Consider the following 111,105-nt stretch of genomic DNA (forward strand, 5'->3'; position numbering starts at 1 on the left):
ACTCACCAGCATAAAGTGGGTATTGACCCAGGTGCAGCCGTACTGCAGCCTGGCGCTGAGCCGGTGGGCGCGGCCAACATCTTTCGTCCACACCGAAGAGGCCAGACCATACTGGGAGTCATTTGCCCAGCTCAGGGCCTGCGCTTCATCGCTGAAAGGCGTCACGCTGACCACCGGGCCAAACACTTCGCGCTGCACGATGGCGTCTTCCTGCCGGGCGCCGGCGAGCAGCGTCGGCTGGAAATAATAGCCCGCGCCGTCCGCCCGATTGCCGCCGGTCACCACTTTAATATGCTGTAGCGCCTTGGCGGCTTCCACCGCGGCGCTAACGCGCTCAAGATGGGCCAGCGAGCTCAGCGGTCCCAGCTCGGTGGCGGCATCCTCCGGCGCCCCCATTTTCAGGCTGGCCACCGCCGCCCCGAGCTTCTCCACCAGCTGCTCATAAATACCCTGTTGGGCGTAGATCCGGCAAGCGGCCGTACAGTCCTGGCCGGCGTTATAAAACCCGAAGGTCCGAACGCCATCCACCACCGCATCGATATCCGCGTCGTCAAAGACGATGACCGGCGCCTTACCGCCCAGCTCCATATGGGTACGTTTAATCGACGAGGCGGTATGGCCGATGATATGCGCGCCGGTGGCAATCGACCCGGTCAGGGAAACCATTCGCACCTTCGCGTGGGCGGTCAGCGGATCGCCCACCGTTTTGCCACGGCCGAACAGTACGTTGACCACCCCTTCCGGGAAAATATCTTTTGCCAGCTCAGCCAGCTTCAGCGCCGTCAGCGGGGTGATCTCGGAGGGTTTTAGCACCACGCAGTTGCCTGCCGCCAGCGCCGGGCCCAGCTTCCAGGCCGCCATCATCAGGGGATAGTTCCACGGCGCGATGGAGGCCACCACGCCCACCGGGTCGCGACGGATCATCGAGGTATGCCCTTCCAGATACTCTCCGGCCGCCATTCCCGGCAGGCAGCGGGCGGCGCCGGCGAAGAAGCGGAAAACGTCCGCAATGGCCGGCATCTCATCGTTAAGCACGCAGTGCAGCGGCTTGCCGCAGTTCAGCGACTCCAGCTGCGCCAGGGTCTCCGCCTGCGCCGCGATGGCATCCGCCAGCTTCAGCATACATTCCGCGCGCGTTTTCGGCGTCGTCTGGCTCCAGGCGTCGAACGCCCGATCCGCCGCGTCAACGGCGGCATCCACCTGGGCCGCTGTCGCTTCGGCAATCTCCAGGATCACATCGCCGGTCGCAGGGTTGTATACCGGCACCTTCTCGCCTTCACCTGCCACTAACTTACCGTTTATCAAGAGGTTGTGTTGCATAGCATTATCCTGTTTCATGGTTTTATTTCCCGTTTCCGGCGACGTTATCGCCGTCGCGGGTGAGCCACCAGGCCCCTAAGATTGGTATCGTTGTTACCAGCATCACCAACAGCGCGACAACGTTGGTGACGGGCACATCTCGCGGCCGCCCCAGCTGATTCAGTAACCACAGCGGCAAAGTTCGCTCATGCCCCGCGGTAAAAGTCGTGACGATGATTTCATCAAATGACAGGGCGAATGCCAGCATCCCGCCCGCCAGCAGCGCCGATCCCAGATTGGGCAGCACAACGTAGCGAAAGGTCTGCCAGCCGGTCGCCCCCAAATCCATCGAGGCCTCCACCAGGCTCCAGGAGGTCCGGCGGAAGCGGGCGATGACGTTGTTAAACACCACCACCACGCAGAAGGTCGCGTGCCCCACCACGATGGTCAGCAGCCCAGGCTCAAGGCCGACAGCTTTAAAGGCGGTCAGGAGCGCCAGGCCGGTAATAATCCCCGGCAAGGCGATGGGCAGCAGCAGCAGTAGCGACACCGCGTTCTTACCAAAAAAGGTGCTCCGCCACAGGGCTCCTGCAGCAAGCGTGCCAAGCACTAAGGCAATGGCCGTCGACAGGGCGGCAATTTTAAGTGACAACGTCACTGCCTCCAGAATATCGCTGCGCCCTGCCGCCTCGCTGAACCAGCGCAGCGTCAGCCCCTGCGGCGGAAAACTGAAGGCGGCATCTTCCGTATTAAAAGCATAGATGGCGATGATCAGCAGCGGAAAGTGGAGAAAGACCACCCCGCCCCATGTCGCCAGTTTCAGATACCAGGGTGCGCGTTCAGAGTGCATCGAAGGCTCCCAGACGTTTCACGAACGCCAGATAAAGGGCAATCAGCACGATCGGCACGAGGGTAAACGCCGCCGCCATCGGCATATTGCCGATCGCCCCCTGCTGCGAGTAAACCATATTGCCGATAAAGTACCCCGGCGGGCCGACCAGCTGCGGCACGATAAAATCGCCCAGCGTGAGCGAAAAGGTGAAGATCGACCCGGCGGCAATCCCGGGAATAGCCAGCGGCAGGACCACGTAGCGGAAGGTCTGCCGCGGGGCGGCGCCAAGATCGGCCGAGGCCTGCAGCAAAGAGCCAGGGATACGCTCCAGCGCCGCCTGCACCGGCAGGATCATAAAAGGCAGCCAGATGTAGACGAAGACCAGGAAGCGTCCGAGTCCGGAGGTGGATAAGGTGTTGCCGCCCACCGCCGGGACGGTCAGCAGAGCGTTCAGCGCCCCTTCCAGCCCGAGATGGCCGAGAAACCACTGCGCCACGCCATCTTTGGCCAACAGCAGCACCCACGCGTAGGCTTTGACGATATAGCTGGCCCACATCGGCAGCATGACCGCGATATAAAAGAAGGCCTTCATTTTGCCGCTGGTGTAGCGCGCCATATACCAGGCCATCGGCAGCGCCAGCAGGGCACTGGCCAGCGTCACGCACAGCGCCATGACCAGGGTGCGAACGATAATGTCGTAGTTGGCAGGGTTGAACAGCGCCTGCAGATTGGCCAGCGTGAAGTCGCTGGTCACCGACATGGTGAAGTCGTCAAAAGTGTAGATACTCTGCCACAGCAGGGTCAGCAGCGAGCCCAGATAGACGATGCCAAACCACATCAACGGCCCAAGCAGCAGCAAAAACAGGCCCAGCGCCGGCCGGCGCCAGAAGATCCCCGATACGCGTCCGGCCTGCGCAGGAACAATCGCCATGGTCATCTCAGCCTCCGCTTTCCAGCGGGGTCATCGCCGCCCGCGACCATGACGCCTGCACCGTTTGCCCGGTTCGAGGAACGCTCGCCGCCGCCGCGCCGTCGATATTGGCCTGGCTGACCAGCAGCTTGTCGCCATCCGCCAGCCGGAGCTCGATCCGCGTTGCCGCCCCCTGATACTGTACCGCCTGCACCACGCCCTGCACCTGCACTTCGCCGCCGCCCTGCAGGCGAACATGTTCCGGGCGCAGCGACCAGCAGCCCGCCAGGCCGCATAGCCGCCGGGCCGCCTCGGCCTCAAAGACGTTGGCGGTGCCGACAAAACCGGCGACAAAGGCAGTCTTCGGATGCAGATAAAGATCCTGCGGGGCATCCACCTGCTCAATGCGCCCGTTGTTAAACACCGCCACGCGATCGGACATCGACAGCGCTTCGCTCTGGTCGTGGGTGACGAAGATGAAGGTGATCCCCAGCGACTGCTGCAGCTTTTTCAGCTCCACCTGCATCTGCTCGCGCAGCTTTAAATCCAGGGCGCCCAGCGGCTCGTCGAGCAGCAGCACCCGCGGCTGGTTCACCAGCGCCCGGGCGATGGCGACCCGCTGCCGCTGACCGCCAGAGAGCTGGGAGGGCTTGCGATGGTGCGCAAAACCGAGGGCCACCTTCTCCAGCGCCTCCTGGGCGCGGGCATGGCGCGCTTTCTTCGCCACGCCTTTGACCATCAGGCCGTAAGCGACATTGTCGAGGATCGACATATGGGGAAACAGCGCATAGTCCTGGAACACGGTATTGACGTCCCGCTGCCAGGGCGGCAGCTCGCTGGCCGGCTGACCGAAGATCCGGATGGTGCCGCCGGAGAGCTGCTCAAAACCGGCAATCAGCCGCAGGCAGGTGGTTTTCCCCGAGCCCGAAGGTCCCAGCATGGAGAAAAACTCGCCGTCGCGGATACCAATGCTGACCCCGTCCACCGCCCGCACATCGCCATACAGGCGCGATACATTCTGAAACTCGACCGCGTACGTCATTGTTTGCCTCCGATCCTTAGCGGCCGCCCATTATCGCAATGTAGTCCTGCGTCCAGCGGCTGTAGGGAACGTATTTCCCCCCCTCGGCAACCGGCGTTTTCCAGAAGTGGATGCGGGCAAACTGGTCATAGCCGTTGGTCTCACAGCCCTTCTCTCCGAGCAGCGCGCTGGCTTTACAGCCCTCAGGCACCACCGGCAGCGAGCCGAACCAGGCCGCTACATCGCCCTGCACCTTCGGCGTGAGCGACCAGTTCATCCATTTATAAGCGCAGACCGGGTGCTTCGCCTCGCTGTGCAGCATGGTGGTATCCGCCCAGCCGGTCACCCCCTCCTTCGGAAATACGGTAGCGACAGGCTGGCCTTCCGCCTTCAGGCCGTTGGCCTGATAGGGCCACGAGCTGGAGGCGGCCACCCCTTCGTTTTTGAAGTCGTTCATCTGCACGGTGGCGTCATGCCAGTAACGGTGGATCAGTGGTTGCTGGTCACGCAGCACCTTCAGCACCGCGTTGTACTGGGTTTCGGTCAGTTGATAGGGATCTTCGATCCCCAGCTGCGGTTGGGTGGCTTTGACAAACAGCGCAGCGTCGGCGATATAGATCGGGCCATCATAGGCCTGCACCCGCCCCTGATTGGTTTTGCCATCCGGAAGATCCTGCTTCACGAAGACCACGCTCCAGCTGTCCGGCGGCGTCGGGAATACGCGGGTGTTGTACATCAGCAGATTCGGTCCCCACTGATACGGCGTGCCGTAAACTTTGCCCCCGACGTTAAACCATGCCCCTTGCGCAATGCGCGGGTCGAGAGTGTGCCACCCGGCAATTAGCGCTGTGTTAATCGGTTGAACGCGTTTGCCCATGATCAGACGCAGCGAAGCATCGCCCGAGGCAGTCACCAGATCGTAGCCGCCCTTGGCCATCAGGCTAACCATTTCGTCAGAGGTGGCGGCAGTTTTCACATTAACCTGACAGCCGGTCTCCTTTTCAAACTGGCTGACCCAGTCGTACTGCTTGTCGGTCTGACCGCGTTCGATATACCCCGGCCAGGCAATAATATCCAGCCGCCCTTCCGGTTTATCCAGCGAGGTGAGTGGCTCAGCCGCCTGGACGGTCAGGCAGGCCATCCCCAGCACATAAAGGCTGCAACGGGCCAATTTTTTGCTCATCAGGTGTTACTCCTGTCACAAGGGAATTAGCGGCAGCCGTGCCGTAAAAATATCTCCTGAAATAAGGGTAGTCAGCGGATTAACGCCCTCGGGGGAATTTATTCAGGTTGTGACCCGGGACGCATTACGCAAAAATCGCCAACACAAGACTGACTTTATGGATTATAGACAACGAGTTAGAGAAAAAGGAGGGGTATGCGTATTTCCTATGGTGAGCGCCGGTAAAATAATGACCGGCCTCGATAAAAATCCATCTTCGTTTATTTTTAGCGATTGTTTATCGCGGCGAAAAATAGCCAAAGCGATCAGGAAAGCTGCTCACGAATTAGCTCGCCCAGGCGCTTCACCCCCTGCTCTTCGCGTTCTCCCCAGCCCCAGGCGGTATTAAAGCGGAAAAACGAGGTCCAGCTGGCGGAGGTGGAGAACATTTTTCCCGGGGCGATGCTGATGTGCGACGCCAGCGCCCTGGCGCTCAGCACGCTGGCGTCGGCCCCTTCCGGTAGTTCGATCCACAGAAAATAGCCGCTGTCGCTGTGATGGATAGTGACCTCCGGCGGCAGATGGCGCAGCAGCGCCTGCCAGGCCTGCTGTTTACGTTCCGCCAGCTGGCGACGGAGACGGCGCAGATGGGCGTCATAGCGTTTGGTCGACAGGTAATCCACCAGGGCTAACTGCATCGGCGAGCTGGTGGAGAGCGTACTCATCAGCTGCAGCTGCTGGATCCGCCGCGCCTGTTTCCCGGCCGCCACCCAGCCGATGCGAAAGCCGGGCACCAGACATTTTGAAAACGAACTGCAGTGCAGCGTCATATCCTGTTGATCCCAGAACTTCGCCGGCAACGGCTTCTCGCGGCCAAAGTAGAGCTCGCTGTAAACATCATCTTCAATCAGCATCACGTCATAGCGCGCCAGCAGCGCCACCAGCGCTGCTTTTTTTTCGGCGCTGAGGGTGAAGCCGAGCGGGTTCTGGCCGTTGGTCATCAGCCAGCAGGCCTTGACCGGATAGTTTTGCAGGGCCGCCTCCAGCGCCGTCAGGTCAATGCCCTCTTTGACGTCGGTGGCCACCGACAGCGCCTTCAGACGCAGCCTCTCCAGCGCCTGCAGGGCTCCGTAGAAACAGGGATTTTCCACCACCACCCAGTCGCCGGGCTCGGTCACCGCCTGCAGGCTGAGGTTTAGCGCCTCCAGCGCTCCGGCGGTAATGACGATCTCGTCGGGCGAGACATTCATCCCCTGCAGGGCATAGCGCCGGGCAATGGCGTGCCGTAGCTCCGCGTTGCCCGGCGGCAGGTTCTCAATCACGCTCATGGCGGTGGCGGTTTTACTCACCTGCGCCAGCGAACGGTTAAGCTGCTGGAGTGGGAAGAGACGCGGGTCCGGGAAGGCCGAGGCAAAGGGCAGCATTGACGCCTGGCGGCTAGCCTGGAGCACCTCAAAGATGTAAGTATTGATATCGACCGCTTCATCGCGGGTCACCTGAGCAGGCGGCGCCGGCTGACGAAGCTTCACCGGCTGGGGGGCGACGTAATATCCCGACTGCGGTCGGGCGACGATGCGCCCCTGGCTTTCCAGTAGCTGATAGGCATGGCTGACGGTCATAAAGCTCATGCCGCTGCTGACCACCTGCTCGCGCAGCGAGGGGAGCCGATCGCCCGGCAACCAGACGCCAAGCGCGATCTGGTCGGTCAGCTGCTGCGCCAGCTGTTGATACTTTTTCATTGTCACCCTTTCCTTGCTGCAACCTCCCTTTATCATATATCAGTTGTTATAAATTAACACTTTTAAGTAACTGTTATGTAAAACAGCGCAACCCGGTCACACAGAACGCCCGCAGGAAAGGTTCACGAGAAAATTGTCCAAAAAAACGATATGATGCATAACCAAAAAATGAACATGATACCGATGGTAATACATAAGCTATGTAATCCTTTTTCTGACATGACCATTCCCTTTTATTGATATCCTGAGAATAAAATACAAAGCACGGCTAAACACGACAATTTAAAATTATTTAATTCATAATTAACTGCCTCATCCTTTTTACTGATTCTCATACTAACAAACGTGTGCAGACGTTAAATTCATTAATAAAGAACAGATAATAAAATGCTATATCTGTCGTAATCAGAGGATATTGCTCACAAAAATTCAACGACCGCGCTTTCCCGGGCAGCTACAGGTCTAAGCTGATCCGTAAGACTACGAAAATACAGTGAAATAGATTATTAATATTTTCCTGGCCAACAATCTGGCTTTGCTTTCAGCGTTAAAAATGACGCTTTTCACCCGGGGATTTCCATGTTGGCGGTCCCCGGAGACAGGCAAAAAGATCATAACAGCCGCCAACTGTTATGATAAAAAATGAACCGACTGCCTCTGCCCCCTTGCCGCTACCCTGCCTAAAATTGCGCTGAATCAATTTTGTTGTGGAGTCCTGCATGTTCGGTCTTGATGCATTCCATCTGGCGCGAATTCAATTCGCCTTTACGGTCTCGTTTCATATTATCTTTCCCGCCATCACCATTGGCCTGGCAAGCTACCTGGCGGTTCTCGAAGGCCTGTGGCTGAAAAGCAAAAATCCCACCTGGCGCTCGCTGTACCATTTCTGGTCGAAGATCTTCGCCGTCAACTTCGGTATGGGAGTGGTGTCCGGGCTGGTGATGGCCTATCAGTTCGGCACTAACTGGAGCGGTTTTTCGCAGTTCGCGGGTAGCATCACCGGCCCCCTGCTGACCTATGAAGTCCTGACGGCGTTCTTTCTGGAAGCCGGTTTTCTCGGGGTCATGCTCTTCGGCTGGAACCGCGTGGGGCCAGGGCTGCACTTTTTCGCCACCTGCATGGTGGCGCTGGGGACTATCATCTCGACCTTCTGGATCCTCGCTTCCAACAGCTGGATGCAGACCCCGCAGGGGTTTGAGATCGTCGATGGCCAGGTGGTGCCCGTCGACTGGCTGGCGGTGATCTTTAACCCGTCTTTCCCCTACCGCTTGCTGCACATGACGGTGGCGGCATTTCTCAGCAGCGCGCTGTTTGTCGGCGCCTCGGCGGCCTGGCATCTGCTGCGCGGCAATCAGTCGCCAGCGATCCGCAAGATGTTCTCCATGGCGCTATGGATGACGCTGCTGGTCGCGCCGGTCCAGGCGCTGATCGGCGATATGCATGGCCTGAACACCCTGAAACACCAGCCGGCAAAAATCGCCGCCATTGAGGGCCACTGGGAAAACCCGCCCGGCGAGCCGACGCCGTTATTATTGTTTGGCTGGCCAGATATGGAGCAGGAGCGCACCCGCTACGGGCTTGAGATCCCGGCGCTGGGCAGTCTGATCCTCACCCACAGTCTGGATAAACAGGTGCCGGCGCTGAAGGAGTTCGCCCCTGAGGATCGGCCAAACTCCACCGTGGTGTTCTGGTCATTTCGCCTGATGGCTGGTCTCGGCATGCTGATGTTGCTGCTCGGGGCGCTTGCCCTGTGGCTGCGCCGCGGCGACCGGCTGTACCACTCGCGGCCGTTTCTGCGCTTTGCCCTGTGGATGGGCCCCTCAGGACTGATTGCCATTCTCGCCGGCTGGGTGACTACCGAAGTGGGCCGCCAGCCATGGGTGGTGTATGGCGTTCAGCGCACCGCCGAGGCGGTTTCCGCCCACGGCGATCTGCATATGTCGGTCAGTTTGTTGACCTTTATTGTGGTTTACAGCGCCGTCTTCGGGGTCGGCTACAGCTACATGCTGCGCCTGATCCGCAAGGGGCCGCAGGAGGTGCAACCCGCGACAACCGGTACGCCAGCCCGCCCGCTGTCCGCCGCTACTGAAGGTTATCTGCAGAAGGAGTCCCGCTAATGGGTATCGAATTATCGGTGATCTGGTTCGTGATTATCGTCTTTGCCACGCTGATGTACATCGTCATGGACGGCTTTGATCTGGGCATTGGCATGCTGTTCGGCACGGTCCGGGGCAGCACAGAGCGCGACGTGATGGTGAACAGCGTCGCCCCGGTATGGGATGGCAATGAGACCTGGCTGGTGCTGGGCGGCGCCGGTCTGTTTGGCGCCTTTCCCCTCGCCTACGCGGTGATAATCGACGCCCTGTCGATCCCCCTGACCCTGATGCTGATCGGCCTGATCTTTCGCGGCGTGGCCTTTGAATTTCGTTTCCAGGCCACGCCGTCGCACCGGCCATTCTGGGACCGCGCCTTCTTTGGCGGTTCCCTGCTGGCGACCTTCAGCCAGGGCGTGGTGGTCGGAGCGGTGATCGACGGATTTACCGTCAGCGGTCGCGCCTTCAGCGGCGGCATGTTTGACTGGCTGACCCCGTTCAGCCTGTTTTGCGGACTCGGGCTGTGCGTGGCCTATGCGCTGCTCGGCGCTACCTGGCTGGTGATGAAGAGCGAAGGCGCGCTGCAGCAGCGGATGCGCAGCGCGTCGCGACAGTTGCTGGTTGCCCTGCTGGCGGTGTTTGCCGTCATCAGCCTGTGGACGCCGCTGGCGCACCCGGCGATCGCCGCACGCTGGTTCAGCCTGCCGAATCTCTATTTCCTGCTGCCGGTGCCGCTGCTGGTGCTCCTGATTAGCGCCTGGCTGTGGCACACACTGCCTCTGCACGACCGCCATGTCTCGCCTTTCACCCTAACGCTGGGCCTGGTGTTTCTCGGCTTTAGCGGCCTGGGGATCAGCATCTGGCCGCATATTATTCCGCCATCGATTACCTTGTGGCAGGCCGCCGCCCCGCCGCAAAGCCAGGGCTTTATGCTGGTGGGCGCGCTGCTGATTATTCCGGTTATTCTTGGCTATACCTGCTGGAGCTATTACGTGTTCCGCGGCAAAGTCCAGCCAGGGGAGGGTTATCATTGATGAAAACCGTCTGGTCCAAACGTCTGCTGTGGCTGATCGCGCTGTGGGGAGGCAGCGTGCTGACGCTGGCCGCCATCAGCCTGCTGTTTCGCCTGCTGATGACCGCCGCAGGTCTTAAAGTTTGAGCCAGGATGCAGAGTCATCCGGATCCGGAGCTCTCCATCTTGTCTTCACTTTTACCTGCTGAAATACGCGGACACATCAGAAGAAAGGATATTGCTATGAAGAAGTTAGCTTTACTGTCTGCCGCGATGACCCTGGGAATATCGTCATGGGCTTTCGCTGCCGACAACCCGCCGCCGCCGCCAGAAAAAAGCGCGCAGCATCAGGGTAAATCGGCGGCGAAAAACGGCCAGCACGACGGTAAGCAAGCGCAACACAACGGCAAGCAGCCGCGGCATGATGGCAAGCAGCCGCAACGAGACGGCAAACAACCGCAGCCTGATGGTAAGCAGCCGCCAAAAGGCGGTGAGCACAGCGGGAAACCACGGCCGCCAAAAGCGTAATCCGTCACGCCTGGCCTTCTGCGCCAGGCTTTTTTCACCCTCTTTCAGCAGACATTGACAAACCCTTGCCCTTCTTTGATAAACCGGGAAAAAAACCTGCACAGCGCCTGGCATAGTAAGCCCACGCCATTGATTCACAGAGAAAAGGTATGTTGAGGAAAAGCATGAGCGCCCTGCTGTTGCTGTGCGCGCTTTTTTCCGGGCATCTGCTGGCCCACCGTCAGGGGCACGATTACTTTCCGGTACAGAGCCTCGAGCAGCAGCTGCTGCACGAGGCGGATAGCGATGAGCTTCGCAGCCGGTGCGAAGAGAACGCCGCCGACCTGCGCGAGCATCACCGCTGGCAGGACGCCCGCAAACCGCGGGCATCACACAGCCAGTAGCGTCGCCGCGGATCAGGCCCCTTTGCGCTTCGGCAGGGTCTTCATCAGCTCGTCCGGGCTGACGGAGGCCACGATGCTACCCGGGTGCGGCATTTTGAGGATATGGTTTTTGATCTTGCCGACCACGTGCATTTCGCACGGACGGCAGTCAAACTTCAGGGTTAGCACTTCATCGCCATGGATCAGCTGCATCGGCGTGGCTTTCCAGCTCTTGATGGAGCCTTTCGCCTGTTTCGGACAGAGGTTGAAGGCAAAGCGCAGGCAATGTTTGGTGATCATCACCGGCACATCGCCCTTCTCTTCGTGCGCTTCATAGGCGGCGTCAATCAGCTGCACGCCATAGCGCTGGTAGAACGCCCGCGCCTTATGGTTATAGACGTTGGCGAGGAAGGAGAGATGGGTCTCCGGGTAGACCGGCGGCGGCACAGAGACCGGCTTACGGGTGCCGCGCTGCCAGGCGTTGAGCCGCGCGTCATCCAGCATTTCGGCCGTTTCACGCCGCAGCTGGTTGAGCAGGCTGTTGGGCACAAACAGCGGCGGCAGATTGACCTGCACCTCGCGCGCATAGTAAATGGTTTGCCCCAGTTTTGTGACACCGTCACGCAGGTTGGCCAGCGCTTTCTCCGCCTGGTTAGCTTCGGCGAACTCCCCGTCAAGGGTGTGGGTCACGCTGACGCCATCTTCACAGGTCATGGTGAGAACCAGCTGCTCCTGCCAGCCGCTTAGGGTGACGTCTACGGCGATGCGGCGTTCGCTGGAGGTCTTCAGCAGCGCCTGCTGCCAGTTGTGATCAAGGTTGCGGTTGAGCGCCTGATGCGGGCGCACTTTGTGCAGGTCCGCAGGCATCTCGTTCGGCCACACCCGATAGCGATTTTCGCCGGTTTTTTCCACGGTATTGGCGCGGAAGCCCACCACTTCACGCTTAATCATCACGTTAAGGCCATCGCCGTTGGTTAACGGTTCGCTGACCTCAACGTCGAGATGGTCTTTACCCACCTTCAGCACTTCGCCCACCGGCAGTCCGATAAATTTTGGCGAATCAAAGGCGCCGATATCGCCTTTACGGGCATTAACGAAGTAATCGGTGCTGCCGCGGTGGAAGGTTTTATCGGTGGACGGGATAAAGAAATGCTCGGTGCGCCCTGCCGAGGCGCGCGCGAGATCGCCGCGGTCTTCAATGATGGCGTCCAGCATCTGGCGGTAGTGAGCGGTGATGTTTTTCACGTAGCTCATGTCTTTGTAACGGCCTTCGATTTTGAAGGAGCGCACCCCGGCATCGATCAGCGCCGCCAGGTTGGCGGTCTGGTCGTTGTCTTTCATCGACAGGAGATGTTTTTCATAGGCCACCACTCGCCCCTGATCGTCCTTCAGGGTATACGGCAGGCGGCAGGCCTGCGAGCAGTCGCCGCGGTTGGCGCTGCGTCCGGTCTGGGCGTGGGAAATGTAGCACTGGCCGGAATAGGCCACGCACAGCGCGCCATGGATAAAGAATTCGATGGTGGCGTCAGTATTTTCGTAGATGGCTTTGATTTGACTGAGGTTCAGCTCGCGCGCCAGCACGATCTGGCTGAAACCGGCGTCTGAGAGAAACTTTGCTTTCTCCACGCTGCGGATGTCGCACTGGGTGCTGGCGTGCAGCTCGATCGGCGGCAGATCCAGCTCCATGATCCCCATATCCTGGACAATCAGCGCATCGACGCCCGCGTCGTAGAGATCGGTAATCAGCCGCTGCGCCGGCTCCAGCTCATCGTCATGCAGAATGGTGTTCAGCGTCACAAAGACCTTGGCGCCAAAGCGATGGGCGAAAGGCACCAGACCGGCGATGTCGCTCAGGCTGTTGCTGGCGTTGTGGCGGGCGCCAAAGCCAGGTCCACCGATATAAACGGCATCGGCGCCGTGAAGGATCGCTTCGCGAGCGATACCGGCGTCGCGGGCAGGACTAAGAAGTTCAAGACGATGATTGTGCAGGCGCATACGCGTGTTGTTATCCAGTATAAGGGGGTCGAAATGGCGGCTATTGTAGTCAGAACCGGGCGCAGACGAAAACCTTTTCCGCCGTCGCGGGACGACGAATTTTCAGTTTTCAGCAAAGTATTGAAGGAAAAGATATTTCCCTCAAATCACCGTACAGAGTACTGTCATCACGTATTCCGGATTTTCCTCGTCACGTTGTGAGTGGTTATCATCAGTCATCTTGTCTGGCCGCGGGTTCGCCCGCGGTTTTTTCTTTTGGATAGTGGATAAGCGAATGGAAATGAGCCGCCTGGGCGCCGCTGTTCCGGTAGGCATGCGCCGCATCGCCGGCGAAGCGCCGACCCTCACCCGCCTGCAGCGAGTGCCACTCCCCCTGTAAGCAGAGATCCAAGGTACCGCTAATCACGACAACATGCTCAATCACCCCTTGCTCATGCGGCGTCGATTCGCTCAGCGCCCCGGGAGCAAGGGTTATCGAGAAATGATCAAAGCGCAACTCCGGGTCCCACGGGAAGACCGGGGTCACCACCATCGCCTGCTGCTGCGGGTCAAACGCGGAGGGCGCCGCGCCGTCATCCGGAACGATAAACGCCGAAAACGGCACGTTCAGCCCGGTGGCAATCTTCCACAGGGTCGCGACCGTCGGACTCGATTCATTCCGCTCAATCTGCCCGAGCATGGCTTTCGACACCCCGGTCTCTTCCGCCAGACGCGACAGGCTCCAGCCGCGCTGCTGACGCAGATTTTTGAGGGTGGCCGCCAGATGTTGCGCAATATTCATCCTACCTCCTGATTTTTCAGCCCAGAGTATACCTCCATTTGCCTGATTCAACAGGGCGATTAGCGGCATCGCGGGCCGTTTGCGACAAGAGCCTCGGTGCGCAGCCCTCACCACGCAGGAACCTTGTGCGCTAAAACGCACAATGATAGAGTGATAGGACGTTATAACGCACAAGAGAAAACTATGCGCTCGTTTACCGTTCCGCTTCCCAGCCTGTTCGCCGGCTTCGTCGCCGTGCTGGTGGGCTACGCCAGCTCTGCCGCCATCATCTGGCAGGCTGCCGCTGCCGCCGGCGCCACGCCCGCGCAGATCGCCGGCTGGATGACGGCCCTGGGCCTCGCCATGGGCGTCAGCACCCTCGCGCTGAGCGGCTGGCGAAAAGTGCCGGTGCTCACCGCCTGGTCAACGCCGGGCGCCGCCCTGCTGGTCAGCGGCCTGCAGGGGGTGACCCTCCCTGAGGCGGTGGGGGTATTTATCTTCGCCAATGCGCTGATCGTCCTCTGCGGCGTTACCGGCCTGTTTGCCCGGCTGATGAAAATCATTCCCCATTCGCTGGCCGCCGCGATGCTGGCCGGCATTCTGCTGCGTTTCGGTTTGCAGGCCTTCGCCGGCTTCCAGGATCATCTGCTGCTGTGCGGCGGCATGCTCGCCGCCTGGCTTCTGTGTAAGGCGCTGTGGCCCCGCTTCGCCGTGGTCGCCGCGCTGGTTGCCGGGGCGCTGATTGCCGCGGCCTCCGGGGAGGTGGCCAGCGCCGCTGTGCCGCTGGCGTTTGTGGCGCCGGAATGGATCGCCCCGCAGTTTACCCCGGCGCTGCTGCTCAGCGTCGGCCTGCCGTTCTTCCTCGTGACCATGGCCTCACAGAACGCGCCCGGGTTCGCTACTCTGCAGGCATCAGGCTATGCCGTACCGGTCTCCGCGCTGATCGTTGTCTGCGGGGGGCTGGCGCTGCTGCTGGCGCCGTTTGGGGTTTACTCGATCTGTATTGCGGCGATCACCGCCGCCATCTGCCAGAGCCCGGAAGCGCACCCGGATCCGCAGAAGCGTTGGCTGGCGGCCATGGCCGCAGGCGGTTTTTATCTGCTGGCCGGTCTGTTCGGGGGATCGATCACCGCGCTGATGTCGGCCCTGCCGCCAGCGTGGATCCAGATGCTGGCCGGCCTGGCGTTGCTCGGCACCATCGGCGGTAGTCTGTTTCAGGCGGTACATCAGGCCAGTGAGCGCGACGCGGCGGTGCTGACCTTTCTGATCACCGCCAGCGGCGTGACGCTGGCGGGAATTGGCTCCGCATTCTGGGGCGTGGTGCTCGGCGGAGTGAGCTACGGCGTGCTATCCGCGCTGCGCCGCCCGTAGCTGGGTCGGCGTCAGGCCGGTGGCGGCTTTCACCCGATGGCTGAAATGGCTGGCGGAGCTGAAACCGCAGGCCAGAGCGATCTCGGTGAGCGGCAGCGCGCTGTGGCAGATCAGGTTTTGCGCCTTCGCCATTCGCTGCTGCATCACATATTGATGCGGAGCCATATTCAGCGACTGGCGGAACATACGGGCAAAATGAAATTCACTCAGTCCCGCCTGCTGCGCCAGGTCGGCCAGGGTCAGTGGCTGATCGAGGTGAGCGTCGATCCAGGCCAGCACGTGACGCTTCACCCCCGGCGCCAGTCCCCCGGTGACCGAGGGCAAACGCCACTGCACGGTGGAATAGTGCTGGATCAGATGGGTAAGCAATAAACTGCTGGCGGCGCTAAGGGTCAGCTGGTTCGCCGGCTGTCGCCAGTCATTAGCCAGCAAAAACTGACGATACACGGTGGTGATTTTGTCATCGCTGGCGAAGGTTTTCTCCTGCAGGGTGAAGTTCGCCGGGCTGCGATCCCACACCTCCTCCCCGACGCGGCGCAGATGCGCATCGGTACAATAGAGATGGACAAACGACAGATCGCCGCGGATATCCCAGACGCTTTCATCGCCTTTCGGCATCAGGCAAAAGCGATCCGGGCCGCCGCCATTCTTCCAGCCGTGCGGCGTCTTTTGATAGCTTTCATAACCATCGGCGACGTACAGGCTTAAGGTATGATGATCGCTGCGTACCGTTACGGTATCGCAGTTGTTATACCAGGCGGCCAGTTGAATACCGGAATTCAGCTCCACGGAGCCCTTCAGCACCGCGTTCTGTCGCCGTAATGTTTCAAACGTCCCGTAACCCATCGCCTTCACGCATCTGTCCTGTCTGGAAAAACTCTAGTCTAGGGAGACTGCGGCGCGGTTTCCAGTCCTCACCGCCGGCGAAAGACAAATAAGCGCAAGAATTTGCAAGCCGACAACAAGCGGGTGAAAGCCGCAGGTTGCGGCAGGCGGCATACTCCTCCCTTCAACAGGCAGAGGAGAACCAAGGTGAACGCATTACTTTATGCACTCGTTGTCGTTATCTGGGGAACAACGTGGATTGCGATTTTTTTACAGCAGGGGCCGGTGGCGGCGCCGGTATCGATTTTCTGGCGTTTCGCCGTGGCCAGCGTCACGGTGCTGGCGATTCTGCTCGTCACGCGACGTCTGCGGCCGCTGGGCGCGAAGGACCATCTCTGCTGCCTGCTGCAGGGCTGCTGCGTCTTCTGCTTCAATTTCTGGTGCTTTTATACCGCCGCCGCCTGGATCAACACAGGTCTGGAATCGGTGATCTTTTCCATGGCGGTGCTGTTTAACGCCATCAACAGCTTTCTTTTCTTCCGTCAGCAGCCGCCGGGACGCTTCTGGGCTGCCGCCGCGCTCGGTCTGGCCGGTATCGTCACCCTGTTCTGGGATGACCTGCTGGCCAACGGGCTGAACGCTTCGCTACTGTGGGGGATCGGTCTGAGCGCGCTGGGCACTTACGGCTTTTCGCTGGGCAATATGTTCAGTATTCGTCACCAGCGGCGGGGGCTGGAGACGCTGACCACCAACAGCTGGGCGATGCTGTACGGCACGCTGGTGATGGGCGCCATCGCACTCCTCCGCGGGGATAATTTTATGCCGGAGTGGACCGTCAGCTATCTTGGCGCCCTGCTTTACCTGGCGCTGTTCGGCTCAGTTGTCGCCTTCGGCGCCTATTTCACCCTTGTGGGACGCATCGGCGCCAGCAAAGCCGCCTACAGTACGCTGCTGTTTCCGCTGGTCGCCCTGTCCATCTCCACCGTCTATGAAGGCTATGTATGGCACAGCAACGCCGTGATCGGACTGGCGCTGATCCTGTTGGGTAATCTGGTGATGTTTGCCAAACCGGAACAGCTGCTGCTGCGCCGAAAGCTGGCCTGAAACGGCGGAAGATAAAACAGCGCCGTCGGCAGACGGCGCTGGCGAGATTACCGCTGGGAAGGGTCGAATTTGACGGCGTCGACCGCCATAGCATCGATCACCTGCTTCATGGTTTCGATGGTCAGCGGCGTGTTTTCATTGGCCAGGGTTTTTCCTTCCCCTTTACGAACCACTTTGATCACCGGCTTGTTGGTGCTGGCGTCAATCAGTTCAGCTTCAAAATAGAGGTCGGTGTCCATCGTACGATAGCCGGTGGCGGCCTGAGTACCGGCAACAATCATCGCGACCGGAACCACTTCATAGAACTGCAGCCCTTCTTTGCTGGAGTCCACCCCGGTGATCGCCCCGCGGAAAATAAGGCTACGCTTGCCGGCGGTGGTAGCCAGCGGTTTACGCTCGGAAATGGCCTGTTTGAGCTGTTTGTTGGTGTAATTAAGAATATCCTGCAACGCCTTTTCACCGACCTGGGTCGTCGGCTTCGGTACCGGATAGTACGTTACCGGATGGTAGACGACATTATCGTAGTTAGCCGGATTGTAGTTTGGGTCGATCCAGCGCAGCTCCGACTTGCCGGAGGCCGTGGTGGCTTCTTTCAGGTTGGAATAATCTTTTAAAAAGCCCGAATACTGATTCGGCTGCGCCAGTTTGGACGCACAGCCCGTCAACGCTAACATCCCCGCCAGAGCGGCGACTTTAAATAACACGCGAGTACGCATAAAGAGATCCCTGTAAATGCAGTTTTTTCGGCAGACGTTATAGCAGATAAGACCCAGTAGTTTTGTGACAAAATGAGGGCTTCGTCAAGGAAGATATACAAATATTGATGGGATCAACATTACGTTATTAAATAATTACTTAATAGGTGAACAGGTCGCCTTTAACCCTCTTTTCAGCGAGGCTTTTCGCGCTGCTTTATCCGATGGGTATTAGCGCAAGGCGGCGCGGTCAATCTCAGCCATTTCACGCGCCGCTGAGGATTATGCGGGCTTGCGCGCCAGCAGCGTGGCGAAGCGCAGTTTGATCCGGTTGCCGCTGGCGTCGGTCCGATGCAGCTCACCGACGTCCTCGTTGTATTTCAGTAATTCCCAGCCCCGGTAGTACTCCCGAAGTTCATCGGGTTTAAAAGCAAACGGGAAGCCGACGGTGCAGGGATAGTCCTCGGTGTCCATCGCCGCGACAATCAGGTTATAGCCCCCGGCGGCGGTGCAACGCTGCATATTGCCGATGAGTCCCGGGATAGCGCCGGCCTCAAGAAACATCATCACCACGGTGGAGAGGATCAGATCATACTCGCCGTCAAAGGTCAGGCTGTTGAGGTCTTTTACCGCGGTCTGCAGATTATCCAGCCCTTCGGCGGCGCGAATAGTCTCCAGATTATTGATGCTCATCGCATTTTTATCCCACGCCGTCACCGTGAAGCCGTTTGCCGCCAGATAAAGGCTGTTACGTCCGTTGCCGCAGCCAAGATCCAGCGCCCGCCCCGGCGGCACCATCGTCGCGGCATGCAGCACCTCGGAGTGGGTGCGGGTCAGGCCATATTTTTGACTAAAATAGTCCGCGTCACGCGTTGTCATGATCCTTCCTTCTTATTCAGGAGTGTTTCCCGGTCGACCTGTAGCAACAGTTTCCCGCTGACCAACAGCAGCCCTGTGCGCAGCAGCAGCAGGCCAATGACCAGATTGCTAAAAATAAAGAGCGGCAGCGCCAGATGATGAAAAAAGCCGTCCGCCTTCGCCTGGCCCAGATGCAGGCCGGTAGTGGCCAGTGCGGAAATACCGAACGAGAAGCTCCAGAAAGAAGCATTGAACGGCTGGCGAAGATACCAGGGCATCAGACGCAGCATAAACAGCAGCTGCAGCAGACCGTAGCCAAACAGCAGCTTAGCAAAGGTATCAGCCTCCCCGCCGTTGACGCTGAGCCAGGCGCTGCAGGCCACCAGCGCAGGCGCCAGCTGGATCCCCAACGACGTGCGCAGCGCGGTCGGCAGTTCGCCTGCGCTGCGCAGACGATGGAGGATAGCCGGCTCAAGGCTCAGCCAGGAGAAGACTCCGGCGCCAAGGAACACCAGTCCGGCGTCGGTAAACCCCAGCGCGCCGCAGGCCATCGCGCTGATAAAATTATTCGCCACCGTAGGCATATACAGCCCCGGCGTGGTGGCCTCGCGAGGATGGTTTCCCCGCCACAGGCCGCCGCTTTGCCAGGCGGCATAGGCGAGCTGCAGCGCCACGCCCGGCACAAACAGCCCGATGGCCAGCGGCCGGCACCAGGGTACCAGACCAATCGATACCAGCAAGGTAGTGGCGGGAAACAGGCTGACGAAGCTGCTGCTGACGGGATGTCGCATCTCCTGCAGCACACTCGCCGGAAAGCGGATCGCCCGGCTGATAAACGCCATGCTGAGCAGGACCCACATCGCCATCGCCAGCGTCACCAGCCCATCACCAATGCTGCGGCTGACCGGCCAGAGGGTGCTGGCGTAACGCCAGGCAAAGCCCATCCCGATGGTGCCGAGCACCATGCCAAAGTAACCCGCCGGCAGATTCAGCACCTGCCGCGATGTATGCGTTTTGTTCATTTTATTGATGATATCAATTTAATTTGAAGTTGCATTCTAAAGGAACCTTATCCCACGCGCTACGGCGATCTTTGCTATGTTTATGTTAACCATAAGTAATGAGGATCGGGAATGCGTAAATACCGTCTCAGCGAACAGACCCGGCAGTATTGTTACCAGGCAGAGGATGGCAAACAGTGCGTCATCCTGCGCCAGATCGTGGCGCTTATCGATTTCGCTGACGTCAAAGCGGGCAGCGAAGGCGGCTGGGTGGAGGAGGAAAGCGCTCTCAGCCAGCAGGGACAGTGCTGGATCTACGATGCCAACAGCGTGGTCTTCGCCGGGGCGCGCATCCTCGACGATGCCCGACTCCATGGCCCCTGCGAGGTCAGCCATGGGGCTATCATCAGCGGACGGGCATCCATTCACGCCTCGCAGATCAGCCATCACGCGCAGATTGGTGACAACGTCACGATTAGCCTGAGTACGGTGCGCGGTGACTGTCGCCTCGCCGACGAGGCGCGTCTTCTGCCCCACTGTCAGGTGATTGCCGCCCGCGGGCTGACCGCCGACCGCGACAAAGTGCTGCAGATTTATCAGCGAGCCACCGTCAGCGCGTCGCGCATTCTCCATCAGGCGCAGATCTATGGCGAGGCCTACGTCGAGCACGCTTTTGTCGAACATCGGGCGGAAGTCTTTGACCACGCCAGGCTTGAGGGAAACGAGGAGAATGACGTTTGGGTGTGCGATAACGCGCGGATTTACGGGCATGCCCGTCTGATCGCGGGTCGCGGCGAGGATGCCATTCCCACTGTGCGCTACAGTTCCCAGGTTGCGGAGAATGCGGTGATTGAAGGTAACTGTCTGCTAAAGCACCGGGCGATGGTGGGCGGCGAGGCGCAGCTGCGCGGTGGACCGATTCTGCTTGACGACGACGTGCTGATCCAGGGTCGGGCTGTCATCGTCGGCGATGTGATCGTTGAGCACCAGGTCACGCTTGGGGACGAGGTGCAGATCGCCGCGCGGGAAGGAGAAGCCATTCACCTGCGCGGCCCGAAGACCCTCGACGGCCAGCAGCAGATCACCCGAACGCCGCTGTTAGGCGCCCTGTAGCGCCTCGTCGCGGTCAATAATGCGGGCGTAGATATTCTGATCGTCATAGCTGCCGTTCAGATATTCGGCCTGCCGGAGACAGCCTTCCAGAACAAACCCGTTACGCAACGCCACCTGGTTGCTGCGGGTATTCGCCACCCGACATTTGATTACAAACCGGCGCACCAGCCCGCTGCGTGCATAATAGTGGATAAAGGCCTGCAGGGAACGGGACAGATACCCCTGCCCCTGGCAATCTTCATCGATCCAATAGCCAATATAGGCCGTCTTATTCTGCGGCTCGATCTGGTTGAACGACAGAACGCCAATCGGCCGCTTATCGAGAAACAGCAAAAACATTTTGGCGTAATCCCGCTGGTGCAGCATCACGTTACCCTGCACGTGGCGGCGGGTCTCCTCTTCGCTGCGCACCTCTCCGGCCCAGCTGAGCGACTGCTGTAGCCAGCGCTGGTTTTTCACCACCAGCTGGTGCAGGTCGCTGACGTAACGCTCATCAATGGCGGTAAGCGTCAGTCCCTCGGTCACCGGGATCGACTCTGGTACTGCTGGAATGTCTGTGGTCATGGGGCTCTCTACGGGCCCGCAGGGGGTACCTGGGGGCCACGGCTGTCACGGGGTTATTTCATGATCCGGTCGTCGACGTAGTTACGTTTATCCGGCGCCGGCGGGAAGTACTGATAGAGCCAGGTTTCGCTGATGGCTTCTCCCTGACAGCGCAGGAACAGACGCATCTCCACCGGGTCGGTCGAGTCGGAGGTCGGATACCAGTCGAACAGGATCCGGTAGCCATCGAACGGCTCGACGTAGAGGATCTCAATCTGCTTCGCTTCGCCGCTGGAGAGGGTGATCACCGGTTCAATACCGCGCGGCGCGGCCGCTTTCAGATCGCCGCCGACAAAGTCGATGGCAAAACGACGCGCCCACTTGTCCGGGTAGTGTTCCCCCGGCGCCCATCCCTCCGGGAAGCCCCCCATCCCGGTGCGGGTGGCGAGCACACGCGCCAGCGGGGTGCTCACCGGCGGCTGCGCGCTCCAGTAGAGACGGTAGCGGAAGTCCAGTTCGTCGCCCGCCTTCACCGCCTTTTCCGGCTGCCAGAAGCAGACGATGTTATCCAGCGTTTCACCTGTGGTCGGGATCTCCATCAGGCTGACCGCCCCTTTGCCCCACTGGTTACGCGGCTCCACCCACAGGCTGGGACGCTTGTTATACCAGCCCATCACGTCCTGGTAGTGGGAGAAATCGCGGTCCAGCTGCAGCAGACCAAAGCCGCGCGGGTTCTTGTCCTGGAAGGCGTTGAACTGCAGCTTCTGCGGGTTGTTCAACGGCCGGCAGACCCATTCGCCGTTGCCCAGCCACATCGACAGCCGATCGGAGTCGTGGATCTGCGGGTGGATGGTATCGCACATCCGACGCTCGTTGTTGCCGCAGCTGAACATGCTGGTCATCGGCGCGATACCCAGCTGTTTGATATCCTTGCGGGCGTAGAGATGGTTCTCCACGTCCATAATGACCTGGGTATCCTGGCAGTGGATGGTGAACTTGTAGGCGCCAGTGATGCTCGGGCTGTCCAGCAGAGCGTAAACGGTGAATACCGTGGCGTCTCCTTTGACCGTTTCGAACCAGAAAGAGGTGAAATCGGGGAACTCTTCCGGGGTATCGGTAAAGGTATCCACCGCCAGCCCACGGGCCGAGAGGCCATACTGGTAGGTGCTGTCTACCGCGCGGAAATAGCTGGCGCCGAGAAACGCCACGATATCCCGGCGCGCCAGCTCAGGCGCTTTAAATACCCGGAACCCGGCGAAGCCGAGGTCGGACTGCCCTTCCAGCTGGCGGGTATCCACCCCGGCGTCATTGTACTTGAACAGCTCCGGACGGAAGTGGATCTCGCGCGCCTGCTGGGTGGCGGCGTCTAAAGAGAACATGCGCACGCGGCGACGGAACCCCATCCCGACGTGGAAAAACTGGATATCCAGTTTGCGTTCTTCAATATTGTTCCACAGCGAGTGGTTGGCGTCATACTGGATGCTGTTATAAGCCTGCGGGGTGAGATTGGCCAGCGTCGGCGGCAGATCGCGCGGGGCGCCGCCCCACGGCTGGCGCGCCAGATCGTGAGCCATCGCCTGCAGCACGGCATAATCAAAACGGCGTGTCTGCCCGTCGGCAATGCCCGCGTCTTCAGCAAACGCGGCCTGACTGAATAAGGAAGCGACTCCTGACGTTCCGCATACGGCGGCAACAGCCATGGAAGATTTAAGAAAACGTCTGCGGTTCATGCCTGAGAAAGCGTCCTTCTGCACGGGTGAATTGATTCGCAACGCGTCATCACGCTGCGTGATAATTTCCGCCCACTCTAGACAAAAACGATTAATAATCCAATTGTTGCCAGCAGAAAAACGGTAAAAAAGCCCTGTCTACCAGAACAGGCTGTTTTTTCATCACCGGCGGAGGGAGAGCGCTATATCCAGCCCAGGGCCCGCCTGCAAACAAAGCGGACAGCACTCATCCCGTCTCATCGCCGGGGCGTTTCTTAGCCGCCCGCAGCCTGCAGCAGGGCTGCGCCCTGCTGAGCCGCGACCCATCCCCTTTATTCCAGCGTCACGTGATGCTTCATCACCCGGCGAAACAGCGCCAGCCTGGCGCGCATAAAGCGATTCTCCACTTTAAAGCCGGCACGCTTATGCAGGCCAATGCGCAGCAGACGATCCCGTCCGCGCACGCACGCCGGCCAGCGCACCGCGCCGGCAAGCACCTGCTCGCCGCTGGCGACGCGGGCAAACTGGGCCCAGTAGTCAGCGACCTGAGCGGCGAAGGCCAGATCCGCTTCACTGGCATATTGCCGCACCGGGTCGGTTAGCCGCAGGTTATCAAACACGTAGGGTACCTCGTTGCCGTGCCAGGCGCCGTGCGGATAGACATCATGCTCCGCTTCCGCCACATAATCGAACCAGTACCGCCAGCATGGCTGGCCCGCGCGCTGCTGGGCCTGCATCACCACATAGCCGAGGGTGGTAAACGCCATATCCCGACAGACTTCCCGCCCCAGCGCTTCATCCCCCTTCACGCCGGGATAGAGGAGTTTGATCAGTCCCAGCCCCAGACGGCGCTCGCGGCGCAGTTTCTGGATCTGCCCGGCGATATCGACCCCAAACACCGCCATCACGCTGGCTTCATCGCTGTTGGAGCCGATCATCACCGGCATCGGATGCTGGCGCCCGGCAAAAAAGGTCTCCAGCATCGGCTGCGGAAGCACCACATCGCCGGCGATGGGCGCTGGCCCGATATTCAGCGGGGCGGTTAGCGACCAGAAGGCCTCCGCCGGGATCGCCCGCAGTTGTTCGGCGCTGGCCTGCGGCAAGGCGAAGCGTTCCGCCAGCAGGCGGCCTTTCTCCAGCGCCTTTTCTCGCGGCAGATCGGGTAAGGTATACCCGCTCTGAATAATCGCTTTATGGAACAACCCTTTCGCTTTCGGCGAGGCCATCAGCGACAGCACGCTGCGCGCCCCGGCGGATTCGCCAAACAGCGTGACGTTGGCGGCGTCGCCGCCGAAGGCGTGAATATTCTCCTGGACCCACTGCAGGGCGGCGATCTGGTCGAGCAGCGCGAAGTTATACAGACGCTCGCCCGCCTCTTCCTCCAGTGCCGGATGGGCGAAAAAGCCAAGATGGCCCAGTCGGTAGTTGACCGTCACCACCACCACGTCGCGGCTGGCCAGCGCCAGGCCATCGTAAGGCGGCAGGCTGCCGGCGCCGATGGTAAACCCGCCGCCGTGCAACCAGACCATCACCGGCAGCGGCTGCGCTGCGCTGGCGGGGGCCCAGACGTTGAGATAGAGACAGTCTTCGCTGAAGCGGCCGGGATCCCCGCCGCCAAGTTCGCGGCAGTAGTCAATGTCCTGCCAGCTGGCGGCGGAAAAGGCGTCGGCCTGACGCACGCCATGCCAGCGGGCGGGAGGCTGCGGCGCGCGCCAGCGCAGCGGCCCCACGGGCGGCGCGGCGTACGGAATGCCGCGCCAGATATGGATCCCCTGCTCTGCGCTCCCGGCCAGCGTGCCCTGCCGGGTTTTCGCCAACGGTTTCGACGGATGTTGCATAACCTGCTCCCTGTAAGGCTGATGCCAGCAGGGTACTGATTTTACAGCAGACCGCAACGTCGTTTGCTGCGCTCCTCCGCCTGCCGGTACAGTTCAAACTCATCCTGCACCGGGCAGCCCAGCGCCGCCTCAAAGGCTTCGCGGCTGGCATTCCCGTGGCTGCGCGCCTGGGTTTCGTTACCCAGATTGGACTGAAAAATGCCCGCCGCGCTGACCGGTAAAAAATCCTCATAGACGATGGGCTGGGCCACCACCCATCCGCGCTCGATCAGCGGCTGGGGATCGTCGCCCGGGCGAAACGCCTGGCGATGGGCCTCGCCAGCCGGCGTCAGGCGGTAGCGAAACCAGGCCAGCCCCTGCTGACGCAGCAGAAATTCGCTGTCGGGAAATTCGCGGAACACCTCCTGCAGATGCAGCTGGTGGCTGAGATTGTCTTTGCCGGTCCCTGCCGCCTGCAGCAGCCGGTCGTACAGCGCGCGCCCTTTCGGCGTCAGCGCCACGCCGCGCTGCTCAATTTCGCCAAAGCGGGCGCTGTGGGTGCCGCGGTGTTCGCCGGCGAACATCACCGGCTCCTCAAGCGCCTTGAAGCTGGTCTGCCGCAGGAGGATCGGTACCTCCCGGCGCGGCGGACCTTCGATCAGGGCCTTTGGCTCAATACCGCACTCCGGCATCAGGGCCTGCGCGCGGTCAATATCCAGCGTCCGCGGCGTGAGGTGGTTGATATGGCATCCCGGGAAGCAGACCACATCGGCAATCAGGCGATGCTCGCGATGCAGCGCGTGGTAGGTCTCCTCATCGACGGTGGCATGCCGGTGCCAGCGGAAGGTCTCCAGCGCCTCCTGCACAAACTCGCGGGCTTCCGCTGGGGTGAAGGCCCCTTCGGCCTCGTGCCGGGCGATCAGCGCCAGGCAGCGGGGAGTGAATATGTTGCGCCGGGCGAGGATCGCCTCGGCCCGCTCGCGCAGAGCGCGGTTTTCGATCAGCTCCAGACGCAGCAGCGAGGTAAAAACCCGAAACGGATTGCGCGCCAGCGCGGCATCGTCGACAGGACGAAACGCCGTGGAGTGAACCGGCACGCCGGCCTGCGAGAGATCGTAATAGCTGACGGGAAACATCCCCATAATGGCAAACATGCGACGCAGCGTCGCCAGTTCCTCCGCTGTGCCCACGCGGATCGCCCCGTGGCGCTCAACGTTCAGGCGCGCCAGCTCGTCGGCGTTGGCCAGTTGTTCATGCAGCTTCGGATTATTTTCCAGTACCGCCAGGTTGACGTCAGCCACCAGCTCCAGCAGCGTCCCGTACTGCGGAACTTCCTGCTGGTACATGGCCGACATGGCCTGCGAAAAGTGCTCCCGAATCTCATCAGCCGTGATGGTGTTCGCCATGATGTGTTACCTCCAGTGAATACTTCCTGGAGTGTAGGAAAGCTGCCTCCCGGCGGGGGGAAGAATTTACAAACTGTGATGGCGATAACCTGCTTCCGGTCACGGGCATAGCGCAAAACATAACCGATGGTTATGAAAAACACCCGGTAATTTCACTTTAAATTAACAATACATTTACACACACTGTTTCTGGCGACATTACAACAACATGCCCCTCTACCCTCTATACGGAGTACCCGATGAACGATAAATGGTCCCCGCGCGAGGTTATCCATCGCGATTACAGTAGTCACCCGCCCGCTTACGCCCCGGGCTATAAAACCAGCGTCCTGCGCTCCCCGAAAAACGCCCTGATCTCCCTGCAGAACTCGCTGTCGGAGATCACCGGCCCGGCGTTTAGCCGCGACGACCTGGGTCCGCTGGATAATGACCTTATCCTTAACTATGCCAAAGAAGGCCTGCCGATTGGCGAGCGGATCATTGTGCACGGCTACGTGCGGGATGGCTTCGGCCGACCGATGAAAAACACCCTGGTGGAAGTCTGGCAGGCCAATGCCGGCGGCCGCTATCGACATAAAAAAGATCAGTATCTGGCGCCGATTGACCCGAACTTCGGCGGCTGCGGCCGGGTGCTGACCGACGAGAACGGCTATTACTGTTTTCGCACCATCAAGCCCGGCCCCTACCCCTGGCGCAACCAGGCCAGCGACTGGCGTCCGGCGCATATTCATTTCTCGCTCTCGGGCGACGCCTGGGCCCAGCGCCTGATCACCCAGATGTATTTCGAAGGCGACCCGCTGATCAAGCAGTGCCCGATCGTCAGAACCATTAATAATGACGACGCCGTGCGCACCCTGATCGCCGAGCTGGACATGCACGCCGCCGTGCCGCTGGATTGTCTGGCCTACCGCTTCGACCTTGTTCTGCGCGGCCATCGCGCCACGCTGTTTGAAAATCGCACTCAGGGGGCCGCCCGATGAAAGAGTATCTGCCTGAAACCGCCTCGCAGACCGCGGGACCCTATGTTCATATCGGTCTGGCGCCAGACGCCGCGGGTTTCCATATTTTTGAGAAAAATTTTGGTCCTGTTCTCACCACCGCCGATACCGTCGGAGAACGGATCACCATTGAAGGCCGGGTTATCGACGGCTCCGGAACCCCGGTCCGCGATGTGCTGCTGGAGATCTGGCAGGCCAACGCCGCGGGACGCTATAACCATCCTGACGATCGTCAGCAGCAGAAAGCGGTCGACCCGGGCTTTCGCGGCTGGGGGCGCACCTGCTCTGACTTCACCTCCGGCGTCTGGCGCTTTGAAACCATCAAGCCCGGCGCGGTGGTTGGCCGCGATGGCCGTCTGATGGCGCCGCACGTCAATCTGTGGGTGGTGGCCCGGGGGATCAATATTGGCCTCAATACGCGGATGTATTTTGCCGATGAGCACGAGGCCAACGCCAGCGACCCGGTGCTGAATCTCATCGAGTGGGAGGTGAGACGCAAAACCTTAATCGCTGAGCGCGAAGTTCGCGGTGCGGAAGTGGTCTATCGTTTCGACATTTATCTGCAGGGCGAGAACGAAACCGTCTTTTTCGATATCTAGCGGCCATGCTGACCACCGCCGTCGCCCCGCACTGCCGGGGCGACGGCGTGTTAAACCATAGGGAAAGATCTTGTAATGTAATCAGCTCAAATGTTAAAAATATTTTGCTATCTGGTTATCAAATTTAAACAAGGCCGCTTGTCTCTTTCACCGCTGTGTTTTTAACATCATCTTACTATGGAAAAAAATGGTCTCTTCAGTCAGCGCATTCGCTTGCGCCATCTACACACCTTCGTGGCCGTCGCTCAACAGGGAACGCTGGGGCGCGCGGCTGAAACTTTAAATCTGAGCCAGCCAGCACTTTCAAAAACGCTTAACGAGCTTGAACAGCTGACCGGTACCCGTCTGTTTGAGCGGGGACGTCTGGGGGCGCAGCTGACCCTGGTCGGGGAACAGTTTCTGACTCATGCCGTGAAGGTGCTTGATGCCCTTAACTCGGCGGGCCAGGCGCTGAACCGTAAAGAGGGCCTGAATAACGATATTGTACGCATCGGCGCGCTGCCTACCGCCGCGCTGGGGATCCTGCCGACGGTGATCGGCCAGTTCCATAAGCAGCAAAAAGATATCACGCTGCAGGTCGCCACCATGAACAACACCATGCTGCTCGCCGGGTTAAAGTCCGGGGAGATCGACATCGGCATCGGACGGATGTCCGATCCGGAGCTGATGAGCGGCCTGCATTACGAACTGCTGTTCCTGGAATCCCTTAAGCTGGTGGTTCGTCCGGGACATCCCCTGCTGCAGGAGACGGTGACCCTCAGTCGGGTGATGGAGTGGCCGGTGGTGGTCTCGCCAAAGGGCACCGTGCCGCGGCAAAACGCCGAAGCGCTGCTCCAGAGTCAGGGGTGCAAAATGCCCGCCGGCTGCATCGAGACCCTGTCCGCCTCCCTGTCGCGCCAGCTAACGGTTGATTTTGACTATGTCTGGTTCGTCCCTTCCGGGGCGGTGAAAGACGATCTTCGCCGTGGCGTACTGACCGCCCTGCCGATTGCCACCCAGGGCGCCGGGGAGCCCATCGGTATTTTAACCCGCGTCGATGCGACGCTGACCCCCGGGACGCACACCCTGCTCAGCGCTATTCGTAAATCAATGCCTGCCTGATCCGCCGCTCCCCCGGCCCGTCGCGGCCGGGGAGCCGACGCCGACTGAGACACATTCAGCAAAATAATCATTTAGTGCGAAATTATTTATTAACATTTGCGCAAATTTCTTTAACAGATCTATCATATCGCGATTTCACCAAATGGTTCATATGAAATCAAAGCAGGCAATAAATTTGGCTTTATGAAGATAAAAACCACTTCATTCAAAAATAAAACAAAATAACTTTGTTTCATTTGGTTCGTTATGAGGTGGCTGGTGTGGTTAAGGAGATTTCATGACAACTGGCAACGCGCCGCGCGGATTCCCCCGGATCCTGCAGTGGCTTCTCGCCGGACTGATGCTGATCATCGGTCTGGCTATCGGTATTCTGGGGGCAAAACTGGCTCTCGTCGGCGGCACGCTGTACTTTGCGCTGATGGGCGTGGTGATGGTTATCGCGGCAGTGCTAATTTTCCGTCACCGCCGCGGCGGGATTTTGCTGTACGCCGTGGCGTTTATCGCCTCAGTGATCTGGGCGATCGGCGACGCTGGCTGGAACTTCTGGCCGCTCTTCTCGCGCCTGTTCGCCCTTGGCGTGCTGGCCTTTCTCGCCGCCCTGGTCTGGCCTTTCCTCGCCAGCCCGCCGGCGAAAAAAGGCTCGGCTTTTGCCATCGCCGCGGTGCTCGCCGTGGCGCTGGCGGGAAGCTTTGGCTGGATGTTTAAATCCGAACCGCTGGTCAGCGCCACGGAAGCGGTACCGGTGAAACCCGTCGCACCGGGCGAAGAGCAGAAAAACTGGGCGCACTGGGGCAACACCACCCACGGCGACCGCTTCGCCGCTCTCGATCAAATCAACAAGCACAACGTCAACCAGCTGCAGGTAGCCTGGGTGGCGCATACTGGGGATATTCCGCAGAGCAATGGCTCCGGCGCGGAAGATCAGAATACCCCGCTGCAGATTGGCGATACCCTTTACGTCTGTACCCCATACAGCAAAGTGCTGGCGCTGGATGTCGACAGCGGCAAAGAGAAATGGCGCTATGACTCCAAATCCTCTTCGCCTAACTGGCAGCGCTGCCGCGGCTTAGGCTATTACGAAGATAGCCAGGCGCAGACGACGCCAGCGTCAGGCGCCCAGCCTGCCGCCTGCTCCCGTCGTCTGTTCCTGCCGACAATCGATGCCCGCCTGATCGCCATTGATGCCGACACCGGCAAACTGTGCGAGAGCTTCGGCGATCGCGGTATTGTCGACCTCAGCGTCGGAATGGGCGAAGTCAAAGCGGGCTACTATCAACAGACCTCTACCCCGCTGGTCGCGGGCAATGTGGTGGTGGTGGGCGGCCGCGTCGCGGATAACTACTCTACCGGCGAACCGCCGGGGGTGGTCCGCGCGTTTGACGTCCATACCGGTAAACTGGCCTGGGCGTGGGATCCGGGTAATTCGGCGCTGACCGGCGTACCGCCGGAGGGCCAGACCTATACGCGCGGCACGCCGAACGTCTGGTCGGCGATGTCTTACGACGCGAAGCTGAACCTGATCTATCTGCCGACCGGCAACGCTACGCCAGACTTCTTCGGCGGCGAACGAACCGCGCTGGACGACAAATACAGCTCCTCTATCGTCGCTGTGGATGCCGCGACCGGCCAGGTACGCTGGCACTTCCAGACCACCCACCACGACCTGTGGGACTTTGACCTGCCGTCTCAGCCGCTGCTGTACGATCTGCCTGACGGCAAGAGCGGCACCACCCCGGTGCTGGTGCAGACCAGCAAGCAGGGCATGATCTTTATGCTCAATCGCGAAACCGGCGAGCCGGTGGCGAAAGTGGAAGAGCGACCGGTGCCGGTGGGCAACGTCAAAGGCGAGCGCTACTCGCCGACGCAGCCTTACTCGGTGGGAATGCCGATGATCGGCAACCAGACGCTGACCGAGTCCGATATGTGGGGCGCGACGCCGATCGACCTGCTGCTGTGCCGTATCCAGTTCAAAGAGATGCGCCACCAGGGAGTCTTTACCCCGCCGGGGGAAGACCGCTCCCTGCAATTCCCGGGCTCGCTCGGCGGCATGAACTGGGGCAGCGTCTCGGTGGATCCCAACAACAGCCTGATGTTCGTTAACGATATGCGTCTCGGTCTCGCCAACTATATGGTGCCGCGCGAAAAGGTAGCGAAAGACGCCAGCGGCATTGAGATGGGCATCGTGCCGATGGAAGGCACGCCGTTTGGCGCCATGCGCGAACGTTTCCTGTCGCCGCTGGGCATTCCGTGCCAGAAACCGCCTTTCGGCACCATGTCCGCTGTGGATCTGAAAACCGGGAAACTGGTGTGGCAGGTGCCGGTAGGCACCGTAGAGGATACCGGGCCGCTGGGGATCCGCATGCATATGCCGATTCCGATCGGTATGCCGACCCTTGGCGCGTCGCTGGCGACGCAGTCCGGGCTGCTGTTCTTCGCCGGCACCCAGGATTTCTACCTGCGCGCCTTTGATACCGCTAACGGCAAGGAGATCTGGAAATCCCGTCTGCCGGTTGGCAGTCAGTCCGGCCCGATGACCTACGTGTCGCCGAAAACCGGTAAGCAGTACATCATTATCAATGCGGGCGGCGCCCGTCAGTCTCCGGATCGCGGCGATTACATTATCGCCTACGCGCTTCCTGACCATCACTGATTGACCTAAGCAAAAGGGCCCATTCGGGCCCTTTTGCTGCTGACGAAACGCCTTGCGCGTTAGCGATTACTGGTCGCCAAAGTGGATCACGGTGCGAATCGATTTGCCTTCATGCATCAGGTCAAAGGCCTCGTTAATTTGCGCCAGCGGCAGGCGATGAGTAATAAACGGGTCGAGGCGAATTTTACCCGCCATCGCGTCTTCCACCATTCCCGGCAGCTGGCTACGGCCTTTCACGCCGCCAAAGGCGGAGCCGCGCCACACCCGGCCAGTCACCAGCTGGAACGGACGGGTCTTGATCTCCTGCCCTGCGCCGGCCACGCCGATAATGACGCTCTCGCCCCAGCCTTTATGGCAGCATTCCAGCGCCGCGCGCATCACATTGACATTACCGATGCACTCGAAGCTGAAATCCACCCCGCCGTCGGTCAGCTCAACGATCACATCCTGAATGGGCTTATCGTAGTCGTTGGGGTTGATAAAGTCGGTAGCCCCCATCTCTTTCGCGAGAGTGAACTTATCCGGGTTAGTATCGACCGCCAGAATGCGCCCGGCTTGCGCCTGCACGGCGCCCTGGATCACCGCCAGGCCGATGCCGCCCAGACCAAAGACCGCGACGGTATCCCCAGGCTTAACCTTCGCCGTGTTATGCACCGCGCCGATGCCGGTGGTCACGCCGCAGCCCAGCAGACACACTTTATCCAGCGGCGCCTGCGGATTGACTTTCGCCAGCGAGATCTCAGCGCAGACCGTGTATTCGCTGAAGGTGCTGGTGCCCATGTAGTGATAAATCGGTTCGCCGTTATACGAGAAACGGGTGGTGCCGTCCGGCATCAGCCCTTTGCCCTGGGTGGCGCGCACCGCCTGACAGAGATTGGTTTTACCCGACTTACAGAACTTGCACTCGCCGCATTCGGCGGTATACAGCGGGATGACATGATCGCCCGGCTTAAGGCTGGTGACGCCCTCGCCCACTTCCACGACCACGCCGCCGCCTTCATGGCCCAGCACCGCCGGGAAGACGCCTTCCGGATCGTCGCCGGAAAGGGTGAAGGCATCGGTATGGCACACGCCGGTATGGGTGATTCTCACCAGAACTTCGCCTTTTTTCGGCGGCGCGACGTCAATCTCTACGATTTTTAACGGCTGACCGGGGCCAAAGGCCACTGCTGCGCGTGATTTCATAACTGTCTCTTCCTCGTCGTGATGTTATTTTAAATAAGATCGTAGCAGATGACCGACCTCTGCCATTCTCGCGGCCCGCTGGTCCGGGGTGGTGTCGCCGCTGACCAGCTCGTCCTGCAGGTGGATCTCCACCATTTCGCCCATCAGACCGTTTGCCGCCCCGCGAATCGAGGCGATCTGCTGCAGGATAGTCATACAGGGTTCGCCGGACTCCAGCGCGCGTTCAAGGGCTTCAACCTGACCGCGGATGCGGCGTACGCGGCTGAGGGCCCGTTTTTTATCTTCAGGTGAATGTGGCACGATAACGCCTCCGTATCATATAGGGGGGTATACTATATTTTATTAGCCGCAAAGGCAAAAAAAACCCCGTCGCGGGACGGGGTCTGAATGTTGAAGCGAGTGATTCAGCGCTTACGGGGCATCATTCGCAGCAGGGTATTATCTTTCCACCAGTAATGATGGAGCAGCGCGGCAAAGGCATGCAGGCCAATCACGAAGTAACCGGCATTCGCTAACCATTCATGGATCGCTTTCAGGGTGTCCACCCGCTCAAAATCGCTCTGCGGGGCATACGGCATCGTCAGGCCAAAGGCGTACCAGGGATTCCCGCGCCAGTACATCATCACCATGCCGATCAGCGGCAGGGCAATAAACAGCAGATAAATAACCAGATGGCCGAGATGGGCGAAACCGGTCATCATTGGCGACGGCTTCGGCACGATCGGCGGCGTAGGCGTTTTCAGCCGCACCAGCAAACGCGCCGCCATCAACACGCAAATGGCGATCCCGCAGGAAACATGAATCATATTAATCAGCGGCCGATCGCTGCGGGGAAAAAAACCGCGCAGCTCCATCGCCGCATAGGCCACCACCACCAGCAAGAAGACCAGCCAGTGGATGCCAATCTGCAGGCCGGAATATTTATCGCGCATGGAATATCCTTAATGGAAAGTGTGATGCTGCCAACATAGCGGCCTTCCCTTAAATTTTCATTAACCTTTACGTTGAATTAACAAATGATTACCGCATTGTGTCGAGCCGCTGCACCCGGGCCACGCGAACGGGCGCCGGATACCATGAGCTATTACAAAATTAAACAGTTTTGTTACCTGCCGCCGCGCTCTCCCCTCTATAGTTGAGAACATCTGTCGGCCACGCTGCGTATGGAGATAAAAATGAAGAAAATTAGCTTACCGCTATTGCTGCTGACCGCGTTGGCCAGCCCGACTTTCGCCGCGGACTGTCAGCCTAACGGCATCGGCGGCTCATTTTGCATTAACGATGACGGGACCACCACCGACACGGTGCCGAATGAAGTCAACGGTATGGATACGTATTCGAACAATGGCGGGTATAGCAGTTCTCTGCCCGACCAGTCGGGGGCAGAGGAAGCGCTTGAAGGGTCAACGCTGTCGACACAGCAGGACAGCGTCGCCAGCAGCGGTCAGGGAGACAGCGCCCTGGCGGGGCGCGACTGGCATTCGCCGTCCAATCTGAATGATGGCGCCGCCACCTCCAGTATGAGCCTGCTGGATAAACCCTGAGGCCTGGCGTCAGGCAAAGCTCCAGCCTGCGGCGCCGATGGCGACGGCGAACAGCAGGCAGGCCAGCGCCGTTTTGCGTAACAGCATGGTATAGAAGGAGATGGCGACGCCAACGAATACCACCAACAGAATGGGCCACATGCTTAATAACAACAGCAGAAAACCCTCAATATTATTATGGATTACGCTTTCCACATCCGCATCCCTGCCTCATCGTCGATAAAGTAAGCAGAATTTAATATGTAACATGAATACATTCAAATAAAATATAAATGTAAATGATTATGCGCCGCATTCTGCTGCGCCGGCCGGGCCTGGCGCAGGCGTTTGTTTCTTTTGCCTTTTTTCAATCGTTTTAAAGCGTTAGGTATCTGTTGTATAATGACGTGCACTTTAACTAAAAAAAGAGTGCGACCATGATTGATTCCTCATTGCCATTAACCGACATTCACCGCCACCTTGACGGTAACATCCGGGCCCAAACCATCCTCGATCTTGGCCGCGAGTTTAACATCACCCTTCCCGCTACCACCCTTGACACGCTGCGTCCCCACGTCCAGGTCACCAGCCTGGAGCCCGATCTGGTCAGTTTTCTCGCCAAGCTCGACTGGGGGGTGAAAGTCCTGGCCTCGCTGGAAGCCTGCCGTCGCGTGGCGTATGAGAACGTCGAAGACGCGGCGCGCAATGGCCTGCACTACGTGGAGCTGCGCTTCTCCCCCCGCTATATGGCGATGACCCACCAGCTGCCGGTCGACGGCGTGGTAGAGGCAGTGATCGCCGGGGTACGTGAGGGGTGCCGCGATTTCCAGGTCGATGCCCGCCTGATCGGCATTTTAAGCCGCACCTTTGGCGAAGCGGCCTGCCAGGAAGAGCTGGCGGCCCTGCTCGCCCACCGCGATGGCATCACCGCCCTCGACCTCGCTGGCGATGAGCTGGGATTCCCGGGGGCGCTGTTCCTCAGTCATTTTAACCAGGCCCGCGATGCCGGGTGGCATATCACTGTCCACGCTGGCGAAGCGGCCGGCCCGGAAAGTATCTGGCAGGCCATCCGTGAACTGGGCGCCGAGCGCATCGGCCATGGGGTAAAAGCGGTACAGGATCCCGCCCTGATGGACTATCTGGCCGAGCACCGCATCGGGATTGAGTCCTGCCTCACCTCGAACGTGCAAACCAGCACCGTGCCCTCTCTGGCCCAGCATCCGCTGAAGCAGTTCCTTGAGCACGGCGTGCTGGCGAGCCTCAACACTGACGATCCGGCGGTCCAGGGGGTCGACATTATCCACGAATACACCGTGGCGGCGCCGGCGGCGGGGCTGAGCCGGGAGCAGATCCGCCAGGCGCAGATCAACGGACTGACTCAGGCGTTTCTCAGCGAACAGGAAAAAGCCGCGCTCATTCAGCGGGTGGCCAAAGGCTGATTACCGGCCCGGCAGCCGCGCTGCCGGGCTTTTTTCACACCAGGCTGAGCGTGGCGCGGTGCCGGGCCGACTCGATACCGAGCTCAATCAGGGTCATGATCTGAATCGCCTCGCTGGCCGGGACCGGGTTTTCTCCCACCCCGTTGAGCGCATCGCGGATAGCGGCATAGTAAGCGGGATAATTGCCCGGCAGCGTCAGCCACGTCTCCTCGCTGCGTTCGTCGCCTTCGGCGCGAGTGAGGGTACCGTCACGCATATCATACCCCCAGTCCTCCTGCGGCAAACGTTCGCCATTTTTCAACCGCTCCTCCTGCGGGTCGAGACCGTACTTGATATAGCTGGCCCGCGAGCCGTGGACGATAAAGCGCGCGCTCTCCGCGGCGGCGAGCAATGTGCCGTGCAGCACCACCCGCCGCTGGGGATAGGCCAGCACCGCGTGAAAATAGTCAGTGGATTGCGCGCCGGGCCGAAGCTGAGCGAGATCGACCGTGATGCTCACCGGCAGACCAAACAGCGCCACCGCCTGGTCGAGCAGATGCGGTCCAAGATCATACCAAATTCCGCTCCCGGGGCCCGCCTGCTCCCGCCAGCGCTGGCGCACCTGCGGCCGGAAACGGTCGAAATGTGATTCGAAGTAACCCACTTCTCCCAGCTGGCCTTCGTTGATCAACGTTCTGACCGTTAAAAAATCACTGTCCCAACGCCGGTTGTGAAATACCGACAGCACCCGACCACAGTGCTTCGCCAGGCTCTCCAGCTCGCGAGCCTGTGACAGTGTCACGGTAAAGGGTTTATCCACCACCACGTGCTTCCCGGCCTCCAGCGCCGCTTTCGCCAGTGGGAAGTGCGTGTCGTTCGGCGTGGCGATGACCACCAGATCGATCTCCGGGTCGTTCAGCAATTCACTCGCCGCACTGACCACCTTCACGCCAGGCCAGTCGGCATGAACTTTGGCCGCGTCGCTGCTGGAGACCGTCGTCAGCGCCAGGCCCGATGTGCCGCTGATTAACGGCGCATGAAACGTTTTGCTGGCATAGCCATAGCCCACCAGCCCCACCCGGATCGCATCACTCATGTTACCGCCTCGCTTATTCAGCTGATGTCAATATCTGGTTAATGAGAATATTCTTACAAACCGCGACTCAAACTTATCATTTTTCCACGTAAGGTTTTACCGCATGCGTGCAAAATCAGACAGATACCCCTTGTGATCTGCTGACCATGGAGTAACATTTCCCACTGTGTTCAAAGGATATTGAAGTGTTATGACGACTGTTTTTACCCGTATTGTAGAACTTATTGGCTGGATTGTTTTTGGGATTTCCGCACTGCTTTTGGTTATCGCGCACCATATTGATAATTACCAGTCGCCACCGCCAGCGGATGTGGTGCAGACAAAGTAGCGCCGCCGTGAAACAGTGACCTGCTTCGCAACTGTGCAACCGGTTTCAGAAACCGGTTGCACAGCTCTCCTTGCTTTGATTACACTCCCTCTATCATCAGACTGGGAGCTTTATCATGGCCGCTTTTCCGCAACATTTTTTATGGGGTGCCGCTACCGCAGCGTATCAGGTCGAAGGTGGGCACGACGCTGACGGTAAAGGACCGTCAATCTGGGATATTTACTCTCACCTGCCGGGAACCACCTTTGAAGGGACCACCGGCGATATCGCCGTCGATCACTATCACCGTTTTCGCGAAGACGTGGCGTTGATGGCCGAGATGGGTCTGCAGAGCTATCGCTTTTCCATCTCCTGGCCCCGCCTGCTGCCCACCGGGCGCGGCGAGGTTAATGAAGCAGGCGTGCAGTTTTATAGCGATCTGATCGATGAACTGCTGGCGCATAATATTGAGCCGATGATCACCCTCTATCACTGGGACCTGCCGCAGGCCCTGCAGGATGAGGGCGGCTGGGAAGCACGCAGCACCGCTGAGGCCTTCGCCGAGTATGCCCGCCTGTGCTACGCGCGCTTTGGTTCGCGGGTGAAGCTGTGGGCAACCTTTAACGAGACCATTGTCTTCATCGGCCACGGCTACATTAACGGCCTGCATCCCCCGGCCGTTCGCGATCCGGCGCGCGCCATCCAGGCCTGTCATCACGTATTTATCGCCCATGCGCTGGCGGTGAAGGCTTTTCGCGAGATGGCCGTGGCGGGCGAGATTGGTTTCGTCAATGTGCTGCAGCCGCATACCCCACTCACCGACAGCGAGGCAGACCGGCAGGCTACCGACCTGGCTGACGCCATCCATACCCACTGGCTGTACGATCCGGTGCTAAAAGGCGCCTATCCTGCTGCCCTGCTGGCGCAGACTCAAGCGCTGTGGGGCGTACCGCGCTTTGCTCCAGGGGACGACGCGCTGCTGCGAGACAACCGCTGTGACTTTATCGGTCTGAATTACTATCGTCGGGAAACGGTATCCGCCCAGCCGCCCGAAATCCCCACCGGCGGCGAGCCTGGCGTGGAGGGGTTATTCTATTTCGTGCGTAATCCGCAAAGCACCTATACCGAATGGGGCTGGGAGATCTGGCCGCAGGGGCTGACCGACGGCATTATGATGATCAAGGCGCGCTATGGCGATATCCCGATCTATATCACCGAGAATGGCCTTGGGGCGAAAGACCCGATTATTGCCGGTGAGGTGGTCGACGATCCGCGAATCGACTATCTGAGCAGCCATATTGGCGCCCTGGAAAAGGCGCTGGCGCAGGGAGCGGACGTCCGCGGCTATTATCCCTGGTCGTTTATCGATTTGCTGAGCTGGCTCAACGGTTATCAAAAGCAATATGGCTTTGTCTATGTGGACCACCAGCAAAATCTGGCACGCAAACGAAAGAAGAGTTTTTATTGGTACAAATCTGTTATTGCCAGCCGCGGCGAACAGCGTTAATCTTCTCCTGCGGGCGCCATTCGGCGCCCGGTCTGATTTAGAATATTCTTAAACATCTCCCTGCTCTTCAAGGCTGGCTTTGCCCCTTGTCATGGGTTTATATAACCTGAATCATGCCACGCGGCCCCGGCAGAAGGCGCCGTTGGTTGAGAGTAGGTTTAGTGAATGCTGATAATATTCAACGTAATTATTCCGATTATAAAATGGATACGAAAATGACCGTTCTGGACTATTTATTAAAATTCCGCAAAATCAGTTCGCTGGAAAGTCTTGAAAAACTATTTGATCACCTTAACTACTCCCTGACTGACACCGAAGAGATCGTTAATATGTATCGCGCCGCCGACCATCGCCGGGCAGAGCTGGTTTCCGGTGGTAAATTGTTCGATGTGGGCCAGGTGCCTAAATCCGTTTGGCGATTCGTGCAGTAAGACTGTCATCCTTCACGCCAGTTGCTTATACTTCCCGGCCTGCTTTTATATACTGGCGTTGAATAGGGGAAAAACATGACGTCTCAATCTGCGGAGCGCATCGGCGGCTGGCTGTTGGCACCGCTGGCCTGGTTGCTGTTGGCGCTGTTGAGCGCCTCGTTATCGCTGCTATTTTTTGCCAATGCCCTCATGTCGCCGCAGACCTGGGCCCTGCTGCGCGCCATGAGCACCGGACACATGGCGCTGTGGGTCGCCTCGCTGCTGTTTGCCATCGCCATGTGGTTTTATACGCTCTGGCTGACCATCGCCTTTTTCAAGCGGCGCTCGCTGGTGCCGAAACACTATATTATCTGGCTGCTCATTACGCTGTTGCTGGCGATAAAGGCGTTTGCCTTCTCCCCCGTTTCGGATGCCCTTGCTCTGCGTCAGCTACTGTTTCCGCTGCTGGCCGCCGCGCTGCTGGCGCCCTATTTTCGCCGTTCACAGCGGGTCAAACGGACCTTTGTTAATCCGTAAAAACCCCACACTTAACCTGTTGTCGCCGGTATCGTTTTATTCGATAATAAGCGGCTTTTTTTCGTTTCAGGTCGCATGATGGCTGATTATTTACTGCTCTTTATCGGTACTGTCCTTGTCAATAACTTCGTTTTAGTGAAGTTCCTTGGCCTGTGCCCGTTTATGGGTGTTTCCAAAAAGCTGGAAACCGCAATGGGAATGGGGCTCGCGACCACCTTCGTGATGACCCTGGCCTCTATTTGCGCCTGGCTGATTGATACCTGGATCCTTATCCCGCTAAATTTGGTTTATTTACGTACCCTGGCCTTTATTCTGGTTATCGCCGTGGTGGTTCAGTTCACTGAGATGGTGGTGCGTAAAACCAGCCCGGCGCTTTATCGCCTGCTGGGGATCTTTTTGCCACTGATCACCACCAACTGCGCGGTGCTTGGGGTGGCGCTGCTGAACATCAATCTGGGCCACAATTTCCTGCAGTCGGCGCTGTACGGTTTTGCCGCCGCCGTCGGCTTCTCGCTGGTGATGGTGCTGTTCGCGGCGATCCGCGAGCGTCTGGTGGTGGCCGATGTCCCCGCGCCGTTCCGCGGTAATGCCATCGCGCTGATTACCGCCGGTTTAATGTCTCTGGCCTTTATGGGCTTTAGTGGTTTGGTGAAGTTGTAATGAGCGCAGTCTGGATAGCCGTGATCGCCATCAGCCTGTTAGGGCTGATTTTCGGCTTAATACTGGGGTACGCGTCGCGCCGTTTCGCGGTGCAGGACGACCCGGTGGTGGAAAAAATTGATGAACTGTTGCCGCAGAGCCAGTGTGGGCAGTGCGGCTACCCTGGCTGCCGCCCCTATGCGGAAGCGGTGGGCGTGCAGGGTGAGAAAATTAACCGCTGCGCGCCGGGTGGCGAAGCGGTGATGTTAAAAATCGCCGCCCTGCTCAACGTCGACCCGCAGCCCGTCGACGGCGACGAGCAGGCAGCCGAGCCGGCCCGCATGCTCGCCGTGATTGACGAGCCGAACTGCATCGGCTGCACCAAATGTATTCAGGCGTGTCCGGTGGATGCCATTGTCGGGGCGACCCGCGCCATGCATACCGTGATGAGCGACCTGTGCACCGGCTGCAACCTGTGCGTTGCCCCCTGCCCGACCCAGTGCATTTCACTCGTTCCGGTGGCGACGACCCCGGAGACCTGGAAATGGGATCTGCATACGATCCCGGTGCGAAATATTCCTGTGGAACAACATGTTTAAGCTATTTTCCGCTTTCCGAAAAGACAAAGTCTGGGATTTTAACGGCGGTATTCACCCGCCGGAGATGAAAACCCAGTCAAACGGCACCCCGCTGCGCCAGGTTTCCCTGCCGCAGCGCTTTGTGATCCCGCTGAAGCAGCATATCGGCGCCGAAGGCGAACTGTGCGTCAAGGTCGGCGACCGGGTGCTGCGCGGCCAGCCGCTGACCCGCGGTTGGGGAAGAATGCTGCCGGTTCACGCTCCCACCTCCGGCACCGTTGCCGCTATCGCCCCGCACACCACTGCCCATCCGTCCGCGCTGGCGGAGATGAGCGTGATCATTGACGCCGACGGCGAAGACCGCTGGATCGAACGCGACGGCTGGAGCGACTATCAGACCCGCACCCGTGAAGCGCTGATTGAGCGCATCCACCAGTTTGGCGTTGCCGGCCTCGGCGGCGCGGGCTTCCCCACCGGCAGTAAACTGCGCGGCGGCGGCGATAAAATTAAAACGCTGATCATTAACGCCGCCGAGTGCGAACCCTATATCACGGCGGACGACCGTCTGATGCAGGACTGCGCGGCGCAGATTGTCGAAGGGATCCGCATCCTTGCCCATATTCTGCAGCCTGACGAGGTGCTGATCGGCATTGAAGACAATAAGCCGCAGGCCATCTCGATGCTGCGGGCGGTGCTTTGCGACGCCCATGGCATTTCGCTGCGCGTGATCCCCACCAAATACCCCTCCGGCGGCGCCAAGCAGCTCACCCAAATTCTCACCGGCAAACAGGTACCCCACGGTGGTCGCTCTTCGGACATTGGCGTGCTGATGCAGAACGTCGGTACAGCCTATGCGGTGAAACGCGCAGTGATCGACGGCGAGCCGTTAACCGAGCGCGTGGTCACCCTCACCGGCGAGGCGGTAACCCGGCCGGGCAACGTATGGGCGCGCCTTGGCACGCCGGTGCGCCATCTGCTTAACGACGCCGGCTTCTGCGCCAGCGCCGAGCCGATGGTGATCATGGGCGGGCCGCTGATGGGCTTTACCCTGCCGGGGCTCGACGTCCCGGTGGTGAAGATCACCAACTGTCTGTTAACGCCCTCCGCCAGCGAAATGGGCGAGCCGCAGGAAGAGAAAGGCTGCATTCGCTGCAGCGCCTGCGCCGACGCCTGCCCGGCCGATCTGCTGCCGCAGCAGCTTTACTGGTTCAGCAAAGGCCAGCAGCACGATAAAGCCACCGCCCACAATCTTTCGGACTGCATCGAATGCGGCGCGTGCGCGTGGGTATGCCCAAGCAATATTCCGCTGGTGCAGTACTTCCGTCAGGAGAAAGCCGAGATCGCGGCGATTCGTCAGGAAGAGCAGCGCGCTGCGGAAGCCAAAGCGCGATTCGAGGCCCGACAGGCGCGCCTGGAGCGTGAGAAAGCGGCCCGCGCCGAGCGGCATAAAAAAGCCGCCGTCCAGCCTGCCGCCAAAGATCAGGATGCGATTAACGCCGCCCTGGCCCGGGTACGTGATAAACAGCGCGACGCCGTGCAGCCTATCGTGATTCAGGCCGGCGCCAGACCGGACAACAGCGAGGCGATCGCCGCCCGCGAAGCGCGAAAGGCCGAAGCCCGGGCGCGTAAAGCGCAGCAGCAGGCCGCGCCGGCGGAAACTCCGTCGACCGACGCTGCCGATCCACGCAAAGCGGCCGTGGAAGCCGCTATCGCCCGCGCCAAAGCGCGCAAAGCCGAACAGCAGGCCGCGCCGGCGGAAGCCCCGGCGGCCGAGCCGGCCGACCCGCGTAAAGCCGCGGTGGAAGCCGCCATCGCCCGCGCCAAAGCGCGCAAAGCCGAACAGCAGGCCGCGCCGGCGGAAGCCCCGGCGGCCGAGCCGGCCGACCCGCGTAAAGCCGCGGTGGAAGCCGCCATCGCCCGCGCTAAAGCGCGTAAAGCCGAACAGCAGGCCGCGCCGACGGAAGCCCCGGCGGCCGAGCCGGTCGACCCGCGTAAAGCCGCGGTGGAAGCCGCCATCGCCCGCGCCAAAGCGCGCAAAGCCGAACAGCAGGCCGCCCCGGCGGAAGCCCCGGCGGCCGGGCCGGTCGACCCGCGTAAAGCCGCGGTGGAAGCCGCCATCGCCCGCGCCAAAGCGCGCAAAGCCGAACAGCAAGCCGCCCAGGCGGAAATCGCGTCAACCGCAGCCAATGACGACCCACGCAAAGCGGCCGTCGCCGCGGCGATCGCCCGCGTTCAGGCGCGCAAAGCAACACAGCAGGCAGTTAACGAGGAATAAATGGTTTTCAGAATCGCAAGCTCCCCCTATACCCATAACCAGCGGCAGACTTCGCGCATTATGCTGCTGGTGCTGCTCGCCGCCGTGCCTGGCATTGTGGTCCAGACATGGTTTTTCGGCTGGGGCACCGTCCTGCAGATTGTCCTCGCCGCTCTGACGGCCTGGGCAATGGAAGCCGCTATTCTCAAACTGCGCAAACAGCCTGTTGCGTCCACCCTGAGGGATAACTCCGCCCTGCTCACTGGCCTGCTGCTGGCGGTGAGTATTCCGCCGCTGGCCCCCTGGTGGATGGTGGTGCTCGGCACCGCCTTTGCCATAGTGATCGCCAAGCAGTTGTACGGTGGACTCGGCCATAACCCCTTCAACCCGGCGATGATCGGCTACGTCGTGCTGCTGATTTCGTTCCCGGTGCAGATGACCTCCTGGCTGCCTTCATACGAGATTGCCGCCCATATCCCGGCGTTCAGCGATACGCTGCAGATGATCTTTACCGGTCATACCGCCGCCGGAGGCGACATGGCCAGCCTGCGGCTGGGTATCGACGGCATCAGCCAGGCAACCCCGCTGGATACCTTCAAAACCTCCCTGCATGCCGGACATAGCGTCCAGCAGGTACTGCAGTTGCCGGTTTACGGCGGCGTTCTGGCGGGCCTGGGCTGGCAGTGGGTGAATATCGCCTGGCTGGCGGGCGGACTGTTTCTGCTGTGGCAGAAAGCGATCCGCTGGCATATCCCGGTCAGCTTCCTCGTCAGCCTTGGCCTGTGCGCGACCCTCGGCTGGATCTTCTCGCCGCAGAGTCTGGCCTCGCCGCAGATGCATTTGCTCTCCGGAGCCACCATGCTTGGCGCCTTCTTTATTCTGACCGACCCGGTGACGGCTTCGACAACCAACCGCGGCCGTCTGATCTTTGGCGCCCTCGCCGGCCTGTTGGTGTGGCTTATTCGTAGCTTCGGCGGTTACCCGGACGGCGTGGCGTTTGCCGTTCTGCTGGCGAATATTACCGTGCCGCTGATCGATTACTACACCCGTCCGCGCGCGTATGGCCACCGTTGAGAGAGCGAAGATGTTAAAAACCATGCGAAAACACGGCGTCACGCTGGCGCTGTTTGCCGCCGGCTCCACCGGGCTAACGGCGGCGATCAATGAGTTGACCAAAAGCACCATCGACCAGCAGGCGGCACAGCAGCAGAAAGCGTTATTCGACCAGGTTTTACCTGCCGACCGCTATAATAACGATCTGCTCAAGAGCTGCTATCTGGTCAGCGCCCCGGCGCTGGGCAAAGGCCAGCATAAAGTGTGGATAGCCAAAAATAACGACCAGCCGATCGGCGCGGTCATGGAAGCCACCGCGCCGGATGGCTATTCCGGAGCGATCCAGCTGCTGGTGGCCGCCGATTTTAGCGGCACGGTCCTCGGCACCCGCGTGACCGAGCATCATGAAACCCCGGGTCTGGGGGATAAAATCGAGCTGCGCCTGTCGGACTGGATCACCCATTTTACCGGGAAAGTCATCCACGGCCAGGGCGACAGCCACTGGGCGGTCAAAAAAGACGGCGGCGATTTTGACCAGTTCACCGGCGCCACCATCACCCCCCGGGCGGTGGTCAATGCCGTTAAGCGCGCAGGCCTGTATGCACAAACGCTGCCTGCGCAACTTCCAGAATTCAGCGCCTGTGGAGAGTAACCATGAGCGAAGTTAAAGACGTCATCGTCCAGGGTCTGTGGAAAAACAACTCCGCTCTGGTTCAGCTGTTAGGGATGTGTCCCCTGCTGGCGGTCACCTCGACCGCCACCAACGCCCTTGGGCTGGGTCTGGCGACGACCCTGGTGTTGACCCTGACCAACCTGACCATCTCCAGCCTGCGCCGCTGGACCCCGGCGGAGATTCGGATCCCGATCTACGTGATGATTATCGCCTCGGTGGTGAGCGTGGTGCAGATGCTGATCAACGCCTATGCGTTCGGTCTGTATCAGTCGCTGGGGATTTTTATCCCGCTTATCGTCACCAACTGCATCGTGGTGGGCCGCGCCGAAGCCTTTGCCGCCAAAAAAGGACCGGCGCTGTCGGCGCTGGACGGCTTCTCTATCGGTATGGGGGCCACCTGCGCGATGTTCGTGCTGGGCTCCCTGCGCGAAATCCTCGGCAATGGCACGCTGTTTGACGGCGCCGACAGCCTGCTTGGCAGTTGGGCAAAGGTCCTGCGCATCGAGGTTTTCCATACAGACACTCCTTTCCTGCTGGCTATGCTGCCGCCAGGCGCCTTTATTGGCCTCGGCATGATGCTGGCGGTAAAATACCTTATCGATGAACGTAGCAAGCAGCGGAAGGCGCAGGCGGCCCGGGCCGACTCTGTCGCACCGTCTGACGCGACAGGGAAAGTGTAATATGAACAAAGCCAAACGCCTGGCGATCCTTACCAGGCTGCGGGACAACGATCCCCACCCCACCACCGAGCTGCACTTCAGCTCGCCGTTTGAGCTGCTGATTGCCGTCCTGCTCTCGGCGCAGGCGACCGACGTGAGCGTCAATAAAGCGACCGCCAAACTCTACCCGGTGGCCAATACGCCTGCGGCGATGCTGGCGCTGGGGGTGGAGGGCGTGAAATCCTATATCAAAACCATCGGCCTGTTTAACAGCAAAGCGGAAAACGTCATCAAAACCTGCCGGATCCTGCTGGAGCAGCACAACGGCGAGGTACCGGAGGACAGAGCGGCGCTGGAGGCGTTGCCCGGCGTGGGCCGCAAAACCGCCAACGTGGTGCTAAATACCGCCTTTGGCTGGCCGACGATCGCCGTGGACACCCATATCTTCCGCGTTTGCAACCGGACGCAATTCGCCCCCGGGAAAAACGTCGAACAGGTGGAAGAGAAGCTGCTGAAGGTGGTTCCCGCCGAGTTTAAGGTCGACTGCCATCACTGGCTTATTCTGCACGGCCGTTACACCTGTATCGCTCGCAAGCCGCGCTGTGGCTCCTGCCTGATTGAAGACCTTTGCGAATTCAAAGACAAAGTCTACGCCTGAGCGTTTTACTCACGACCATAGCCTAACTTTGGGTTATGGTCCGCATTTGACTATTTAACCCGCCGTTAACACCAGATAAACCGCATTTTCATGGGTTATTATCCGGTTATATAACAAACAACCAGCTCATTCATTTTTTAGCGACGCAAAATTTCTATACATTTGTGATCCAGATCATGCTCGCAACTCGATGTTGAAAGAATGTTATTAAAATGGAAATAAAAGTCAGGCAATACAACGGCTGATCAAAGATCACCAGGATAATAAGCCATGAATTTTTAGGATAATGGACCATATCACTGCTTTATTGCGCAATCAGTAGAATATATCGCCTTTCCGGGGAAAATGGGCGAATCAAAAAGATAAAAATAGCAGCGATAACGTAACGGTGAAATTTAACTCTGGATAACATTCATATGTCCGGAGCATTATACCGCCCTGATTATGTGTAACAGATTATTACAAAGGCCTTGCCTGATGCGCCAGGATAGTGAACATTACCTGCCGTTTTCCCTCCAAGAATAACTATAAAGGCGGCGGTCCAACGAGATTGCGCCCCGAACACCCCCCAGTAAATATGGGATGTAAAAAAAGAGGTATATGTGTCTACTGCAAACAATAAACCAGCAGAAAGCGTGAGTCTGAACGCTTTCAAACAACCACGCGCGTTCTATCTCATTTTCTCGATCGAGTTGTGGGAGCGTTTTGGTTACTACGGCCTGCAAGGGATCATGGCCGTTTACCTGGTAAAACAGCTGGGTATGTCGGAAGCGGATTCCATTACTCTGTTCTCCTCCTTTAGCGCGCTGGTTTATGGCCTGGTCGCCATTGGCGGCTGGCTGGGCGATAAAGTGCTGGGTACCAAACGCGTCATTATGCTGGGCGCTATCGTGCTGGCCATCGGCTATGCGCTGGTCGCCTGGTCCGGTCATGACGCCGCTATCGTCTATATGGGTATGGCGACTATCGCCGTCGGTAACGGCCTGTTTAAAGCCAACCCGTCTTCCCTGCTTTCTACCTGCTATGACAAAAACGATCCGCGTCTGGACGGTGCATTTACCATGTACTACATGTCCATCAACATCGGTTCGTTCTTCTCGATGCTGGCAACTCCGTGGCTGGCCGCGCGTTTCGGCTGGAGCGTCGCCTTCGCCCTGAGCGTGGTGGGGATGGTGATCACCATCATTAACTTCGCCTTCTGCCAGAAATGGGTGAAACAGTACGGTTCAAAACCGGACTTTGCCCCGGTGCATATGGGTAAACTGCTGGCGACCATCGCTGGCGTGGTGGTGCTGGTCGCTATCGCTACCTGGCTGCTGCACAACCAGGGTATCGCACGCATGGCGCTGGGCGTCATCGCGCTGGGTATCGTGGTGATTTTCGCCAAAGAGGCGATGGGCCTGAAAGGCGCCGCGCGTCGCAAAATGATCGTCGCCTTCCTGCTGATGGTAGAAGCGATCGTCTTCTTCGTACTGTACAGCCAGATGCCGACCTCTCTGAACTTCTTTGCTATCCGCAACGTGGAGCACTCGATCCTCGGCCTCGCCTTCGAGCCGGAACAGTATCAGGCGCTGAACCCGTTCTGGATCATGATTGGTAGCCCTATTCTGGCCGCCATCTATAACAAGATGGGCGACCGCCTGCCGATGCCGCACAAGTTCGCTATCGGTATGGTGCTGTGCTCCGGCGCGTTCCTCGTCCTGCCTTTAGGGGCGAAGTTCGCCAGCGACGCCGGTATCGTCTCGGTTAACTGGCTGATTCTGAGCTACGCGCTGCAGTCTATCGGTGAGCTGATGATTTCCGGCCTCGGCCTGGCAATGGTCGCTCAGCTGGTTCCCCAGCGTCTGATGGGCTTCATTATGGGCAGCTGGTTCCTCACCACCGCCGGTGCGGCAATCATCGCCGGGAAAATCGCCAACCTGATGGCGGTACCGGAAAACGTCACCGATCCGCTGGTGTCGCTGGAAGTGTATGGCCACGTGTTCCTGCAGATCGGTATCGTCACCGCGGTCATCGCCGCCCTGATGCTGCTGACCGCGCCGAAGCTGAACCGAATGACTCAGGACGACAGCGCGGACGTAAAAGCACGCGAAACCGCGGCAGCCTGACGCCGCAGGGAAAACCAATTATTTTTAAGCCGCTAACGTTAGGTTAGCGGCTTTTTTTTTACCCCTGGCGGGACTAACATACAGAAAACTGCAGCCACGAGGAGTAACGCATGAAACTGTTCTACAAACCCGGCGCCTGTTCCCTCGCCTCACACATCGCCCTGCGCGAAAGCGGCCTGGATTTCACTTTGCAGAGCGTGGATCTGGCAAGGAAACAGCTGGAAAATGGGGAAGATTATCTGCTGATCAACCCGAAAGGTCAGGTGCCGGCGCTGCTGCTGGATGATGACATCCTGCTTACTGAGGGCGTGGCTATTATGCAGTACATCGCCGATCAGGTGCCGGACCGCCATCTTCTGGCGCCCGTGGGCTCCGTTGCCCGTTACCAGACCCTGGAATGGCTGAACTACGTCGCTACCGAACTGCACAAAGGCTTTACGCCGCTGTTCCGCCCGGACACCCCGGAGGACTATAAGCCCGTTGCGCGCGCGTTGCTCGAGAAGAAACTGCAGTACGTGGATGCCTCGCTGGCGGATAAACAGTGGCTCACCGGCCATCGCTTCACTATCGCCGATGGTTATCTGTTCACGGTGCTGCGCTGGGGCTATGCGATTAAACTGGATATGGCCGCCTGTGGTCATATCGGCAGCTGGATGGCGCAGGTGGCGGCGCGTCCGGCAGTGGCTGACGCACTGGCAGCGGAAGGCTTAAAGTAAGACCCGACTCTGCCCGGCGCTCTGCCGGGCAGAGTCGGAAAGTTACAGTCGGGTGGCGCTGAAGCAGTGCTCCGGCACAGCAATACGATCCTGCGCCGCCACCACCTGCAGTTCATACTCCTGCATGTTTTTGGTGGTCAACATGATCTCGTACACTGCGGCGGTGACGTGCTCAAGCGCGTCGCGCAGGCTGGCGCCCTGCAGCAGTTTCACCAGCAGCAGACCGCTGGTCACATCGCCAACGCCCACCGGCTGACGCAGGCCAAAATCCACCAGCGGCCGGCTGATATGCCAGGCTTCATCTGCGATCACCAGCAGCATCTCAAAACGGTCCATACTCATGCCGGCGCGGGAAAGATGCTTAACCAGCACCACCTCCGGCCCCTGGGCAATCAGCTCCCGCGCGGCGGCCACCGCCTCGCTCACGCTGGCAACCGGATGACCGCAGAGGATCTCCAGCTCCACCAGATTAGGCGCAATGATATCGCTGGCCGGCAGCGCATAGCGCACGTGGAACTCCGCCACGCCCGGGGCGACGATGCAGCCCTTCTCCGGATGGCCCATCACCGGGTCACAAAAATACTTCGCCGCCGGATTGGCCGCTTTTACCTGACGCACGATGCCCAGGATATGCTCGCCCTGTTCAGCAGAGCCGAGATAGCCGCTCAGTACCGCATCACAGGTCTGCAGCTTATCGATAGCGGCGATGCCCTGGACGATCTCCGTCAGGTGCGAAGGCGGCATCACACAGCCGGTCCATTTGCCGTACTGCGTGTGGTTGGAGAATTGTACGGTATTGAGGGGCCAGACATTGGCGCCCAGGCGGCGCATCGGGAACTCGGCGGCACTGTTGCCGGCGTGGCCAAACACAACGTGAGACTGAATGGCGAGGATGTTCTTCATTTTCTTACCACAACCCTAAAAAGAAAAAGGGCGTGGTTTCCCACGCCCTGGTAGTATTTTTTTATTTCCAGCAGACCAGGCAGTAATTCTTCTTACCGCGGCGCAGCAAGGTGTAGCGGCCGAACAGGCGATCGCTGTCGGCAAAAACATATTCCGGATCGGCCTGTTTTTCACCGTTGATGGTCACTGCGTTAGAGGCGACGGTTTTACGCGCCTGGCCGCGGGACGGCTGCAGCTCGGAATCCACCAGCGCCTGCAGCAGATCGGCGCCCTTTTCCATCTCGATCATCGGCACGCCGTCCTGAGCCAGCTGTTCGAAGTCAGCTTCGCTCAGGTCGCTCAGGTTGCCGTTGAACAGGCTCTCGGTAATGCGTTTCGCCGCTTCCAGGCCCTCTTCGCCGTGCACCAGACGCGTCACCTGCTCTGCCAGCACGTACTGGGCGCGCGGCGCTTTACCGCTGTTTTTATCTTCTTCTTCCAGGGCATTGATCTCTGCGATGTCCATAAAGGTGAAGAACTTGAGGAAGCGATAGACGTCAGCATCCGCGGTGTTGATCCAGAACTGGTAGAATTTATACGGACTGGTCTTTTTCGGATCCAGCCACACGGCGCCGCCCTCGGTTTTGCCGAACTTGGTGCCGTCCGCTTTGGTAATCAGCGGCACGGTGAGGCCAAACACCTGGTTCTGGTGCAGACGACGCGTCAGATCGATACCGGAGGTAATGTTGCCCCACTGGTCGGAGCCGCCAATCTGCAGCGCCACGCCGTGCAGCTTGTTCAGGCAGGCGAAGTCGTAACCCTGAAGCAGATTGTAAGAAAACTCGGTAAAGGAGATGCCCTGATCGTCACGATTCAGGCGCTGCTTCACCGCTTCTTTGTTGATCATCTGGTTAACAGAGAAGTGTTTACCAATATCGCGCAGGAAGGTCAGCACGTTCATGCTGCCAAACCAGTCATAGTTGTTCGCCGCGATCGCCGAGTTGTCGCCGCAGTCAAAATCAAGGAACGGGGCTACCTGTTTGCGGATTTTATCCACCCACTCCTGCACGGTATCCTCGGTATTAAGCTTACGCTCAGCGGCTTTAAAGCTTGGGTCGCCAATCAGACCGGTAGCGCCGCCCACCAGCGCCACAGGTTTATGACCTGCCTGCTGGAAGCGTTTCAGGCATAACAATGGAACAAGATGCCCCAAATGCAAGCTGTCAGCGGTAGGATCGAAGCCGCAATAGAGCGCGATCGGGCCTTGCGCCAGTCGCTCTGCTAACGCTTCCTCGTCCGTCACCTGGGCTACCAGCCCCCGCTCTTGCAATTGTTTAATCAAGTTACTGCTTGCCATCAAATTCTCCATGTATAAACGACTGCACCTCTGCCGGTACACGACTTTTCGCCAGATGCGAAAAGTACATAGAATAAAGCGCCGGCCCTTTCAGCGCCAGCGCTTCGATAACTAATTTCGGCAATTACGGTGCCAGGCGGTCGATTTTCCAGGCGCCGTTATCGCGCTGGTATAAAAAGCGATCGTGCAGGCGATGTTCGCCCCCCTGCCAGAACTCCATCTGCTCGATGCTGACGCGGAATCCGCCCCAGAAACTCGGCAGCGGCACTTCACCCTGCTGGAATTTCTGCTTCAGCTCGAGGAATTTGCTCTCCAGGATACCGCGGGCAGAGATCCGGCTCGACTGTTGCGAGACCCAGGCGCCGATCTGGCTGTCACGCGGGCGGCTGTGGAAATATTTGACCACCTCCAGCGTCGACAGGCGTTCCGCTTTGCCGATCACCATCACCTGGCGCTCCAGCATATGCCACGGAAACAGCAGGCTGACCTGCGGGTTATTTTCTATCTGATGGGCTTTGCGGCTGCCGAGGTTGGTATAAAACACCAGCCCTTTTTCGTCGTAATGCTTAAGCAGCACAATGCGCTGATAGGGTTGGCCGCGCTCATCGACGGTGGCAACCACCATGGCCGTTGGGTCGGCGAGTTTCGCGTCGCAGGCCTGACGCAGCCAGCGCTCAAACAGCGGCAGAGGTTCAGCAGGAAGATCGTGGCGACGCAAACCGCCACGGGTGTATTCACGGCGCAAGTGCGCGATTTGCTGGAGTTCGTCGTTATCAGACATGGCCATTGAGGATATAGTCAAAAGGTGGCGTTATTGTGCGCCCCCCGGACAGAAATCTCAACGTTTGGCGGTCTGCAGCTGGCAGTTATCGAGGACGATGCGGTCGCGCTTATAGACGGTGGCGGTATCGCCTTTCGACCAGAAGACATAGACGCCGTCGGTGTAGCGCGCGCCGGAAGCCGACAGCCCCTCTGACAGATTCAACTGCTGATTGTCATAGATAAAACTAACCTGCTGGCGTTGGTTATTGCGATGGACCGTCAACGGTTTCTGGTCGCATTGATACTCCAGCGTGTCCGTCTGCATCCGCTCGACAAACTGGTTGTAGTAGCTACAGCCCGCCAGCATAAAAGGTACAACTGCGATAAGAATTTTTTTCATTCGTTTGCCTTCGACTTTCCCGGTCACGGAGGGCACTCCGCCCTCCGCTTAACTTGTCCAGTTTACCGGTCGCGTCGTCTTTAAGATTTCAGTTAACTCCGATTCTGCGGCGGGTTAGCAGGGAAAATGGCGCCCAGCACCGTGGCTTCGCTGGCGCCGGTCACGGAGGGCAGATTACCCGGCAGGCCGGCGATCGTGCGCCAGGCCAGCCAGGCAAAGGCCAGCGCTTCCATATCATCGCCACTGATCCCCGCCTCATCGGTGGTGGAGACTTCGGTTCCCGGCAGCAGGGCCGCCAGGCGCGCCATTAACAATGGGTTACGCGCGCCGCCGCCGCACACTAACAAACGCTCGCAGCCGCCGCTTAACAATACCTGCTCACTGATGGTCACGGCGGTTAATTCCGCGAGCGTTGCCTGCACATCCTGCCCGCGCAGCCCAGGATAACGAGCCAGATGCTGCTCCAGCCAGCCGTAATTAAAATATTCCCGACCGGTGCTTTTCGGCGCCGGCAGGGCAAACCATGGATCGCTCAGCATATCCTGCAGCAGCGGCAGGAGCACTTTACCTTCGCTGGCCCATTGGGCGTCCTTATCGTACGGTTTGCCCTGCTGGCGCCAGATCCAGGCGTCCAGCAACATATTTCCCGGTCCGGTATCATAGCCCCGCACCGGCTGGCCCGGCACCAGCAGCGATACATTAGCGATCCCGCCGATATTGAGCACCATCCGCCGCTCAACGGGGTGCGCCAGCAGCGCATGATGGAATGCCGGCACCAGCGGCGCCCCTTGCCCGCCAAGCGCCATATCCCGGCGACGAAAATCCCCCACCACGGTGACGCCGGTATGGGCGGCGATCTGGTTGTTATCGCCAATTTGCATCGTATGCGGCGCGTCGCCCTGGGGTTCATGCCATACGGTCTGTCCATGGCAGCCGATGGCAATAACGTCGGTGGGTTTGAGCTTTTCCTGTCGCATCAGCGCCAGCACGGCATCGGCAAACAGCCGCCCCAGTCGGGTGTCCAGACGACCTAGCTGTGAAAGGGTCAATGACTGGCCCTGGCAAATCGCCAGAATCTCTTCTTTTATCGCGTGTGGGATGGGCCAGGTGAGACTGGCCTGCTGCGCCACCATGTTTTCATTGATGGCAGCCAAAACGACATCAATACCATCAAGGCTGGTACCAGACATAACGCCAATAAAGCGACCCGATCTCATACGTTGTTCCTTCATTCCATGACCCTTGTATGTCCTTCACTCCACCATAAAGTGTCCGCTAATGCTATGTTGTAATAATACTTTTTAACAATAGAGCGACAATTCAGAGAACATCGTAAAGAACCGGCGTTTAGTTAAGGTTGAAGCACCATTAATTATTATTTTTTGTATAGTCCGGAGAGAAGCTATGCCCGCCGACGACTAAATGCCATATAATTAACCGCATGGACGTTCAATTGAACACCTTCGGTGAACAGGAGATTCATAAATGATTTTACGTGTTTTGGCTGTATCGATGATTGGTTTCACGCTCGCAGGCTGCGTGAGCAGCAGCGGCCTGTCCGGCGATGTGTATTCCGCATCTGAAGCCAAACAGGTGCAGAGCGTGACATACGGTACCATCGTGCATACCCGCGCCGTACAGATCCAGAGCGGCGACGACAGCAATGCCATCGGGGCGATTGGCGGTGCGGTGCTGGGTGGGTTCCTCGGGAACACCATCGGCGGCGGTACCGGACGCTCTCTGGCCACAGCGGCAGGTGCGGTCGCGGGCGGCGTAGCCGGTCAGGGCGTGCAGGGTGCGATGAATAAAACCCAGGGCGTGGAACTGGAAATCCGTAAGGATGACGGCAATACCATTATGGTGGTGCAGAAACAGGGCAGCACCCCATTCTCCGTGGGTCAGCGCGTGGCGATTGCCGGCAGCGGCAGCCAGGTCACCGTCTCTCCTCGATAATCCCTCTGACGATGCGGCCGGTTATGCCGCATCGTATTTTTCCTCTGCATTTATTACACCCTAATAGCTACGCATTAGCATTCAGACATCTTAATTTTTGAATTGCATTAATCATTGCGCCTGCGCAATATTTTATCAGTCATCCCCGACTACTCTTCTGCACATTACTCTTTTAATGTCGACGCAATATCGTTACCCTTGCTTTTCCCTGTGGAATATTGTCTATGCCCAAACACATGAATCATATCGTTAAACGTCTTATCGTTTATATTTGTATTTGTTTACTGGCCGGGGTCGGCATGACCGGGTTGACGGACTTTTTTCACACCAGATTCAACAGCACTTCATCTACACTATTTCCTCTGCTGACCAGTTTTCTGATGGTGTTTCATATCACTATTGCCTGTTTTATGGGCATGAAATACTGGAGCAGCAAGCGTCGCCTGTATCTGACCCCTGTCGCTTTCGGCTTTGCCTGTTCGGCGTTGCTGATGCTGGGCACGCTGAGCAGCTATCCGGACTGGCTCAGCTGTAATCCCTCGCCGGTGGTGAAACAAAATGACGCCGTCATATATTATTTCTTTCGCAATATAATGATGGCCGTCTTATTCATGTCATCAATTATTTTGTATTATTTCCGCCGGCGCATCATGCATTCCTGGAAAGCCCATGTAATGACTTTCGCGGCATGTATTGTTCTTGTATTAACCATTATTTTTTTATCATGGCTGTACTCCAGCCACTCGCCGAAACTGAGCATCAATTTTATCGACGACCTGAATCATACTTTCACCCCGCTGTGGAAAAGTATTATCAGCTGGCTGCTGATGGCCGTCTGGTTTATCACGCTAATATTAATAATTTGCTTGAGTAAACTGCGCAATATTTTCTGGTATAGCGGCGCTTTTTTTTGCAGCGCATATTTGTTCACCCTCTTCCGGCTGCTCTCTACCGTTGGGGAACTCGATCAGGCCTGGTATCAGGCGCGTTTTTTTGAAACGCTGTGCACCCTGTTCCTGATCCTGGTGCTGCTGGTCGACGTCTTTATCCTCTATCGGGAGTCTAACCACAAGTATGTCAACTCCTACCAGAATTCGATCCGCGACCCACTGACCCGCCTCTATAACCGCAGCTTCTTCTATGACAGCCTAAACCAGCAGCTGGCGAAGGTGAAGGCCCAGCATCCGCTGTCGGTGATTATCAGCGACCTCGACCATTTCAAACGCATCAACGATAACTACGGCCACATCGCCGGCGACAAGGTGATCCAATTTGCCGCCTCGGTGCTGGACAGCCATTCGCGCAAGGATGATGTCGCCGCCCGCATCGGCGGTGAGGAGTTTGCCCTGCTGCTGGTCAACACCTCAGAGAACGAGGCGCAGGCGATCGCCGAGCGCATCCGTCTGGCGGTCAGCGCCGAGCAGACCGCTCTGCCAGAGCGGATGACCATCAGCATGGGGGTGTATACCACCCATGACAGAAGTGTGACGGCGGAGGAGTGCGTTCAGCGTGCGGACGAAGCCATGTATGAAGCAAAAAACAGCGGACGTAACCGGGTGGTGATCTGGCGACGCCAGGGCGGGTAAAAAAAGGCCCGGGATAGCCCGGGCCGCAAAAGGATTAATCTTTTGCCTGGAGATCGAGGATATTTTGTTCAAGTTTACGAATTAAGTGGAGCAACGTCTCCACTTCCTGCTTCGAGACCCCCGTGAGGATTTCATCGCGGGTCTTGCCTATCACCTCTTCCATCTCATTGATCAGCGGTTCGGCTTTTTCAGTCAGCTTGATGCGTTTGGCCCGCCGATCGCTTGCGCAGGTCTGGCGAGAAATAAGCCCTTTCTCCTCCAGCTGATCGAGCGTACGCACCAGCGACGGTTGTTCAATACCGATGGCTTTCGCCAGCTGGATCTGCGACTGCTCAGGCGGCAGCTGGTGGATGTTATGCAGCGTGACCCAGTGGGTCTGCGTTAACTCCAGAGGTTTCAGGCGATGGTCGATTAGCGCGCGCCAGACGCGAACTAAACGTGCCAGATCAGAACCAAGTGGCGATTCCAATTTCATCTCCTTATAATTAGCTTGCTAAGTTATTATACTGATTTTAGAATAGTGTGCAGCATTTGAATAATCAAAACAAATGAATTACTTGATTCAACAAAAACCAAAACAATGATTTACACTGTTAAAGAGTAGCACTTCCTGAGGTTATCCCTGTTATGGCAAAGGATTTTTGCTTGTGAAACTGAGTCTTAATTCATCCGGATTGCCGCTGCAGGACCTGATGTTCGGCGCATCCGTCTATTTCCCTCCGTTGTTCAAAGCCGTCTTGCTGGGCTTCTTTATCTGGCTGTTTTTACATCGCCAGCTGCGTGACTGGATGTATGCGGGCGACATCTGGCATCCCCTGCTGATGGATCTCTCCCTGTTCGCGCTCTCGGTCTGTCTGGCCCTGCTGTTATTGATTGCCTGGTGATCTACCTGCTATGAAAAAATTAAAATATTTGTCAACGCTGTTGGTGGCGGCCATCGCACTGGTTGCCGCGTGGTTGTTATGGAATTTCTACACTCAGTCCCCCTGGACCCGCGACGGGAAAGTGCGCGCCGAGCAGGTCGGGATCACCCCTCAGGTCTCCGGCAGTATTCTGCAGCTTAACGTGGCCGATAACCAGCGGGTCAAGGCCGGTGAAGTCTTGTTTACCATCGACGACACCCCCTACCGCATTGCGGTGCTGAACGCCCAGGCGCAGCTGGCGAAAGCGCAAGCTGAGGTGGCGAAAGCGCAGGCAGAGCAAAGCAAAGCCGCCAGCGAGGCCCGCCGTCGCAGAAACCTGTCGCAGAATGCCATCTCGGCTGAAGACCTTGAAAACGCCAATACCGCCCTGAATACCGCCACCACCACCCTGGCGGCCGCCAGAGCGGGAGTCGGTGTCACCGAGGCGGCGCTGAAGCATGCGCAGTGGCAGCTCAACCAGACGGTAGTCAAAGCGCCGGTGGACGGCTGGGTGACTAACCTCTCCACCCGGGTCGGTGATTACGCCACCACCGGCCATCCGGTCTTTGCCCTGGTGGACAGCCATTCGTTCTATGTGCTGGGCTACTTTGAAGAGACCAAACTGCGCCATATTCGCATCGGCGATCCGGCGCAAATCATTCTCTACAGCAATCAGCAGACGCTGCAGGGGCATGTCGCCAGCATCGGTCGCGCGATTGTCGACCAGAGCGTGGAACAGGGAACCGGGCTGGTGGCCAATATCAAACCGAATATCCCCTGGGTCCGCCTCGCCCAGCGCGTCCCGGTGCGGATTGCCTTTGATAGCTTGCCGGCCGATGTCACTCTGGTCTCCGGCACCACCTGCACCGTCTCGATCGGCGGACAGTGATGAATCTGCAGACCCTGTCATGGCGCACGCTGCCCTGGGTTAAAGCCACCCGACCGCAGTGGCGATACGCGCTGCGTAACGGCATCGCCATGTGTCTTGCGCTGAGCATCGCCTACGCGCTGGATCTGGATGAGCCCTACTGGGCGATGACCTCCGCGGCGGTGGTCAGCTTTCCCACCGTCGGCGGGGTGATCAGTAAAAGTTTTGGCCGCATTGCCGGCAGCCTGCTCGGCGCCTGCGCCGCCCTGCTGCTGGCGGGCCATACGCTCAACGATCCCTGGCTGTTCCTGTTCAGTATCTCCGGCTGGCTGGCGCTCTGCACCTGGGCCTGCGCCCTGTTCACCAACAACGTGGCCTACGCCTTTCAGCTGGCGGGCTATACCTGCGCCATCATCGCCTTTCCGGTAATTAATATCAGCGACAGCTACGAGCTATGGGTGATTGCCCAGTCGCGCGTCTGCGAAGTCATCGTCGGGATCCTGTGCGGCGGGTTGATGATGATGATCCTGCCCAGCACTTCCGATGGCAGCAACCTGCTGACGGCTCTGAAAACCATGCACGCCCGCCTGCTGGAGCACGCCAGTCTGCTGTGGGTACCGGAAACGACGGATGCTATCCGCACCGCCCATGAAAGCGTAATTGGCCAGATCCTGACCATGAACCTGCTGCGCATCCAGGCCTTCTGGAGCCACTACCGCTTCCGTCGGCAGAATCCCCTGCTGAACTACCTGCTACACCAGCAGCTCCGAATGACCAGCGTCATTTCCAGCCTGCGGCGTATGCTGCTGAACTGGCCTGACGCCCCGGCCAATACCCGCCAGGTGCTGGAGTCGTTGCTTGCGGAGCTCGCCACCGCCCATGCTGACAGCTATCACGTCGCCCGCATTCTGGCGCCGCTGGCGCCGCCGCCGGGCGCGGATTACCGCCACCTCGCCTTCTGGGCGCGGTTACGCTATTTCTGCCGCATTTATCTGGAAAGCAGCCGCTGGATCCGCCGGGTTGAAAATGCCTCGGCGATCGCCGAGTTCAATGTTCCTTCCGCACCCGCGCTGACCCGTCACACGGACCAGGCGGAAGCCCTGCTCAACGGCATTCGTACCTTTTGCGCCCTGGTGGCGATAGGCGCGTGGGGGATCAGTACCCAGTGGACCAGTTGCGCGGCGGCCCTGACCCTGGCCTCCATCTGCTGCGTACTCTACTCGGTGTCGACCTCGCCGTTTCGCTCGCTGACCCTGCTGATGCAGACCCTGGTCCTGCTGTCGCTGTTCAGTTTTGTGGTGAAATTTGGCCTGATGGTGCAGATCACCGACCTGTGGCAGTTCCTGCTGTTTCTGTTCCCGTTGCTGACCACCATGCAGTTACTCAAGCTGCAGTGGCCAAAATTTGCCGGCCTGTGGGGGCAGCTTATCGTCTTTATGGGCTCGTTTATCTCCGTCACCAACCCACCGGTGTACGACTATGCGGCCTTTTTCAATGACAATTTAAGCAAGATTGTCGGCGTGGGCTTTGCGTGGCTGGCTTTTGCGGTGCTCAGTCCCGGCTCGGACGCCCGCAAAGGGCGACGGCACATCAGAGCGTTACGGCGTCACTTTGTCGATCAGCTCAGCCGCCGCCCCCAGCACAGCGAGCACGAATTTGAATCGCTGGTATATCACCACGTCAGCCAGCTTAGTCAGAGCCAGGATGCGCTGGCCCGCCGCTGGCTACTGCGCTGGGGAGTGGTCTTACTGAACTGCTCCCACGTGGTCTGGCAGCTTCGTGAGTGGGAAACCCGCTCCGATCCGCTCGCCCAGGTGCGCGATCTGTGTATCAACCTGCTGCGCGATGTCATGAGCGAGCGCGGCGTGCAGCAGCGGCCGCTGGCCACCACGCTGCAGGAGCTGCTGCGGATCTGCGAGGTTCTGAACCACCATCATCAGCCGGCGGCCCGGGAGCTGGCCGCCGCGATCTGGCGACTGTATTGCGCGCTATCGCAGCTGGAACAGGCTCCGGTCGCCGGAACGATTGGCGAAAAGATTACTTAATCACCCCGCAGGCAAACCGTTCGCCGCCGCCGCCCAGCGGCTGCGGACTGTCGGCCATATTATCGCCGCCGACATGAACCATCAGCGCTTTGCCTTTCACTTCCGCCAGCGTTTTCAGACGCGGAGCGATAATCGGCTGGTCAGCCACGCCCGCGTCGTTGACCACCAGCAGGGGCAAATCGCCAAGATGTCCGGTGCCCAGCGGCCCTTCATGTTTACCGGTATGTTGCGGATCGTAATGTCCGCCCGCCGCTCCGGCGGCCACGGCTTTGCCCTCTTTCATCGCCGGCTGGCAGCTGCCTTCTGCATGGATATGAAAGCCGTGCTTACCCGGCGGCAACGCTCGCAGATCGGGAGCAAATTCGAGTCCGCGGTCGGTTTCGGTGATTTTTACACTGCCGATGGATTGACCAACGCCCTGGCTGGTCACGAGATTAAGTTGCACATCTTCACTGACGGCCTGCGCGCCAGCGCAAAATGCGAGGGAAAGGATAGCGAGAATACATCGTTGCATAACACCTCCGGATGGCTGTCTCCCTGTTAAGTGTAAACCAGGAACAGGTTTCCGGAGGCGAAATGCCTGTTATGGCACGTCGTAACCGAGCGCGGCTTTGCGGATACGGAACCACTGCTGGCGGGTCATACTCAGTTTTTCAGCCACAATCGCCGAGCGCACACGCTCAATTTTGCCCGAGCCGATAATCGGCAGCGGTTGCGATGGCAGGCGCAGCACCCAGGCATAAACCACCTGCTCGATGCTGTCGGCGTTAAGCTCGTGGGCCACCTGGGCCAGCTCGTCGCGCAGCGGCTGAAAGCCCTCTTCATTAAACAGGCGGCCGCCGCCGAGGCAGGACCAGGCCATCGGGCGAATACGCAGCTGCTGCAGCTGATCGAGGGTACCGTCGAGCAGCAACGGCTGATGCACCGGCGAGATCTCCACCTGGTTGGTATCAAGCGTAAACGGCAGGCGCGACTGCAGGAGGGTGAACTGGGCAGGGGAAAAGTTCGAGACGCCGAAATGACGTACTTTGCCGCTGTGATGCAGCGCGAGGAAGGCTTCAGCCACCTCGTCGGCGTCCATCAGCGGATCCGGCCGGTGGATCAGCAGCAGATCGAGATGGTCCGTCGCCAGATTACGCAGCGATTGCTCAGCGCTGAGCACGATGTGGTCCCGGTCGGTAATGTAGTGACCGATGGTGTTTTCAGCGCGCGCCCGGGTGGCAATGCCGCATTTGCTGACAATTTCCATTCGGCTACGCAGATGCGGCGCCAGCTTCAGGGCTTCACCAAAGGCGGATTCGCACTGGTAATCACCATAGATATCGGCGTGATCGACGGTGGTAATGCCTAAATCGAGATGCTGTTCGATAAAGCTGACCAGCTCGCCTGGCGACATTTTCCAGTCCATCAGACGCCAGTAGCCCATCACAAAACGCGAAAATTCCGGCCCCTGGGGAGCCATAGCAATACGCTGAACCATAACCGCTTCCTCAATAAAAAAGTGCTCTGAGTATACGTAATTTTTGGCTTAAAACAGTGAGGGTTGCTGCGGTTCTTCCGCCGCCTCTGGCCTGTTTGCGCGGATTTTGCGCAGCAGACGTTGACGGCACAGACGCAATACCTCCTGTTTCTGCGCATCGCTCATCGTTTGCCAGTTAAAACGTTCCTCACGGCTACGGAAACAGCCGCGACAGTAGCCGCGCTCATCGGTCTGACAAATTCCCCGGCACGGGCTCTGCACCGGGAAAAATTCTAACTGCTCTGCCACCACACGCCTCCTGTCCCCTCATCTCCTTTCATTGAAGACGTTTCCCCGCGCTGACGCAAATTTTGTTCACTACGTGCTGCGCCAGCTAACATTTTTGCGCCGGGTCTTGCATTAGACCAATCGGTCTACTACAGTGTGCTCCATGAACAGACACAGCGATTGTGATACCCGAGAACATATTCTGGCCACCGGCGAGCGGCTTTGCATGCATCGCGGCTTTACCGGCATGGGCTTGAGCGAACTCCTGAAGACGGCGGAAGTGCCCAAGGGCTCTTTCTATCATTACTTCCGCTCTAAAGAAGCCTTCGGCGTCGCCTTGCTGGAAAACCATTTCGCCGGATATCTGCAGCGCCTGGTCGAGCACTTCGCCCATGGCGACGGCAGCTATCGCGATCGGCTGCTGGCCTACTATCAGCACACGCTGAATCAGTTTTACCAGCAGGGAATTATTAGCGGGTGTCTTACCGTCAAGCTGTCGGCAGAGGTCTGCGATCTGTCGGAAGACATGCGCACCGCCATGAACCACGGCGCCAGCCAGATCATCGCCCTGCTGGGCGACGCGCTGGAGAAAGGGCGCCAGGAAGGCAGTCTGACATTTGACGGCGAGGCCATGACCCTGTCGCAGGTGCTCTATTCCCTGTGGCTAGGCGCCAACCTGCAGGCCAAAATAACGCGTAGCGCAACGCCGCTGGAGAGCGCCCTTGCCCACGCGAAACAGATTATTGCGGCGCCTGCTGTTTAACAGGCGTTTTTATTTCATCAGTTCCTAGACGACCGGTCTACTCAGGAGTCATTATGTCGGAATCAAAATTATTCACCCCGTTGAAAGTCGGTGCCGTCACCGTCCCTAATCGCGTATTTATGGCTCCACTGACGCGTCTGCGCAGCATCGAGCCGGGCGATATCCCTACCCCGCTGATGGGCGAATATTACCGTCAGCGCGCCAGCTCCGGGCTGATCATCAGCGAAGCGACGCAGATTTCCGCCCAGGCCAAAGGCTATGCCGGCGCGCCAGGGCTGCACAGCCCGGAGCAGATTGCCGCCTGGCAGAAAATCACCGCCGGCGTTCACGCGGAAAACGGCCATATCGCCGTGCAGCTGTGGCATACCGGGCGAATTTCCCATAGCAGCCTGCAGCCCGGCGGCGCCGCCCCGGTAGCGCCTTCTGCGCTGAGCGCCGGCACCCGCACCTCGCTGCGCGACGAAAACGGCCACGCCATCCGCGCCGATACCTCGATGCCTCGCGCTCTGGAAACCGAAGAGATCCCGGGGATCGTCGATGATTTCCGTCAGGCGGTGGGCAATGCCCGTGACGCCGGTTTCGATCTGGTTGAACTGCACTCGGCCCACGGCTATCTGCTGCACCAGTTCCTCTCGCCGTCGGCGAACCAGCGTACCGACCAGTATGGCGGCAGCGTGGAAAACCGCGCCCGTCTGGTACTGGAGGTGGTTGACGCCGTGAGCAAAGAGTGGAGCGCCGACCGGATTGGCATCCGCGTGTCGCCGATTGGCAGCTTCCAGAATGTGGATAATGGCCCGAACGAAGAAGAAGACGCGCTGTATCTGATTAGCGAGCTGGCGAAACGCGGTATCGCCTATCTGCACATGTCCGAGCCGGACTGGGCGGGCGGCAAGCCGTACAGCGAAGCCTTCCGTCAGAAAGTTCGCGACCGCTTCCCGGGCGTGATCATTGGCGCTGGCGCCTACACCGTTGAAAAAGCCAACGACCTGATCGGCAAAGGGCTGATTGATGCCGTGGCCTTTGGCCGCGATTACATCGCCAACCCGGATCTGGTTGCCCGCCTGCAGAAAAAAGCGGCGCTCAACCCGCAGCGCCCGGAGTCCTTCTACGGCGGTGGCGCGGAAGGCTACACCGATTATCCTACGCTGTAATCCCTCCATTGATAGCGGCGACGTATCGCCGCTATACTCAAGGCTCTGATCTATCAAATAAACTGCATAGGGGACATTATGCGCTTACTCCACACCATGCTGCGCGTTGGCGACCTGCAACGTTCTATCGACTTCTATACCAATGTGTTGGGCATGAAGCTGCTGCGCACCAGCGAAAACCCGGAGTACAAATACTCCCTCGCCTTCGTCGGCTACGGCGAAGAGAGCGATACCGCGGTGATCGAACTGACCTACAACTGGGGCGTGGACAGCTATGAGCTGGGCACCGCCTACGGTCACATCGCGCTGAGCGTCGACAACGCCGCCGAAGCCTGCGAGCGGATCCGCCAGAACGGGGGCAACGTTACCCGCGAAGCCGGGCCGGTAAAAGGCGGCAGCACCGTTATCGCCTTCGTGGAAGATCCTGACGGTTACAAAATCGAGCTGATTGAAGAGAAAGACGCCGGCAAAGGGCTGGGCAACTAACCCCCCCGACCATAGCGACTTCATTATCCTCGTTCGCCCGGGCGCTGCGGCGCCCGTTGTTTTCACCCCTGCCTGCTGCAAGCCGTGGCAAAATTTGCCATAATGCGCGCTACTTTTTTCCAGCTAAGAGAATCTGATGTCCGAGAACGCTCAACTGAATGGTCTGTGCGACCGTTTCCGCGGTTTTTATCCAGTGGTGATTGATGTTGAAACCGCAGGATTTAATGCCAAAACCGACGCCCTGCTGGAGATCGCCGCCATTACGTTGAAGATGGATGAGCAAGGCTGGCTGATGCCCGATGAAACGCTGCATTTCCATGTTGAACCTTTCGAGGGCGCCAATCTTCAGCCCGAAGCGCTGGCCTTTAACGGGATTAACCCGCACGATCCAGAGCGCGGCGCCGTGAGCGAATACGACGCTCTGCATGCCATCTTCAAAATGGTACGCAAAGGGATGAAAGAGAGCGACTGCAGTCGGGCTATCATGGTGGCGCACAACGCCACATTTGACCACAGCTTCACCATGACCGCCGCCGAACGGGCGGGGCTTAAACGCAACCCGTTCCATCCGTTTGTCACCTTTGACACCGCCGCGCTGAGCGGGCTGGCTTTGGGCCAGACGGTGTTGTCGAAAGCCTGTATTGCCGCGGGTATGCCGTTCGACGGCGCGCAGGCCCACTCCGCCCTCTACGATACCGAGCAGACGGCACAGCTGTTTTGCGAGATAGTGAACCGCTGGAAGCGTCTGGGCGGCTGGCCGCTGCCGGTGGCGACGCCGGAGTGATAAAAAAAGCGACTTCCAGGAAGTCGCTTTTTTACTGACCGCGGGAATTATTCCGCTTTCGGCTCGTCAGTGTGGTATTTCGCCGCTGTCTCTTTGATCAGCTGCTGCAGTTCACCGCGCTGGTACATCTCGATGACGATATCGCAGCCGCCCACCAGTTCACCGTCCACCCACAGCTGCGGGAAGGTCGGCCAGTTGGCATATTTTGGCAGCTCGGCGCGGATATCCGGGTTCTGCAGGATATCAACGTAAGCAAAACGTTCGCCACAGGCGGACAGCGCCTGAACGGCCTGAGCGGAGAAACCGCAGCTTGGCAGCTTCGGCGAACCTTTCATGTACAGCAGGATCGGGTTTTCAGCGATTTGGCGTTGGATCTTTTCTAAAGTCGAGCTCATTGTCGTGCTTCCTTAAACTTCTTTCTACGGCAGTAACTTGTCATTGTAGCGTCCCGAGGGCAGGACCGATAATAACATTTTTTTCACTATTCATATTTTATCTTCTGTTGCGCGAAGTTGCCTTAAAAATATCATTTTGCCGTCGCGGGCAGGCGCGCGTTGCGCATTTTCTGTGCGAGGCGGTCAATGTCTGACGCGTTTTCTTGCAATCGTTAACCAATCGACATTTTTGATACAAAAGAATATTAACTTTCCGGGTTTTTATGCTTTAGAATCGTTCCGGTTTGTCATTCATCGTCAGGCATTTGTACATGTCTGTAATTAATCAGGGGATTGCTCAGTGGCGCGGCTAAACAAAATCGCGATATCGCTCTGTGCATTACTGTTCACATCTATCTCATTCACGCCACTGGCTCAGGCTTCAGGGCATACGCACGCCTCCGCCTCGCCAAAGGCGTTGCCCGCGAAAAGCGGCTCAGAGCGCAAGAAAAAAGCAACCAGTCAAAAAAGTAAAACCACCGCTAAAACCACCAGTAAAAAATCCTCGAGCACCCGGCTCCCTACCCGCTCTACCGCAGCAAGCCAAACCGCGCTTCATCGTCAGTCCGCCGGCGCCACGAAAAAATGCGTGCTGCGTAAAGGGTATAAAAAGCAGTGCGCAAAAACGGTGGCCGCCAGCGCCGAGCCGGCCCTGGCGCTGAACAGCGTCAAAAGCAAATGCGTGGTGCGTAAGGGCTATAAAAAACGCTGTAAACCCGAGGCCAGCGAAGCGAATCTGACGATCGCCGACGCGCATAAAGTCCGGGTGCAAAAAGCGCAGAGTACCGCCATGAACAAACTGATGGGCCAGCTGGGTAAACCGTATCGCTGGGGCGGCACCTCGCCGCGCACCGGGTTCGACTGCAGCGGGCTGGTCTATTACGCCTACAAAGACCTGGTCAAGATTCATATCCCGCGTACCGCCAATGAAATGTACCACCTGCGCGATGCGCGTCCGGTCGATCGTGACGAACTGCAGAGCGGAGACCTGGTCTTCTTCCGCACCCGCGGACGCGGCACTGCCGACCACGTTGGCGTTTACGTCGGCAACGGGAAATTCATTCAGTCCCCGCGCACGGGGCGCGATATTCAAATCACCTCCCTGAGCGAAGATTACTGGGTACGCCATTACGTCGGCGCCCGTCGCGTCATGACCCCGAAAACCATTCGTTGATCCCGGTCTGCCGCTACGGCGGCAGCCCTCTTCACCTGCGCGTTCTCCGCCCCCACCGTCAGGGGAAACTGCATATTCGCCTCTGTGACTGGCGCTTCCCGACGATAGCGGGTGGGCGACATGCCAAAGTGACGGTGAAAGGTGCGGCAGAACGCCGCCTGCCCGTCGTACCCCAGACGTTGGGAAATACTCTGCATGGAGGCCTCGGTCTGCGTTAAGTAGATTGTCGCGATGGTCATCTTCCGGCGGCTGACGTAGCTCGCCAGCGTGCAGCCGGTCACCATGGCGAATTGCCGCTGGAAATACCAGTGCGAGTAGCCGGACTTTTTCGCTATCGCGCTTACCGGCAGGGTGTCAAAAATATGTGCTTCGATCCAGTCAACGATCCCCTGCACGACCGGGATCATTTTCGGGCTTACCACTTCATCTGTTTTTGCCATCGTAGCCATCCTGTGGAAATTACTGCCGGCGGCTATATTTGTCATACAAATATCAAAATAGACAATGAATTATTGGCATAGCGGCGATTGCCTGAAAGCATAGCGTCAATAATTATTTGATTTAAAATGCTTATTTTCACTCAGCCGTTTGCGCTGCGGGGTCTTAAGATGGCCTGCTGAGAAATTAACCATCGCGGTGAGAGGCTGGAGACCCAGCCTCCTTTTACTTATACATTTTTGCAACATCTACGGGCGTCTTAACGCGCCGCTCCACAGAAAACGGTTAAGCCTTCGGCAGTTGCGCCGGCGATAATAGCCTTTATCATTGTAAGGCTTTTCACTGACTGCGGCAAATGTTAACATTCTCAATACAATAACAGGCCCGGGACGCGACAGCGTCGGGCGGTCAGAACGCGATTCAGGTGAAAACCTCATCTTGTCAATGTGAGATAAAACAAAAAAGTTATAAGGAGAGTAGCAATGTCGTTTGAATTACCTGCATTACCATATGCAAAAGACGCCCTGGCGCCGCACATTTCCGCAGAAACCCTGGAATACCACTACGGTAAACACCACCAGGCGTATGTCACTAACCTCAACAACCTGATCAAAGGCACCGCCTTCGAAGGTCAATCGCTCGAAGAGATCGTGCGCACCTCTGAAGGCGGCGTTTTCAACAACGCGGCGCAGGTCTGGAACCACACCTTCTACTGGAACTGCCTGGCGCCGAACGCCGGCGGCGAACCGGAAGGCGAGCTGGCGGCCGCGATTGCCAAATCCTTCGGCAGCTTCGCAGAGTTTAAGGCCAAATTTACCGACGCCGCGGCGAAAAACTTTGGCGCTGGCTGGACCTGGCTGGTTAAAAATGCCGACGGCAGCCTGGCTATCGTCTCCACCAGCAACGCGGGTACCCCGCTGACCACCGACGCGAAGCCGCTGCTGACCGTTGACGTCTGGGAACATGCTTACTACATCGACTACCGTAACGCCCGTCCAAGCTATCTGGACCACTTCTGGGCGCTGGTTAACTGGAAGTTTGTTGCCGCTAACCTGGCCGCATAAACGACAAACCGCAGCAGAGTGACCCCTGCTGCGGTTTTTTTTACACCCTTCCCCACCGTTTAAGACTGGCTGGCAAAGGCCTCCTCCGGCTGCGCTCGTCCGCTAAACCAGACCAGCAGCAGCGCCAGACCGGCAATAATCGCGCCCATCACCGGCACAAACGCATATCCCAGTCCGCCGGAGATCACCGCCCCGCCGGCGGCGGCGCCCAGCGCGTTGCCCAGGTTGAACGCCCCGATATTCACCGAAGAAGAGAGACCCGGCGCCTCATGCGCCACGCGCATCACTCGCATCTGCAGCGGCGGCACTACCGCAAAGGTGGCTGCGCCCCAGACGATCATACTGATGGCCGCACCCGCCTGGGATTGCGCCAGCAGCGGTATCGCCAGCATGATCGCCATCAGCAGCAGCAGAAAGCCTTTCAGCGTGCGGGAGACCGACCGGTCGGCGAATTTGCCGCCCAGATAGTTGCCCAGCGAAAAACCAACTCCAATCAGCACCAGCATCGCGGTGATAAACAGCGATGAAGCATGGGTCAGCGTATTCAGTACCGGCGAAATGTAGGTATACAGCGTAAACATCGCCCCGGCGCCCAGCACGGTGGTCAGTAAGGCAGAAAGCACCTGCGGCCGTAACAGGACCGAAAGCTCTTGTTTGACATCCGGCCGCTCGCCCGCGCTGCCCTTCGGCAGGGAGAACCACAGGCTCACCATCGCCAGCAGGCCTAACCCCGCGGTGGCGAGGAAGGACATCCGCCAGCCGATGGTTTCTCCAAGCCAAGTCGCGGCAGGCACGCCGCCGATATTAGCGATGGTGAGGCCCATAAACATGGTGGCCACCGCGCTGGCCTGCTTGTGCTTGGGCACCACGCTGGCCGCCACCACCGACCCCAGGCCAAAAAAGGCGCCGTGGTTGAGGCTGGTAATAATGCGCGACAGCAGCAGCGTGGTGTAATCCGGCGCCATGGATGACAGCAGGTTGCCGACGGTGAAGATCCCCATCAGAAAAATCAGCGCATTGCGTCGGGCGCGATGGGACAGCAGCAGGGTCATCAGCGGCGCGCCGACCATGACGCCGATGGCATACGCACTGATCAGCATTCCCGCTACCGGTATCGAGACGTCCACGCCCTTGGCAATCACCGGCAGCAATCCCATCGGGGAGAACTCGGTGGTCCCGATGCCAAAGGCGCCGATCGCCAGCGCGAGTAAAGGAAAGTTGATTTTCATTCAATGACTCCATCAGACCGTCAGGGAGGACGGCGTAACATCAGAAGCCAAAAGCATGACATCAATCACAAAAAAACAAAAGTGAACGAAATGACAAAAGATTTTTGCAGAATTGATAATAATGGCGGGATACGGGGAGGAGGCCGCGCTCCTCCCTCATCGGAACATTAGTGCAGTATGGCGGTCAGGCTGAATGCGACGATCACGCCGAGGGCAATAATCGTGGTGATCAGCGAAAACTTTAAATTGGTATCCATCATTTTTCCCTCTTGTTATCCCCACACCAAAAGTGAGCTTGCTCATTTTTGCACAAAAAATCGCAAAAATCTTCCGGGATTTAGGGCGATGCACATTTTTGCTCTTCCACTTTGCCCCAAGATCGGACAAAATCCCACGCTAATTTAAAAGCGTATCGGCCATTGACCCCTTCCTGTCGTTCTGTGTCGTTTTCCCGACGTGATGCAATGTTGAAAATTGTATTCAGGGTGTGTGTAGGCAAACGTTTACGTATCGATGATCAGGCGATCAGGTCAAGGCATGGAGTGAGATGTAATGGCAACTATTAAAGATGTAGCGAAGCGCGCAAACGTTTCCACTACAACTGTATCACATGTAATTAACAAAACCCGTTTCGTTGCCGAAGAGACGCGCAATGCGGTATGGGCGGCGATTAAAGAGCTGCACTACTCGCCGAGCGCCGTGGCCCGCAGCCTGAAAGTCAATCATACAAAATCGATTGGCCTGCTGGCGACCAGTAGCGAAGCCGCCTATTTCGCTGAAATCATTGAGTCCGTTGAAAAGAGCTGCTTCCAGAAGGGCTACACCCTGATCCTCGGCAACGCCTGGAACGACCCGGAAAAACAGCGGGCCTATCTGTCGATGATGGCGCAAAAACGCGTCGACGGTCTGCTGGTGATGTGTTCCGAATACCCTGATTCCGTCCTGAGCATGCTGGAAGAGTATCGCCATATTCCGATGGTGGTGATGGACTGGGGCGAAGCAAAAGCTGACTTTACCGATGCGGTAATCGATAACGCCTTCCAGGGCGGGTATATCGCCGGACGTTACCTGATTGAACGCGGTCACCGCGAAATCGGCGTGATCCCGGGCCCGCTGGAGCGCAACACCGGCGCGGGGCGACTGGCCGGCTTCATGCAGGCGATGAAAGAGGCGCATATCAGCGTGCCGGAAAACTGGATTGTACAGGGCGACTTCGAGCCGGAGTCCGGCTACCGCGCCATGCAGCAGATCCTGAGCCAACAACACCGTCCAACGGCGGTCTTCTGCGGCGGCGACATTATGGCGATGGGCGCTATCTGCGCCGCGGATGAAATGGGGCTGCGCGTGCCGCAGGACATTTCGCTGATCGGTTATGATAATGTGCGCAATGCCCGCTATTTCAGCCCGGCGTTAACCACCATTCATCAGCCGAAAGATTCGCTGGGCGAAGCCGCGTTCAATATGCTGTTGGATCGTATCGTCAACAAGCGCGAAGAGTCGCAGTCTATTGAAGTGCACCCTCGGCTGGTCGAACGCCGCTCGGTGGCGGATGGCCCGTTTGTCGACTATCGTCGCTAAAGCACTGGCGGGCGCGGATCACTCCGGCGCCCGCAGCCACTCCCGATTCAGCGTGTCGCTGTCCCCCAGGTAGTCCAGCATCCAGTTTAACGCCGGCGAAGCATCATTCTGCTGCCAGGTCAGACAGCAGGCCGCATCCGGAAACGGATTTTCCAGCGCCAGCGCGGTCCACTCGCCGCGATCCACCCATGGCCGGGCGAAATGGCTTGGCACCATGCCGACGCAGAGTCCTGCCGACAGACAGGTTGCCGACGATTCCCAGTCGGGGACCACCACCCTCTTCTGGTTATCCAGCAGCCACGTTGTCCGTTTGGGCAACGAACGCGAGGTATCTTCCCGCACCAGCGACGGCCAGTTGCGCAGGACATCGTCGCTCAGCGGCCCCGCCATCTTCGCCAGCGGGTGATCGCTCGCCACCACGCAGTCCCAGCTCAGCATCCCCATATCGCGGAACGCATAGCGGCCCCCAACCGGAATAGAGCGCGTTGCGCCAATCGCCAGCTCCACGCGGCCGTCGGCCAGCGCATCCCATACGCCATTGAACACTTCCTGAAAAACGATCAGCTCGACATCGGGAAAATGGCGATAGAAATCCACGATCATCTGGCGCATCCGCGCGGGTTTCACGATATCGTCCACCGCGATCGACAACTGCCCGCGCCAGCCGTTGGCAATTTGCTGACACTGCTGGCGGGTGATCTGCATTTTTTTGATAACAGAGCGCCCTTCCTGTAAAAACCAGACCCCGGCGGGGGTCAGCTCCACATCACGATGACGGCGCTCAAACAACGGGACGGCCAGCCACTCTTCGAGCTGACGCACGGTATAGCTGACGGCGGAAGGCACCCGATGGAGCTCCTGCGCCGCCGCGCTAAAGCTGCCGTTCCGGGCGACGGCATCAACCACTTCCAGAGAGTATTCAGACCACATTTTCTGCCTGCAAAATTTTTGAATGCATGTGACAAATATTAGCGTTTCACAAGCCACAATGCACTCCCTACACTCTGCGGCATCGTACCTGTACTCCAAAAATGAGAACGTTATGTCACAACCTGGGAAAGGATTTTTAGTCTGGCTGGCCGGCCTGAGCGTGCTGGGCTTTCTGGCCACCGATATGTACCTGCCGGCATTTGCCGCCATGCAGCAGGATCTCAACACCTCCGCCGCATCCATTAGCGCCAGCCTGAGCCTGTTCCTCGCCGGCTTCGCGCTGGGCCAGCTCTTCTGGGGGCCGCTGTCAGACCGCTACGGGCGCAAACCGGTGCTGCTGAGCGGCCTGGCGATTTTCGCGGTCGGCTGCCTGGGGATGCTGTGGGTGCAGAACGCCACGCTGATGCTGGCGCTGCGTTTTCTGCAGGCGATTGGCGTCTGCGCCGCGGCGGTCACCTGGCAGGCGATGGTGACCGATTACTATCCCGCCCAACGCACCAACCGCATCTTCGCCACTATTATGCCGCTGGTAGGACTGTCCCCTGCGCTGGCCCCGCTGCTGGGCAGCTGGCTGCTGGTGCACTTCGAGTGGCAAGCCATCTTCGCCACCTTGTTTGCCATCACTCTGCTGCTGATGCTGCCTGCCCTGCGCCTGAAGGCCGCCGCCAAGTCGGCCACAGTGGCTGAAAAGAAAATCACTTTTCTCGCGCTGCTGCGCTCCCGGGAATACAGCGGCAACGTCCTGATCTACGCCGCCTGTTCCGCCAGCTTCTTCGCCTGGCTTACCGGTTCGCCGTTTATCCTACATGAGATGGGCTACGGCCCGACCGCCATCGGCCTGAGCTATATCCCGCAGACCATCGCTTTTCTGGTGGGCGGCTATGGCTGTCGCGCGCTGCTGCAAAAATGGTCCGGACAACAGATGCTCCCGTGGCTGCTGGTGGTCTTCGCCGTCAGCGTCGCCGCCACCTGGCTGGTGGGTCTGCAAACGCATGCCTCGCTGGTGGCGTTAATGATCCCGTTCTGCCTGATGGCGGTGGTCAACGGCGGGATCTACCCCATCGTGGTCGCTCAGGCGCTGAAGCCTTTCCCGCAGGCAACCGGCCGCGCGGCGGCGCTGCAGAACACCCTCCAGCTTGGCCTGTGCTTCCTGACCAGCCTGCTAGTCTCCGCGCTGATCGCCACGCCGCTGCTGACCACCACCAGCGTGATGCTGGTCTCTATTTTGTTAGCCGGAGTGGGTTATCGCCTGCAGCAGACGCCAGCGCTGGCGGCCCACTCTTCCCACGCCTGACGCCCGTCGCCAGAGCCCGGACCAGTGGTTAGCACGCTAAGATATTTTTATTGAAAGCCAGTACTTAGCGTCCTATACTGGATCCGGGTTCACATAAATAAAAAATATTTAACAGATTAACGGATGCAGGATGCCTCCGTTTCACCATGGAAGGCCTTTCGGCAAGGGTTATCTCCCTTCCTCTGTTCTACGTCGGATAGCGACTTCACGGATTATCCGTGAGATTTCTCACAAAGCCAAAAAAGCGTCTACGCTGTTTTAAGGTTCTGATCACTTGGGCGTGATGGAGAAGCTATGAGTTCATCGTGTATAGAAGAAGTAAGTGTACCAAATGATGACTGGTACCGGATTGCAGCTGAATTGTTGGGCCGTGCGGGAATTGAAATCAATGGCTCCGCGCCGTCAGACCTGCGGATTAAAAACCCTCTTTTTTTTAAACGCGTATTGCAGGAGGGGTCGCTGGGTTTAGGCGAAAGCTATATGGACGGCTGGTGGGACTGCGAGCGTCTGGATATATTCTTCCATAAAGTGCTCCGCGCCGGGCTGGAAAAACAACTCCCTCACCATTTCAAAGACACACTCCGCATCGCAGGCGCTCGCCTGTTTAACCTGCAAAGTAAAAAACGCGCCTGGATCGTCGGCAAAGAGCATTATGACCTCGGCAACGATCTATTCAGCCGGATGCTGGATCCCTACATGCAATATTCCTGCGGGTACTGGAAAGAGGCGCAGACCCTCGAAGCCGCGCAGCAGGATAAGCTGGATCTCATCTGCCGTAAGCTGGAGCTCGAGCCAGGCATGCGAGTGCTGGATATCGGCTGCGGCTGGGGCGGTCTTGCCGAATATATGGCGCGCAATTACCAGGTGAGCGTTGTCGGCGTGACCATCTCCGCCGAACAGCAAAAGATGGCCCAGGCGCGCTGCGATGGCCTTGACGTGGATATTCGTCTTCAGGATTATCGCGATCTGCACGACAGCTTCGACCGCATCGTCTCCGTCGGCATGTTCGAACACGTGGGTCCCAAAAATTACGCCACCTACTTTGAGGTCGCCGATCGTAATTTGAAACCCAACGGCCGCTTCTTACTGCACACCATCGGTTCCAAAGTCACCGACCATAACGTTGACCCGTGGATCAATAAATATATCTTCCCTAACGGCTGCCTGCCGTCGGTACGGCAGATCGCCGATGCCAGCGAGAAGCACTTTGTGATGGAAGACTGGCACAACTTCGGCGCCGATTATGACACCACCCTGATGGCCTGGTATGAGCGTTTCCTCGCCAGCTGGCCGGAAATTGCCGATAACTATTCTGAGCGTTTCAAACGCATGTTCAGTTATTACCTGAACGCCTGCGCCGGCGCCTTCCGCGCCCGCGACATTCAGCTCTGGCAGGTGGTGTTCTCGCGCGGGATTGAACACGGACTGCGCGTCGCCCGTTAAAAAACACCCCCCGCTCACCGGCGGGGGATTTTTTGTCAGGCTTCACTGACCTTAGCCGCGACCTCTTTCGCCGCCAGCACGCGTTCAACCGTATCGACAACCGCCTGGGTTTGCGGGTCGATCTCGATATTGACGCGGTCACCCAGCTTCTTCGCCCCCAGCGTGGTCCGCTGCAGCGTCTCCGGAATAAGATGCACGCAGAATCGGGTTGCCGTCACCTCGCCTACCGTCAGGCTGATGCCATCGATACCGATGAATCCTTTATAAAGGATATATTTCATCAGCGTCGGATCCTGTACTTTAAACCAGATCTGACGGTTATTTTCGGAAGTGAGGATCTTCACGATTTCCGCCGTGGTCATAATATGGCCGGACATCAAATGCCCGCCGATTTCATCACTGAATTTCGCCGCCCGTTCGACATTGACTTCATCCCCGACCTGAATATCGCCGAGGTTGGTAATCCGCAGCGTCTCTTTCATCAGATCGAAGCTGATGCGCGCGCCGTTGATGTCGGTCACCGTCAGGCAGCAGCCGTTGTTGGCTACCGATGCCCCGGTTTCGAGCCCCTCCAGCATATGCGCCGGCAGCTCCACCACGTGGGTGCGAAAATTGGGTTTATCATCAATGGAGACCACTTTCGCGGTTCCCTGAACAATACCAGTAAACATGTTTGGCTCCTGTTGAAAATCATGACGGTATCATTACCGTTTTCGCTATCGGGAACAATAACAGGAGGGCTGAGCGGTTGCCAGCGCGCTTCGTGCCTCGACTCTTTTTTCACTGGCTTAATGGCTAATCCTCGCTACAATAGACTGGAATTTCCTCATTTTTATCCCCTTGCTGCCAGTTACGGCGGCTTTTTTAGTCTCAAAAAAACAACAATACAAAGGTGTTCACGTGCAGAAGTATTTCATTGAAGCGCGTCAGTTATTAGCTCTGGCTATACCCGTCATTCTTGCGCAAGTGGCGCAGACGGCGATGGGTTTTGTCGATACCGTGATGGCGGGCGGCTACAGCGCCACCGATATGGCCGCGGTGGCCATCGGGACCTCCATCTGGCTACCGGCCATTCTCTTCGGCCACGGGCTGCTGCTGGCGCTGACCCCGGTAGTGGCGCAGCTCAATGGCTCCGGGCGGCGGGAGCGTATCGCGCCGCAGGTGCGTCAGGGCTTCTGGCTGGCGGGGCTGGTCTCGGTGTTGATCATGATCGTGCTGTGGAATGCCGGGTATATCATCAGCTCCATGCACAACATCGATCCGCTGCTGGCGGAGAAGGCGGTTGGCTATCTGCGCGCGCTGCTGTGGGGGGCGCCGGGCTATCTGTTCTTCCAGGTTGCCCGTAATCAGTGTGAAGGGCTGGCGAAAACCAAGCCCGGGATGGTCATGGGCTTTATCGGTTTACTGGTCAACATTCCGGTGAACTACATCTTTATCTATGGCCATTTTGGCATGCCGGAGCTGGGCGGCGTCGGCTGCGGCGTGGCGACGGCCTCCGTTTACTGGGTGATGTTCGCCAGCATGCTGTGGTGGGTGCGCCGGGCGCGTTCGATGCGCGATATCCGCTGCGCCGAGGGCTTCAGCGGCCCCGATTTCGCCGTTCTGCTGCGGTTGGTGCAGCTGGGGCTGCCCATCGCCCTGGCGCTGTTCTTCGAAGTGACCCTGTTTGCCGTCGTCGCGCTGCTGGTCTCTCCGCTCGGGATCATTGACGTCGCCGGCCACCAGATTGCGCTGAACTTCAGCTCGCTGATGTTCGTTCTGCCGCTGTCGCTGGCGGCCGCGGTCACCATTCGCGTCGGCTTCCGCCTCGGCCAGGGCTCAACGATCGATGCCCAGGTTTCCGCCCGCACGGGTGTGGGCGTGGGCGTCTGTCTGGCGGTGTTTACCGCTATCTTTACCGTGCTGATGCGTAAGCAGATTGCCCTGCTATATAACGATAACCCTGAGGTGGTGATGCTGGCCTCGCATCTGATGCTGCTGGCGGCGGTCTACCAGATCTCCGACTCCATTCAGGTGATCGGCAGCGGTATCCTGCGTGGCTATAAAGATACGCGGTCTATCTTTTTTATCACCTTTACCGCGTACTGGGTGCTGGGTTTGCCCAGCGGCTACCTGCTGGCGCTGACCGACGTGATTGTCCCCCGCATGGGGCCCGCCGGCTTCTGGTGCGGATTTATCATCGGCCTGACCTCCGCCGCCATTATGATGATGCTGCGGATGCGTTTTCTGCAGCGCCAGCCCTCCAGCACTATCTTACAGCGCGCCGCGCGCTAATCCTGCCAAAGCCCGCCACCCCGGCGGGCTTTTTCTTTCTTCAGTTTTGTTCCGGTGTTGTACATTCCGTTACTCCCCGACACCAAAGACTCACTGATGAGCTCCCCGGAGATGCATATAGTGTGGCCAACAGCCCCGCAGTGGGGTTACTCAGGAAACCAATTCGAGGATTTCAGCATGAAAAAAGTATTAGCTCTGGTTGTTGCCGCTGCTATGGGTCTGTCATCTGTTGCTTTCGCCGCCGATGCCGCGACCACCACCCCGGCTGCCGCAGCCAGCCACACCACCGTTCATCACAAGAAACACCATAAAGCGGCGGCGAAACCGGCAGCCGAACAGAAAGCCCAGGCAGCGAAGAAACACCATAAAGCCGCAGCGAAACCGGCAGTAGCGCAGAAAGCCCAGGCGGCGAAGAAGCACCATAAAGCCGCAGCGAAACCGGCAGTAGCGCAGAAAGCCCAGGCGGCGAAGAAGCACCACAAAGCGGCGCACCACGCAGCCAAACCGGCGGTACAACCGGCGGCATAACGGTCAGAGCGTTAAGGTGATAACCGGCGCTGAATAGCGCCGGTTTTTTTTCAGGAGGACATCATGCTGCAACGCTATCGCTTCGAATTACTGTTGGTTCTGCTCATCGTCTGCGCGCTGTTTACCCTTCGCTTGATGTTTAAATAGCGGGCTGCTGAACCCATTTACGCGCCGGCGGCGTATAGTCGCGAAAACCGGCGATAATCTCCTCTGCCGAGGCAGCAAACGGCAGCATCTCCGCGTAGCGCGGGTGCATAAACCCTTCCCGCACCATGTTATTGACCATCGCCTGCAGCGGATCGTAATACCCTTTAATATTCAGAAATGCGCACGGCTTTTCATGGATGCCCAGCTGCGCCCAGGTCCACTGTTCGAAAATCTCTTCCAGCGTCCCCGCTCCGCCCGGCAGAGCAATAAAGCCGTCGGCCAGCGCCGCCATTTTGATTTTCCGTTCGTGCATATCCTCAACCACATGCAGCTCCGTCAACCCGCGATGGGCAATTTCCCGTTCCACCAGGCCGCGCGGCATCACGCCAATCACCACGCCGCCAGCCTCGAGCGCCGCATCGGCAACCGCCCCCATCAAGCCAACTTTGCCGCCGCCATAGACAACAGCCAGTCCCTGCTGCGCCAGCGTGTGGCCAACCCGTCGGGCAGTGTCGAGATACAGCGGATGTTCGCCAGCTGAAGAACCGCAGAAAATACCTATCGATTTCATCTTCGTTATTACTCCTCTCTTCTGGTGGGCGATAATTTAACACAACGGCAACCTTTGTGCGCAGGTTGAGACCCGCGGAGAAAAGAGAGGCGAGGCGCCTGCTGGCGAAGAAATATCCTTGTGGTTCAGTAAAATATCGCCGGAATGGGTAAAAGATCCGCAATCGCAAGCAATGTACAAGAAAAGTGACGTTTACCTCTTGCCACATCCCCTGCCTGCCGCTAATATGCGTCCCCGTTGTCACCACAACATTGCGTTCGTAGCTCAGTTGGTTAGAGCACCACCTTGACATGGTGGGGGTCGTTGGTTCGAGTCCAATCGAACGCACCATTATGCGTTTATAGCTCAGTTGGTTAGAGCACCACCTTGACATGGTGGGGGTCGTTGGTTCGAGTCCAATTAAACGCACCATAATGCGTCTGTAGCTCAGTTGGTTAGAGCACCACCTTGACATGGTGGGGGTCGATGGTTCGAGTCCATTCAGACGCACCAAGCTGTTTTTCCTTCCTGATTACACAGCCTCGTTCTTGTCAAATAACGCGCTTTGTTTATAAACTCCAGATCAGCCTGCCATTTCTCACAGTATTTCACTTCCAGAGAGTCCAGATCCTTATAAAACCCATCCCAGCGCCCTGTCGAGCGGCCCCATACCATTCGCTATGATGTTTGACTACCAGCCGGTTGACTACGTTTTTTCACCAGCGGATCCCGCACTGCCAGCGCCTGTCTGATTTCCTCTGCTGTCACTTTCCCGTCGCGGTTGCTGTCCATCTCCGCCATCAGGTCACGATATAACTGTGCTACCAGACCGTATTGAAACCCCGCGCCCTGTTCAGCTGTTCGGCTTATCGCCCCAAACGCCTGGAAATCCATCTCTCATACGGGCTGTTCATCACATCGCCCCCGCTGCTTTCCTCCAGCGCCTGAAACCCAAGTTTCTCTAAATCGTACTGGTTAACTTCCTCAACATCATTTTGTGGTAACCAGCCACTGCCGCTGACTTTATACCACCATTTTTGTGACTCATCCGCGACGGGCGTTGCTGCTCCCCGGGAGAGCTGGCATTGCGCGCCCAGCCTCGCCGATGTCGGGGTAAATACCGGCTATCCTGTCGGGTAAACAGGGATTTTCCCTTTGGTACCAGAACGGACCGTTTACCGCCCTCCACATTCTCTGGGTTGGCTAAAAATCCCGGCATGTTCGGGTCGGTGCTCAGCACCTCCATGGCTTATATCAATTGTGACAACTAATCTCATTCATGAATATGAAGGAATTCATTTCTTTTTATACAATCATTATCAGAAAATTTGTCCTTCATAAATATACAATGCTGTTTCACATACTCATCCCAAAAGGAGTTTGAGGTTCTATTTTCATGTGGCATTGCAACTTTCTGTTTTGATAAGATAGCTTTCAATTCTCGATTGCGTTCATATGTCTGTTCGTACAAGCATGAGTTTTTATAAATCTGTAATTCCTCACCATCAGCTGACATATATGCACATATACTATCCCTGGCTTTAACCCAGGATCTTTGCGTGTTTTTTATGTTTTCTTTTAGTTCAGGATATGTTGTAACTATGGCGTTATATAAATAATTCAAATACACATCTTAATTTTTATAGTTTTCAAGAGAGCATTGCTCTAAACCCATAAAATAATTCAGCCGTATCCCGTTTCTTATTCGTTCAGAATTTATTTCCCTCTTTACGGACAGAGATACAGATTTCTCCTTAACAGGGTTAGTTGTCAGTTGGATGTGTCTTTAGTTTAACGAGTCGTACCAAAGCTTTCCGGAATTATTTATAATGGGATTGTAGATATGTCTTGATTTCTGTTGCATTTTTATATTTGAAATGTAACTCCTCACCATTAAATTCTCCATTGAGGCCGTTGAGATTCTGGTCTTTTTTTATAGAAGGATTTATAGAAAGGCTATTAAGGTTATAGTTATAACCATAAACCTGATACGCAGTTCCATTTATTTTTCCCGCAGAGTGTAGTTGTTCCCATGAGATTAATACAATTATATTTTTTTATTGTTTATTTTAGTAAAAAAAATTGTTTCCACATGAGGTTCACCACCATCGACCTCATAAGACTCCACTTTGATACTATTACCATTAGCTTTGAAATAAAGCGCTAATGGATAATTAGCATCATCCTCCCTCTTAATATAAACACTATCATTAGCATCTAACTTAAATGGCCCTTGTACTATGTCGGTTTTAGCTAGTGCATAAAAAGAAGAAATCAACAAAGATAAGCCAAAAATAAAGCCACGCATAAATCACTCCTTATCGACTCTTAATAATGGGGCCACTGCATTAAACCTTTGTAGGCGATCAGAGTAACCATTCTGCCCACCATTAACTATTTGCGTGACTTCATGCACACTCAATGCTCTGGCAGTTTTGTTTAGTCCTTTACTTACCCAAAAGGAAAAAGCTGACTCTACACCATATTCAGTATTACTTATCACTAGATCAGGTTGTTCGACAAAGTCTCTCTTATCATCCGGATTCATTTCATTATGTTTATTAGTAAAAAGAACGGGCCGTTTATCACCTTTCACTTTTTCAGGGTTGGCTAAAAATCCTGGCATGTTTGGATCTGTACTCAGCACTTCCAGATGGACAAACCACTCCCTGTCCACAAGCTGATTCCCCTCACCCGGCGACTCCGTACAGCCCATAAATCCGACGGGCGTTCCGGCGCTGACCTTCCATATTAGCATCTAACTTGAATCCCCCTCGTACTATGTCGGAGTTAGCGCCACAGAGTCAAAAGCGCCTTTTTGTTTTGCCCTCTGTATCCACCCCAGCATCAGCGCCTACATTTCACCATCCGGCTCCATCAGTTCCGGATCCAGCGTTACCCACTACTGTTCTTTGCCCGGGACGTCATCTTTCAGTAAACGGACCAGGCCAAATGTTGTCAGAGTGGCTTTGCCATTCTTCGTGACGTAAAACCGCCCCGTCCGGGAAAAAACAAAACGGTCGCCTGCGTTCAGGCTCTTTCTCGTTTTTCCGGAGCAGAATATGTCCCGGCTTCACCGTTATCCGGCTCCCCCTCCGGTAAGCCGTATTGTCCGTTTTTATACTGGCGTAACAGTATGCCACCGTGTCCATCCCTGACTTTATAACAAGGAGATGAAGGATAATCAGATACCGGGGCCAGATGCATATACAGGCTGTAAAACGCCAGCCAACTTTTTCCCTTTGCGGATCGGGCTGGCACTGCGACTTCACCTGCACAAAGCTGCTGCTGTAGCGCAACATCCGTCCACATGATGCTCACGTAAAAAAGTCAGCGAGAACAAACTAAATACTGAGATCCGCACACAACATGATGTTATCACTAGCTATATTTTTAATATTAATATATCTTGCATTACACCATTTGCCATCTGCACTTATAGATAGCAAATTAACTTTATCTCCTTTAACAAGGTAAGATTTTTTTATTTCGAACGAAGAATCATAAAAATAGGATTTAGCTTTTATGACACTTATCGCAGGATATACAGAGCATTTATTGGAATCTTCTATATTTGGGACTGATTTGATTAGTTCAATCTTGCCATCTGAAATTTCTTCACTCATAATTTCTACCCGCCCTGAGTCATTCTTGTTATATATAATCCATGGAGAATTCACAAAAACCTTGCACCTACCATTTTCACTTAAATAAATAACAGAATAATTGTCATCCAGTAATGCTTGCTTATCACCATAAAATTGATATACCAATTCATCTTTGCTATTATAAATAACAATAGGTAGATAACTTTTTTTGCCATTTAAGATTAAGTTTGTATCTATTGAATCCATGTCATATTTTGTTTTGCTTACTTTTTTCTCTATAAAATCAGCATAACCTTCCACTGGCGACATATCTAAGTTACACTCCCCCTCTTTAACCAAGATTCCATTCTTTTTATTTTTTACATTCAAATATAAACAATCAATCAAAAATTTATTACCATCATATTTCAATGTGGCATAAACGGTAGAATCATGAAGAGATCTACTATCAACTACAATGGCAGGGGAACCTGAAAAAAAATCAAATAAGTAGGATGGATTACCTGTATAATCCTCATTAAATTTTAATACATTTTCCCTACCGTCTTTTTTTGCATAAATTAAATTATTTGATTGATCATACCCATAAGTTACCGAGCCATCCGCAAAACTAAGCATGGAACATCCACTAAAAAAAATACCAATAAAAAAAATACATTTATTCATATTCAATATCCATTGGGAATAGAGGACGTGCTTTCTAAAATAGATTGCAATTTTTTAGCATAGGAAGCTATTAGAACCTTTTGATCACTGCCATTAATAACTTGCCGCGCACTCTCATAATCCATTCCATTATTATTCATATATGTGGAAAGTTTTTCCCCAGTAAATATACCTTCCTCCATACCCCAAATCATAATTGGCACAGCATGCTTAAAATCAGCCGCAAGTTCTGGTTGATTCACAAAATCCACACCAAATTTATCTTTCGCTTTCTGATAATTGTTTTTCCATGTAAGATGTACACAACCTCTACCTCGATATTTATACCCATCGCCCTGCTGCATATTGCCGTTAGCTATTGCTCTATTCTTTAATACTTGTGTCACTGCAAGAATTGGATCGTATTTATCAAAATAACTCACCCCACCTACCTCTGGCTGTTCACTAAAATACTCACCTGTTGGGAAGTAATATGTCTCATGTCTCGCTGTAGCTAGCATATAAGAAATACCATATAAATTTGGCTTATACTCCATATGGTTAGGATAAAATTCATTTATGCTTTCCAAAATTTTACGCAAGTTGTTTTTTGAACCTTGGGATAGAATCGGCGTACCCGGAGCAAAGGAAACATGTTCGTTTTCATATTGAGAAATAAAAGCATCAACATTAATTAGATCTAATTTCTCTGCCAGAGAATCTAAAAACACCACCGGATGAAAATGCCACACCGCTTCATCCTTATCAAACGGCGGCACCTTGCTCATCCACTCCAGGTCCGCCTGCCATTTCTCACAGTATTTCACTTCCAGCGAGTCCAGATCCTTATAAAACCCTTCCCAGCGCCCCGTCGAACGGCCACCGCACCACTCGCTGTGATGTTTTACCACCAGACGGTTGACCACATCTTTCACCAGCGGATCACGAACTGCCAGCGCCTGTCTGATCTCCTCTGTCGTCACTTTCCCGTCGCGGTTGCTGTCCATCTCCGCCATCAGATCACGATAAAATTGTGGCACCTGTCCGTACTGCCAGGAGACCTCCTGCTCTGCTGAACGGCTTATCGCCCCAAACGCCTCCGGTACCCAGCTCTCATACGGGCTGTTCATCACGTCACTATTACCGTCTTCCTCCAGCGCCTGAAACCCGAGTTTTAACAGATCATACTGACTTACTTCTTCAACATCACTTTGCGGCAGCCAGCCGCTTCCGCTGACCTTATACCAACATTTTTGTGCTTCATCCGCGACAGGCATTGCTGACTCACGGAGGAGCCGGCACTGTGCGCTCAGTCGCGCTGATGTCGCTGTAAAGACGGGCTGTCCCGTAACATCCTGCCGGGTAAACAGGGCGCTTCCCTTTGCTGCCAAAACGGACCGTTTATCACCTTTCACTTTTTCAGGGTTGGCTAAAAATCCTGGCATGTTTGGATCTGTACTCAGCACTTCCAGATGCACAAACCACTCTTTATCCAGGAGATTATTTCCCTCACCCGGCGATTCCATACATCCCATAAATCCGACGGGCGTTCCGGCGCTGACCTTCCATTCTTCTGTTTCGCCCGTTAGCTCCACAGAGTCGAACCCCCCTTTTTGTTTTGCCTTCTGCATCCATTCCGGCAATAATCCCTGCATTTCGCCGTCCGGCTCCATCAGCTCCGGATCCAGCGTCACCCAGTACTGTTCTTTTCCCGGAACATTTTCTTTCAGTAAACGAACCAGGCCAAAGGTTGTCAGGGTTGCGTTTCCGTTCTTCGTGACATAAAAACGCCCCGTCCGGGAGGAGACAAAACGATCGCCTGCCTTCAGGCTTTTTTTCGTTTTCGCCGGGGCAGGATATGTTCCGGCTTCACCGTTATCCGGCTCCCCCTCCGGCAACCCGTTTTGCCCGGCTTTATATTGACGTAACAGTATGCCGCTGTGCCCGTCCCTGACTTTATAGCAGGGAGATGAAGGATAATCAGACACCGGGGCCAGATGCATATACAGGCTGTAAAACGCCAGCCAGCTTTTTTCCTTTTGCGGATCGGGCTGGCACTGCGACTTCACCAGCACAAAGCTGCTGCTGTAACGCAGCGGCTGTCCACAATACGGGGCTGTCAGGTACTCGTTGTTTAACCGGTACGCCACAATAGTACCGTCTGCCATAAACTGGAGGGGAACGGGGTCGCCGGCATTGACTGCATCCGGATCTAGGGCGGAAAAGGGATTAGAGATGTCGCTGATATGGATCCCGCCATGCCACAATCCGTTCGCCCCCAGCAGCCAGGTCCCGTGCGCTTCTCCGTCGATAAGCCGCATAACATCTTCCAGTGAGCGAAATTCTTTACCGCTGGTGTCCCTGAGGGGATAACTGATTTTCATATGAGTTTCTTACCTTGAAATCCTTCCGCGCCGCTGGGGAGGAACCCGTTCCAGTGTGGTTTTCCTGAAGGTCTCCGTGACACCTTTCAATGATGCCCGGGTACGGGGAACCAGATAATTCGCCACTTTCATCACCATCATCCCCTCAGAACCATGCTCAATGCCGTTTTTACTCAGCTTCAGATACGATCCGCCGCCATTCAGCGTCAGTGTCTCCGGCGTGCTGATGGAAATCCCATCCTCGCAGCTGGTTATCGTCACCTGCTGCTTTGCCAGAAGTCCCATCGTGTTGTGCTGAGCCTGAATCTCGATATCTCCCTGGTTGGCAACAAGCTTTGCCCCATCTTTATGGACAAACAGTCCTAACGCTTTTTCCACCGTCACAGACAGCTGCTTCATCGCACCGATATCAAGATGTTGACCGGCATTGATCATGGTATTGCGGGTGCTGCTGAGCTGAAGATGTTCACCTGAGGTCAGTGCCACCCCCTGCGGAGCACTACCCAGCAGGACCGAAGACTGGAGGTCTTTGATTTTGTCGGTCACAAAACTAATCTGGGTATTGATGTCGCAGACCAGCGCTCCGGCGGCAAAAGCTGCGCTGTTCAGCGCCTGCATCTGGCTGTTGGCCTGGTTAATCTGGTTGATGGCAGGGGTCATTTCCAGCACCGGGCCCCGGGCTTTGGCCTGGGCATCGGCCGTCAGGAACAGCCCTTTTGCCGCACGTACTGCGCCATGCTCATCCGTTCGCAGTTCAAAACCGGCCCCGCGCTTTTCACGCTGGCTGTTGACCAGGTGTCCCAGGTTCAGCTGCGTTTTGCCGTATTCCGTCGCGAGCTTGATATGCTCTTCCTGGCGCTTATCCTCCATCCGCAGCTTATTGTTCGCCGGGGTACGCCAGACGTTCCGCGTATGATTGTCACTGGTGACAGGGTCCGGATGTTCTGAATCATGCAGGGCATAAGCGATGTAGGGACGATCCGGATCTCCGCCGTCAAATACGACGGCCACTTCCGTTCCGTCGATAAGCGGGGAGTGGAATCCGTACGTATCACCGGCATACGGTTTCGCCAGCCGCAGCCACACACAGGCATAACCCTGTTCAGAACTGTTGCGGTCAAAGTCCAGCTTCACACGGTAGCGTCCTTCCGGGTCGAGCCAGGAACAGGTGTCGCCTTTCTGTGTGCTTTCCACCCGGGCAGGCAGCGAGCCGGATATCACCGGGCGACTGAGCAGTGCCGGACGATAACAGACGGTTTCACTGTAGGGGATACCCTCAAACGTCAGCGTAAAGCTACTTTTGCGCGAACCGCTGGTGCGCGCCGTGGTGATGACGATGCCTTCCCTGACGGCATCGGGAAGCGTGCCGTCCGTTTCCAGTACCTGACCCGGAGCCAAAAGAGGGCTGGAGGAATGCCCGCTGACGCGATACTGCGCGTTCAGAATGCGTTCGTGACGCAGGCGGGCGAAGTATGCCCCGGACTCTGTACTTTCCGTATCACCCGCCGTCAGGAAGGGTTCCGCGTAATGGTACGTTTCCCCGGCGGTGATCCCTTCCTGACTGCTGATACTTTCCGTACTGTCCTGCGGCGTCAGCGCTTCCCGGTAGTTGTAGTCCCGGGTGGCCACCCTTCCGCTCACAACATTGTATGCAGCCTGAATATCCCAGATGCTCTCCTGCCCGCTGTCACTCATCCCGGCCTGGTTGCGTAACGGCAGCGTGACGCCAAACTCATACTGCTCCTGGCTGTCCTGGAAAATCACCACGTCCTGTTCAAGACGGCCATCCATTTCATAGCGCCAGTAAATGCCCACTTCCGCCAGCAGGCGCTGGATAAACTCAAGATCGGTTTCCCGCCACTGGGTGATGAGCTCCCGGGATGGGTATTCCCGGGTGAGCCGGAACTCAAAATCAGGCCCTTCCAGCCCGTGTTTACGCAGCACCTGTTCAACCACTTCAGTGACCGACTGGTTGAGGTAGATCGCGCTCCCTTTCGTAAAGTCCAGAAGGGCAATACGAGGAACGATCGTCAGTGCATAACGGGTCTCATCATTCGAGGTGGACACGCGGCGAAAGGACTCCACTACGCCAAAAACCGTCCGTACCGGCAGAGCTGGTGTCCCGTCAAACATCGGGGTCTGGAAAGTAAATGACGCCGGTTTCAGCAATAACGACTCACAGGCAATATCTTTAGAGGAGCAGGTAACCGCCACGTCATACCGCCAGGGCTGACTGAGGGATTCCACCGAGCGGAAGTTCAGCACATCAAGAAACTCAGTACAGCCATGAACGTCCATCCAGTAGCGTGACTGCCCTGGCAGTTGCTTTACCAAACTGGTTGCATCGTTTATCAGCCTATTCCTCATCGCTTCACTCCATCTTTTCTGGCATTAACATCCATCCCAAGGTCCTTCATTCGTTACCCTTCGCCGTCCCGCACCGTAGCAGCCCTGTCCCCCCGCCGGTTTTACGCACGCTACCGCCCTCGCTGTCCTCCTAAAAGAACCCAAAGCGCACTGAGTAATGCAGAACGGTGGTCTTTTATTTAACGCCCGGAATAGCAGTCACTCAGCAATAAATGTGCAAGAAAATCCCGTTCGTATCCGCGTACTGCCGGAGTACGTTCAGTTTGAATTCAGCGGCATCTCGGTTCAGATCGGGAGTGACTGCGTAATGCTGAAAAAGACGATAAGCAGAATAAAACAAATAAACTGCCAATATTTTGTCAGACGAGATAATGAAGCCGTCTGGACGCAGGGCGGAAGCGGTGGCTTCGCAATAACATTATTCCATACTGAAAACTATTCCCTGGCGTAAAAAAGCGAGCGCGCGGTACAACAGGGATGAAACCATGCCACAGCAGAATAAATAAAGTCCAGCCCCGACCGGACCAGACTAACTTTTTAAGATTAACGCCCGAATTACATTGAGAAATTACATATAAAAGACCTGAGCCATTGTTCATGTCATAATATGGCGGCCGGTTCGCACATATCCAGAATAAGCGGCGAAAACGCACCATGAAATACATTGCTATCCTGATTTACATCAGTAAGCGCCGCCTGACCGTTATTTCGTATAACCCGCTAATATTATCCATGCGATCCTGACAGGGATAATATTCCCCGGCCATAAAGCGCAGCGGCAGCTTGCGCACCTACCGTCTGACAGACAAAACCCGCATATTGCCTTCAGACACGGCGAAGACTGGCCTGCGCCATCGCCAGGGCATCTTCCCCTGCCGGCAGCCGCGAAGGGGCATCAGGATCGTTCACCATTCGCCAGACGGCCTGAGCCACATCGACAGCCCGCGTCACGCTGGCGTTTTCCTGGATGCTGTCGAGGATCTGCTGGCCGAGCGCCGCATAGCTCTCCGGGAGCTGGCCCATCGTTCGACGCGCGTTTTCCCCGAAGCGGGTCTGGGGATCGCGTCCCGGCAGGATCACCCCGACGCGAATATTGAAGGGCCGCAGCTCCAGCGCCAGGGATGCCGTGAAGGCGTTCACCGCCGCCTTACTCGCGGTATAGACCGCCAGCAGGGGCATCGGCTGTAGGGTGACCGCCGAGGTGATATTCACGATCGTCCCGCTACGGCGCGCTCTGAACCGGGGAAGTACCGCCTGGGTCATGGCGATAGTCCCAAGAGTATTGGTGGCAAACAGGTTCGCTATCGCCTCGTGCGACGCCCCCTCCAGGGCGTTGAGCATCCCCACTCCGGCGTTATTGACCAGAACGTCAATCTCTCCGGCCTCGGCAATCGCCTCGGCGATACTCTGCGCTGAGGTGACGTCAAGGCGCACCAGCCGCAGACGGTCGCTGGCTGGCAACAGATCCTCTCGCAGAACCCGCATCGTGGCGATAACCTTCCAGCCCTGTTCAAGAAAATAACGCGCCGTCTCCAGGCCAAAACCCGATGAACAGCCGGTGATCATAATTGTTTGCATCTCTCTGTCTCAGATTGGCTTCTTCCTTTTCATCATAGACAGCCCGCTCCGGACGATATAGGGTCAATAATCCATCATTCTTTAGCAGGAGTCCGGAAATGAGCGACCCGCTGGCGGAAATCATTGCGATGCTAAATCTCAGAGCGGTGCTGACCAAAACCATTGAGGGGGCGGGAGAATGGCGCGTCATTCGCTCGGACCAGGGCATGTCGTTCTATGGCGTGGTGCTGGAAGGAGGCTGTCGGCTGGAAATAGACCAGCATCCGCCGCAGACCCTGCGCGCCGGGGATTTTATGCTGATCCCGGCGGCGTACCGCTTCGCGCTAACCAGCCTGACCCCGCCGCCTTCACCGGCGCTGGAGACCACCCCGGTGAAACTGGCGGAGGAACACTTTCGCCTGGGAACCCTCGACCAGCCGGCGGAGATGCTGGCGCTGATTGGCCACTGCGCTGCCGATTCGGATAACGCCAGCCTGCTGACCTCGCTGCTGCCCGCCCTGGTGGTGGTTCGCGACCAGCCGCGGCTGGCCACCTTTGTCGGACTGCTGAAAGAGGAAGCCCAGGCGGATCGCGCAGGTAAATCTTTCGTTCTGGCGCGGATGGTTGAGCTGCTGTTTATCGAGGCCATCCGCTCCTGCGAAACACTCGCCACCCCAGGCCTGGTGCGCGGCCTGAGCGACCCGCGGATCGCCCAGGCAATCCGTCTGCTGCATGAGGCCCCCGCCAGACGCTGGACCGTCAACGCCCTGGCCGCCGACTGCGCGCTGTCTCGCTCGACGTTATTTGAACGCTTTACCGGCCTGACCGGAATGACCCCGATGGGCTATCTGTTGAGCTGGCGCATGACCCTGGCGATGCGGTGGCTGGGAGAGCCGGGCATCAGCATGGCGGATATCGCCGAGCGCCTCGGCTATGGCTCGGCCAGCGCGTTCAACGTGGCTTTTACCCGCTATGCCGGGACATCGCCAGGCAAATATGCCCGCCAGCGGGCGGCGCAGCGTACGCCCGGGCCCGCCTTAAGCTAACCTGCCGCAATCGTCGTCTGCAGCCAGCGCTCAAACGCCTGCAGCGCAGGCTCCCCCTCGCCGCCGCCGGGTTTGATCAGGCAGAAGCGCTTGGCCAGCGTCGGGGAGCCCGGCCACGGGGCGACCAGCGTCCCGCTACGCAGCTCGCTCTCCACATACATCTTCGGCACCAGGGCCACGCCCTGCTGGCTGAGTACCGCAGCGATCGCCATCTCATGCAGATCATAGCGCGGCCCCTGCGCCGGGTTATCCAGCGCCAGACCACACTCCCGGGCATAGTGCAGCCAGGCATGCGGATTTTGCCGCCGGTGAATGCGCGGCAGCCGGTTCAGCAGCCCCGGGAGATCGTTATCCGTCAGCAGCGCAGCATGACAGACCGGCAGCAGATACTCCGCAAACAAAAACGTCACATCCATTCCGGTCCACGCCGGGTGATCAAAATGGATAGCCGCATCAAATCCGCTGCCCGGCAGAATGAAGGGGTCGCTGCGAGCGGCGATATTGACCACGATATGCGGATGCTGCGCCGTGAACTGCCCGAGGCGGGGGATGAGCCAGCGGCTGGCGAAGGTGGGGAGCACGGCGATCTCCAGACTGCGGCCATCGGCCGGCATCCCGCTGACGTCGAGGGTTTCCCGCTCCAGCCTGCTGAGGATCTCGCGGACCTGTCTGGCATAGCGGGCGCCGGCCGGATTGAGCCGTACCCGGCTCCCGATTCTGTCGAATAGTTTGCTGTCGAGGAGCGCTTCCAGACGGGCGATCTGCCGGCTGATGGCCCCTTCCGTTAACGCGAGCTCCGCCGCCGCGCGGGCAAAGTTGCCGTGGCGGGCGGCGGCCTCAAAGGCCAGTAGCGCAGCGCTGCTGGGAATTTTACGACGCATAGCCAATGCTCCTTGTGCGGGCTGACTGAAAGTCAGTGACAGAATATCACTGAGTCTTGAATAAACATCGTTTTTCAGCGCCATTTTCGCCAGATAGGATGAAGTAAATTCACTGAAGCGCCTTATGCGCTGAATCATCTGTCTCTCGAGGTCACTATGCTCTATGTCGTCGAATGCGCCTACACCGACCCGCAAAGCGAAGCGGCGTGGAATACCTTTTACAATCTGGAAAAATTACCGGCGCTGGTCTCAGTGCCCGGTTTTCATGCCTCGCAGCGCTTCTGCGCGCTCAGCGAGGGCTGCCCTCGCTACCTGGCGCTACACGATATCCGCGATGCCGCCGTCATCGACAGCGACGCCTATCGCCGCAACGGCGGCGGTCATTTTGCCCGCTGGCAATCGGCGATCGCCGACTGGCATCGCCATCTCTATCTCACAACTAACGCGCTGCGGGAGGTTGCTCCGGACGAGGTGCTGCTGCTGAGCGATACCGCGGAAGCCCTGCCCGTCGCTGCGCCGGTCGTCCTGCAGCCCGGCGGTCTGGCCACCCGGCATACCCGCTATGCCGCCATCGTCCCGCGTGACGACCTGCATCACCACGCCGCCACGGCCGCCGTCTTTGTCTATCAGCCCATTACCGCCCGGTTGCGTCACCCGGCGGAGCAAGCGTGAGGTCAACATGACACCAGCTCCCTTTTATTCCCTGACAGCAGGCGACCTGACGATAAGCGCCATCAGTGATGGCCAGATGACGGCGCCGCTGACGTTGCTGCCGGGGATCGCCCCTGAAGAGGCGGCGCGTCTGCAGCGCCAGGCCGGGTTAATCTCGCCGGAAACCATCGAGATCGGCGCTTACTTGATCCGCGGACGCGGTCACACGGTGCTGGTGGATACCGGCACCGGCGGGGCCAACGGCGTCGGCGGCGCGCTTATCGCCAATCTGGCGCTGCTCGGCGTGCGCCCTGAGGACATTGACACCATCCTCCTCACCCACGCCCACCCGGACCATATCGGCGGCCTGCTGACCGCCGCCGGTACACCGGCTTATCCCAACGCCACGGTGTTCCTGCCCTCGCGGGAAAGCGCTTACTGGCTGGCGCCGTCGACACTGGACAACGCCAGCGAGCGTGCACAACGCAACGTGCTGCTCGTCCGGCGCGTAATGGCGATCTGCGCGACGCAAATTCGTGCTATCGATGAAGCAGAGCGGATCGCCGGGATCCGACCATGTCCCCTGCCCGGCCATACGCCGGGGCATACCGGATATCGCCTCGAGGCGGGCGTAACGTCGCTGCTGATCTGGGGGGATATCGTCCACTTTCCCTCGATCCAGAGCGCCCGGCCAGAGGCATCGGTGGCCTTTGACGTCGATCCTGACCAGGCCCGGCGTACACGGGAAAGTCTCCTGCGCCAGGCCGCCAGCGAGCGGTGGCTCGTCGCCGGTATGCACCTTGGCCTGCCGGGATTCGCCAGCGTGGAGAATACCGCCTCAGGCTACTGCCTGCGCCCGGTGTGACCTTCGCGCAGAACACCGATCGCAGCAAAACCCCGGTCGTGGCATTAACGCGACCGGGGCGTGGTGTCAGGGGAAGTGGATTAGCCGTTAACCGCGGCGCTTCCAGCCTTTTTTACTTTTGCAGCTGGCTGTGGTGGCGACCCAGGGGTGACGCAGCTGGGTCAACTGAAGATCCTGAGAGGCCGGGCTGGCGGCCCAGCGTTTGTTGCACAGAGGCTTACGAGTTGCAATGACCATAAAAACGCTCCTGAAAAGTAATGAACAGTTCCCTGGGTAATTCCATAAGTTCAGAATCAGCTTATCATCACTTAAACGTTGTTATTTCAATCTTTGTTTTGCTATGTAAATGGTGATTACCACCTGAAAGGCATAAAATTGATCTAGATCAAAGTAAATGCAATTTTTTGTTTCCACCACCTATATTTTCAACCGTTTAACTTCGCACACCTCTTGATTAAGACTTTTCCTATACCACATAATCCAACAGAAGTGAGCGATTTTATCAGATTTTTATTCTAGTTATGTATGTGAATGTGGTTAATTGTTTTGATTATTCTAGCTCATAAAATTCACTTGGTCAGACCGCCGCAGGCGGGTACTCTGCACCGGCAATACGGGGATTTGTCAGGGAGTGGTGGATGACTACAGGCTATAAACTACTTGGCTATAAGTTAGCGGATAATATTTTCTACTGCCTGCATCATCGGGAAATTATCGCGTTACGTGGGACGCGAACGCAAGTTCAGCTGCGCAGCACCATGGCGTGTTTACTGGAATATTTGCTGGCGCATGGCAGAGAACGTCTGGTCAGTGATGAAGAGTTAATGATTAACGTCTGGGAGAAAAATAATCTCCGTCCGTCCGCGCAGCGATTATGGCAGGTCATTCAGACCTTAAAATCTCGCTTAAACCAGTCGGGGGTCGAAAGCGTGTTAATTATCCGCGTTAAGTGCGCAGGGTATTATATTAATCCTGCTTGCGTAGCCGAAATTTATTCCTTCAAACCGCCGGGCATGATGAATTATATAAACACCTCGCCTGCTGATATGAATAAACTTCTGGTTCGCAGCTAATCTCCTTCCCGCGCCGTTTAGATCGCTTGTAACAGGGTTTATTCTTTGAATATTTTAATTCACAGCAATAATATTTATTTTAATATCGGCCTCGCCCAGTGTTTCAGAGATATTCAGGAAACCTTGCCCGGTCTGAACATTATTCATTCACTGCCGCTCAGCCATCTGCCCGATCCGGCCGGGCTGGATGTGATTATTTTAGCGCTGGAAAACTATCACGATTATCAGGCCGCTGCTGAATTAGCCCAGCGCTATCCCGGCCTGGTGGTCGGATTTACCTCCGCCAACAACGTCAAACGCGGACGCGCCTTTTACGCGGATACCCTCCTGTGGGTCAGCCAGCGGGAAAGCGTTCAGGAGATCCGCCGCCTTCTGCTCCGTCTGGCAGATCGCAGCCGCCCTTTCGCGCCGCGCCATCAGCGTCAGAGTCGCTCCTCCCGGCTGCGAGCCCCACTCAATGACCTGGAGATGCAGATGATCCGTGGCGTGGTCGGCGGCCAGTCGATTAATCAGATGGCAGACACGCTGGGCGTCAATCGCAAGCGGGTTTACAACGGACTGGAGCGGATCAAAAGTAATTTTCGCCTCGTCAGCCATACCCATTTTCATCATTTTATGACCGCAGAGGCCACGTTTAGCCGCCTCTGCGCCGATCTGAGTTGCTATAGACCAGGGCTACGACCAGCCCGGCAACGACGTGCTGCATCGCGACCGGCCGAAAATCATTCATATTATTTGAATGAGTTTCGCAAATTGTTTTGATTTTAACCGCCAGGCTTTGCGCGTATTCTTTATCACATCAGGGCGACAAGCCCTATATCAGACACCAGATTAAGGAATATGACCATGAAATCCATCAAAACTTTCGTTGCTGTTGCTGCACTGTCGCTGTTCTCTTCCGTCAGCTTCGCCCAGAGCGTCAGCGCCACCGCTTCCACCCTGGACCGTGCAGAAGCCAAAATCGCCGCCCAGGCCGCTGAGCAGGGTGCGTCCTATAAAATCACCAGCGCCCAGTTTAATAATCGCGTTCATATGACGGCTGAGCTGAGCAAATAATCTCTTCCCTCTTTCGCGATTAAAAAAGCGCCGTCAAAAACGGCGCTTTTTTTTCGCCTCTTTCTCCGGACAGTGATTTCCTGACCGATGCGCTATGGCGTTCAGCCGATGACGGGCCAATACTTAGCGCATCCCCCGGATAAAGAGAGCCCCATGATGAAAGCCTGGATCGTCAACAAACCCGGTTCGCTGGACAATCTGCAGCTTGTCGATCTTGCCGACCCCGGCGCGCCGGCGGCAGGCGAGATCCGCGTAGCGCTACACGCCACCTCCCTGAACTATCACGATTTGCTGGTAGCGACGGGGGTGATTCCCACTGCCGATCGGCGGATCCTGATGGCGGACGGCGCGGGAGTGGTCGAAGCGGTTGGCGCCGGGGTCAGCGAGTTTCAGCCAGGCGATCGGGTGGTCGCTGGCTTTTTCCCGCAGTGGCTGGATGGCCGTCCGGGCCCGCAGGTGAAGGACTTCAGCCAGACGCCGGGCGACGGCGCCGAGGGGTTCGCCTGCCAGTATGTGGTCAGACCGGCCAGTCATTTTACCCATGCGCCTGACGGATGGCGCTTCAGGGAGGCGGCGACGATCACCACCTCCGGCCTCACCGCCTGGCGCGCGCTGGTGGTGGAGGGGCGGCTAAAAGCGGGCGATACGGTGCTGACGCTCGGCACCGGCGGCGTGTCGATAACCGCCCTGCAGCTGGCGAAAAGCATGGGCGCGCAGGTCATCGTCACCTCCTCATCCGATGAAAAGCTCGCCCGCGCGCGCGCCCTGGGGGCTGACCATCTCATCAATTACCGCACCACCCCGGCCTGGGGCGCTACGGTGCAGGACATTACCGGTCATCGCGGGGCCGATATTATCCTGGAGCTCGGCGGACCGGGCACCCTGGGCCAGTCGTTCGAGGCCGTCAGTGTTGGCGGACACATCGCGCTGATCGGCGTCCTGACTGGCTTCGAAGGTCATGTGCCCACCCATCTGCTGATGAGTAAACAGGCCCGACTGCAGGGGCTGGTGGTGGGTCATCGCCGGCAACAACAGGACTACGTCAACGCGCTGAACCTGCAGGCGTCGCGGCCGGTCATCGATAAAGTGTTTGATTTTGCGGCCTTACCAGACGCCTTCCGCTATCTGCAAAGCGGCGCCCATTTCGGCAAAATTTGCGTGGAGTGGTAGTGGTGAGGAGATGAGATGAACAGGGCCTCCATGCCCTGGGAACGGCTTTATTCGAAAAAGACGTCCGGATTTTCTGACAGCGAAACAAAGGATTTGGTGTTTTTATCCAGCGCCTGAATCTCGCCGCTTTCAATGTCATAGAACCAGCCGTGCAGGCGCAGGGTCTGGTCGCGAAGACCGACCGCCACCGACGGATGGGTTTTGATGTTGTTCAGCTGAGCGATGACGTTTTCCTGCACCATGCCGTTGACCTTATCGGTTTCGCTGGCCCAGGTTTTCTTTTCCACCACCGCTTTCGCAGCATCAGCGTAGCGCAGCCAGTGAGACACCGCCGGCATCGGCTCCAGGCACTGGCAGGTGGCGATCGCTTTCATCGCCCCGCAGTTAGAGTGGCCGCAGATCACGATATCCGTCACGCCCAGCGCAACCACGGCATACTCAATGGTCGCAGATACACCGCCCGGCTCCGGCCCGAAAGACGGCACGATATTCCCGGCATTACGAATAACAAAGAGCTGTCCCGGCTCCTGCTGGGTAACCAGTTCGGGCACCAGACGGCTATCAGAACAGGAGATGAAAAGCGCTTTGGGATTCTGGCTGGAGGCCAGGCTGCGGAAGAGCTCTTTACGCTGGGGGAAGATCTCTTTCTGGAAGTTGAGGAAGCCCTCAATGATATGTTGCATAGCAGTGTCTCTTCTCTGTAGTTATTACGGTATGACAAAGATCACAGTTATTCAGTTTACCATCGCTGACAGGAATGGGAATCGTTATTCAAACAGTTGCGCAGAAAACGCGCGCCGCGGCTTCCCGTTCAGCCTCGCCTTTTCCACAGGGTTTTCACGTGCTTTCCTGAGCCAGTTTGTTACTCTGTTTGCTCGTACCGTCCCCACGTTGCCGACCGCCTGCCGGCGGCGGACATACCAGGAGTTGCTATGTTCTTATCCAGCCTGATGGCCCTTGCCGCGGTGCTGATCATGGGGGTGATCAGTCCCGGCCCGAGCTTTATTTTTGTCGCGCGAAATGCGGTCGCCCGCTCGCGTCTGCACGGTCTGGTGACCGCCCTGGGTACCGGCGCCGGCGCCGCCATTTTTTCTATTATGGCGATGCTGGGCCTGCAGAAGGTGCTCACCGCGGTGCCGGAGCTGTTTATTGGCTTGAAAGTAGCGGGCGGGCTCTACCTGCTATGGTTGGGCTATAAGATTTTCCGCGGTTCGGCGCAGACGATGGATTTTTCCGCCAGCGGCATGGCCGGCAACCGTTCGTTGCTGAAGACTTTCCGCGACGGGCTGTATACTCAGTTGAGTAATCCCAAAACCGCGCTGGTGTTTGCCTCGATTTTTACCGCCGTGCTGCCGGCGCAGATCCCCACCGCCTTCTATTACATCGTGCCGCTGATGAGTTTCCTGATTGACGTCAGCTGGTATTCGCTGGTGGCGCTGGTGCTCTCCGCTGATCGTCCGCGTCGGGTCTACCTGCGGCTGAAGCGGCGAATCGATATCGCCACCGCGACGGTGCTGGGGGCGCTGGGACTGCGGCTTATCGCCACCTCCCTCACCCGCTAGCGGCTACACGGTATGGATGCGAATATCGTGTTGCTGGAAGGCAACGCGATATTCGCGACTGATGTTCTCCTCCACCACCAGCACATCGATATCGCTGCTCGCGGCCACCACGAATCGCGCCACCGCCGGAATTTTATCCGAGGTCAGGCCGATGATAATTTCGCTGCACTGCTTAATCACCGCTTTCTTAAACTCGCAGTCGGCATAGTCAAAGCCGGTCAGGCCCGACTCTGGCGCCATGGCGCAGCCGCCGATAAACCCCTGGTCGAATAACATTCCCTGCACCTGAGCCACCGCCGCGGCCCCAACGCAGCCCCCGCTCGCCCGCTGCACCTGGCCGCCGAGCATCACCACCTCGTAGAGCGGCTTTTTCACCAGTACCGCGGCGATCTCCGGAGAGTTCGTTACTACCGTCAGCGCCAGCTCGGCGGGCAGCGCCTCGGCCATCGCCAGATTGGTGGTGCCGGTATCAATGAAAAGGATGCCGCCGGGTTTCACCAGCCGGGCGCACTGCTGCGCGATCCTGAGTTTTGTTGCTCGGTTTTTATCTTTCCGTTCACTGTAATCTCCCGCTTCCGGCAGGCTCAACACCGCCCCGCCGTAGACTTTTTTACAGACGCCTTCGCGGCTAAGCTCATGCAGATCGCGGCGGATGGTGTGCTCAGACACCTGAAGACGCGCCGCCAGCTCCGCACACACCACCCTGCCGTTTTCCTGCAGGATCTGGCAAATCAGCGCTTGTCGCTGTTGAGGAAAAGCAGCATAATCGAGCAAAGAAACTCCTTAAATCATCATAAACGAGCAACAGCAAGCATGATCGTCTGCCCTGCCGTGATTGTCAATGTTCCTGCCCGGAGGTTTACCATGAAAATTGCCCATTTCGCCCTGTGGACCCAACGGCTTGAGGCTCAGGCCCGCTTCTGGGTCGAGTTCTTTGCCGCCAGCATCAATGAAAAATACCTCAGCCAAACCAATCCCGGCTTTGCCTCCTATTTTGTCACCATCGACGACGAGGTGGTGATCGAGCTGATGACCAAGCCTGGCCTGCAGCAGGCCAGCGCCGATAATAACCATACCGGCTGGGCGCACCTGGCCCTCTCGGTGGGCGGCGCAGAACAGGTCGATGCCCTTGCCCAGCGCGCCGGCGCGGCGGGAATACTGGTTTCACCGCCGCGCACCACCGGCGACGGCTATTATGAGGCGGTGATCGCCGATCCCGATGGCAACCTGATTGAAATCGTCGCATAGTCAGCAGACCGCCAGCCATAAGGAGGCATCCATGGCACATTACCGGATCATCGACACCGCGGCCTGGCCCCGCCGGGACCATTTCACCTTTTACCGACAATTTGCCAACCCCAGCTTTAATCTCTGCGTTCCGATAGAGGCGCAGCGCCTGTACGAATGTGCGAAGGACCGTCGGGTCTCGTTTTTTCAGCTCACGCTCTATGCCCTGCTGCGCGCGGCCAACGGGGTACCGCAGCTCCGACAGCGCTTGCGCAATGGCGAGGTGATTGAATATGACAGTCTGGCGGTCATGACGCCGGTGATGACCGTCGAGGAGGGCTTCCGCCAGGTATGGTGCGACAACGCTCCCGAGTTCACCACCTTCAGCGCCGCGGCAACGCCAAAGATCGTCGCGGCAAGAGAGACATCGCCTGCGCCGCTCATCGTCGATGGCGAACATTTTATCTGCGCCAGCTGTCTGCCGTGGCTCCACTTCACCTCGATGACCCATGCGGAATACGCGGTGGGCGCCGCGGTTCCGGCGCTCACCTGGGGGAAACTGCAGAACGGCGTGATCCCGGTGGCCGGGCGATTTAACCATGCCTTCGTCGACGGTCTCCACGCCAGCCGCTTTTATGCCCTCATCGAAGAGGGGTTTCGCGACCCCGAGCGGCTCTGGCAGCCGCTAGCCGCAACCGCCCCCTCACTGCTTCCCCCTGCGGCGAAGGAGCGTTAACGTCTGCCCGGAACCGACCGCCACGGTGCCTTACGCCGTACACGGCGGTCGGTACGGGTTCACTTTCATCGTTCTCGCCCAGCCGGCGAATACCGCGCAGGTGTGACGCCTGTTCAGAACCTCGCGATGGAAAGGCTGGGTCGCGGACAGCATGTTGCCTCCCTCATCGCACAGCGGAAACCACTGCTTCATAGCCATAGAATGGGATTATATTGCCGATCCTTTGCTAAGGATAATTGGTTATAAATCATAGCGTTTCAGTGTTAGACAGGGCGAAGTGCGCCTCTTATCTTTCGTCATGAATTGTAAATCACCACGCAATCACTTGATGAGGTAGCACTTTTGTCCAGATTACAACAAGGATTAAAAACCAGAAAAACCCGCTTTGCCCTGGCGCTAAAAGTGGCCCTGCTCGGCGGCGTGGTAGCATTTTCTTCTGCCATCTTTGCTGAGGGTCTCCTGAAAGAAGGTATCACCCCGGCCGCCGACGCCAGTCAGATCCCGGCCAGCGCTAAGCTGCGCAAGGACACGGTAGTGGCCGGGATCTCCGAGCCGCAGGGGATCTTCAACCCCTACTTTTTCGTCAACGGCTGGGATGAGAACGTCACTAACGTCATTTTTTCACGCCTGATCGACTGGGACAGCCAGGGCAAGCTGGTCCCGGGGCTGGCGGAGAGCTGGACGGTCAGCCCGGACAATAAAGTCTATACCATCAAATTGCGCCCTGGCCTGACCTTCAGCGACGGTTCACCGCTGACGGCGGAAGATGTCGCCTTTACCCTGACGGTCCTGCTCGACCCCAAATATGATGGCGATACCGACATCACTCTGGCCAATATCGCCGGCGGCGCAGAATACAAAGCCGGCAAGGCTGACCGCGTCAGCGGCCTGAAGGTCATCGACCCGCTCACCCTGCAGGTAACCACCACCCAGCCAGGCGCCACCACGCTGGCCAAAATTGGCGGGCCGGTGTTGTCGAAAGCCTGGTACGGCAAAGGATATCAGCGGGGAAATCTCGACTATCTGCGCTCACTGCACGGCAAGCCGCTGGGCAACGGCCCTTACGTGTACGATACCTATATTCCCGGTCAGGAAATTCGCTTCCATGCCAATAGCCACTTTTACCGTGGGACGCCGCCAACGCCGCGCTTTATCTATCGCGTAACCAATCCGTCGACCAACTTCCAGCTGTTCCAGACCGGGGAGACCGACTACGACGCCTTTACCTCACGTCCTGACGATATCGAACAGCTGAAGATGCTCGGCTTCGCCAACATTAACCTTTACGGCTCCAGCGACTACAGCCAGGTGGAATTCAACGTTCATCGCCCGGCGCTGCAGGATAAGCGGGTGCGCCAGGCGCTGATTTACGGCCTGGACCGGCAAAAGCTGATCGACGTGGTCTATCAGGGATACGGCAAAGTCGCCATCGAGCCGATCGCCCCTATCTCCTGGGCCTTTAACGCAGAAGGCGTCAATCCTTACCCTTACGATCCGGCGCAGGCGAAAAAGCTGCTCGATGAGGCCGGCTGGAAAGCTGGCGCCGACGGTATCCGCGTCAAAGAGGGCCAGCGTCTGGAGCTGACCCTGCTGGTGAGCAAGAAGGTGCTCAACGATGCGTTGATCCCCATCGCCAAAGAGAACTGGCGGCAGATCGGCGTGCTGCTTAAGCCGCAGGTGGTGGATTTCAACGCCCTGATGGCGCAGCGCAAAGCCGGAAATTACGATCTGGCCTCGTTCAGCACCAGCACCCTCAACGACCCGCATGATGGGGTATGGGATTTTTACAGCAGCGAAGCGAAAGCGTCCGGCTACCACAACGCGGAGGTCGATAAGCTGATTAACGCCGGCAACGCGGTGCTCGACATCGAACAGCGCAAGCCGATCTATCACCAGCTGTACAAAGTGCTGGCCGACGATCCACCGGTGATCCTGCTCGGCTATCGCAACATTCTTTCCGCCAGCAGCGCCCGCGTCACCGGCTTTAAACCGGATATCTACAACGGCCTGACCGGCAGCCTGCCGGATGTGAAAATCGTCAAGTAAATCCCCTGGCCGCCGGGTTAACCGGCGGCTGATGCGAGATCGTCATGAAAAATTTCATCCTGAGGCGCCTGCTGCAAACGCTGCCGATGCTGCTGCTGGCCTCGTTCATTATTTTTATGCTGTTTGCCAAAACCCCCGGCGACTTTATCGATGGCAATATCACCCTGACCGCCGCCCGCGCCGCGGAGCTGAAGGCGATCTATGGCCTTGACCAGCCGCTGTTCACCCGCTATCTCCACTGGCTGGGACAGCTGCTGCGCGGCGATTTAGGCTTTTCGCTGCAGTATCAGATCCCGGTCAGCCAGCTGCTCAACCAGTACATCTGGAACTCTTTTCTGCTGGCCAGCGTCGCGCTGGTCTTTTACTGGGGCATTGGCCTGGCGGTCGGCGTGGTGTCAGCCCTGCGACCCGGCTCCTGGTTTGATCATCTGGTGAGCGTCGCGGTGTTTGCCGCCATGTCGTTCCCCACCTTTTTCCTCTGCCTGCTGCTGATTAAATGGTTTGCCGTCGATCTCCACTGGCTGCCGGTAGGCGGGATGACCAATACCGGCAGCGACGAGAGCGGCTGGCAGTATGTGCTGCAGGTGGCGGCCCACCTGGCGCTGCCGGTGCTGGCGCTGGTGATGCTGCAGGCGGGCAGCCTGACGCGCTATGTGCGCGCCAGTATGCTCGACGTGGTGAAAATGGATTTTATCCGTACCGCCCGCGCCAAGGGGTTGCAGGAGCGCACGGTGATCCTCAAACATGCGCTGCGCAACGCCCTGCTGCCGATCATCACCCTGCTGGGCTTCGAGCTGCCGGGGCTGTTCTCCGGGGCGATCATTACCGAAAAGGTATTCAACTGGCCGGGGGCGGGCCACATCCATATCGACTCGCTGGCCGCCCGCGACTATCCGGTGCTGATGGGGTTCACCCTGTTTCTGGCGGTGCTGACGATCGTCGGTAATTTGCTCGCCGACGTGCTGTACGCCTGGGCCGATCCGCGTATTCGGGTGAGGTCATGATGATTCCGTCTTACTTTGCTACCCGTCGTCGCCAGCGGCAGGCGGCTATCCCGGCGCTGGCGCACATTACCCCCTCTCCCTGGCGCCAGGGGTGGCGACAGCTGCGCCGTAACCGGCTGGCCATGTTCTGCCTGTTCCTGCTGGCGGTCATGGCGGTGTGGTGCGCGCTGGGGCCCGTCTGGTCGCCGTGGAAAGAGGATGCCACCGACGCCCTGAGCATCAACCACCCGCCCGGTGCCGAACACTGGCTGGGGACCGATTTCCTCGGCCGTGATGTTTACACCCGCCTGCTGCTGGCCGGGCGCATCTCGCTGATTATCGGTCTGCTGACCATGGTGATGTCGGTGTTCCTGGGCTATCTGCTCGGCGCTCTCTCGGGGTATGTCGGCGGGTTAACCGACAGAGTGATCATGCGCGTGGCCGACCTGGTGATGACCATCCCCGGATTGCCGCTGTTGATCGTCGCCGGGGCGATGCTTTCCGAGCTCGATTTTTCTCCGGACTCGCGCATCTATATGGTGGTGGTGATGCTCAGCCTGCTGGAGTGGCCCCGACTGGCGCGGCTGGTGCGCGGACAATGTCTCTCCCTGCGCGAACGCGATTTTATGCTGGCCACCCAGGTGCTGGGCCTGTCGGCGCGTCGCCGGCTGTTTGGCCACCTGCTGCCGAATACCATTCCGATTATGGTGGTGATGGCGACCATGGCTGTCGCCAACGCCATTCTCAGCGAATCCGCGCTGAGCTATCTCGGCCTCGGCGTGGTGCCGCCGACGCCGTCGTGGGGCAATATGATGGACGCCGCCAATGGCCTGATCGATTTCCAGCGCCGTCCCTGGCTGTGGATGCCGCCAGGGATCGCCATCTTTATCACCGTGATCGCCATTAACGTGCTGGGCGATGGCCTGCGCGACGCCATGGATCCCAATATGAAACCGAGGCTGAAATGAGCATACCGTTAGTCTCCTTTAATCATCTCTCCGTCTCTTTCGCTGGCGAACGCCATCGCGTGCGCGCGGTGCAGGACGTCTCTTTCATGATTCAGGCCGGGCAAACCGTTGGCGTGGTGGGCGAGTCCGGCTGCGGCAAAAGCGTCACCGCGATGGCGCTGATGGGCCTCCTGCCGCCGCAGGCCGCGCGCATCGACGGCGGCGAGATCCGTTTCGCGGACCGCGATCTGCTGCGGCTAAAAGCCAGACAGATGGCCGACCTGCGCGGCCACCAGCTGGCAATGATCTTTCAGGAACCGATGTCGGCCCTGAACCCGGTGTTGACCATCGGAGAGCAGCTGTGCGAACCACCGATCCGCCACCTCGGCGCCACGCCGAAAGCCGCCTGGCAGCAGGCTACCCGGCTGCTAAGCGAGGTCGGCCTGGCGCGCGGCGACAGCCTGATGGTCAGCTATCCCCACCAGCTTTCCGGCGGCATGCTGCAGCGGGTGATGATCGCCATGGCGCTGAGCTGTCAGCCCAAACTGCTGATTGCCGACGAACCCACCACCGCGCTCGACGTCACCGTGCAGGCGCAGATCCTGCGCCTGCTGCGGGACCGGGCGCGGGCCAGCCAGATGGCGATGATGCTGATTACCCACGACCTGGGGGTGATCGCGCAGATGGCCGAGCAGGTAGTGGTGATGTATGCCGGACGGATTGTGGAACAGGGCGCCACCGCGGAGGTATTACGCCATCCGCAGCACCCTTATACGCGTGGGCTCATCGCCTCCCGCCCGGTGCCGGGCGAGCGGCGTCGGCGGCTGTACTCGATTCCCGGCCAGGTGCCGGACCTGGCCGCCCTGCCGACGGGCTGCGCCTTTGCCGGGCGCTGCGAGCGGGCGACGGCGCGCTGCCGGGAGGCGATTCCGCCGCTGCTCGGCGAGCGCCAGCGGGCCGCCTGCTTTTACAGCGAATTTGCGGAGGCGACAGCATGAGCGAACGCTATGTTATTGAAGTGGATGGATTGAAAAAATATTTTCCGCTGCGCGACGGCCTGTTTGGCCAACAGACCGGCGAGCTTCGCGCGGTGGACGGCGTCAGCTTTAACATCCGTCCGGGCACCATTTTTGGCCTGGTGGGCGAGTCCGGCAGCGGGAAAACCACCGTCGGCCGAACCCTGCTTGGCCTGTACGAGAAGAGCGCCGGCAGCGTGAAATTTCACGGTCAGGAGCTGGCCGACCTGACCGCGCCTGCCCTGCGCGCCATTCGGCCGAAGATGCAGCTGGTATTTCAGGATCCCTACAGCTCGCTGAACCCGCGGCTGCGTATTGGCGAGGCGATAGGCGAAGCTATGCTGCAGCACAAGCTCTGCGCCCGCGATGAGCTGTATGACCGGGTGATCGACGTGATGAAGATCTGCGGCCTGGCGCCGGAACACTACGCCCGCTTCCCGCATCAGTTTTCCGGCGGCCAGCGCCAGCGGATCGGTATTGCCCGGGCGCTGATCCTCAACCCGGATTTTATCGTCGCCGATGAGCCCATCTCGGCCCTCGATGTGTCCATTCAGGCGCAGATCATCAATTTGTTTTCCGACCTGCGCGACGACCGCGGCGTCACGTTTCTGTTTATCTCCCACGACCTCGGGGTGGTGGAGCATCTATGTGACGATGTGGCGGTGATGTATCTCGGGCAAATGGTGGAAAGCGCCAGCCGCGATGCGCTGTTCAGCCGCCCCCTCCACCCCTACACCCGCGCGCTTCTGGCCGCGGTGCCGACCCTCGACCCGCACAGCGAACCGCAGACGCTGGTGCAAGGCGAGATCCCGGATCCGGTCAATCCTCCCGCCGGCTGCCGTTTTTCATCCCGTTGCCCGCAGGTCGGCGAGCGGTGCCGCAGAGAAGCGCCGGCGCTGCGCGAGGTGGCCCCTGGCCATCGGGTCGCCTGCCATTGGATCGCGTCCTGAGCGCGGTCGGCGGGGGTTATTTATTTCTAAACAAGCGGCCGATTGTGCGCAGCGGCGCCAGGATTTACTATCCGCTCCGTCTTGTGAGACGCGTTATGAATGAAGCGTAATATTTTTATTCATTTTTGCCCGATGGCTTCGGGCATTTTTTTGCGACACGCCCGGGAGCGATCCTGCCGGCGACACATTTAGCGGGGCGCGGTCGCCCGTCTGTCAAAACGCAGCAATGGAACTGCTCGTCCGCGCCCCGCTATCCCTTTGTGACCTTCCCGTGAAAGCCCGGCAAAAAATAAGACTATATGAGATTGCCTGGGGCATAGCTTTATCTTATTTTTTATGCGTGTACTCCACATTAAGGAATCAAGATCATGCTTAAGCGTCGCACTATTAAAACAGCACTGGCGGCGGTTATTTCTCTCGCCGTCATGGCGGCTCCGGCCTATGCCAACCCGGGTAACGGCAATGGCAATGGCGGCGGCGGTGGTAATCACGGGAACAGTGGTAACCATGGCAATAGTGGCAATCATGGTAACAGCGGTAACAGCGGCGACCATGGCAATAAAGGACAAAATAAAGGTCAGTCCAATGACGATCATGGCAACCGCAAAAACTACGGCAAGCCCGACCACGTCGACAGCGATATTAGCTTCTCACGGGCGCGCTCTCTTGCGGTGAACTACGGTCTGGTCGGCTATCAGGCGCTGCCTCCGGGTATCGCCAAAAATGTCGCCCGCGGCAAACCGTTACCTCCGGGTATCGCGAAAAAGACCCTGCCCGCTTCTATGATTAACGACCTGCCCTATTATCCGGGCTATGAATGGCGCGCGGTCGGCGATGACCTGGTGCTGGTCGCCCTGAGCACCGCCATCGTTACCGCCGTGATTAACGGTGTGTTTGACTAAATCACCTGCTGATTAAAAAGCCTCGCCCCGGCGAGGCTTTTTTGTGCCTGGCGCGGGAGAGTGACAACTCGCTGGCATCATCGCTAAGATAGTGGCTCAACCAACCCGGGACCGACAATGGACAAAGACACCGTAGTGACGCTGTTGAAATACAAGCGCTGGATTGACCTTGCCACCTTGCAGGCAATCCGCGCGATAGACGGTACAGTACATGGCGAAAAGCGTCACCTGACCCTCAGACTGATGAACCATATCCATGTCGTTGACATGATTTTCCGGGCGAATCTGCGCGGCAAGACGCACGGTTACACCGCGCTGAATACCCCCGAGACGCCAACCGTTGATGAGCTGGAAACGGCCATGACCGCCTGTACGGACGAATACATTCAGTACGTCAGCGCCATGACGCCCGCCGATTTCCACGAACGTATCGCCTTCACATTTGTCGACGGCGGCGACGGCAATATGACCGCGATGGAGATGCTCAACCACATGCTCTTTCACGGCGCCTATCACCGCGGCGCGGTGGGCTGGATGATCGGCGAATGCGGCGGCGTGCCGCCGAAAGAGGTGCTGACCGTTTTCCTGCGCGACCATCATTCCTGAGCAAGCTGTCAGCCGTGGATCGCGCGGATGATCAGCAACAGTTCTGCCTGATTACGGGTGTGGGTTTTCCGGTACAGGGCGCTGAGGTGGGTTCTGATGGTGGCGATAGATACGCCCAGATGTAAGGCGCACTCATCCGGCGTCATGCCCCGCACCAGCAGCTCCGCCACTGCGTTCTCGGCAGGCTTGACGTTAAACAGCTCCATCACGGCGCTGCCGGTGAGAAACGGCTCGGGAATAATCACGCAGGCCACCCCGGCAAGGCGGGCCGCCGGGATCACCAGGATCGGTTTCGGCTGGCGGCCGGCGGTATAGCACAGTCCTGCCCTTGGCGGCTCTGCCGTTCGGGTGGCCTGCTCAATAGCCCGTTTCAGTTTTTTGCTGTCGGTATTAAGGCACAGCGTATCGCCCCCGCTGTACCAGGAGAGGCGAGCGTTGGCGCGCAGGTAGCGTTCGGCATGCGCGCTGGCGTAGAGAATGTTACCGCCATGATCCACCAGCCATACCGGGTAGATCCCATTGTCCATTACCGCGCTCTGGTATTTTATGGTGTCCCGCAGCTGTTCAAACCGGGCGTGTAGCTGGCAGGCGGTTTTTAGCGCCGGGATCAGGCGCCTGAACAGTTCAAACTGCGCCGGCTGCGGATAAGCTGCCGTATTGGCCGTCATCAGTGACAGATAGGTGGCATAGCCATTGAGGGTGCACAGCTTGACGCTGGTAAGATTATTCAGATCGTTGGGGTGATGAAACTCATTGTAATAGACGCTGCCGGCAATAAACTTATCGCCTAAATACTCGCGGTCCCGGTACATCTGCCCGACCGGTAACGCGGTCAGTATTTTTTCGGCGGGATCGATGGCCAGAAACACGTCGCGATAGGCGGTGAAAACCTTCTCCTCCAGCAGGAGTGAATCGGTCAACAGGTGCGCGTTGCCTTTATCGTAGAACAGAAATGCCGCGTACTGATGGCCGGTGAGGAACGCCAGTTTCTGCAGCGCCGATTTCCACAAATCAGGATCCAGGGTGGCCATCAGCACCGTTTCAAGGATCTCGATGTAAATCAGTTCCGGATCGCTCGCCATACCGCCACCTGTGAGTCACTGTTTCCGCTGCCGGAGCGGCGCATGTGGCCGCCCTAATCAGCATAGTTCCGCCAGCGAAACAATGACAGTCCCGGTTCGCTGAGCAGACCGGGAAAGGCGATTGCCGGGAGCGTGACGCCAGTGCACCGTCATGGGGGTTCAGGATCCGCTGTGGCGGGTCTGGATAGCGCCCCCCTTGCGGCATAGCGTCCGCCAGACCATCAGGGCGCACAGCAGGGTGACGACCGCCAGCCCGCTAAACAGTACCGTATAAGCAGTGTCATAGCTCTCGCGCAGCGCCCGAAGGGAAAAGTCAGGCAAAAGCGCAGCCGCCTGCGGCACATTACCAGCCCCCAGCCAGCCTGCGGCGCGGTGAATCACCTCGGGCGCATACCCATGAACGCGACTCTGCAGAGTCAGGTTATTGCTTGCCGTTAATACCGCGGTGACGACCGCCAGGGCGATCCCCTCGCCGGCAACGCGAACGGTGTTGAACAGGCCTGCCGCCATACCGGCTTTGGCGACCGGCACTGCGGATATCGCCAGGCCATCCATCAATCCCCAGGGAAGCGCCGCCCCCGCCCCGCACAGGATCAGCGCCAGCACCAGCTGCGGGAGGCGGTGGCTGTGAAAAGCATCACCCAGCAACAGCAACCCAACGGAGGCAATCATCAGCCCCCCCGTGGCCACCTGCCCCGGTGAAAACCAGCGGGTGAGCAGGGCCGCAAGGGATGGGAAAATCAGCATCGGCGCGGTCAGCGCCATCAGATACAGCGCGCTCTGCGACTCACTCATCCCCTCTCCGCCCATAAAATGCAGTGGAACGATAATCAGCAGGACAACGTAGCAACAGCAGGTGGCGACAGGCAGCAACAGTACGCCGACAAAACGCGGATGGCGCAGCAGGGCGAGTTCCAGCACCGGGTTGTTCACTCTTCGGCAGCGCACGGCAAACGCGACGAACAGCCCCCCCGATACGATGAACAAGGCCAGCGTGGTCAGCGATAAAAAACCGCGGGCCGGAATGACCATCAGCGAGGCAGTGAACAGCATCAGGGCCAGCGTAAACAGGGTTAAGCCGAGATTGTCGGGTGTCCGCGGCTCGCTTTTTTCTGCCGCGGGCAGACAGGCAAGACCGAGAAACAGAACCATCGCCGAGAGCAGCGCAAACAGGGCGTATACGCCGCGCCAGCCCACCGCGTCGGTCATGAAGCCGATCAGCAGCGGACCGAACGCCAGGCCGGCGCCGAACACCGTGCCCAGGATGCTGAATGCCCGCGTCCGCTGAGCGCCGTCATACAACTGGGCCAGCGCCGCACTGCCGCTGGCTAAAATCATCGCCGCGGCCAGACCTTGCAGAGCCCTCAGCACGCCTGACAGGAAGAGTTCGTGCGTCAGGCAAAACAGCAGACTGCTCAGGCAAAACAGCGCGGCGCCAGCGAGAAAGATGCGTTTTCTGTCAATGGCATCCGCGGTCACGCCTGCGGCCAGCAAAAAGCTGCCGAAGGTCAGCATAAAGCCATTGGTCAGCCACGACAGCGCAGCGGGAGAGCCGCCCAGCGACTGCTGTATCGCCGGGGTGGTCATGACGCCGCCGGTAAAACTTAACGGCAGCAGCATGGCCGCCATAAAGACAGAAAGCGCGGCCAGGGCGCTGGCGGATCGGGAATGTGTTCTGGCGGTGAGTAACATCAGGCGGCCCTCATCAGTCGGCAAGGAAGGAATGAATAAACTGCCGCCATTCTATTGCGGATGTTAATGCCGATAAATAGACTGAAAATATCTTCTTAAGAGACATAAGGTTTATAATCGATGGACAGCCTCACCTCGCTAACGTCCTTTGTCCGCACCGCCGAAACGCTAAGCTTTGTTCAGGCCGCCAGGCTGCTGGGCATTTCAGCCTCGGCGGTGGGTAAGAATGTCGCCCGGCTTGAGCATAAACTGGGGGTCCGGCTGTTTAACCGCAGCACCAGAAACGTCAGCCTGACGGCGGAGGGGGCCGCGTTTCTGACCCGCTGCCAGAGTATCCTGGAGCAGATCCAGGAGGCCGAATCTGAGCTGACGAGCAGTCTCTCACAGCCCTCCGGCAAACTAAGAATTTCACTGCCTGTCATCGGCTACCGCCTGCTGCTCCCTGCCCTCACCGCCTTTAGCCGTCGTTATCCGCAGGTTGAACTGGATCTCGATTTTAGTGACCGGCTGGTCAATCTGATCGATGAAGGATTTGATATCGCTATCCGCAGCGGTGAACTAGCGGACTCCCGATTGATCGCCAGAAAGCTGGGGGGTTTTCGTTTTGTGCTCTGCGCCAGCCCGGCATATCTGGCGGAATACGGCGTTCCCGGCTCGCCAGCGGAATTGGCGGCGCACAAGTGCATTTTTTTTCGCTTCCCTTCGACGGGGCTGATCCAGCCCTGGGAACTGCGTGATATGCGGCTGACGGGGGATTTCAGGGCCGCTTCCGTGATGAGGGTCAATAACATTGAGGCTGCCATTCGCTTAAGCGCGGCGGGGATGGGTATCGCCTATGTTCCTGATTTTGTTGTGCGTGAGGCCATCAATGAGGGACACCTGCAGGAGGTGTTGCCCGGCTGTTGCGTCAAGGATGGGCATTTCTCCGTCCTGTGGCCTGCCAGCCGCTACCTGTCGCCGCGAATACGCTGTTTTATCGATTTTATGGCTGCGGCAGAGATACCCTTGTCGCCCGCATCGGCAACCCCGACCCCGTGAAAAGCCCAGCGCCGGATATCCTGCCGCCGGGCCAGCGAAAGCCAGCGACAGGAAAACCACTCAAGAGTACATCCTACCCTTTGGCGAAATTGGCCTGGATCCGCTGCTGCAGATAATCCTCGGCGCTGATGGGCGGGTACTTCCTCTGCGGCCCAAGGATCTCGATATCTTTATTGGCCTGGCAGAAAAACGCCAGGCTGTAGCGCGGCCCCTGATATTCGTGGGGCTGCGGGTTTCTCACCCGGTGGAAGTTAGACGGCAGCTGGTCGTCGCTCCAGCGCATCAGCATATCGCCGATATTGCAGGTGATGACCTCTTCCCTTGGCTCAATGCTGGTCCACTGCTGGCTTTCGCGGTCCTTGCCAGGGCAGACCTGCAGGCCGCCCTGACCGGGGCGCTGGAACAGCAGCGTCAGGCAGTCAAAATCGGTATGCGCGCCGGCCCGCCACATCCCCTGCTGCGACTGCTCGGTTGCATAGTAGTGCAGCATGCGCAAGGTGCTCTGATAGGTGTCACGCTGCGGATCGTGCGCGGTGGTAAAAAACGATTCCGGAAAACCGAGCTTTAAAGCAAAGCAGGAGAGGATCTTCATCCCCAGCTGCCAGCACTGCGATTCAAATCCGAGCATCGTCTGTCGGAAGCCTGGCAGCTCCCGGTCGCTTGGCCAGCGCCCGTCCATCAGCGGACGGGTTATCTGATATGACTCTTTTTGATCCGGCGTGCGGGTCGATGGCCGGACCTGCGCCTTGCTCTCCCAGCCGGCGTTGCCGGCCAGCGGATACTGGCGCTTCACCTCGTCGGGCAGGTCGAAAAACGCCTCGGTCGTGCTGAACGCCTTGCGGATCTCCGCCAGCGGAATACCATGGTGGCTGACCTGGAAGAAACCGATCTCCACCGCCGCCTCCCACAGTTGTTCGGCAATGTCATTTTTTCTTTCTGCAAAGTTAGACAGGTCGATACAGCGCACTTCGCGGGCGAAGGTCTCTTCGCCCTGGGCGCCCATCAGCGCCTCTTTTTCCAGTTCCTGTAAGGCATAGCGTTGATTTTGGGTGGTTGCGTTCATCGTCATTATCCTGTTATCAGTTAAACAGCGGCGCGCTGTTGGAGGGTACGGACTGCCGCCAGCGCGTCGTGGCGCATCGCGTCAAGGTCGAGACCGGGAATGGCGTCATCTTCCACGATGGGCCGGCCATTCAGCAGCAGCGCCTTCAGCGCGGCGCGGCCGCCGCAGGCCACCGGGCCAATCGCCATATCATGCAGGCCGAAGTAGCGCGGATCGTCCAGCCGGTAAATGGCGAGGTCCGCCTGCATCCCGACCTGCAGGGTGCCGCTCTGCGCTAAGCCAAGGATCTGCGCCCCGCCGGCGCTGCCCCAGCGCACCACATCCTCCACCGTGGCCGCATCGGCTCCGCCCTCGAAGGT

General features: G+C 57.9%; 115 protein-coding genes, 3 tRNA genes and 1 pseudogene (2 of these 119 running past the window's edge). 65 read left to right on the plus strand and 54 right to left on the minus strand.

Annotated features, from left to right (window positions below; all coding sequences use genetic code 11):
* The 6 genes from patD to ACOI7Z_RS04955 form a co-directional block, all read right to left on the minus strand.
* Positions 1-1,320, minus strand: the 5' portion of a protein-coding gene (gene patD, locus ACOI7Z_RS04930; protein ID WP_087849254.1) for an aminobutyraldehyde dehydrogenase. It extends 108 nt beyond the left edge of the window; the window shows 1,320 of its 1,428 coding nt (coding positions 1-1,320); it begins with the start codon at positions 1,318-1,320; its stop codon lies beyond the left edge, outside the window.
* A gap of 22 nt (positions 1,321-1,342) precedes the next feature.
* The gene (locus tag ACOI7Z_RS04935; protein ID WP_017900483.1) at positions 1,343-2,149 is read right to left on the minus strand and encodes an ABC transporter permease; all 807 of its coding nucleotides are present in this window, start codon (positions 2,147-2,149) and stop codon (positions 1,343-1,345) included.
* On the minus strand, positions 2,139-3,068 hold the full coding sequence (locus ACOI7Z_RS04940) for an ABC transporter permease (protein ID WP_004202776.1): 930 nt from the start codon (positions 3,066-3,068) through the stop codon (positions 2,139-2,141). Before ACOI7Z_RS04940 ends, ACOI7Z_RS04935 begins: the two co-directional genes overlap by 11 nt.
* Position 3,069: 1 nt before the next feature.
* Positions 3,070-4,083, minus strand: a complete 1,014-nt coding sequence (locus ACOI7Z_RS04945; RefSeq protein WP_004202778.1) for an ABC transporter ATP-binding protein — start codon at positions 4,081-4,083, stop codon at positions 3,070-3,072.
* Between the two features lie 16 nt (positions 4,084-4,099).
* Positions 4,100-5,245, minus strand: coding sequence for a putative ABC transporter substrate-binding protein YdcS (gene ydcS, locus ACOI7Z_RS04950; protein WP_023289895.1), 1,146 nt, complete (start codon positions 5,243-5,245; stop codon positions 4,100-4,102).
* Positions 5,246-5,550: 305 nt separating this feature from the next.
* A complete protein-coding gene (locus ACOI7Z_RS04955) occupies positions 5,551-6,963 on the minus strand; it encodes a PLP-dependent aminotransferase family protein (RefSeq protein ID WP_032453089.1) in 1,413 nt (470 codons plus the stop codon).
* Positions 6,964-7,682: 719 nt separating this feature from the next.
* Here ACOI7Z_RS04955 and ACOI7Z_RS04960 point away from each other — a divergent pair.
* The 5 genes from ACOI7Z_RS04960 to ACOI7Z_RS04980 all read left to right on the plus strand — a co-directional run bounded on the left by ACOI7Z_RS04960 (position 7,683) and on the right by ACOI7Z_RS04980 (position 10,979).
* Positions 7,683-9,080 carry a cytochrome ubiquinol oxidase subunit I gene (locus ACOI7Z_RS04960; RefSeq protein ID WP_004202782.1) on the plus strand — a complete coding sequence of 466 codons (1,398 nt, stop codon included), beginning with the start codon at positions 7,683-7,685 and terminating at the stop codon, positions 9,078-9,080.
* Entirely contained in the window at positions 9,080-10,090 is a 1,011-nt protein-coding gene (cydB, locus tag ACOI7Z_RS04965; protein ID WP_087849255.1) for a cytochrome d ubiquinol oxidase subunit II, read from the plus strand. The genes ACOI7Z_RS04960 and cydB overlap by 1 nt, the downstream gene beginning before the upstream one ends.
* Complete coding sequence (locus ACOI7Z_RS04970; protein WP_004202785.1) at positions 10,090-10,215, plus strand: DUF2474 domain-containing protein; 126 nt, start codon at positions 10,090-10,092, stop codon at positions 10,213-10,215. Before cydB ends, ACOI7Z_RS04970 begins: the two co-directional genes overlap by 1 nt.
* Before the next feature lie 96 nt (positions 10,216-10,311).
* The gene (locus ACOI7Z_RS04975; protein ID WP_087849256.1) at positions 10,312-10,596 is read left to right on the plus strand and encodes a hypothetical protein; all 285 of its coding nucleotides are present in this window, start codon (positions 10,312-10,314) and stop codon (positions 10,594-10,596) included.
* 149 nt (positions 10,597-10,745) lie between these two features.
* Complete coding sequence (locus tag ACOI7Z_RS04980; protein ID WP_065881564.1) at positions 10,746-10,979, plus strand: DUF2554 family protein; 234 nt, start codon at positions 10,746-10,748, stop codon at positions 10,977-10,979.
* Positions 10,980-10,991: 12 nt separating this feature from the next.
* On the opposite strand, the gene ACOI7Z_RS04985 is transcribed toward ACOI7Z_RS04980, so the two are convergent.
* Entirely contained in the window at positions 10,992-12,953 is a 1,962-nt protein-coding gene (locus ACOI7Z_RS04985) for a peptidase U32 family protein (RefSeq protein WP_065881561.1), read from the minus strand.
* Between the two features lie 33 nt (positions 12,954-12,986).
* Between ACOI7Z_RS04985 and ACOI7Z_RS04990 the strand changes: the two genes are divergently transcribed.
* Entirely contained in the window at positions 12,987-13,154 is a 168-nt protein-coding gene (locus ACOI7Z_RS04990; protein ID WP_032429169.1) for a hypothetical protein, read from the plus strand.
* A gap of 10 nt (positions 13,155-13,164) precedes the next feature.
* Here the strand turns inward: ACOI7Z_RS04990 and ACOI7Z_RS04995 are convergent, their stop codons facing one another.
* Positions 13,165-13,734 (minus strand): helix-turn-helix domain-containing protein, encoded by a 570-nt coding sequence (locus ACOI7Z_RS04995; protein WP_023289901.1) that lies wholly within the window; start codon positions 13,732-13,734, stop codon positions 13,165-13,167.
* Between the two features lie 183 nt (positions 13,735-13,917).
* Between ACOI7Z_RS04995 and ACOI7Z_RS05000 the strand changes: the two genes are divergently transcribed.
* The gene (locus ACOI7Z_RS05000; protein WP_087849257.1) at positions 13,918-15,084 is read left to right on the plus strand and encodes a benzoate/H(+) symporter BenE family transporter; all 1,167 of its coding nucleotides are present in this window, start codon (positions 13,918-13,920) and stop codon (positions 15,082-15,084) included.
* Here the strand turns inward: ACOI7Z_RS05000 and ACOI7Z_RS05005 are convergent.
* Positions 15,061-15,930 (minus strand): AraC family transcriptional regulator, encoded by an 870-nt coding sequence (locus ACOI7Z_RS05005; RefSeq protein WP_065881711.1) that lies wholly within the window; start codon positions 15,928-15,930, stop codon positions 15,061-15,063. The genes ACOI7Z_RS05000 and ACOI7Z_RS05005 overlap by 24 nt on opposite strands.
* 186 nt (positions 15,931-16,116) lie before the next feature.
* On the opposite strand from ACOI7Z_RS05005, the gene ACOI7Z_RS05010 reads away from it, so the two are divergent.
* A complete protein-coding gene (locus ACOI7Z_RS05010; RefSeq protein WP_065881555.1) occupies positions 16,117-17,013 on the plus strand; it encodes a DMT family transporter in 897 nt (298 codons plus the stop codon).
* A 47-nt stretch (positions 17,014-17,060) separates the two neighbouring features.
* Here the strand turns inward: ACOI7Z_RS05010 and ACOI7Z_RS05015 are convergent, their stop codons facing one another.
* The 3 genes from ACOI7Z_RS05015 to tehA all read right to left on the minus strand — a co-directional run bounded on the left by ACOI7Z_RS05015 (position 17,061) and on the right by tehA (position 19,588).
* Positions 17,061-17,729: a DUF3313 domain-containing protein gene (locus tag ACOI7Z_RS05015; protein WP_087849258.1), complete on the minus strand. Its 669-nt coding sequence runs from the start codon at positions 17,727-17,729 to the stop codon at positions 17,061-17,063.
* A 261-nt stretch (positions 17,730-17,990) separates the two neighbouring features.
* Positions 17,991-18,587, minus strand: a complete 597-nt coding sequence (gene tehB, locus ACOI7Z_RS05020; RefSeq protein ID WP_065881550.1) for a tellurite resistance methyltransferase TehB — start codon at positions 18,585-18,587, stop codon at positions 17,991-17,993.
* Complete coding sequence (gene tehA, locus ACOI7Z_RS05025; RefSeq protein ID WP_420702024.1) at positions 18,584-19,588, minus strand: dicarboxylate transporter/tellurite-resistance protein TehA; 1,005 nt, start codon at positions 19,586-19,588, stop codon at positions 18,584-18,586. The genes tehB and tehA overlap by 4 nt, the downstream gene beginning before the upstream one ends.
* A 111-nt stretch (positions 19,589-19,699) precedes the next feature.
* Here tehA and ydcK point away from each other — a divergent pair, with 111 nt between their 5' ends.
* Positions 19,700-20,680, plus strand: coding sequence for a YdcK family protein (ydcK, locus tag ACOI7Z_RS05030; RefSeq protein WP_087849259.1), 981 nt, complete (start codon positions 19,700-19,702; stop codon positions 20,678-20,680).
* Here the strand turns inward: ydcK and rimL are convergent.
* The 4 genes from rimL to ACOI7Z_RS05050 form a co-directional block, all read right to left on the minus strand.
* Positions 20,666-21,244: a 50S ribosomal protein L7/L12-serine acetyltransferase gene (gene rimL, locus ACOI7Z_RS05035; RefSeq protein WP_032453097.1), complete on the minus strand. Its 579-nt coding sequence runs from the start codon at positions 21,242-21,244 to the stop codon at positions 20,666-20,668. The genes ydcK and rimL overlap by 15 nt on opposite strands.
* 53 nt (positions 21,245-21,297) lie before the next feature.
* A complete protein-coding gene (locus ACOI7Z_RS05040; protein ID WP_032453098.1) occupies positions 21,298-22,953 on the minus strand; it encodes a glucan biosynthesis protein D in 1,656 nt (551 codons plus the stop codon).
* A 311-nt stretch (positions 22,954-23,264) separates the two neighbouring features.
* Entirely contained in the window at positions 23,265-24,770 is a 1,506-nt protein-coding gene (locus ACOI7Z_RS05045) for a carboxylesterase/lipase family protein (protein WP_087849260.1), read from the minus strand.
* 41 nt (positions 24,771-24,811) lie between these two features.
* Complete coding sequence (locus ACOI7Z_RS05050; protein ID WP_032453101.1) at positions 24,812-26,155, minus strand: VOC family protein; 1,344 nt, start codon at positions 26,153-26,155, stop codon at positions 24,812-24,814.
* Between the two features lie 239 nt (positions 26,156-26,394).
* On the opposite strand from ACOI7Z_RS05050, the gene pcaH reads away from it, so the two are divergent.
* The 4 genes from pcaH to ACOI7Z_RS05070 all read left to right on the plus strand — a co-directional run bounded on the left by pcaH (position 26,395) and on the right by ACOI7Z_RS05070 (position 31,503).
* Positions 26,395-27,135 carry a protocatechuate 3,4-dioxygenase subunit beta gene (pcaH, locus tag ACOI7Z_RS05055; RefSeq protein WP_087849261.1) on the plus strand — a complete coding sequence of 247 codons (741 nt, stop codon included), beginning with the start codon at positions 26,395-26,397 and terminating at the stop codon, positions 27,133-27,135.
* Entirely contained in the window at positions 27,132-27,752 is a 621-nt protein-coding gene (pcaG, locus tag ACOI7Z_RS05060) for a protocatechuate 3,4-dioxygenase subunit alpha (RefSeq protein WP_023289913.1), read from the plus strand. Before pcaH ends, pcaG begins: the two co-directional genes overlap by 4 nt.
* Positions 27,753-27,929: 177 nt before the next feature.
* On the plus strand, positions 27,930-28,853 hold the full coding sequence (locus ACOI7Z_RS05065; protein WP_023289914.1) for a LysR substrate-binding domain-containing protein: 924 nt from the start codon (positions 27,930-27,932) through the stop codon (positions 28,851-28,853).
* Between the two features lie 277 nt (positions 28,854-29,130).
* Complete coding sequence (locus tag ACOI7Z_RS05070; protein WP_087849262.1) at positions 29,131-31,503, plus strand: membrane-bound PQQ-dependent dehydrogenase, glucose/quinate/shikimate family; 2,373 nt, start codon at positions 29,131-29,133, stop codon at positions 31,501-31,503.
* A gap of 66 nt (positions 31,504-31,569) precedes the next feature.
* Here ACOI7Z_RS05070 and ACOI7Z_RS05075 read toward each other — a convergent pair whose 3' ends face one another.
* The 3 genes from ACOI7Z_RS05075 to cybB all read right to left on the minus strand — a co-directional run bounded on the left by ACOI7Z_RS05075 (position 31,570) and on the right by cybB (position 33,620).
* Positions 31,570-32,688, minus strand: a complete 1,119-nt coding sequence (locus ACOI7Z_RS05075; RefSeq protein WP_087849263.1) for an S-(hydroxymethyl)glutathione dehydrogenase/class III alcohol dehydrogenase — start codon at positions 32,686-32,688, stop codon at positions 31,570-31,572.
* A gap of 24 nt (positions 32,689-32,712) precedes the next feature.
* On the minus strand, positions 32,713-32,988 hold the full coding sequence (locus ACOI7Z_RS05080) for a metal/formaldehyde-sensitive transcriptional repressor (RefSeq protein WP_004202822.1): 276 nt from the start codon (positions 32,986-32,988) through the stop codon (positions 32,713-32,715).
* Between the two features lie 104 nt (positions 32,989-33,092).
* Positions 33,093-33,620: a cytochrome b561 gene (gene cybB, locus ACOI7Z_RS05085; RefSeq protein ID WP_023289917.1), complete on the minus strand. Its 528-nt coding sequence runs from the start codon at positions 33,618-33,620 to the stop codon at positions 33,093-33,095.
* Positions 33,621-33,863: 243 nt separating this feature from the next.
* Here cybB and ACOI7Z_RS05090 point away from each other — a divergent pair, with 243 nt between their 5' ends.
* Complete coding sequence (locus ACOI7Z_RS05090; protein WP_004202826.1) at positions 33,864-34,232, plus strand: hypothetical protein; 369 nt, start codon at positions 33,864-33,866, stop codon at positions 34,230-34,232.
* Positions 34,233-34,241: 9 nt separating this feature from the next.
* On the opposite strand, the gene ACOI7Z_RS05095 is transcribed toward ACOI7Z_RS05090, so the two are convergent.
* On the minus strand, positions 34,242-34,427 hold the full coding sequence (locus tag ACOI7Z_RS05095; RefSeq protein ID WP_004202827.1) for a hypothetical protein: 186 nt from the start codon (positions 34,425-34,427) through the stop codon (positions 34,242-34,244).
* Between the two features lie 221 nt (positions 34,428-34,648).
* On the opposite strand from ACOI7Z_RS05095, the gene add reads away from it, so the two are divergent.
* A complete protein-coding gene (add, locus tag ACOI7Z_RS05100) occupies positions 34,649-35,650 on the plus strand; it encodes an adenosine deaminase (protein ID WP_004202835.1) in 1,002 nt (333 codons plus the stop codon).
* A 34-nt stretch (positions 35,651-35,684) separates the two neighbouring features.
* On the opposite strand, the gene ACOI7Z_RS05105 is transcribed toward add, so the two are convergent.
* Entirely contained in the window at positions 35,685-36,725 is a 1,041-nt protein-coding gene (locus tag ACOI7Z_RS05105; protein WP_048297638.1) for an oxidoreductase, read from the minus strand.
* A 190-nt stretch (positions 36,726-36,915) separates the two neighbouring features.
* On the opposite strand from ACOI7Z_RS05105, the gene blr reads away from it, so the two are divergent.
* The 13 genes from blr (at position 36,916) to gstA (ending at position 48,824) form a co-directional block, all read left to right on the plus strand.
* Positions 36,916-37,053 carry a division septum protein Blr gene (gene blr, locus ACOI7Z_RS05110; RefSeq protein WP_012541534.1) on the plus strand — a complete coding sequence of 46 codons (138 nt, stop codon included), beginning with the start codon at positions 36,916-36,918 and terminating at the stop codon, positions 37,051-37,053.
* Between the two features lie 115 nt (positions 37,054-37,168).
* Entirely contained in the window at positions 37,169-38,539 is a 1,371-nt protein-coding gene (locus tag ACOI7Z_RS05115) for a GH1 family beta-glucosidase (RefSeq protein WP_048335888.1), read from the plus strand.
* 215 nt (positions 38,540-38,754) lie between these two features.
* The gene (gene ydgT / locus ACOI7Z_RS05120) at positions 38,755-38,970 is read left to right on the plus strand and encodes a transcription modulator YdgT (RefSeq protein WP_004202843.1); all 216 of its coding nucleotides are present in this window, start codon (positions 38,755-38,757) and stop codon (positions 38,968-38,970) included.
* 75 nt (positions 38,971-39,045) lie between these two features.
* Positions 39,046-39,486, plus strand: a complete 441-nt coding sequence (locus ACOI7Z_RS05125; RefSeq protein WP_023289920.1) for a DUF2569 domain-containing protein — start codon at positions 39,046-39,048, stop codon at positions 39,484-39,486.
* 78 nt (positions 39,487-39,564) lie between these two features.
* Positions 39,565-40,146, plus strand: a complete 582-nt coding sequence (gene rsxA, locus ACOI7Z_RS05130; protein ID WP_002907658.1) for an electron transport complex subunit RsxA — start codon at positions 39,565-39,567, stop codon at positions 40,144-40,146.
* Complete coding sequence (gene rsxB, locus ACOI7Z_RS05135; RefSeq protein WP_004202846.1) at positions 40,146-40,724, plus strand: electron transport complex subunit RsxB; 579 nt, start codon at positions 40,146-40,148, stop codon at positions 40,722-40,724. The genes rsxA and rsxB overlap by 1 nt, the downstream gene beginning before the upstream one ends.
* Positions 40,717-42,978 carry an electron transport complex subunit RsxC gene (gene rsxC, locus ACOI7Z_RS05140; protein ID WP_264947340.1) on the plus strand — a complete coding sequence of 754 codons (2,262 nt, stop codon included), beginning with the start codon at positions 40,717-40,719 and terminating at the stop codon, positions 42,976-42,978. Before rsxB ends, rsxC begins: the two co-directional genes overlap by 8 nt.
* Complete coding sequence (gene rsxD / locus ACOI7Z_RS05145; RefSeq protein ID WP_032453109.1) at positions 42,979-44,031, plus strand: electron transport complex subunit RsxD; 1,053 nt, start codon at positions 42,979-42,981, stop codon at positions 44,029-44,031.
* Positions 44,032-44,041: 10 nt separating this feature from the next.
* The gene (rsxG, locus tag ACOI7Z_RS05150; RefSeq protein WP_032453110.1) at positions 44,042-44,662 is read left to right on the plus strand and encodes an electron transport complex subunit RsxG; all 621 of its coding nucleotides are present in this window, start codon (positions 44,042-44,044) and stop codon (positions 44,660-44,662) included.
* A gap of 2 nt (positions 44,663-44,664) precedes the next feature.
* The gene (locus ACOI7Z_RS05155) at positions 44,665-45,363 is read left to right on the plus strand and encodes an electron transport complex subunit E (RefSeq protein WP_086075326.1); all 699 of its coding nucleotides are present in this window, start codon (positions 44,665-44,667) and stop codon (positions 45,361-45,363) included.
* Between the two features lies 1 nt (position 45,364).
* Positions 45,365-46,000, plus strand: a complete 636-nt coding sequence (nth, locus tag ACOI7Z_RS05160; protein ID WP_023289926.1) for an endonuclease III — start codon at positions 45,365-45,367, stop codon at positions 45,998-46,000.
* Positions 46,001-46,602: 602 nt separating this feature from the next.
* The gene (gene dtpA, locus ACOI7Z_RS05165) at positions 46,603-48,108 is read left to right on the plus strand and encodes a dipeptide/tripeptide permease DtpA (RefSeq protein WP_023289927.1); all 1,506 of its coding nucleotides are present in this window, start codon (positions 46,603-46,605) and stop codon (positions 48,106-48,108) included.
* Positions 48,109-48,218: 110 nt separating this feature from the next.
* On the plus strand, positions 48,219-48,824 hold the full coding sequence (gene gstA, locus ACOI7Z_RS05170) for a glutathione transferase GstA (RefSeq protein ID WP_004202856.1): 606 nt from the start codon (positions 48,219-48,221) through the stop codon (positions 48,822-48,824).
* A 42-nt stretch (positions 48,825-48,866) separates the two neighbouring features.
* Here gstA and pdxY read toward each other — a convergent pair whose 3' ends face one another.
* From pdxY to anmK, 6 genes are all read right to left on the minus strand, one after another.
* Positions 48,867-49,727: a pyridoxal kinase PdxY gene (gene pdxY / locus ACOI7Z_RS05175; protein ID WP_087849265.1), complete on the minus strand. Its 861-nt coding sequence runs from the start codon at positions 49,725-49,727 to the stop codon at positions 48,867-48,869.
* Between the two features lie 61 nt (positions 49,728-49,788).
* Positions 49,789-51,063: a tyrosine--tRNA ligase gene (gene tyrS / locus ACOI7Z_RS05180; RefSeq protein ID WP_004175868.1), complete on the minus strand. Its 1,275-nt coding sequence runs from the start codon at positions 51,061-51,063 to the stop codon at positions 49,789-49,791.
* On the minus strand, positions 51,050-51,187 hold the full coding sequence (locus ACOI7Z_RS05185; protein ID WP_017901085.1) for a hypothetical protein: 138 nt from the start codon (positions 51,185-51,187) through the stop codon (positions 51,050-51,052). Before ACOI7Z_RS05185 ends, tyrS begins: the two co-directional genes overlap by 14 nt.
* On the minus strand, positions 51,188-51,844 hold the full coding sequence (gene pdxH / locus ACOI7Z_RS05190; protein WP_032428866.1) for a pyridoxamine 5'-phosphate oxidase: 657 nt from the start codon (positions 51,842-51,844) through the stop codon (positions 51,188-51,190).
* 57 nt (positions 51,845-51,901) lie between these two features.
* Entirely contained in the window at positions 51,902-52,225 is a 324-nt protein-coding gene (gene mliC / locus ACOI7Z_RS05195) for a C-type lysozyme inhibitor (RefSeq protein WP_032428867.1), read from the minus strand.
* 92 nt (positions 52,226-52,317) lie between these two features.
* Positions 52,318-53,442 (minus strand): anhydro-N-acetylmuramic acid kinase, encoded by a 1,125-nt coding sequence (anmK, locus tag ACOI7Z_RS05200; protein WP_023289931.1) that lies wholly within the window; start codon positions 53,440-53,442, stop codon positions 52,318-52,320.
* Between the two features lie 268 nt (positions 53,443-53,710).
* Between anmK and slyB the strand changes: the two genes are divergently transcribed.
* The gene (slyB, locus tag ACOI7Z_RS05205; RefSeq protein ID WP_002907749.1) at positions 53,711-54,178 is read left to right on the plus strand and encodes an outer membrane lipoprotein SlyB; all 468 of its coding nucleotides are present in this window, start codon (positions 53,711-53,713) and stop codon (positions 54,176-54,178) included.
* A gap of 224 nt (positions 54,179-54,402) precedes the next feature.
* Positions 54,403-55,764 (plus strand): GGDEF domain-containing protein, encoded by a 1,362-nt coding sequence (locus tag ACOI7Z_RS05210; protein ID WP_065881523.1) that lies wholly within the window; start codon positions 54,403-54,405, stop codon positions 55,762-55,764.
* Positions 55,765-55,798: 34 nt separating this feature from the next.
* On the opposite strand, the gene slyA is transcribed toward ACOI7Z_RS05210, so the two are convergent.
* Entirely contained in the window at positions 55,799-56,239 is a 441-nt protein-coding gene (slyA, locus tag ACOI7Z_RS05215) for a transcriptional regulator SlyA (RefSeq protein ID WP_025710835.1), read from the minus strand.
* Positions 56,240-56,411: 172 nt separating this feature from the next.
* Here slyA and ACOI7Z_RS05220 point away from each other — a divergent pair, with 172 nt between their 5' ends.
* Genes ACOI7Z_RS05220 through ACOI7Z_RS05230 form a run of 3 tightly spaced genes read left to right on the plus strand, consistent with a single transcriptional unit; the run spans position 56,412 to position 59,579 of the window.
* Entirely contained in the window at positions 56,412-56,648 is a 237-nt protein-coding gene (locus tag ACOI7Z_RS05220; RefSeq protein WP_023289934.1) for a DUF1656 domain-containing protein, read from the plus strand.
* Positions 56,649-56,658: 10 nt separating this feature from the next.
* Entirely contained in the window at positions 56,659-57,555 is an 897-nt protein-coding gene (locus ACOI7Z_RS05225; RefSeq protein ID WP_065881522.1) for an HlyD family secretion protein, read from the plus strand.
* Entirely contained in the window at positions 57,555-59,579 is a 2,025-nt protein-coding gene (locus ACOI7Z_RS05230) for an FUSC family protein (protein ID WP_087849266.1), read from the plus strand. The genes ACOI7Z_RS05225 and ACOI7Z_RS05230 overlap by 1 nt, the downstream gene beginning before the upstream one ends.
* Here the strand turns inward: ACOI7Z_RS05230 and sodC are convergent.
* The 3 genes from sodC to ACOI7Z_RS05245 all read right to left on the minus strand — a co-directional run bounded on the left by sodC (position 59,572) and on the right by ACOI7Z_RS05245 (position 61,350).
* Positions 59,572-60,093, minus strand: a complete 522-nt coding sequence (gene sodC / locus ACOI7Z_RS05235; protein ID WP_023289937.1) for a superoxide dismutase [Cu-Zn] SodC — start codon at positions 60,091-60,093, stop codon at positions 59,572-59,574. The two genes, ACOI7Z_RS05230 and sodC, sit on opposite strands and share 8 nt — an antisense overlap.
* Positions 60,094-60,162: 69 nt before the next feature.
* Positions 60,163-61,059 carry an aldo/keto reductase gene (locus tag ACOI7Z_RS05240; RefSeq protein ID WP_087849267.1) on the minus strand — a complete coding sequence of 299 codons (897 nt, stop codon included), beginning with the start codon at positions 61,057-61,059 and terminating at the stop codon, positions 60,163-60,165.
* 48 nt (positions 61,060-61,107) lie between these two features.
* Entirely contained in the window at positions 61,108-61,350 is a 243-nt protein-coding gene (locus ACOI7Z_RS05245; RefSeq protein WP_017901094.1) for a DUF1289 domain-containing protein, read from the minus strand.
* 139 nt (positions 61,351-61,489) lie between these two features.
* Between ACOI7Z_RS05245 and ACOI7Z_RS05250 the strand changes: the two genes are divergently transcribed.
* From ACOI7Z_RS05250 to rnt, 4 genes are all read left to right on the plus strand, one after another.
* Positions 61,490-62,089 (plus strand): TetR/AcrR family transcriptional regulator, encoded by a 600-nt coding sequence (locus ACOI7Z_RS05250; protein ID WP_087849268.1) that lies wholly within the window; start codon positions 61,490-61,492, stop codon positions 62,087-62,089.
* Between the two features lie 53 nt (positions 62,090-62,142).
* Positions 62,143-63,240 carry an alkene reductase gene (locus ACOI7Z_RS05255; RefSeq protein ID WP_087849269.1) on the plus strand — a complete coding sequence of 366 codons (1,098 nt, stop codon included), beginning with the start codon at positions 62,143-62,145 and terminating at the stop codon, positions 63,238-63,240.
* Between the two features lie 78 nt (positions 63,241-63,318).
* On the plus strand, positions 63,319-63,726 hold the full coding sequence (gene gloA / locus ACOI7Z_RS05260; protein WP_032453119.1) for a lactoylglutathione lyase: 408 nt from the start codon (positions 63,319-63,321) through the stop codon (positions 63,724-63,726).
* 136 nt (positions 63,727-63,862) lie between these two features.
* Positions 63,863-64,510 carry a ribonuclease T gene (rnt, locus tag ACOI7Z_RS05265; RefSeq protein ID WP_004202881.1) on the plus strand — a complete coding sequence of 216 codons (648 nt, stop codon included), beginning with the start codon at positions 63,863-63,865 and terminating at the stop codon, positions 64,508-64,510.
* A gap of 47 nt (positions 64,511-64,557) precedes the next feature.
* On the opposite strand, the gene ACOI7Z_RS05270 is transcribed toward rnt, so the two are convergent.
* Positions 64,558-64,905 carry a Grx4 family monothiol glutaredoxin gene (locus tag ACOI7Z_RS05270; RefSeq protein WP_002907768.1) on the minus strand — a complete coding sequence of 116 codons (348 nt, stop codon included), beginning with the start codon at positions 64,903-64,905 and terminating at the stop codon, positions 64,558-64,560.
* A gap of 340 nt (positions 64,906-65,245) precedes the next feature.
* On the opposite strand from ACOI7Z_RS05270, the gene ACOI7Z_RS05275 reads away from it, so the two are divergent.
* Positions 65,246-66,118: a C40 family peptidase gene (locus ACOI7Z_RS05275; RefSeq protein WP_065881518.1), complete on the plus strand. Its 873-nt coding sequence runs from the start codon at positions 65,246-65,248 to the stop codon at positions 66,116-66,118.
* Here the strand turns inward: ACOI7Z_RS05275 and ACOI7Z_RS05280 are convergent.
* Entirely contained in the window at positions 66,073-66,558 is a 486-nt protein-coding gene (locus ACOI7Z_RS05280; RefSeq protein WP_023289942.1) for a helix-turn-helix domain-containing protein, read from the minus strand. The genes ACOI7Z_RS05275 and ACOI7Z_RS05280 overlap by 46 nt on opposite strands.
* 480 nt (positions 66,559-67,038) lie before the next feature.
* On the opposite strand from ACOI7Z_RS05280, the gene sodB reads away from it, so the two are divergent.
* Positions 67,039-67,620: a superoxide dismutase [Fe] gene (gene sodB / locus ACOI7Z_RS05285; protein WP_023289943.1), complete on the plus strand. Its 582-nt coding sequence runs from the start codon at positions 67,039-67,041 to the stop codon at positions 67,618-67,620.
* A 59-nt stretch (positions 67,621-67,679) separates the two neighbouring features.
* Here sodB and ACOI7Z_RS05290 read toward each other — a convergent pair whose 3' ends face one another.
* Both ACOI7Z_RS05290 and ACOI7Z_RS05295 read right to left on the minus strand, forming a co-directional pair.
* Positions 67,680-68,849, minus strand: coding sequence for an MFS transporter (locus ACOI7Z_RS05290; RefSeq protein ID WP_086075321.1), 1,170 nt, complete (start codon positions 68,847-68,849; stop codon positions 67,680-67,682).
* 167 nt (positions 68,850-69,016) lie between these two features.
* Entirely contained in the window at positions 69,017-69,106 is a 90-nt protein-coding gene (locus ACOI7Z_RS05295) for a YnhF family membrane protein (protein WP_004152976.1), read from the minus strand.
* A gap of 295 nt (positions 69,107-69,401) precedes the next feature.
* Between ACOI7Z_RS05295 and purR the strand changes: the two genes are divergently transcribed.
* Entirely contained in the window at positions 69,402-70,427 is a 1,026-nt protein-coding gene (purR, locus tag ACOI7Z_RS05300; RefSeq protein WP_004202888.1) for an HTH-type transcriptional repressor PurR, read from the plus strand.
* 18 nt (positions 70,428-70,445) lie between these two features.
* Here purR and punR read toward each other — a convergent pair whose 3' ends face one another.
* Positions 70,446-71,357, minus strand: a complete 912-nt coding sequence (gene punR, locus ACOI7Z_RS05305; RefSeq protein ID WP_004202889.1) for a DNA-binding transcriptional activator PunR — start codon at positions 71,355-71,357, stop codon at positions 70,446-70,448.
* Positions 71,358-71,469: 112 nt separating this feature from the next.
* On the opposite strand from punR, the gene punC reads away from it, so the two are divergent.
* Entirely contained in the window at positions 71,470-72,651 is a 1,182-nt protein-coding gene (gene punC, locus ACOI7Z_RS05310; protein ID WP_086075320.1) for a purine nucleoside transporter PunC, read from the plus strand.
* 294 nt (positions 72,652-72,945) lie between these two features.
* A complete protein-coding gene (gene cfa, locus ACOI7Z_RS05315) occupies positions 72,946-74,094 on the plus strand; it encodes a cyclopropane fatty acyl phospholipid synthase (protein ID WP_023289946.1) in 1,149 nt (382 codons plus the stop codon).
* 35 nt (positions 74,095-74,129) lie between these two features.
* Here cfa and ACOI7Z_RS05320 read toward each other — a convergent pair whose 3' ends face one another.
* The gene (locus ACOI7Z_RS05320; RefSeq protein WP_023289947.1) at positions 74,130-74,765 is read right to left on the minus strand and encodes a riboflavin synthase; all 636 of its coding nucleotides are present in this window, start codon (positions 74,763-74,765) and stop codon (positions 74,130-74,132) included.
* Positions 74,766-74,994: 229 nt separating this feature from the next.
* On the opposite strand from ACOI7Z_RS05320, the gene mdtK reads away from it, so the two are divergent.
* Positions 74,995-76,368 (plus strand): MdtK family multidrug efflux MATE transporter, encoded by a 1,374-nt coding sequence (mdtK, locus tag ACOI7Z_RS05325; RefSeq protein WP_023289948.1) that lies wholly within the window; start codon positions 74,995-74,997, stop codon positions 76,366-76,368.
* 177 nt (positions 76,369-76,545) lie between these two features.
* Positions 76,546-76,896 carry an acid resistance repetitive basic protein Asr gene (asr, locus tag ACOI7Z_RS05330; protein WP_085551040.1) on the plus strand — a complete coding sequence of 117 codons (351 nt, stop codon included), beginning with the start codon at positions 76,546-76,548 and terminating at the stop codon, positions 76,894-76,896.
* Between the two features lie 139 nt (positions 76,897-77,035).
* Here asr and ACOI7Z_RS05335 read toward each other — a convergent pair whose 3' ends face one another.
* Positions 77,036-77,614 (minus strand): TIGR00730 family Rossman fold protein, encoded by a 579-nt coding sequence (locus ACOI7Z_RS05335; RefSeq protein ID WP_087849270.1) that lies wholly within the window; start codon positions 77,612-77,614, stop codon positions 77,036-77,038.
* 253 nt (positions 77,615-77,867) lie between these two features.
* Here ACOI7Z_RS05335 and ACOI7Z_RS05340 point away from each other — a divergent pair.
* The 3 genes from ACOI7Z_RS05340 to ACOI7Z_RS05350 all read left to right on the plus strand — a co-directional run bounded on the left by ACOI7Z_RS05340 (position 77,868) and on the right by ACOI7Z_RS05350 (position 78,106).
* Positions 77,868-77,944, plus strand: a tRNA-Val gene (locus tag ACOI7Z_RS05340).
* 4 nt (positions 77,945-77,948) lie between these two features.
* A tRNA-Val gene (locus ACOI7Z_RS05345) sits at positions 77,949-78,025 on the plus strand.
* 4 nt (positions 78,026-78,029) lie between these two features.
* Positions 78,030-78,106, plus strand: a tRNA-Val gene (locus ACOI7Z_RS05350).
* 760 nt (positions 78,107-78,866) lie between these two features.
* Here ACOI7Z_RS05350 and ACOI7Z_RS05355 read toward each other — a convergent pair.
* From ACOI7Z_RS05355 to ACOI7Z_RS05385, 7 genes are all read right to left on the minus strand, one after another.
* Positions 78,867-79,223, minus strand: coding sequence for a lysozyme inhibitor LprI family protein (locus ACOI7Z_RS05355; RefSeq protein WP_087849271.1), 357 nt, complete (start codon positions 79,221-79,223; stop codon positions 78,867-78,869).
* A gap of 417 nt (positions 79,224-79,640) precedes the next feature.
* Entirely contained in the window at positions 79,641-79,901 is a 261-nt protein-coding gene (locus ACOI7Z_RS05360; protein WP_232711829.1) for a hypothetical protein, read from the minus strand.
* Positions 79,902-79,904: 3 nt separating this feature from the next.
* On the minus strand, positions 79,905-80,351 hold the full coding sequence (locus ACOI7Z_RS05365; RefSeq protein ID WP_205837370.1) for a hypothetical protein: 447 nt from the start codon (positions 80,349-80,351) through the stop codon (positions 79,905-79,907).
* Positions 80,352-80,937: 586 nt separating this feature from the next.
* Positions 80,938-81,867: a hypothetical protein gene (locus tag ACOI7Z_RS05370; protein WP_087849272.1), complete on the minus strand. Its 930-nt coding sequence runs from the start codon at positions 81,865-81,867 to the stop codon at positions 80,938-80,940.
* Positions 81,868-81,869: 2 nt separating this feature from the next.
* On the minus strand, positions 81,870-84,230 hold the full coding sequence (locus tag ACOI7Z_RS05375; protein WP_140414718.1) for a hypothetical protein: 2,361 nt from the start codon (positions 84,228-84,230) through the stop codon (positions 81,870-81,872).
* Positions 84,231-84,239: 9 nt separating this feature from the next.
* The gene (locus ACOI7Z_RS05380) at positions 84,240-86,597 is read right to left on the minus strand and encodes a type VI secretion system Vgr family protein (protein ID WP_087849273.1); all 2,358 of its coding nucleotides are present in this window, start codon (positions 86,595-86,597) and stop codon (positions 84,240-84,242) included.
* 825 nt (positions 86,598-87,422) lie between these two features.
* A complete protein-coding gene (locus ACOI7Z_RS05385) occupies positions 87,423-88,175 on the minus strand; it encodes an SDR family oxidoreductase (RefSeq protein ID WP_032428872.1) in 753 nt (250 codons plus the stop codon).
* A gap of 98 nt (positions 88,176-88,273) precedes the next feature.
* Between ACOI7Z_RS05385 and ACOI7Z_RS05390 the strand changes: the two genes are divergently transcribed.
* Positions 88,274-89,200: an AraC family transcriptional regulator gene (locus ACOI7Z_RS05390; protein ID WP_087849275.1), complete on the plus strand. Its 927-nt coding sequence runs from the start codon at positions 88,274-88,276 to the stop codon at positions 89,198-89,200.
* Here ACOI7Z_RS05390 and ACOI7Z_RS05395 read toward each other — a convergent pair.
* Positions 89,197-90,081: a LysR substrate-binding domain-containing protein gene (locus ACOI7Z_RS05395; protein ID WP_087849276.1), complete on the minus strand. Its 885-nt coding sequence runs from the start codon at positions 90,079-90,081 to the stop codon at positions 89,197-89,199. The genes ACOI7Z_RS05390 and ACOI7Z_RS05395 overlap by 4 nt on opposite strands.
* A 156-nt stretch (positions 90,082-90,237) precedes the next feature.
* On the opposite strand from ACOI7Z_RS05395, the gene ACOI7Z_RS05400 reads away from it, so the two are divergent.
* Together ACOI7Z_RS05400 and ACOI7Z_RS05405 are read left to right on the plus strand one after the other, a co-directional pair.
* The gene (locus ACOI7Z_RS05400) at positions 90,238-90,753 is read left to right on the plus strand and encodes a hypothetical protein (RefSeq protein WP_023289959.1); all 516 of its coding nucleotides are present in this window, start codon (positions 90,238-90,240) and stop codon (positions 90,751-90,753) included.
* A 7-nt stretch (positions 90,754-90,760) separates the two neighbouring features.
* Complete coding sequence (locus ACOI7Z_RS05405) at positions 90,761-91,597, plus strand: MBL fold metallo-hydrolase (RefSeq protein ID WP_087849277.1); 837 nt, start codon at positions 90,761-90,763, stop codon at positions 91,595-91,597.
* An 87-nt stretch (positions 91,598-91,684) separates the two neighbouring features.
* On the opposite strand, the gene ACOI7Z_RS05410 is transcribed toward ACOI7Z_RS05405, so the two are convergent.
* The gene (locus ACOI7Z_RS05410) at positions 91,685-91,834 is read right to left on the minus strand and encodes a hypothetical protein (protein ID WP_023289961.1); all 150 of its coding nucleotides are present in this window, start codon (positions 91,832-91,834) and stop codon (positions 91,685-91,687) included.
* A gap of 401 nt (positions 91,835-92,235) precedes the next feature.
* Between ACOI7Z_RS05410 and ACOI7Z_RS05415 the strand changes: the two genes are divergently transcribed.
* The 4 genes from ACOI7Z_RS05415 (at position 92,236) to ACOI7Z_RS05430 (ending at position 94,896) form a co-directional block, all read left to right on the plus strand.
* The gene (locus tag ACOI7Z_RS05415; protein ID WP_087849278.1) at positions 92,236-92,670 is read left to right on the plus strand and encodes a winged helix-turn-helix domain-containing protein; all 435 of its coding nucleotides are present in this window, start codon (positions 92,236-92,238) and stop codon (positions 92,668-92,670) included.
* Positions 92,671-92,715: 45 nt separating this feature from the next.
* Positions 92,716-93,432, plus strand: a complete 717-nt coding sequence (locus ACOI7Z_RS05420) for a hypothetical protein (RefSeq protein WP_044523591.1) — start codon at positions 92,716-92,718, stop codon at positions 93,430-93,432.
* Positions 93,433-93,516: 84 nt separating this feature from the next.
* Positions 93,517-93,726, plus strand: coding sequence for a YdgH/BhsA/McbA-like domain containing protein (locus tag ACOI7Z_RS05425; RefSeq protein ID WP_004202908.1), 210 nt, complete (start codon positions 93,517-93,519; stop codon positions 93,724-93,726).
* Positions 93,727-93,879: 153 nt separating this feature from the next.
* Positions 93,880-94,896, plus strand: coding sequence for a zinc-dependent alcohol dehydrogenase family protein (locus ACOI7Z_RS05430; protein ID WP_197734558.1), 1,017 nt, complete (start codon positions 93,880-93,882; stop codon positions 94,894-94,896).
* Between the two features lie 47 nt (positions 94,897-94,943).
* Here the strand turns inward: ACOI7Z_RS05430 and ACOI7Z_RS05435 are convergent, their stop codons facing one another.
* Positions 94,944-95,579 (minus strand): carbonic anhydrase, encoded by a 636-nt coding sequence (locus ACOI7Z_RS05435; protein ID WP_023289965.1) that lies wholly within the window; start codon positions 95,577-95,579, stop codon positions 94,944-94,946.
* Positions 95,580-95,828: 249 nt separating this feature from the next.
* Here ACOI7Z_RS05435 and ACOI7Z_RS05440 point away from each other — a divergent pair, with 249 nt between their 5' ends.
* Positions 95,829-96,458, plus strand: a complete 630-nt coding sequence (locus ACOI7Z_RS05440) for a LysE family translocator (protein ID WP_087776895.1) — start codon at positions 95,829-95,831, stop codon at positions 96,456-96,458.
* Positions 96,459-96,461: 3 nt separating this feature from the next.
* Here ACOI7Z_RS05440 and ACOI7Z_RS05445 read toward each other — a convergent pair whose 3' ends face one another.
* Complete coding sequence (locus tag ACOI7Z_RS05445; protein ID WP_032453133.1) at positions 96,462-97,232, minus strand: DeoR/GlpR family DNA-binding transcription regulator; 771 nt, start codon at positions 97,230-97,232, stop codon at positions 96,462-96,464.
* Positions 97,233-97,322: 90 nt separating this feature from the next.
* On the opposite strand from ACOI7Z_RS05445, the gene ACOI7Z_RS05450 reads away from it, so the two are divergent.
* The 9 genes from ACOI7Z_RS05450 (at position 97,323) to ACOI7Z_RS05490 (ending at position 105,871) form a co-directional block, all read left to right on the plus strand.
* Positions 97,323-97,706 carry a VOC family protein gene (locus tag ACOI7Z_RS05450; RefSeq protein WP_032453134.1) on the plus strand — a complete coding sequence of 128 codons (384 nt, stop codon included), beginning with the start codon at positions 97,323-97,325 and terminating at the stop codon, positions 97,704-97,706.
* A 31-nt stretch (positions 97,707-97,737) separates the two neighbouring features.
* A complete protein-coding gene (locus ACOI7Z_RS05455; RefSeq protein WP_087849279.1) occupies positions 97,738-98,421 on the plus strand; it encodes a CatA-like O-acetyltransferase, family 1 in 684 nt (227 codons plus the stop codon).
* A gap of 342 nt (positions 98,422-98,763) precedes the next feature.
* Complete coding sequence (locus tag ACOI7Z_RS05460; protein WP_086075940.1) at positions 98,764-100,467, plus strand: ABC transporter substrate-binding protein; 1,704 nt, start codon at positions 98,764-98,766, stop codon at positions 100,465-100,467.
* Between the two features lie 44 nt (positions 100,468-100,511).
* Complete coding sequence (locus ACOI7Z_RS05465; RefSeq protein WP_008804589.1) at positions 100,512-101,471, plus strand: ABC transporter permease; 960 nt, start codon at positions 100,512-100,514, stop codon at positions 101,469-101,471.
* On the plus strand, positions 101,468-102,418 hold the full coding sequence (gene opp4C / locus ACOI7Z_RS05470; RefSeq protein ID WP_087849280.1) for an oligopeptide ABC transporter permease: 951 nt from the start codon (positions 101,468-101,470) through the stop codon (positions 102,416-102,418). The genes ACOI7Z_RS05465 and opp4C overlap by 4 nt, the downstream gene beginning before the upstream one ends.
* Positions 102,415-103,395, plus strand: coding sequence for an ABC transporter ATP-binding protein (locus ACOI7Z_RS05475; protein WP_087849281.1), 981 nt, complete (start codon positions 102,415-102,417; stop codon positions 103,393-103,395). The genes opp4C and ACOI7Z_RS05475 overlap by 4 nt, the downstream gene beginning before the upstream one ends.
* The gene (locus tag ACOI7Z_RS05480; protein WP_087849282.1) at positions 103,392-104,363 is read left to right on the plus strand and encodes an ABC transporter ATP-binding protein; all 972 of its coding nucleotides are present in this window, start codon (positions 103,392-103,394) and stop codon (positions 104,361-104,363) included. The genes ACOI7Z_RS05475 and ACOI7Z_RS05480 overlap by 4 nt, the downstream gene beginning before the upstream one ends.
* A 368-nt stretch (positions 104,364-104,731) precedes the next feature.
* Positions 104,732-105,265 (plus strand): anti-virulence regulator CigR family protein, encoded by a 534-nt coding sequence (locus ACOI7Z_RS05485; protein WP_023289974.1) that lies wholly within the window; start codon positions 104,732-104,734, stop codon positions 105,263-105,265.
* Between the two features lie 117 nt (positions 105,266-105,382).
* A complete protein-coding gene (locus ACOI7Z_RS05490; protein WP_065881478.1) occupies positions 105,383-105,871 on the plus strand; it encodes a DinB family protein in 489 nt (162 codons plus the stop codon).
* Between the two features lie 8 nt (positions 105,872-105,879).
* Here ACOI7Z_RS05490 and ACOI7Z_RS05495 read toward each other — a convergent pair whose 3' ends face one another.
* The 3 genes and pseudogenes from ACOI7Z_RS05495 to ACOI7Z_RS05505 form a co-directional block, all read right to left on the minus strand.
* Positions 105,880-106,683 carry a helix-turn-helix transcriptional regulator gene (locus ACOI7Z_RS05495; RefSeq protein WP_309298357.1) on the minus strand — a complete coding sequence of 268 codons (804 nt, stop codon included), beginning with the start codon at positions 106,681-106,683 and terminating at the stop codon, positions 105,880-105,882.
* A 156-nt stretch (positions 106,684-106,839) separates the two neighbouring features.
* Positions 106,840-106,953 (minus strand): annotated as a pseudogene (locus ACOI7Z_RS05500) (LuxR family transcriptional regulator); the annotation flags it as partial.
* Positions 106,954-107,112: 159 nt separating this feature from the next.
* Positions 107,113-108,645: an MFS transporter gene (locus ACOI7Z_RS05505; RefSeq protein WP_065881476.1), complete on the minus strand. Its 1,533-nt coding sequence runs from the start codon at positions 108,643-108,645 to the stop codon at positions 107,113-107,115.
* Between the two features lie 120 nt (positions 108,646-108,765).
* Between ACOI7Z_RS05505 and ACOI7Z_RS05510 the strand changes: the two genes are divergently transcribed.
* Complete coding sequence (locus ACOI7Z_RS05510; protein WP_087849283.1) at positions 108,766-109,683, plus strand: LysR family transcriptional regulator; 918 nt, start codon at positions 108,766-108,768, stop codon at positions 109,681-109,683.
* Between the two features lie 73 nt (positions 109,684-109,756).
* Here ACOI7Z_RS05510 and ACOI7Z_RS05515 read toward each other — a convergent pair whose 3' ends face one another.
* Together ACOI7Z_RS05515 and ACOI7Z_RS05520 are read right to left on the minus strand one after the other, a co-directional pair.
* Positions 109,757-110,746 carry an isopenicillin N synthase family dioxygenase gene (locus ACOI7Z_RS05515; RefSeq protein ID WP_087849284.1) on the minus strand — a complete coding sequence of 330 codons (990 nt, stop codon included), beginning with the start codon at positions 110,744-110,746 and terminating at the stop codon, positions 109,757-109,759.
* Positions 110,747-110,766: 20 nt separating this feature from the next.
* Positions 110,767-111,105, minus strand: the final stretch of a protein-coding gene (locus tag ACOI7Z_RS05520) for an amidohydrolase family protein (RefSeq protein ID WP_087776880.1). Its footprint extends 1,080 nt past the window's final position; 339 of the gene's 1,419 nt are visible here — the last part of the coding sequence; its start codon lies off the right edge, out of view; the stop codon is at positions 110,767-110,769.

Origin of the sequence: Klebsiella sp. C283 (assembly GCF_048822555.1) — a bacterium.
In the GTDB taxonomy this organism is placed as follows: Bacteria; Pseudomonadota; Gammaproteobacteria; order Enterobacterales; family Enterobacteriaceae; genus Klebsiella; species Klebsiella quasipneumoniae.

Excerpts from the sequence above, each read along its gene's own strand:
- ACOI7Z_RS04935 (WP_017900483.1), bottom strand. The coding sequence starts at position 2,149 with ATGCACTCTGAACGCGCACCCTGGTATCTGAAACTGGCGACATGGGGC.
- ACOI7Z_RS04940 (WP_004202776.1), bottom strand. The coding sequence starts at position 3,068 with ATGACCATGGCGATTGTTCCTGCGCAGGCCGGACGCGTATCGGGGATC.
- ACOI7Z_RS04945 (WP_004202778.1), bottom strand. The coding sequence starts at position 4,083 with ATGACGTACGCGGTCGAGTTTCAGAATGTATCGCGCCTGTATGGCGAT.
- ydcS (WP_023289895.1), bottom strand. The coding sequence starts at position 5,245 with ATGAGCAAAAAATTGGCCCGTTGCAGCCTTTATGTGCTGGGGATGGCC.
- ACOI7Z_RS04955 (WP_032453089.1), bottom strand. The coding sequence starts at position 6,963 with ATGAAAAAGTATCAACAGCTGGCGCAGCAGCTGACCGACCAGATCGCG.
- ACOI7Z_RS04960 (WP_004202782.1), top strand. The coding sequence starts at position 7,683 with ATGTTCGGTCTTGATGCATTCCATCTGGCGCGAATTCAATTCGCCTTT.
- cydB (WP_087849255.1), top strand. The coding sequence starts at position 9,080 with ATGGGTATCGAATTATCGGTGATCTGGTTCGTGATTATCGTCTTTGCC.
- ACOI7Z_RS04970 (WP_004202785.1), top strand. The coding sequence starts at position 10,090 with ATGAAAACCGTCTGGTCCAAACGTCTGCTGTGGCTGATCGCGCTGTGG.
- ACOI7Z_RS04975 (WP_087849256.1), top strand. The coding sequence starts at position 10,312 with ATGAAGAAGTTAGCTTTACTGTCTGCCGCGATGACCCTGGGAATATCG.
- ACOI7Z_RS04980 (WP_065881564.1), top strand. The coding sequence starts at position 10,746 with ATGTTGAGGAAAAGCATGAGCGCCCTGCTGTTGCTGTGCGCGCTTTTT.
- ACOI7Z_RS04985 (WP_065881561.1), bottom strand. The coding sequence starts at position 12,953 with ATGCGCCTGCACAATCATCGTCTTGAACTTCTTAGTCCTGCCCGCGAC.
- ACOI7Z_RS04990 (WP_032429169.1), top strand. The coding sequence starts at position 12,987 with ATGGCGGCTATTGTAGTCAGAACCGGGCGCAGACGAAAACCTTTTCCG.
- ACOI7Z_RS04995 (WP_023289901.1), bottom strand. The coding sequence starts at position 13,734 with ATGAATATTGCGCAACATCTGGCGGCCACCCTCAAAAATCTGCGTCAG.
- ACOI7Z_RS05000 (WP_087849257.1), top strand. The coding sequence starts at position 13,918 with ATGCGCTCGTTTACCGTTCCGCTTCCCAGCCTGTTCGCCGGCTTCGTC.
- ACOI7Z_RS05005 (WP_065881711.1), bottom strand. The coding sequence starts at position 15,930 with ATGGGTTACGGGACGTTTGAAACATTACGGCGACAGAACGCGGTGCTG.
- ACOI7Z_RS05015 (WP_087849258.1), bottom strand. The coding sequence starts at position 17,729 with ATGCGTACTCGCGTGTTATTTAAAGTCGCCGCTCTGGCGGGGATGTTA.
- tehB (WP_065881550.1), bottom strand. The coding sequence starts at position 18,587 with ATGACAACGCGTGACGCGGACTATTTTAGTCAAAAATATGGCCTGACC.
- tehA (WP_420702024.1), bottom strand. The coding sequence starts at position 19,588 with ATGAACAAAACGCATACATCGCGGCAGGTGCTGAATCTGCCGGCGGGT.
- ydcK (WP_087849259.1), top strand. The coding sequence starts at position 19,700 with ATGCGTAAATACCGTCTCAGCGAACAGACCCGGCAGTATTGTTACCAG.
- rimL (WP_032453097.1), bottom strand. The coding sequence starts at position 21,244 with ATGACCACAGACATTCCAGCAGTACCAGAGTCGATCCCGGTGACCGAG.
- ACOI7Z_RS05040 (WP_032453098.1), bottom strand. The coding sequence starts at position 22,953 with ATGAACCGCAGACGTTTTCTTAAATCTTCCATGGCTGTTGCCGCCGTA.
- ACOI7Z_RS05045 (WP_087849260.1), bottom strand. The coding sequence starts at position 24,770 with ATGCAACATCCGTCGAAACCGTTGGCGAAAACCCGGCAGGGCACGCTG.
- ACOI7Z_RS05050 (WP_032453101.1), bottom strand. The coding sequence starts at position 26,155 with ATGGCGAACACCATCACGGCTGATGAGATTCGGGAGCACTTTTCGCAG.
- pcaH (WP_087849261.1), top strand. The coding sequence starts at position 26,395 with ATGAACGATAAATGGTCCCCGCGCGAGGTTATCCATCGCGATTACAGT.
- pcaG (WP_023289913.1), top strand. The coding sequence starts at position 27,132 with ATGAAAGAGTATCTGCCTGAAACCGCCTCGCAGACCGCGGGACCCTAT.
- ACOI7Z_RS05065 (WP_023289914.1), top strand. The coding sequence starts at position 27,930 with ATGGAAAAAAATGGTCTCTTCAGTCAGCGCATTCGCTTGCGCCATCTA.
- ACOI7Z_RS05070 (WP_087849262.1), top strand. The coding sequence starts at position 29,131 with ATGACAACTGGCAACGCGCCGCGCGGATTCCCCCGGATCCTGCAGTGG.
- ACOI7Z_RS05075 (WP_087849263.1), bottom strand. The coding sequence starts at position 32,688 with ATGAAATCACGCGCAGCAGTGGCCTTTGGCCCCGGTCAGCCGTTAAAA.
- cybB (WP_023289917.1), bottom strand. The coding sequence starts at position 33,620 with ATGCGCGATAAATATTCCGGCCTGCAGATTGGCATCCACTGGCTGGTC.
- ACOI7Z_RS05090 (WP_004202826.1), top strand. The coding sequence starts at position 33,864 with ATGAAGAAAATTAGCTTACCGCTATTGCTGCTGACCGCGTTGGCCAGC.
- add (WP_004202835.1), top strand. The coding sequence starts at position 34,649 with ATGATTGATTCCTCATTGCCATTAACCGACATTCACCGCCACCTTGAC.
- ACOI7Z_RS05105 (WP_048297638.1), bottom strand. The coding sequence starts at position 36,725 with ATGAGTGATGCGATCCGGGTGGGGCTGGTGGGCTATGGCTATGCCAGC.
- blr (WP_012541534.1), top strand. The coding sequence starts at position 36,916 with ATGACGACTGTTTTTACCCGTATTGTAGAACTTATTGGCTGGATTGTT.
- ACOI7Z_RS05115 (WP_048335888.1), top strand. The coding sequence starts at position 37,169 with ATGGCCGCTTTTCCGCAACATTTTTTATGGGGTGCCGCTACCGCAGCG.
- ydgT (WP_004202843.1), top strand. The coding sequence starts at position 38,755 with ATGACCGTTCTGGACTATTTATTAAAATTCCGCAAAATCAGTTCGCTG.
- ACOI7Z_RS05125 (WP_023289920.1), top strand. The coding sequence starts at position 39,046 with ATGACGTCTCAATCTGCGGAGCGCATCGGCGGCTGGCTGTTGGCACCG.
- rsxA (WP_002907658.1), top strand. The coding sequence starts at position 39,565 with ATGGCTGATTATTTACTGCTCTTTATCGGTACTGTCCTTGTCAATAAC.
- rsxB (WP_004202846.1), top strand. The coding sequence starts at position 40,146 with ATGAGCGCAGTCTGGATAGCCGTGATCGCCATCAGCCTGTTAGGGCTG.
- rsxC (WP_264947340.1), top strand. The coding sequence starts at position 40,717 with ATGTTTAAGCTATTTTCCGCTTTCCGAAAAGACAAAGTCTGGGATTTT.
- rsxD (WP_032453109.1), top strand. The coding sequence starts at position 42,979 with ATGGTTTTCAGAATCGCAAGCTCCCCCTATACCCATAACCAGCGGCAG.
- rsxG (WP_032453110.1), top strand. The coding sequence starts at position 44,042 with ATGTTAAAAACCATGCGAAAACACGGCGTCACGCTGGCGCTGTTTGCC.
- ACOI7Z_RS05155 (WP_086075326.1), top strand. The coding sequence starts at position 44,665 with ATGAGCGAAGTTAAAGACGTCATCGTCCAGGGTCTGTGGAAAAACAAC.
- nth (WP_023289926.1), top strand. The coding sequence starts at position 45,365 with ATGAACAAAGCCAAACGCCTGGCGATCCTTACCAGGCTGCGGGACAAC.
- gstA (WP_004202856.1), top strand. The coding sequence starts at position 48,219 with ATGAAACTGTTCTACAAACCCGGCGCCTGTTCCCTCGCCTCACACATC.
- pdxY (WP_087849265.1), bottom strand. The coding sequence starts at position 49,727 with ATGAAGAACATCCTCGCCATTCAGTCTCACGTTGTGTTTGGCCACGCC.
- tyrS (WP_004175868.1), bottom strand. The coding sequence starts at position 51,063 with ATGGCAAGCAGTAACTTGATTAAACAATTGCAAGAGCGGGGGCTGGTA.
- pdxH (WP_032428866.1), bottom strand. The coding sequence starts at position 51,844 with ATGTCTGATAACGACGAACTCCAGCAAATCGCGCACTTGCGCCGTGAA.
- mliC (WP_032428867.1), bottom strand. The coding sequence starts at position 52,225 with ATGAAAAAAATTCTTATCGCAGTTGTACCTTTTATGCTGGCGGGCTGT.
- anmK (WP_023289931.1), bottom strand. The coding sequence starts at position 53,442 with ATGAGATCGGGTCGCTTTATTGGCGTTATGTCTGGTACCAGCCTTGAT.
- slyB (WP_002907749.1), top strand. The coding sequence starts at position 53,711 with ATGATTTTACGTGTTTTGGCTGTATCGATGATTGGTTTCACGCTCGCA.
- ACOI7Z_RS05210 (WP_065881523.1), top strand. The coding sequence starts at position 54,403 with ATGCCCAAACACATGAATCATATCGTTAAACGTCTTATCGTTTATATT.
- slyA (WP_025710835.1), bottom strand. The coding sequence starts at position 56,239 with ATGAAATTGGAATCGCCACTTGGTTCTGATCTGGCACGTTTAGTTCGC.
- ACOI7Z_RS05225 (WP_065881522.1), top strand. The coding sequence starts at position 56,659 with ATGAAAAAATTAAAATATTTGTCAACGCTGTTGGTGGCGGCCATCGCA.
- ACOI7Z_RS05230 (WP_087849266.1), top strand. The coding sequence starts at position 57,555 with ATGAATCTGCAGACCCTGTCATGGCGCACGCTGCCCTGGGTTAAAGCC.
- sodC (WP_023289937.1), bottom strand. The coding sequence starts at position 60,093 with ATGCAACGATGTATTCTCGCTATCCTTTCCCTCGCATTTTGCGCTGGC.
- ACOI7Z_RS05240 (WP_087849267.1), bottom strand. The coding sequence starts at position 61,059 with ATGGTTCAGCGTATTGCTATGGCTCCCCAGGGGCCGGAATTTTCGCGT.
- ACOI7Z_RS05250 (WP_087849268.1), top strand. The coding sequence starts at position 61,490 with ATGAACAGACACAGCGATTGTGATACCCGAGAACATATTCTGGCCACC.
- ACOI7Z_RS05255 (WP_087849269.1), top strand. The coding sequence starts at position 62,143 with ATGTCGGAATCAAAATTATTCACCCCGTTGAAAGTCGGTGCCGTCACC.
- gloA (WP_032453119.1), top strand. The coding sequence starts at position 63,319 with ATGCGCTTACTCCACACCATGCTGCGCGTTGGCGACCTGCAACGTTCT.
- rnt (WP_004202881.1), top strand. The coding sequence starts at position 63,863 with ATGTCCGAGAACGCTCAACTGAATGGTCTGTGCGACCGTTTCCGCGGT.
- ACOI7Z_RS05270 (WP_002907768.1), bottom strand. The coding sequence starts at position 64,905 with ATGAGCTCGACTTTAGAAAAGATCCAACGCCAAATCGCTGAAAACCCG.
- ACOI7Z_RS05280 (WP_023289942.1), bottom strand. The coding sequence starts at position 66,558 with ATGGCAAAAACAGATGAAGTGGTAAGCCCGAAAATGATCCCGGTCGTG.
- sodB (WP_023289943.1), top strand. The coding sequence starts at position 67,039 with ATGTCGTTTGAATTACCTGCATTACCATATGCAAAAGACGCCCTGGCG.
- ACOI7Z_RS05290 (WP_086075321.1), bottom strand. The coding sequence starts at position 68,849 with ATGAAAATCAACTTTCCTTTACTCGCGCTGGCGATCGGCGCCTTTGGC.
- ACOI7Z_RS05295 (WP_004152976.1), bottom strand. The coding sequence starts at position 69,106 with ATGGATACCAATTTAAAGTTTTCGCTGATCACCACGATTATTGCCCTC.
- purR (WP_004202888.1), top strand. The coding sequence starts at position 69,402 with ATGGCAACTATTAAAGATGTAGCGAAGCGCGCAAACGTTTCCACTACA.
- punR (WP_004202889.1), bottom strand. The coding sequence starts at position 71,357 with ATGTGGTCTGAATACTCTCTGGAAGTGGTTGATGCCGTCGCCCGGAAC.
- punC (WP_086075320.1), top strand. The coding sequence starts at position 71,470 with ATGTCACAACCTGGGAAAGGATTTTTAGTCTGGCTGGCCGGCCTGAGC.
- cfa (WP_023289946.1), top strand. The coding sequence starts at position 72,946 with ATGAGTTCATCGTGTATAGAAGAAGTAAGTGTACCAAATGATGACTGG.
- ACOI7Z_RS05320 (WP_023289947.1), bottom strand. The coding sequence starts at position 74,765 with ATGTTTACTGGTATTGTTCAGGGAACCGCGAAAGTGGTCTCCATTGAT.
- asr (WP_085551040.1), top strand. The coding sequence starts at position 76,546 with ATGAAAAAAGTATTAGCTCTGGTTGTTGCCGCTGCTATGGGTCTGTCA.
- ACOI7Z_RS05335 (WP_087849270.1), bottom strand. The coding sequence starts at position 77,614 with ATGAAATCGATAGGTATTTTCTGCGGTTCTTCAGCTGGCGAACATCCG.
- ACOI7Z_RS05360 (WP_232711829.1), bottom strand. The coding sequence starts at position 79,901 with ATGCGTGGCTTTATTTTTGGCTTATCTTTGTTGATTTCTTCTTTTTAT.
- ACOI7Z_RS05365 (WP_205837370.1), bottom strand. The coding sequence starts at position 80,351 with ATGCTAATATGGAAGGTCAGCGCCGGAACGCCCGTCGGATTTATGGGC.
- ACOI7Z_RS05370 (WP_087849272.1), bottom strand. The coding sequence starts at position 81,867 with ATGAATAAATGTATTTTTTTTATTGGTATTTTTTTTAGTGGATGTTCC.
- ACOI7Z_RS05375 (WP_140414718.1), bottom strand. The coding sequence starts at position 84,230 with ATGAAAATCAGTTATCCCCTCAGGGACACCAGCGGTAAAGAATTTCGC.
- ACOI7Z_RS05380 (WP_087849273.1), bottom strand. The coding sequence starts at position 86,597 with ATGAGGAATAGGCTGATAAACGATGCAACCAGTTTGGTAAAGCAACTG.
- ACOI7Z_RS05385 (WP_032428872.1), bottom strand. The coding sequence starts at position 88,175 with ATGCAAACAATTATGATCACCGGCTGTTCATCGGGTTTTGGCCTGGAG.
- ACOI7Z_RS05390 (WP_087849275.1), top strand. The coding sequence starts at position 88,274 with ATGAGCGACCCGCTGGCGGAAATCATTGCGATGCTAAATCTCAGAGCG.
- ACOI7Z_RS05395 (WP_087849276.1), bottom strand. The coding sequence starts at position 90,081 with ATGCGTCGTAAAATTCCCAGCAGCGCTGCGCTACTGGCCTTTGAGGCC.
- ACOI7Z_RS05400 (WP_023289959.1), top strand. The coding sequence starts at position 90,238 with ATGCTCTATGTCGTCGAATGCGCCTACACCGACCCGCAAAGCGAAGCG.
- ACOI7Z_RS05405 (WP_087849277.1), top strand. The coding sequence starts at position 90,761 with ATGACACCAGCTCCCTTTTATTCCCTGACAGCAGGCGACCTGACGATA.
- ACOI7Z_RS05410 (WP_023289961.1), bottom strand. The coding sequence starts at position 91,834 with ATGGTCATTGCAACTCGTAAGCCTCTGTGCAACAAACGCTGGGCCGCC.
- ACOI7Z_RS05415 (WP_087849278.1), top strand. The coding sequence starts at position 92,236 with ATGACTACAGGCTATAAACTACTTGGCTATAAGTTAGCGGATAATATT.
- ACOI7Z_RS05425 (WP_004202908.1), top strand. The coding sequence starts at position 93,517 with ATGAAATCCATCAAAACTTTCGTTGCTGTTGCTGCACTGTCGCTGTTC.
- ACOI7Z_RS05430 (WP_197734558.1), top strand. The coding sequence starts at position 93,880 with ATGATGAAAGCCTGGATCGTCAACAAACCCGGTTCGCTGGACAATCTG.
- ACOI7Z_RS05435 (WP_023289965.1), bottom strand. The coding sequence starts at position 95,579 with ATGCAACATATCATTGAGGGCTTCCTCAACTTCCAGAAAGAGATCTTC.
- ACOI7Z_RS05440 (WP_087776895.1), top strand. The coding sequence starts at position 95,829 with ATGTTCTTATCCAGCCTGATGGCCCTTGCCGCGGTGCTGATCATGGGG.
- ACOI7Z_RS05450 (WP_032453134.1), top strand. The coding sequence starts at position 97,323 with ATGAAAATTGCCCATTTCGCCCTGTGGACCCAACGGCTTGAGGCTCAG.
- ACOI7Z_RS05455 (WP_087849279.1), top strand. The coding sequence starts at position 97,738 with ATGGCACATTACCGGATCATCGACACCGCGGCCTGGCCCCGCCGGGAC.
- ACOI7Z_RS05465 (WP_008804589.1), top strand. The coding sequence starts at position 100,512 with ATGAAAAATTTCATCCTGAGGCGCCTGCTGCAAACGCTGCCGATGCTG.
- opp4C (WP_087849280.1), top strand. The coding sequence starts at position 101,468 with ATGATGATTCCGTCTTACTTTGCTACCCGTCGTCGCCAGCGGCAGGCG.
- ACOI7Z_RS05475 (WP_087849281.1), top strand. The coding sequence starts at position 102,415 with ATGAGCATACCGTTAGTCTCCTTTAATCATCTCTCCGTCTCTTTCGCT.
- ACOI7Z_RS05480 (WP_087849282.1), top strand. The coding sequence starts at position 103,392 with ATGAGCGAACGCTATGTTATTGAAGTGGATGGATTGAAAAAATATTTT.
- ACOI7Z_RS05485 (WP_023289974.1), top strand. The coding sequence starts at position 104,732 with ATGCTTAAGCGTCGCACTATTAAAACAGCACTGGCGGCGGTTATTTCT.
- ACOI7Z_RS05490 (WP_065881478.1), top strand. The coding sequence starts at position 105,383 with ATGGACAAAGACACCGTAGTGACGCTGTTGAAATACAAGCGCTGGATT.
- ACOI7Z_RS05495 (WP_309298357.1), bottom strand. The coding sequence starts at position 106,683 with ATGTACCGGGACCGCGAGTATTTAGGCGATAAGTTTATTGCCGGCAGC.
- ACOI7Z_RS05505 (WP_065881476.1), bottom strand. The coding sequence starts at position 108,645 with ATGTTACTCACCGCCAGAACACATTCCCGATCCGCCAGCGCCCTGGCC.
- ACOI7Z_RS05510 (WP_087849283.1), top strand. The coding sequence starts at position 108,766 with ATGGACAGCCTCACCTCGCTAACGTCCTTTGTCCGCACCGCCGAAACG.
- ACOI7Z_RS05515 (WP_087849284.1), bottom strand. The coding sequence starts at position 110,746 with ATGAACGCAACCACCCAAAATCAACGCTATGCCTTACAGGAACTGGAA.